We start from the raw sequence: 112435 nt of genomic DNA, 5'->3' as shown, positions 1-112435 counted from the left end.
TTCGCCGTTAACCGGTTCCTGCTCACCTCGCTCGGAGTCGGGTCCGCTTTCGTCATTAACGTGCTTTTTTTCCCGCCTAATTGGCAGAAACGGTTTATGGAAGAAGTTCACGGGGTCTTCAGTCAGATATCGCCTCTTCAGAGGACGGTCATCTCCAATGAAATGAAAGAATCCGTTTTTCAGGAAACGAAAGACGGTGTCGTAGGCGCGCTGTTCCGCCTGGAGGAGAAATACAAGCTCTTCGAAGAAGAGCAGAAAAAACTCAAACGGCTGAAATACAGCCAGTCCAAGCGCCTTGTCGTCTACAAGCAGATGCTTCACACCCTGCGCAAAGGCGTGGATATTTTACAGCTGGTCGAAGAGCATTATTTCCAAGCATCGCGCACTCCAAACATGAACGCGTTTGTTGACGAGCATTTGGAAGCCCTTACTCAATACCACGAGTATGTCCTTATGAAATTCGAGAAGAAATACAAGAACGAGTCCTACGAGAAGCTCGAAGCGATGGATCTCAAGAACGACGCCTTCCTGAGACTCATTACGGACGCCTCCAGCAGTACCGGGGACCTGCACCGGCTCGTTGTGGTCGCCTCCGGGATCTATGACTACGGTCACCAAATCGTGCGTCTGGACAAACTGGTCGAGCAATTTTTCAAAGGCGCGGACGAAAACGAAAAACAGACGGGACTTAAGTTTTTTTAAGGTCCCGCCTGTTTTTTCTTTTTTATAATCCGGTCGGACCCGGAACATACTAAAGCCCATCACGGCCTCTCTGCGGAGGCTTTTTAAAGGAGATGGTCCCTATGACCGACAATCACGATCCCAACTTCGTATTGGGCGCCCCGAGTTCGTCCTTGGATTCCGCGGAAGCTTCCTCCGCGCAGGGAACGGAACTGACCCAAGAGCAGTTCCTCCAGTCTTACGAAGCCGGAACCATCGAAGACGACGATGGCTTGGGCGAGGAGGCGCAAGCGGAAGCCGGCTACCGGCCCGAATCCTCTCCGGACAGAGCCTGAGCCTTCTGCTGAAGATTGCCTACGGCGGCTTTAGCCCGGCAAGGCACGGACGCTCCATCCACCGGGACCGGCTATGCAAAAACCCCCGCAGTTTCAAGGCCGTAAGGCTTTCCTGCGGGGGTTTTGTATGTGCTTTTCCCGGTGCTCCGGCTCGTACGCGCTTGCGCTTGAGACGATTACTCGACGGCGTGAAGACCGCTCAACCGCGAGATGGTGAGCAGCAGTTCGTCGCGCAGCGGAACGATGAATTCCACCGCGCCCATCGTAAAGATGCCGCTTCGGTTATGAAGCCTTACGCCGCTGACGCTAAGCCTGTAATGCGGAAGGCCCGCTGACATCGAGGTCAGCTCGCTCCCGCCTCCGTTCCGGGAAGACAACGTGAGCGTGCGTCCTTTGGCTTCGAACGGCACGATGCTGAGAATCGCCTGCAAAGGGATATAGTAATTGACGTGGGGTTTCTGGACGATGAGTTCTTTCGTCGTGACCGTGAGTCCCAGACCATTTTTCTTATGGGAATATTTCAATTCGCCGTCTGTCATCTGGATGGAAATAAAATCGGGATTCATTCCGTCTGGCGCCCCCTTCAAAAAAAGGATGTATGTCCACCATAGCATACCGGTCTTGGACTGACAACCTTACGGGGCTTCATCCCGGACGCGCGAAACTCGGAAAATGCGCTACGACGCGAGCATCAGCACCTGAAAATCCATCTCGATGCTTTGAGCCGACATCAATCCGCCCAGCAATAGTTTGGCCTCCGTCAAACGGGCGAGATCCCCGCGCAGAATCAGATGGGACCGGTGTCTCTTCCCGGGCGTTTTCCAGGCCAGCAGAGGAGCCAGCATATGTTGTTTCAAGGTTCGGATCACCGTATGTAATTGTTCCTGTTCCGCCACTTTGACGATCAGAAATGTATGGTCCATCACGATCTCCTCCGGTCGTTAAAAAGAATGTGCGTTTCCGGCCGAAATCAGGGCGCATCGCGCCGAGAGCCGGGGATTGAAGTCCACAGCATAAAGCCATCCGCGAGCAGCAGCGGACGGCAGCCTTTCCATCATAGGGTGTTTGGTTCAAGGAGTCAAGTCGGATGGCTTACTTCCCTGCTCTTCCGCCGGTGTGCCTCATGAGGCCTCCCGGCTTAACGACTGTCACTGTACCTGTGTAATCCCTTTTGAAACAGTTTCTATGTATTTTTTTATTCTACCACATCAATTGGAGTTTTTCTTCATTATTCTTCACACGGAGTCCAGTCTCGTTAAACCGGCTCTCCCCGGTATGAAAATTCACTCCCCCACAAAACGGAACAGCTTCCAGAAAACGATCACATTGACGATCAGCAGCAGCGGGATTCCGTATTTGAACGTGAAATGTCTGGTTTTGTGCTTGTAGGCATACATGCCTGCCCAGATACCGGGAGCCCCCCCGATAAGAGCCGTCAGGAACAACCGCTTCTCCGGTACCCGCCATTCCCCGCTGCGCGCTCTGCGTTTGTCGGCGCCCATCCAGACGTATGCGACAAGATTAACGACAAGAAGATATAGGACAAGAATCTTGATGAAAAACACCTCTACTTTAGTATAAAGTCCGCTTCTCTATTAGTTTACAATTATTTGGGTAAAAAGCGAAGACCGGAGCGAGAAACTCCGGTCTTTCTATTCTTCATACATCATTTTGCGGGTCATGCCTCCGTCAATGACAAGATTCTCTCCGGTAACGAAGTCGTTCGCGGGATCCGTCAAATAAAAGCAGGCCCTGGCGACATCGTCGGGTGTGCCGACGCGGCCCGAAGGGTGCTGCTTATGATCGGACGGCTTCAGCGCCCCGTAGTCCCCGGTCTCGATCCAGCCGGGGCTGATGCAGTTCACGCGAATGCCGTCCGGGCCCAGCGATATCGCGAGCGCATGCGTCAGCGCCGCGATTCCTCCCTTCGAAGCGGCGTACGCTTCCGAGGACGGCTCCGACATCAGCGCCCGCGTGGACGCGATGTTCACGATGCTGCCGCCTCCGGTTTCACGCATCCGCTTCGCCGCTTCCCGCGCGCACAGGAACGTGCCGCGCAGATTCGTGTGGAGGACGCGGTCCCACTCCTCCACTGTCAAGTCGTACGGCGACTTCCATTCGGAGACGCCGGCGTTGTTGATCAGGCAGCCGAGCGGGCCGTACGTCCCGGCTGCCTGATCGATGAGGCGGACGATGTCGCCGGGCCGGCTCATATCCGCCGGAACGAACAGCGCTTCCCCGCCTCCTTCGCGGATCGTCCGCGCGTTGTCTTCTCCGCGGGCCTCGTCCGTATCCGCCAGGACGACGGCCGCTCCTCGCTCGGCATAGCGGCGCGCGATTACGCGGCCGATGCCCGAGGCCGCTCCCGTCACAATAACGGCTTTGCCGGCAAACTCTATTTTCATGAAGGAAACCCTCCCGGAATCGAATTTATTTTTGAGCCTGTTCGCTTTCGCTCCTTACCCGCTTCTTGTATAATCAGGAGAAAATTCTCATGTAAAGGCGGGATCGGGATGCAGATTACGCATCATTATCTCGAATTGTGCCGAGCGTACAGCGCGGTGCCGCAAGGGCTTCCCGTCTCCCTCACCCTGGAGGAACTGGCCGAACGGCTCCACTGCACGGTGCGCAACGTCAAACTCGTGATCCGCAAAATGTCCGAAGCCGGCTGGATCACCTGGGTTCCCGGCCGCGGCCGAGGGAACAAATCCGAGCTTCACTTCCATTATACCCTGGAAGAAATGCTGATGAAGCAAACGGCCGAATTTGCCGAGAAAGAACAGTATCAGCACGCTTTCGAGTGGATACACCAGTATGCGGATACGCCTTTAATGAAAGAACAGCTTCTCCAGCATGTCTCCCGCTATTTCGGATACAAGGCGAAAGACACGGAACAGGACGCCGACGTGCTGCGGCTGCCCATTAACAAAACCTACCGGACGTTCGACCCGGCCGCCCTGCTCTTTGCCAATGATGTCCATTTAAGCCGGCAGTTATTCGATACCCTCGTCCGGTACGACAGAGCCGCAGGCGACTTCGTGCCGAGTCTCGCCCATCACTGGGAATCGGATGAAACGTGCACGATCTGGACGTTCTACCTGCGCAAAGGCGTGCTCTTTCACCACGGCCGGGAACTGGAAGCGGCCGATGCCGCATACTCCATCCGCAGGCTGCTGAGTCCCGAGGTGTTCTCGCCCCAGCGCTGGATGCTTGAAGATGTCCGGCAGATCCGCGTTCTGAGCCGGATGGCCATCCAGTTCGTGCTGGACAAACCGCACGTGCTTTTCCCGCACTGTCTGACCTCGCCGTCTGCGGCGGTTCTGCCCCGGGAGCTTTGCGAATCGGACCCCGCGGTCTACTTCACTTGTCCCGTCGGTACCGGTCCTTTCCGGCTGGAGATCCGACCCGGCTACGGGTATCTGCTGCACGCCAACGAACGCTACTACCTGGGACGCCCGTTCCTGGATGTCGTCGAGCACATTCTGCTCCGCGATTCACCGGAACTGGTTGTAATGACGGACGCCTGCAATATGGTCCAGCGTGCCCCTTATGCGCCCGGCTCCAAACCCCAGCATGACTGGCAGGCGGTGGAATGCATTTCCTCGGGGTGTGCGCTTCTTTCGTTCAACCGCCGCAAGGAAGGCCCCTTGCAAGACGCTGGACTCCGCCGGTACGTGCGTTCCGTGATTCAAGCTTGCGCGATGGTCGAAGAATTGGGAGAGAGCCGCGCCATTGCGGCCGCGAGCTTTTTGCCCGATAAAAGCCTGCAGGTAGGTTGTAACCCTTACCTGGAGGAGAAGGAGAAAGAAAGCGCCGGTATTCCGTTCTCCTCCGCCTACGCCGGAACCGAACTGACCCTCCACTGCAAAGATTCATACAAAACGTACGAAGACATCGACTGGATCGTAAACCGCTGCCTTAAAGCCGGACTCCACATCAAGGTGGTGCTCCATGAGCGGGATGAATTCCTCACACCCGATGTCATGGATGAGGCCGATCTCGTTCTGTATGAAGTCGTATTGGACGAAAGCGAGACGCTCTCTTTGCTGGAGCTTTTCATGCAGGAGGAAGGGTCGATCCGGCGCATGTTCGACGACCCGCTGCGCGCGGAGCTGAGCCGGAGAGTGGGCAAACTGCTTGCCGAGCCCGATCCCCGCAAGCGGCTGGACCTTTTCGATAAGCTGGAATCCCTTCTCACGGAGGACAGCGCGATCCATTTCCTCTATCACCGGAGAATGCAGACCACTTACCACAAAAGCGTACGCGGGCTAAGACTGAACGCCTTCGGCCATATCGATTACCGTCACATCTGGTTCGAGCCGCAAGATCCGCTTGCCGGACATACAGCCTCTGCGGACATAAGCTCCACGTTCAGGACGATTCACTGAAAAAAGCGCCCGTAAGAGGCGCTTTTTCCGTTGGTGCCGATATCTGTGCCTGACCGTATTCTCAGGCATTGGGCCGCCACACCGCCTCCTCGATCAGCCAGGAATCTTCGGTCGCCCGGCCGTCACCGGTAATGGGAATTACTTCCCCCAAGTAAGTCGGCTGCGGTTTGAAGAACCGGATCAAAGCGAAATCTTTGCTTCTCGCCGCCATTTCGCGGGCCTTGAATTTCGCCATGCCCCGGTATTCCTGGCGATCCGCCGCCACGCCGTACGCTTCAACGCCGAGTCCCTCCGCGTCATACAGCGCCCGCGCCAGATGGTAATCTTGAGTGACGACGATGGCTTTGCGGATCTGAAAAATAGCCTTGGCCCGGTACATGGACTCATACGTATTAAAACCGGCATGATCCATAAAAATGCGCTCTTCCGCAATCCCCCGCTCGAGCAGAAAATTTTTCATCGCCCCTACTTCGTTATAGCCGAGTGTTCCATGATCGCCGGACACGAGGATTTTGTCCGCCTTTCCGCTCTCATACAGCTCCGCGGCCGTGATCATCCGGTCCTTTAACATATCCGAAAGCCGCCCGTCCGGATGGACTTTTGCTCCAAGCACGATAATCGCTTCGGCTGAAGGCGCCTGTTCCGCGCTTATTTTACGGGCCGTCCCTTCTTTTCTCACTTCGTAATCCGAGGTAAACAACCAAATCCCGCCTGCAATCGCAGCAGCTCCAAGGCCGTATGCCAGCCCTCTCCAGCGCAGTTTCATCCCCAGCTCTCCCCGTACCATAATCTTGCCTAAATTCCGATCCGACTCTAATGAAATGAAGAGGATACCGAGGTTATTATACCTTAATTTTCCTTTTCTTCGCTAACCAATATATAGAACGTTCTTATCGGCGTTAAAGCCTCACAAGCTGAACGCGGCGTCCGGACAGCCAAGTCCGCTTCTTAGCGGCCGGTTAGAAATTATGACTAATTTGTAAATTTTACCTGCCTTTGCGCCCGGGCATTTTCTATAATAGAGAAAACCGTTAAAAACGGCGGAAAGGATGAATATTTACATGAACATCCGGCTTGTCAACCAGGAAGAGATGCGGGAGGCCGCCGATTTGGCGGATTCGATTTTCCGGGATTCCGAGCAGATTTCGATGGCGGAGGGGTTCCCGTTCCTCTTCTCCGCTCTACATTCCCAATCCGTAGGAGCTTTCGAAAACGGGCGGCTCGTCGCCTTCATGGGCCTGCTCCCGTCTGTCATCCGCATCGGTCCCGCACGGCTTGCCGTCTACTCGCTGGGCTCCGTGTGCACGCACCCGGAAAGCCGCGGACAAGGCATCGCGGGCGAACTGTTCGCCGCCGCCCGCGGGCAGGTGGCGCGTTCGGGCGGCTCCCTGCTGCTCGTCTCCGGCGGCCGCTCCCTCTACACCCGCGCAGGCTGCCGGCCGTTCGGCTCCCTCCGCCGCTATGCGCTGGGCGGCGTTGCTCCCCTGCAGGCGGATGAGTCCGCAGGGGGCTACCGATTGCGGCCCTACGAGCGGGGCGACCTGCCGGCCATGAGCAGACTGGCCGCCGCCCGCCGCTCGGCTTTCGAGCAGAGCCCGTGGGATCTCGGCAGCCTGATCGACGCGCGTGCTTACGCCAGCTGCCTGAAGCTGCGGCACGAGACGTGGATCGCCGAGAAGGTCGGCGAGCTCGCGGCCTTTATCGTCGCGGCCGTGCCGGACCCGGCCGTGACGTCCACGCGGTTCCCCCGGCTGATCGAGTGGGCCGGCGAACCCGAAGCGGCCGCCCGGCTCCTCGCCGGTCTTACCGCTCAGCTGGAGCTGGCCGAGTTTCAAGCGGCGGTCCCGTTTTATGAAACGGGACTGCACGAAGCCCTGCGAAGTTTCCCGTCGGAAGAAAGCCGGAATGAAGGCACCCTTCTCGTGACGGACGCGCAGCTTCTGCTGAGACAGCTCCGTCCCTACCTGGACGAACAGAGCGGGAGCAGGCTCGGTGAGCGGCTCGGCGTACGCGAAACCGGAGAAGGCGGCGTACGGCTGACGCTGCCCGGACTGCCGGATCTTCTCCTAAGCGTGGACGACTGGATGGAGCTGCTGTTCAATCCGGACGCCATGGTCCGGATTGCGCCTGCCCAGTGGCAGGAAGAGCTCCGGTCCGTCTTCCCGCTCCCTTTCCCGTATACGGCAGGGCTAAACTACATTTAAAGCTGTACGGCACGACGGCTTACAAGAAGTACGTTTTACGCCGCTACAACCGTTTGAACCGCACGGGGTGACGACGGAAACCGGCAGCCAAGGAACACAAACGTTTTCCCCCGCCCCGTTCCCTATTTATTTCATAAAAAAAGTCCCGGCTCGCGCAGGATCCTGCGTGCACGAGCCGGGACTTTTTTTCGGCCAGCCTGTCTGAATTCCCAAGCGGGCGGCGTCATCTTTTATTCGGAAAGACTGTTCTGGACAATCCGCTCCCACTCCTCCTCGGTTAATATCGCCTTCTCGACGACAAGCTGACGAAGCGGCTTCTGCGTTTTCAGCGACTCCTTGGCAATCTCGGCCGCTTTGTCGTAGCCGATAATCGGATTCAGCATCGTTACCAGGGACAAGCTGCGATCCATCCAGTAGCGGCACTGCTCCTCATCGGCTTCGATTCCTTTCACGCAGCGTTCGCAGAACGCTTCCGCCGCAGTGCTTAAAATGTGTGCCGATTGCAAAACATTGTGGGCGATGACCGGCATCATGACGTTGATTTCAAGCTGGCTGCCTATCATCGCCGTCTGAACGGCCGTGTCGTTGCCGATGACCTGGCAGCAGACCATATACAGCATCTCCGGCAGGACCGGGTTAACCTTGCCCGGCATAATGGAAGAGCCGGGCTGCACGGCAGGCAGCCGGATTTCGGCAAGGCCCGTCTGCGGGCCGGAATTAAGCAGGCGGATATCACTGGACAGCTTGATCAGATGCACAGCCACATCCCTGAGAAGTCCGCTTACGCGCAAAGCCGCCGACGGGTTCTGCATAAAGGCGAACCGGCTGGGAGCCTGCCGGTAAGGCGTGCCCGTGCGGCGGCCGATCTCCGCCACCATCCTGGCGGCATATTCGGGATGGGAGTTCACTCCCGTGCCGACGGCATTGCCGCCGATGCCCAGCTCCAGGAGGCCGTCCGCGGCCTGCTCCAGCTGTTTTCGCATCTGGCCGATCGTGGCCGCGTAGCCTTCGAACTCCTGTCCCAGGCGGAGCGGAACCGCGTCCTGCAAATGGGTGCGGCCCGATTTTACGACCGAATGGAACTCCCTCGACTTGTTCGTGAGCTCGCCGATTAGCTTATCCAGCGCGGGCAGGAGCTTCCGCTCCACGGATTCGTGCACGGAAATGCAAATGGCCGTCGGAATCGTATCGTTGGTCGACTGGCTTTTGTTCACATGATCATTGGGATGGATCTTGTCCTTGCGGTCGCGTTCCAGTCCGAGTTTCTCCAGCGCAACATTGGCGATCACCTCGTTGGCGTTCATGTTTTGCGACGTTCCCGCCCCGGCTTGAAAAGCGTCGACGACAAACTGGCTGTCCCAGCGCCCTTCGATCACTTCGTCCGCCGCCGCCAGGATGGCATCTGCGATCTCGCCGTCCAGCTCGCCCAGTTCTTTATGTACGGCAGCGGCCGACGCTTTAATAATGCCCTGGGCTTTAATAAACTCCCTCGGCAGACGGTATCCGCTGATCGGGAAATTCAAAACCGCGCGCTGAGTCTGGGCTCCGTAATAGGCATCGGCCGGGAGCTGAACCTGACCCAGAGAATCGCCGGCGGTGCGCCGCTTCGTATTTTTCTCCATGGATGGTTGTTGTTCGGTCATGATCTCACCCTTCCTTCCGTTCAATCTTGTTCGGTCTCTCGTGACGAGAGCGTGTTGACAGTTCCGGTAAAACCCGCGCTTATGTGCTCAAAGTCCTGCCGGGCGCCTTACCGATTTACGGTAAAAGCCTCCTTTCATAGATACCCGTTTTGGCTGCCGCTGATACCCGCAATATGGAAAGGAACGGCCGCTGCCGATAAAATCCCCTAATCACTCTCGGGATGAAGAGGCATTTTCCACGGGCTGTCTCTCTACTGCAAACTCGTCATAACACTAAAATAGAAGCCGTAGGAGGCCCTGTGTGCGATCGGCTTTGGGAAGGGGTATAATAAATTAAGGATACCGGTTAGCGAAAAGCTTTACGGGCTCCGACTGCTTGCATTTGCCCGGTATTCACTACATCTGCGTTTTTCCGAAAGGGCGATTTTGCGCCTTTTTTACTGTGTTAGCTTTTTTTCGTAACAAAAAGGAGGAGATCTTCATGACTACGACAACTTCCGGCAGCGCTTCCGAATGCTGGCTGAATTACGTGAACGGCCAATGGATCGAAGCGGACAGCGGCAAGACGATTTCGGTCGTTAACCCTTCCACTCTGGGCGAAATTGCGACCGTACCGGATTCGGGAGAAGCCGAAACGAAGGCCGCTATCGAAGCGGCCCATGCCGCTTTTCAATCCTGGAGCACTTTATCCGCTTACGAGCGTTCCGATATACTGATGCGCTGGTACCACCTGCTGATGCGGCATCAGGAAGACCTGGCCGAAACGATGACAGCCGAACAGGGCAAGCCGTTATCCGAAGCCAAAGGCGAAATCACCTACGCGGCCAGCTTCATATCCTGGTATGCCGAGGAAGCCAAGCGGCTTTACGGGGACATCATCCCGGCAACCAGCTCGGGCAAGCGGATGTTTGTCCTTCGTCAGCCCGTCGGTGTCGTGGCCGCGATCACGCCTTGGAATTTCCCCGCCGCCATGATCACGCGCAAGGTAGGTCCGGCGCTCGCGGCAGGCTGCACCTGCATCGTCAAGCCCGCGGAGCAGACGCCGTTAACGGCGCTGTACATGGCCAAGCTGGCCGAAGAAGCCGGAATACCCGCCGGGGTACTCAACATCGTGACCGGAGAAGCCTCCGTGATCGGCGATACGCTGTTTGCGGACTCCCGGGTGGCTAAAGTGACCTTCACCGGATCGACGGAGGTCGGCAAGCACATTATGCGCGCTTCCGCCGATACGATGAAGAAAATATCGCTGGAGCTGGGCGGACACGCCCCGGTGATTGTGCTGGACGATGCCGACGTAGAACTGGCCGCCGAGCAGACCTTGCTGTCGAAGTTCCGCAATGCCGGACAAACCTGCGTATGCGCCAACCGGATTTACGTCCAGAAGGGCATCCGCGCAGCGTTCGAAAACCTGCTGGCGGACAAAATCCGGGCCCTGAAGGTAGGCGACGGCATGGACCCGGACTCCGCAATCGGGCCCGTCATTGACGAAGACGGCCTAAACAAGATTCAGAAGCATGTGTCGGATGCCGTGGAACGCGGAGCAACCGTCATTACGGGCGGCAGCCGGAAGGAAGTGCCTGAGCATGCCGGCTACTTTTTCGAGCCGACTCTGCTTACGGGCGTAACCGGCTCTATGCTGATCATGAAGGAAGAAACGTTCGGACCTGTTGCGCCGATCGTGGAATTTACCGATCCGGACGATGCCGTCCGGCAGGCGAACGATTCTCCTTTCGGGCTCGCGTCCTACGTGTTCACATCCAACATCAATCACGCCATCCGCCTCGCCGAACGGCTTCAGTACGGCATCGTCGGCGTAAACGACGGCCTGCCTTCTTCCGCCCAAGCCCCGTTCGGAGGCATGAAAGAAAGCGGCCTCGGCCGGGAAGGCGGCAAATACGGGATCGAGGAGTACGTAGAGATCAAATACATCTCGCTCGGCCTTTACTGACCCTAAGGCGAAAAACAACGGCCTTCCGTTAAAAAATAAAACGTCCTGCAGCGACCCCGAACTCTCACCGGTCAACTGCAGGACGTTTTTTCCTATCTGCTTTCCCGTTACATGCTTCCCCATCTCACACCGCGGAAATCTTCCCTCTTCCCGTGTCCGCCGTCTGAGGGCCATCCGGCTTCTCTTCGAAATACCGGACGATCTGCTCCTTCAGGATGGCAAAATCTCGCTCCTTGCAGGACAGCCGGACAGGGTCCATCGCGCCCGCTACGATAATATCGATCACGGGGCCGTTTCCTTCCGCGACCTCGTACGTGATCAGCCTGCTGCGCTCGTAAAATTTCGTCCCGGCCTTGAGCCCCTCCGTGCCCAAATAAAAACGTTTAAGCCATTCCAGATAGAACACAAAGCCGGAAAATGCGGCAAACCACAAACTCAGCTTACCGAAGATCCAAAAAAGAATAATCATACCGGCGGCAAAAATCCAGAATTCGAGAGGATACATCGGGCCCTTCGCCACCACAATCCCTACCTTCTTAAACGCCTTCCGAGCTTGATACGACTTCCAGGCCACGACCCCGAATAAAAGCAGCCCCGCTACCGTGTCGGTAACCATTATGAAGATCACATCCCTGATTAGATGATTCTATAATACCTTTATTTGGTATTTTTGTTAAGCCCTGATTATACGACCGGCAACTAAAAAAACAGACCGCTCTCGCGGTCCGGTCTGCTCCTCAGGATGTAACGGGTTCTTTAATCAGGCCACGGGAAGAATCGAGCCAGCTTATCACGTCTTCCATCACTTCTTCGCGGTTCACTTCGTTCAAAATCTCGTGACGTTTGTTCTCATACAGCTTGCAGTCCACCTGCTCCAGCCCCAGTTTACGGTACAAGGCCGCAAGACGTCTCACGCCCTTGCCCTGCCCGCCGACGGGATCTTTATCACCGGCTAGAAGCAGGACCGGAAGGTGTTTCGGAATGCTCCGCATATGACGTTTCAGATGAATATCGGACAGATGGATAAAAAAGTCTTTAAAAAATCCCGTTGTGCAGATGTACCCGCAAAGCGGATCTTTCACGAATTTATCGACCTCCGCCTCGTCCGTGCTGAGCCAGTCGAATTCCGTCCGGTTCGGACGGAAAGGCCGGTTAAAGCTGCCGAGCGCCGTGTGGCTCAGGAACCTGCTGCGGGCGCGGTCACCGCTGCGGGAAACGAGCATTTTCGCCAGCAGAATGCCAGCTTTCAAAATCGCGCCCTTCGGTCCGTTCGTCCCGAGAAGAGCCACGCCTTCATAAAGCTGCGGAGCCCGGTACATGACTTTCTGGGAAAGGAACGATCCCATGCTGTGCCCGATCAGATACAGTGGCAGCCCGCCCTGTTCCTCGTGTATCCGTCTGCCCAGATCGATCATATCGTCGGTCATCCCCGCGAACCCGTCCGGTCCCGGGTATCCCAAGTCGTTCTTATGGGCGGCCGTTCTTCCGTGCCCCCTGTGGTCACTCGCGTAGACGATATAACCGCGGGCCGTGAGCTTCTCCGCAAACCGCTTGTAGCGCAGCGCATGTTCCGCCATGCCGTGCGCGATCTGTACGACGCCTCGAAGGGGAGTGCCCCGTTCCGGCTCCCACCGGTAAACAAAGACAGGCATCTCCGTCTCTTCGTTTAAATGAAAATGTGTTTCCTTCATCCGATCACCCTTGTTTTTCGGTTTGAGCGGGACGGGGATCAGCCGTGGAAAAATCCGATCTGCACGATAAACAGCGCAGCGAACACGTAAAGCACAGGATGGATTTCCTTGAACCGTCCCCGGGCCGCCTTCAGCACAATGTAAAAAATAAACCCGATTCCGATGCTCGTCGATACACTGTACGTCAGCGGCATCGTAACAAGAACGAGAAAAGCGGGGAAAGATTCTTCGAAATCTTTCCAGTCGATATGCAGCAGATCGGTAATCATATAATACCCGACCACAATCAGCGCGGGCGCCGTAACCGATGGCAGGTTAGCCAGCGTTTCCACCACGGGAGCCAAAAACGACGTGGCGGCCAGCAGCGCGCAGGTGACGACCGCCGTTAAGCCCGTCCGGCCCCCTGCGGCTATTCCTGAGCCCGACTCGATCAGCGTCGTAACCGGGCTTGTCCCCATTACGGCACCGGCCGTAACGCCGGCAGCGTTCGCCATAAGCGCGCTTCGGGAACGGGGAAAAACGCCGTTTTTCATGAGTCCCGCCTGCTCCGCCAGACTGACCAATGTTCCGGTCGTATCGAACACCGAGATCAGCAGAAACGTAAACGTAACGGCAAACAGTCCCTGCTCGAATACACCTTTCACGTCCATCTGCATAAACGTTCCCGTCATCGTTCCGGGCCAGGCGAACCAGTGATCCGGTAAAATCAGCAGCCCCATCAGCCAGCCGATCGCGGCCGTCAGCAGCATTCCGATAAAAAGCGCCGCACGGACGCGGTACGACATCAAGACCAGTGTGAGCACAAGTCCGATAACGGACAGCAGAGCCGCCGGCTCGTGCAGACTTCCGATTGTGACGAGCGTATCCGGTGAAGCGACGATCAGCTTGGCGTTTTGCAGCCCTACAAAACAAATAAACAATCCCGTACCGGCTGTAATCGCATATTTTAACGAGGCCGGAATGGATTCGATCAACAACCGGCCGTGCCGGCTGAGTGAAATCAGCATAAATAGAAGTCCGGCCAAAAATACGGAGCCCAGCGCTACCTGCCAGGATACCCCCGCTCCCTGGACGACGCCGAAGGCAAAGAACGCATTGATGCCCATGCCTGGAGCTATGACGATCGGGTAGTTGCCCGCCAGTGCGATAATGAGCGTCGAAAATATAGTCGTCAGGATCGTTGCGATGAACACCGCATGAAAATCCATGCCCGATGCGCTTAAAATGCCGGGATTCACGATCACCACGAACGCCATCGTCATAAACGTCGTACATCCCGCCAGCACTTCCGTCCCGATCGTCGTCTGGCGTTCTTTTAATTTAAACCATGCTTCTGCCTTGTCCAATCAATTCCAGTCCTTTCCTTGCCGCTAATCAAGAATTGTATCATGGATTGAGATAGACTTCACGCTGAATTTATTTCGTGCCTGAACGGCCGCACCTTTTACGATTCCCATATCTAACATTATTTCCCATACAGGTTCGTTTCAAGCCCTTTCGACGAAAAAGACCCGTTATCCCCATGGATAACAGGTCTTCATTACGTACACGATTCAGGAAAAAGGAGGCTATCCCCTGCCGTCGCTCGCTTTGCGTTCGATATGCAGCTTGGCATCGGCGCCGGCCGCGCTCCGCTTCGTCTCATTGTCGAAACGTTTCCGTTCCGTCCGCTCGATTTGAGCGACCCGGCCGTCATGAATAATGATTTGAACGGTTCCGTACTCCAATCCGTTAATGCTTTGAATGATCCGGTCAATCCAGACTTCATTCAGTTCAACAGGTTTGGCCATAATTCTCATCCTCTCTACCCTCGATTCAAATCATCCAATCGTACCATTCTTTTTTACGCTTCTGCAGGTCTACCAGCCAAGCGGACGTTTTGCCTATTAAAGTAAAGGTGGCGTCCCGGTTCGAGAACGTATGGTCGGCCTGGAAGATGAGTTCCAGATCACAGCGTCCGTCAGCCCGGAGCCAGAACATTTTTTGATAAAGCGGGGCGTAATCTACCGGTATGTCTTCGTCCGCCGTGCCGTGTGCGATGAGAACATCTCCCCCGAATTTGCGCAGCTGCTCGAACGGTTGATGCTTGGAGAGAGAGTCGAAAAAAGCCGGGGTAAGCAGATACCCCTGATAGTCGATGCCTTTGTCAGGCTCCAGCTGGCGATAAGCTTCCTTGCCTACAATTCGTACAATGTCATTGTGCGGGTGGGCTACGGCCGACCACATCACCAGGGTCCGCACGCGGTGGTCGGAAGCGGCGGTCAGCAGGGCGACCGCACCGCCTAGGCTGTGACCCAGCAGCGTCACGCTTCCGGGATCCACGCAGTCCAGGCTTAGCGCGTAATCCAGCACCCGGCGGGTCTGGGCGATCATCGGATCGAGTCCTCCCGCTCCGTAATCGCCGGTGCTTTCGCCGCAGCCGCCGTAATCGAAGCGGAGCACCATGTAGCCCTGGCTGCTCAAAGCCCGCGCCGTCTTGACGAACAGCCGGTCGACGCCGATCCGGTTGCCGATAAAGCCGTGGCAGATAATGACAACCGGCCATTTGCCCGCGCCTCCTCGGCAGTCGGCGCCCTCCCCGTCCGTCGGATAGTGCAGCGTAGCTGCCAGTTCCAAATCCCCGCTCGGGATTGTGATGTGATGTTCCATAGCCCTAGTCCTTTCTGCAAGTGCGCTTCTGTGAGGTCCGGATCAGATATGAACCGGCATGGGATCGTTTTTTAAGGCATTTTCAACGGTTCTTGTCTCATTGCCGTCGAAGATGTACAGTCGGTGGACCAGAACATGGACATGGTCCCCCGCTTCCAACTGGGGCAGTTCCAGCGAACGGTAACCAACCAGCCGGTAAGGTCCGCTTTCCACTTCGACCTGCCAGTTTGATCCGCGGAAATAGGTGCTTCTGACAACGGCCTCCGCCGATGCCGTCTGGCGGCTGATTTCACCGGGCAGCCCGATCTCCACGAACTCGGGCCGGACGATAGCGGACGCGTCGCCCGCTTCGGCGAACCCGATCAGGGAGCCGGCTTCCTCCAGCGGCGAAGATTCGCCGATAAAGGAAGCGACGAACGGAGTCAGCGGTTCGCGGTAAATGTCGATCGGCGAGCCTTTCTGCTCGATCCGGCCTTTGTTGACGATCATGATTTCGTCGGCTACCTCGACCGCTTCTTCCTGGTCGTGGGTGACGAAGATCGTCGTGATGCCGACCCGGGAAATCATTTCCCGCAGCCAGCTGCGCAGCTCCTTGCGGACTTTCGCGTCAATGGCCGCGAACGGTTCATCCAGCAGGAGCAGCTGAGGCTCGGGAGCGAGCGCCCGGGCGAAAGCCACCCGCTGGCGCTGGCCGCCTGAAAGCTGATGCGGCAGACGCTTCTCAAGCCCCGCCAGGCCGGTCAGCTGCAGCAGCTCATGGACGCGGGTGCGGATCTCCGCTTTGCCGCGCTTCTGCACCTGGAGGCCGAAAGCGATGTTGTCGTACACGGACATGTGCTTGAACAGCGCATAGTTCTGGAAAACAAACCCGATATGGCGTTCCTGCGGCATAAGGCCATTCACCTTTTCGCCGTGGAACAGAATCTCTCCAGAATCGGGCGACTCCAGTCCGGCAAGCATGCGGAGGATCGTCGTTTTGCCTCCTCCGCTCGGGCCCAGAAGGCCGATCAGCTTGCCCTGCTCAATGTCGAACGAAATATTTTTGGCGGCTTCGTAGGAGCCGAATGACTTGTTAATTCCTCTTACACTGATGTGCATGGGTTAGCTCCCCTCCGTTATGTGGTTTAAGCCGGAATCGGTTTGCTGCCGGTTGGACTGGTGGAACTTCCATTCGGCCAGACTTTTCACGATCAGCGTCAGCACGGCCAGCATGACGAGCAGGGAAGCAACCGCAAATGCAGCCGAAAATTGATATTCGTTGTATAAAATTTCGATATGGAGCGGAACGGTATTCGTCTTGCCCCGGATATGACCCGAAACGACCGAAACGGCCCCGAACTCCCCCATCGCTCTCGCATTACATAAAATGATTCCGTACAGCAGTCCCCACTTGATGTTGGGGAGGGTCACTTTCCAGAAAATGCGCCAGCCCTTGGCGCCCAGTGTGGCCGCCGCTTCTTCCTCCTGCGTGCCCTGGGCCTGCATAAGCGGAATCAGTTCTCTGGCAACGAACGGGAAGGTGATGAACACGGTCGCGAGCACGATGCCCGGCAGGGCAAACACGATCTTGAGATCGTGATCGGCCAGCCACGGACCGAACCAGCCTTTCGTCCCGAACAGCAGGATAAACATGAGACCGGCAATGACGGGCGAAATGGCGAACGGAAGGTCGATCAGCGTAACCAGCACGTTCTTGCCGCGGAATTTAAACTTCGTGATTGCCCAGGCGGCCGCCACGCCGAACACCACGTTCAGGGGAACGGCAATGGCCGCTGTCGTCAGCGTCAGCCGGATGGCCGCCCATGCCTCCTTTTGGGTCAGAGCCGCCAGATAGACTTCGGTGCCTTTTTTGAACGCCTGGATAAAAATCGTCGCCAGCGGCAGCACCAGAAGCAGGGCGAGAAACAGCAGGGCTCCCCCGATCAGAAGCCACTGGACGGCCCGGGGCTCGGTGATATGCTTCGCCGGTTCCGAGGAAGGCCCGCTCAAATTTGCAGCTACATTGCCTGCCATGTTGCTTCAGCTCCTTTCGCGGTCATCCGCTCACCCGCCGGTTGGATTTCATTTGCAGCGCGTTGGTGACGAGCAGCAGCACGAACGAGAGGATCAGCATGACCAGAGCAATGGCCGTCGCCCCGGCATAGTCGTACTGCTCGAGCTTCGTCATGATGAGCAGCGGCGTAATCTCCGTCTTCATCGGCATGTTGCCGGAAATGAAGACGACGGAGCCGTACTCGCCGATCGCCCGGGCGAAGGCGAGGGTGAACCCCGCCAGCAGCGCGGGCACCAGCTGCGGGAAAATGACGCGGCGGAACGTACGCCAGCGTGAAGCGCCGAGGCTCACGGCGGCCTCTTCCGTTTCGTGCTCCAGCTCCTGCAGCACAGGCTGCACGGTGCGGACCACGAACGGAAGCCCGATAAACGTGAGCGCGATGATGATGCCAAGCGGCGAATACGCCGCCTTGATGCCGAGCGGAGCGAGCAGGCTGCCGATCCAGCCGTTGTCGGCATACAGGCTTGTCAGCGCGATGCCGGCCACGGCCGTCGGAAGCGCGAAGGGCATGTCGACCAGCGCGTCGACGAATCGCTTGCCCGGAAAGCGGTAGCGCACAAGCACCCAGGCCACGAGCAGGCCGAATACGGTGTTGACCAGCGCTGCCGCTAAAGAAGCTCCGAAGCTGAGCTTGTAGGAAGCGACCACCCGTTCATCGGTAACTGCCTGCCAGAACTGGTCGAAGGTCAGCCCCGTCGTTTTCCACACGACCGCGGAAAGCGGGAAAAGCACGAGCAGGCTCAAGTAAAGCACCGTAAAGCCCATCGACAAGCCGAACCCGGGTAAAATACGTTTCGTTTTGTTTCGTCTTCCCATTGCGAACACGTCCCCTTGATCGCAGACCGAGTGGTGCCGGTTTGTACCGTCGCACCCGGGCACGCATAATTATTTCGGTTTGTAAATCTGGTCGAATACGCCGCCGTCGGCGAAGTGTGTTTTCTGGACTTTGGCCCAGCCGCCGAATTCAGGATCGTCGATTTTAAACAGGTTCACTTGCTTGAATTGATTTTCGTACTGCTTCGCAACGGATTCCAGACGCGGCCGGTAGTAATTTTTCGCGGCGATTTTCTGTCCTTCCTCCGTATACAGGTAGTCCAGATAAGCCTGGGCCACTTCTTTCGTGCCTTTCTTGTCGGCGTTCTTGTCGACTACCGCTACCGGAGGCTCCGCCAGCACGCTGATCGAAGGCGTCACGATCTCGAACTTATCCTTGCCCAGCTCGTTTAGCGACAGGTAGGCTTCGTTCTCCCACGCGATCAGGACGTCGCCGAGTCCTCTTTCCACGAAGGTAGTCGTTGAATCGCGCGCTCCCGTTCCGAGCACCGGCGCATTTTTGAACAATTGGGTGACGAATTCCTTGGCTTTGGCCTCGTCGTTGTTGTTTTTCTTGAGCGCGTAGCCCCAGGCCGCCACGTAGTTCCAGCGCGCTCCGCCGGAAGTTTTCGGATTGGGGGTGATGACGGAAACGCCGGGCTTGATGAGATCGTCCCAGTCCTTGATTCCTTTCGGATTGCCTTTGCGTACGAGAAATACGATCGTGGATGTGTATGGAGTGCTGTTATCTTTTAATTCCGTTTCCCAGCCTTTATCAATAAGACCCGCCGCTTGAACCTGATCGATATCGTAAGCCAGCGCAAGCGTAACCACGTCCGCTTCCAGTCCGTCGATGACCGAGCGGGCTTGTTTGCCCGAACCGCCGTGAGACTGGCTGACCGTTACGGTCTGGCCTTTCTTTTCTTTCCAGTACTTGATGAATGCTTCGTTGTATGCCTGGTACAGTTCTCTCGTCGGGTCATAAGATACATTAAGCAGTTCGACCGATTTTGGTGCGGAGCCGCCGTTTTCGGTTCCCGTTTTCGTAGATGTTGTTTCGTTTCCTCCGCCGCATGCGGTCAAACCGGTTAGCAGCGAAGTCAGGGCAAGGACGGAAACGGAGCGTCCGAGAACCCTTTTGAAAGAATGCGATTTTAAAGCAGCCATGTAAATATACCCCTTTCGAATTTGGCACCTCGTTGTCTAACTTTTCACATTCCCTACTGAACTTTTTTTTCGCGTCTCCGGTGATCCGGTGGACAAAATAAACAAATCCTATAAGTTTAGTAAGAATTATTTATACATCAATATAGCATCGCCTATAAATCGTGTCAATACGTTTTTTTGTAAAAATTGTAAGTGCCCGTCCGCCGGACTCCGAGGAAAAAAATCCCCGTTTCAAACGCTCTTGCAGCGTGTAAGAAAGGCGTGGGAGTTATCTTGGAAACAAACGCACAAGCTTTTGAAATCACTTGCTTCATTGGAGGTCAAAGAAAGATGAACAACAACCTAACCGCTGACGCCGAACGCGTTTTAATCGTTTATTTGAATAATGATATCGTGGTGGAAAATGTACCGGGCGAAGTCGATGTGGACTCTTATCTCGACGAACAGGATTACGACGCGCGCCAAGTCGAGCTGATTTCGATGGGCGAGTTTAACGAACGCCTGGATCAGATGCTGCTTCATTATTGATTAAAACAGAAGCCCCCGGGCTTTTCACATAAAAAGGCAGTTCCTTTCATCGGAAAGGAACTGCCTTTTTCAATGTGTATGCGCAGGTTCGCTTGGCTGTGGAGAAAGCGAAGCGATTAAAGCAACAGGCGCCCCGCGCGGAAACTCTTGAATCGCCAGCCCTTCTCTGATAGCGGAAACGCTGGCTGCTTGGAGCTTTGGCAGCACTAGCGGCGTTCGAACAGATTGCCGAGGCCCCCGAGCACGCTGCCTTCTTCCTTGCCCCGGATAGCTCCGCCCATCACTCTCTCGGCCAGGCGGCTGAACGGTAAGGACTGCAGCCACACTTTGCCGGGGCCTCTTACAGTGACGAAGAACAGCCCCTCGCCGCCGAAAACGGCCGTTTTGATGCCTTTTACGAACTCGATGTCATACTGGACGTCCGGCGTCATCGCAACGAAGCAGCCCGTATCGACGCGAAGCACCTCACCCGGCTGAAGCTCGCGCTCCAGAATAGAACCGCAGGCGTGCACGAAGCCGAGTCCGTCGCCTTCCAGCTTCTGCATGATGAAGCCTTCCCCTCCGAAAAAGCCCGCTCCCAGCTTGCGCTGCAGCTCGATCCCGATGGATACGCCTTTGGCCGCGCACAGGAACGAATCCTTCTGGCAAATCAGCTTGCCGCCCAGCGCGTGCAGATCCATCGGAATGATTTTGCCCGGATACGGGGCGGCGAACGTAACGTGCTCTTTGCCCCGCCCGTTGTTGGTGTACACGGTCATAAACAAGCTCTCTCCGGTAAGCAGCCGCTTGCCCGCTCCCATCAGCTTGCCCATCAGACCCCGGCCGCCGCCGCCCGATCCGTCGCCGAAAATCGTTTCCATGCCGATGTTGCCTTCCATCATCATCATGCTGCCGGCTTCGGCAATGACGCTTTCCTGCGGGTCAAGCTCAATCTCCACGTATTGCATTTCATTGCCATGGATAATGTAATCAATCTCGTGAGCGTTCAAGCGCAAGCACTCCTCTGTTCATTGGAATAGGAACCGATATCGTTAGCACGTGCCTTTACCTGTTGGTACGGCTCGGAAAGACGCCGGTTCCGGTTCCGGTCAAAAATTTAAGCACGCGCCGATTCTTCAATCGGCTTCCAGCTCCGCCTTGCGTTTCCTGCGCGCCTCGTAGCGTGTCGGGGCGGATTCGTACAGGCGCATTTCCCGTTCCGTCTCGGGTATAACCGCAGGAACGGGAGTCGGCCGACCTTCGTCATCCAATGCCACAAACGTGATAAACGAGGTGGCCGTCGTCCGCCGTTCACCGGTAAACATGTTTTCGGCCACCACACGCACATAAACCTCCATGGAACTCCGGTGCGTCCAGGAAACGAAGGCTTCCAGCTCGATGGCTTCCCCCAGGTGCACGGGGGCCAGAAAGTCGAGACTGTCGCTCGACGCCGTAACGACGCCGCGCCGGCAATGGCGCATGCTTGCGATGGTCGCGATCTTGTCGATATATTCCATAATTTTGCCGCCGAAAACCGTTCCGTGATAATTCGTATCCAGCGGAAAAATAACTTCAGTCATAATGGAGCGGGAGATGCTCGTCGGTTTCGCTTCCATATGGGTCAAAGCCTCCTTCTCGTCGGCCGGAGAGAAAGCCTGTAAACTTCAACTTCCGTCCCGGCTGTACGAAACGCTAATGTTTACGGGTACGGACTCTATTCCCCGTACCGGATAAAAAGCTTGCCCGCCGCCTCGGCGGCCATGGCTCTTGCCGTTTCCGTGTCCTGCGCGGCGGCAAGGGCAACCGCCATCCGGCGGCCCGGCTTCGTTTCCGGCTTGCCGAAAATCCGCACCTGGACATCCGGCACCGCGAGCGCCTCTTCCAGCCCGCCGATTTCGAAATCGGCGCTGCCGCGGTCCGCCTTCAGCGTATGGGAAGCGCCTGGCGTAAGCAGGCGGATTTGCGGAATCGGCAGCCCGAGAATCGCTCTGGCGTGGAGCGCAAATTCGGACAGGTCCTGAGTCGCCATGGTGACCATGCCCGTATCGTGCGGACGCGGCGAAACCTCGCTGAAGTATACGCCTTCGCGCGTCAGGAACAGCTCGACACCGAAGATTCCGTAACCGCCGAGCGCATCGGTGATCGTCCGCGCCATCTGCTCGGCTTCCGCGATTTGGGACTCGCTCATCGCGTGCGGCTGCCACGATTCGATATAGTCGCCTTCCTTCTGCACATGACCGATCGGAGCACAGAAGGAAGTGCCGCTTACGGAGCGGACGGTGAGCAGCGTAATTTCGGACTCGAACGTGACGAACGCCTCGACGATGACGCGGGCTTTTTTCGCCCGTCCGCCTTCCAGTGCCGTATTCCAGCAGGCCTCGATGTCCGCTTCGGACCGGCATACGCTCTGGCCCTTGCCCGACGAGCTCATGATGGGTTTGATGACGCAAGGCGTGCCGATTTCCGCGACCGCGGCATGGAGCTCGTCCAGCGTATCGGCAAAGGCGTACTTCGCCGTACGCAGACCGAGCTCCTCGGCAGCCAGCCTGCGGATGCCTTCGCGGTCCATCGTCAGGCGCGACGCGTTGGCGGTCGGAATGACACGGTAGCCTTCCTGCTCCAGCTCGACAAGCTCCTGAGTGGCGATCGCTTCAATCTCGGGCACAATCAGATGGGGCCGCTCCCGCTCAATGAGTTCGCGAAGCGCCTGTCTGTCCAGCATATCGATGACATAGCTCCGGTGTGCCACCTGCATGGCAGGCGCGTGATCGTAGCGGTCGACCGCGATCGTTTCGATTCCGAGCCGCTGCGCCTCCAGAATGACTTCTTTGCCAAGCTCCCCGGAACCGAGCAGCATGATTTTCTTCGATTTCCCTGATAGCGGTGCTCCAAACATACGGTGTCCTCTCCCCTGAGTGCAGCAATGTGCATCTATATTTTGTCGGCTTGCGGTTAGGCAAGTATTCCTATGTGCGATAACGTTCTTGACGGCGGGCGCCTATAAGAGCCGGCCGATTGTTCGGGAAGACGCCCTACCCGCCGCTGCGCAGAAGCAGCTTGCGCAGCAGCGGAGCGAGATGCTCCGGCAGCTCGGCGGTGTGCGGGACCACGATCCCGTGCCTGCCGTAGATGTTGCGCATCGTGGTCCGCTGCGTTTCATGCACCTCGCCGCTGGCGAGGAAGACGCTGATAACGTCGATCCCGAGCCTGCGGCATTCCAGGACGGCCTCGTACGTGTCGAGGATGCCGTCCTCCTGGTATTCGGCGGCGGAAGGCTCGCCGTCGGAGAAGACAAGCAGCACGCGCTGCTTCTCCGGGCGCCGCAGCAGCCGCCGGGCGGCGTGACGGATCGCGAACCCGTCACGGTTGTCCTGCTGCGGCTCCAGCTGCAGCAGAGCGGCGCCGCTCCGCGGAGCCGAGGACGAGCCGAAGTCGATGACCGTGTGAAACACGTTCGGCGCTTCTTCGGCCGTGACCCGCTCCGCGTCTTCCCAGAAGCCCGTCACCTCGTGCGGGATGCGCAGAGTCCGGAGCGTCTCGTGAACGAGCGAGATGCCCAGCTTCGTCTCTTCCATCTTATCGTACATGGAAGCGGAGCAATCGACAAGAAGCGAGAAGGCCGCATCGAGCTCCGGCGCGGGGTTCTGCTTCTTGGTGAAGAGCCGCGGCGCTTCGTCCGTCACGTAGCGCAGCAGCTGCCTCCGGCCGAGCCGGCCGTAGAGCAGATCGCTCCGCGGGGCGACCCGCTTGCGCTCCAGCGTCAGTCTCACCGTGCGGGTCAACTGCCTTGTCAGCGGCTCCACCGCGCGGATCGCTTCGCGATAAGCGTCTTCCTCCGCCGGGGTAGGCCTCCGCGGGGCTTGAAACTCTGCGGCGGCGCGCAGCCCGGAGGGGCCGTCCCCGCTTCCGGCGGAAGCGCCGGACGGTAGGAACGGCGCGCTGCTGTCCGGCGGGGGCTCGGACTTCCGCTCGGAGGCGGCGGAACGCCCGCGTGCGGCGGCCATAGCCTCTTCGGACGTATCGTCCCCGGGCCTCGCCGCCGCCCCGCTGAACCGCGCCGTCCGCGTGCCCCGCTCGACCGACTGCCTCAGCGCTTCCCCGGCGGTGCTCCGCGTCTCCCGGTGCCACATCGACTGGCGCTCGCTTCTGCGGTCTTTGTCCTGCCGGGGGCTAAGCCGCTCCGCATCGTCATTCGCGAGGCGTTTCGCCTTCTTGCCGGCAGGACGTTCGCCGCGCCTCAAGGGCGCGTCCGTACCGCTTCCGGGCCGGACCGAGAAATACGCGTCCGCCGCATCTCGCTCCAGCCGGTATTCCAGCAGCTCCAGCATAAGCAGGCACAGCCGGGCGTTTTCTGCCGTCGTCTCCGCCGTTTCGGCCTCCTCCAGCAGCGGCTGCACAAGCCGGAGCAGTTCCTCTACATGCTTTGTTGGCGCAGTAAATTCCCCGGAAGTTTCGCCTATCCTGCTGCCCGCTTCACTATAGAGCGCATGCACGTCCGCCCCTTTAAACCAGAGATAAACGGAAACGAACAGCGCGTCCGCAAGCTCGTGACGGGCGAGGTGCGTTCTGAATTTGTGCGTAAAATACCCTTTATACACGTCCGCTCTCTCCTCAAACACGGCTGAGGTACCGGGGCGGATGCGCCGGCAGATCTGTTCCAGCCGCAAGTCTTCACAGAGGGCAAACAACTCCATGCCCAGCCTGGAGAGCGGCGACTTCGTAACGGACTCCAGAAACGCTTCGGTTTCCCGCCTTCCCGAATACCACGCACTGCCGAGCGCGCGGAGATAGACGTCGCTTTTCATTCCGGCTTCCCGCTGCGCCGGTTTCCAGTCCCGCCAGAACTGGCTGACCGTCAGCAGCGCTTTACTTTCCTCATAATGGGAATGAAAAGCGAGCTGAAGCTCCAGATCCCCGTTCCGGGTAAAGGTCCGGGCCAGATCCACAAGCTGCATAAGCATAAAGGCTTCCAGCCGGTTATCCAGCAGATTCAGCTTCCCGACGAACATCGCTAAAAGAGCGTCTCCGCCACGTTGCGCACGGCGGCCCTTTCGCGTTCGTCTTCCAGCTTGGCGGCAATGGCCCGTTCCACGGCCCTCCGGGGCGGCATGAAAGCGGCGAGATCGCATGCGTCCAGCAGGGCGCGGACGGACGCCGCTTCGTCGGACAGTTGACCCATCTGCACGAGAGCGAGCAAATCGGCAGACAGGGCCGCAAACGCTTCGAGAAGCCGGGTGTCCCGCAGTTCCGTACGTTCCGTCAGCAGGCCGAGGAGCGCTTCTCCTTGAAGGTAAGGGACGTCGACGGCCACGAAACGATTTTTCAGCGCTTCGTTAAGCGGAACGGTCCCGATGTATCCTTCGTTAATCGCCGCAATGACACGGAAATCTTCGTGAGCCGTGACCGTCTCGCCCGTAAACGGATTGGTCAGCGTTCTCCGGTGGTCGAGAACCCCGTTTATAAGCGGAAGTGTCTCGGGCTTCGCCATATTTACTTCATCTATGTAAAGAATATGCCCCGCTTTCATGGCGGTAATGACCGGCCCCGGCACAAATTCAATCGTCGTGCCTTCCCCGGAGCGGCTCAGGGTCTTGAACCCGAGTAAAGCTTCCGCGTCGAGATCCGTGGAACAATTGACGCTGTGCATCGGCTGACCCGTCAGAAAAGACAAGTGCTCGGCCAGCTTCGTTTTGCCGGAACCCGTCGGTCCTTTCAGCAAAACGGGCTTGCCGAGCGCCAAAGCGATGATCGCGTCTGTGAGCACTTCGGGCTGTGCGGGGACGAATCCCGGTTTTCCGATTAAATGGAGCTGTTCCTCAGCCAACCGGCCGGATTCAATCCGGCTGCGCAGCGTTAGGAGTCGGTTTGTAATCCGATCTGGCAATTCCCATTGCCGCATCATAGCGGCAGGTGTCAAATTCATCCGGCGTCTTCCTTCCCCTGTTGCGTTCTCTCTTTTTAACTATCTGTCAAAAGAGCAAGCGGTGTCAAGTTCCCAGTTCCTCGATAAGCGCAAACGGATAAAAATGCAAATCATTTCCGCAGGAAGGACAGCTCATATAGGAAGGGATGTCATTGAGCATCAGCGCCATGGCGTAAGAAGACTCATAATTGACCGCCCGGATAATATCATGGGGATGCGCGTACGCGCAGGAGGGAGATCCGCAAGTCGCGCGGACTTTATATGCGTTTGCCACTACCGGCCTCTTTTCCGGAGGACGCAGGCGTTAAGCCTTGTCCTCCCCTAGTTTGCGGTTGAAATCCAGATTCAAAATGACCGTAAACCGGTCGGGCTTCGTCGGCACGATCGAGGCGATCTCGATATAAGAGGTGCCGAATTCATTCTCCGCCCGGTCCACGAGACTGTTCAGACTATCGCTCAGCGTTGCGCTCTCATCCAGTACGACTTCGGCGAAGTATTGTTTAATCATGCCCGTTCTCCGTTCCCGGCCTGCTCTTTTTCGTAAGCGATCAAGGTGATCGGTTCCCCTGTCTGTTCCTGCAATTTGCTTTCCAGGCTGCGGATCTCTTCTATTAGTTCTTCTTTTCCGTTCAATTCGGCAAACGTGTATCCGTTCATTTTCATGTGTTAAGCCTCCTGTCGGATCTGTCGGATGTGTTCCCGTCGAATGGTTTCCGGCTTGAGCCGTACCGCTTCTTATTCTTCCCACGCCTGTTCTTTTTTAAAAGTTATTCCTTCCCCGTTGCGGGCTCCAAAAAAAACATCCTCGCAAGGATGCTTTTCCGTATAATTTGGGTATTCCGACCCTTATTAATCAAATAATTCCCACTTATAATGTTAATTATCTGCAACTAAAGTAAAAATCTGACGTATATAAAGTAACCAAGCCACCTGAACGGGTTTATCACCTTCCGTTTCAGGTGCCTAATCCCGAAGAGGAGTGAGAATGATTTGAAGAAGAAACTAGCAGCAACCGCAATCGGCGCCGCCATGGTACTGAGTATGGGAACCGGAGTATTGGCCGGAGCCAATCTTCAGGAAATCAAAGCCTATCTGAACGGTTCCATTACGGTCAAATATAACGGTTCCCCTGTCCAACTGCAGGATGAGCAGGGAGCTGTCGTGCTTCCGATCACATATGACGGCAACACCTATCTGCCTGTCCGGAGCATCGCCAAAACCTTGAACGTAGCGGTCAATTACGACGGAGCAACCAACACGGTCCTGTTAGGCGAGCAAGCGGAAGGGGTCGCCCTGGCCAAGGACTTCGAAGATTCGTCCTATCACACGAAAGACCCTAATTTGACGACTTACGGCGGCAAAGATTACAAAGACGTTTACTTTGATAACGCGAAGTCAAGCCGCTCCAGCGGCTTCATGCTGTATCCTAAAGGCAAATACCAGAAGCTTGTGCTTCAGGTAGCGGCTACCGGAAATGATATCGAAAGATTTTTTGTGCAAGACAGCAAAAAAGACATCAAATTGAAAACCACGACGATCGCCATCCAAGAAGGCTTGAAGACCATCGAAGTCGATATTGCCGGTGTGGAGGAACTTTTCATCAACGCGGATATCAAGGGAGACGGCGGCATGTTCATCCCTCTCACCACTTCGTACTTCAAATAAATGCATTCCAAGTACGTCTTCATCTCCTTGCGCATGGCGCAAGGAGATTTTTTACTCTCCGCAGATGAATCGGCTTCTTTGGCGGTTCAACTTTCTCCAGGCGGAGGGATAGAAAAAAAGCGCCCCCGCAAGGACGCTTTCCGCAACACTTATTTTAAGTCATCCAGTTCGCGAAAAAGCTTTCTTACCGCCTCTGCGTCCACTTTGCCCGCCTGCTTCATTTTGAGCAGCCGTTCCGACACTTCCCGGGCAAAATGTTCATCCGCATCGGTATCCTCGGCGTAACCGGGATCAAACCAGATGTAGAATCCTTCGGGACCGTTGCGCAGGAACGGCCGGTTCCAGGCGTCCGGATATTCGTACGGCTGATCCGAGAACAGGATTCCGAGCACATCGTCGCTCTCCACTGGGAGCAGCTGATGAAACTGCTCTTCTTCGCCCGTACCCGAAATCTGCCGGTGTTTGTACGCGTAATGCACGTAGTGTTCCCCGGTTTCCTTATCTTTGGACAAGGCGTACATGTCCAGCTCGCTCTGCTTCAAATCTTTGACCGTTTCTAGTCTTTCCTGCAGTAGATCCCCTGAAATTTTGCCGTGAGCCGAGAAAGATTCAACTGACATCGAACTCTCTCCTTTCTTCCTGCAACGCGGGAGGCCGCTGTTTGTTCGGCACGTCATTTTGCTGCAGCAGTGTCCGGAGAGAACGGCGCGGAAGCTTCCATTTGAAGATGACGGAGAACATCCGGGACACGACTACGATCATGAACAAAATAATCAGACCGAGCGGATTCTGGGGCCAGCCGATGCCGATAAGAAAGCCGGCCAGCATGGCCCAGACCGCGTAAATTTCATCTCTTAATACGAGAGGCTTGCGCCCGGCCAGGAGATCGCGAATAACCCCGCCGCCGATTCCCGTGAGTACGGCCGCAACGATCGAGGCGCTTACAGGAAGCCCCTGATTGGACGCGTAGAGCGCCCCCTGAATCGAGAAGGCCGCCAGACCGATGGCGTCGAAGAACGATTCCCAGGATTTCCACCGCTTGATCCAGGCCAGCGGAAATATAAAGACCAGCGTCATTGCGGCCAGCGCAATCGTGAACTGGAACCCCTGCTGCCAGAGCATCGTCACTTTCTCTCCGATCAGCAGGTTGCGGACCACCCCGCCGCCAAATGCGGTTACAAAGCCCAGGACATAAACGCCCAGAATATCATAATCCTCTTCCATTGCGACAATCGCGCCGCTGACGGCAAACGCGATCGTTCCGATTAAGCTTAACGCCATCCAATCCACTTTTCTGCAGCTCCCCCGGGTTAGTTAGATAAATCCCAGTCCAGTTCAACCTCTTTGCCGGTACGGGACGATTCGTAGATTGCATTGAGAATCAAGTTGTTCGTATAACCCGACATGACGGATGTCATCGGTTCGCTTCCGGTCCGGATGCATTCCAGAAAATGCATGTTCATCAGGAGGCGCGGATCGGTCTGCTGCTCGGGCAGCTCAAGCTCCACGTCGATTTCTTTATCGAACATTTCCGCAAACAGTTTACCGTAGGAGCTTCCTCTCAAGGTGGCCCCGCCTTCCGTGCCGAGAAGATGAATATACGGCTGATTGTCGGTTTCGGTCAGTGCCGCCCAGCTCACGTCGAGCGTCAGCGTGCTCCCGTTGTCCATCTTGATCAGGGCTGTCGCCAAGTCTTCCACGTCATAGCTGCCGCTCCAGTTCGGTTTGCCCCAGCTGCCGATTCCGCGGCGTTTGGGACCGAATTCCGAATAAGTAGCGCCGAAGACGGAAACCGGACGGGGATTTCCCATCAACGAGAGAGACAAATCCAGCATATGGACGCCGATATCGATCAGCGGGCCGCCGCCCGATTTGGACATCTGGGTGAACCAGGTGCCCCAGCCCGGAATTCCTTTGCGGCGCAGCCAGCCGGTTTTGGCATGGTAGATGTTGCCCAGCTTGCCGCGCTGTACGAGCTCCTTCACCTGCATATTGAGCGGTTCCCAGCGGCGCTGGTGCGAAATCATCAGGACCTTGCCGCTTTCACGTTCGGCCAGGACGATTTCCTTCGCGGCCTTAACATCGATGGCCATCGGCTTCTCCAGCAGGACGTGCTTGCCGGCCTGAAGCGCTTTTACCGCAAGGGGGGCGTGCCATTCGTTCGATACGGCGATAACCACTGCATCTATGTCGGGATCATGGATCAAATCTTCACCATTTCCGTAAACTTTAGAGATCTGATGTTCTTTGGCCCGCGCTTCGGCAAGCGGAAGAAACACGTCGGCAACCGCCGCTACCGTAACGCCCGGGGTTTCAAGCAGCCCTAGTATGTGCACGTTACCGATATTGCCCGCGCCGATGACGCCGATTCTGATCTCATCATTGAGTGCCATTGTGCAAAACCCTCCGATATCACGATAAAGTAAGTTCGGCTTTATTTTAACACAAATGGAGGACTGCATCAGCCTTCCGGCCATATTTTCAAAAGGATTTCTCCGAGCGGTTTTCGAAAGAATAAAACGCTGTCTTTTTTATGCGCGGACATATAAAGAACATTTTTTCCGTGATATACTAAAAAAGTGAAATATTTTAACTTCCATACGACTCATAAGCCCGTCCCCGAAATGCCCATCCTAACGGAAAGCAAGGAGGAATGACGACATGAACAGTTGGAAAAAGCACGGCCCAGGTCCCTGGCGGAGCAAGGAAAGGTTAGTTCAAACCCTGACGCTGATGATCCTGGTGACACTCCTCACTCACCTTTTGTCGGCCGTGCCCGCACTCGCGCAGGAAGATTTGACAGCCCCGTCCCCTCACTCCAAAGCAGCGGAGACAAAACGCAAAGAAGCCGCCCTGAAAGGCCCTTCCATCCAGGTTGATCCCTCTTTTCCCTATTATCAGAACCGGACACCCGAAAGCATAGCCGACGAACTTCTTCAGCACGGGTACAAAACGGTCCATTATTTTGTCGTCAACGAAAATGATGTGAATCGCACCTTTATCGAAGCCCTCCAGGCAAAAGGCATCGGGGTATGGGCGCTCGTCCTCGGTAACGGGAGCTATTCTACGGCACGTTTTCCGGCGGATTGGCCTTCGTGGCAGATGGAGCTGCTTAAGCCTCTGAACGACGGGTATTACCGGTTCTCTCCCCACAGCCCGGCCTATGTCCAGTGGAAAAAGCAGGCGCTGGCTAAGCTCGTACGCGATTATCCCTTCGACGGGATTGAGGTCGCCGAACCCTACTTTCCCGAATGGGACGGAATCAACCGCGGCGTGTACGGGGATGTCGGGCCGCTCGCGCAGAAAGCGTTCCGCGACAAAACGGGCCTGGAGATGCCCGATTTTACCAACGCCTCTTCGCCCCGCTATTATTTAACCGACACGGCGGCCTACGTGAAGTGGGTCGATTTCCGGGTTGAAGCCGTGAACGATTTCCTGAACGAACTGATGAACGGGAAAGGCGGAGTGCGGGAAGCCCGTCCGGGCATTCTGGTGGCGACCTGGTCTTTGGCTATAGACGCGGGTCCCGGTTCCTTTGACAAGCTGAGGGAATGGCAGGGCCTCGATGCCGCGGCCATGGTCGGCCGGGTTAAACCGGACATCCATTTCCTGCAAACCCACTGGCCCGACTGGCTCAAACCGCAGGAGAGTCTTCCTCCCGATTACGTGAAGCATTACAAGGTTTTTGCGGATAAAATCAAAGCGGAGTATCCGGATCTTCCGCTCGGGGTTCAGGCGGATATCGGCTCGGCCCTCTTGATGGTTAAGGACGGCGGGTGGGTGAGCGCTTTTTCCGATTCCGTCCGTGCACTCGGCTATTCCACCTGGACCGCGTACGAATACCATCTGGGCGGATATATGTACAAGGAAGCCCCCGTCCCCGGCAAAGCGCAGCGGCTTTCACGCACGGAAGTAAAGATCCCTTTTCAGAAAAGAATCGACGAAGGCTCGGCGAAAGCCGAAGGAAACGTGACGGTTTCGGCAGGCGCGGAAAGCTTCACCCTTAATCCCGGGGAAATCTCGGTTGACGGCAGCAATCTGCTGATCCGGTCGGGCCGCCTGCCCAAAAAAGAATTCCGGCTGAATTTGCGCGGTATTAAAGACACGCCTGGCTTTTGGTTCTATAACAAGACGCAAACGCCTAACGTAATCAGAGGGGATGTTGTCGTGGATGTGCCCAAGCATTAGTCTTCGCGTGAATACCCGCCCCAATAAATGAAGCAATAGCCTGTTACGAGCTTCTCCCTGAATACGAAACATACAGGTAGGCGTATAAAAGCAGAAAAAATCCTGCATTCACGATTCGTGAATGCAGGATTTTTTTCTTTTTAACGGATTTATTTACGCATGTTATCTGTTTATCCCTGGCTCTAAAACTTGTACAGCCGGCCGTATTACTGAGGAAAATATTCGCGATGCAGCTCTTCCAGCTCCGCAATGGATCGCCTTGCCCACTCCTCCGTCTGATGCAGCATGTTCAGCTCGCGTTCGAGGGCCTGCTGGAGCGAAAGGGTGTAATCCGGGACATTCCCGTGGTAGGCATGGATGCTCGACAGCGGCATCAACGCAATTTCCTGATAGGCCAGCGCGCGGCGCTGGTGAAAGAACGGGACATCCCCCTGCTGCGGATTATGAAGATCCCCTTGCGAAGGATGCTTAACGACCGCAAGAACCTGAACGGCTGCTTTTATATTGGACGGCGGTTCCACGATGCGGCCTATATACTCCCCTGTTTTGTAAGATGCTATGACCAGATCACCGACGGAAGCAGTGCTTTCGTTTCTATAGTTCATAAGTGGATGCTCCTCTCTGTTACGGAGTATTTTCCGGAAAATCCGACGATGCGACGATCCTCAAATGCTGCATACCCGTCAAATGACGAAGCTCGGCCAGCAAATAGTCGACCGATTTCACGGCGTAAATGAATCGTGCGGCAATTCCCTTCTCTACCACCACTATACAGGGGATGGACGATATTTTCCACTTTTGCACGGACGCCCCCGCGTAATTCGCGTTGCAGGCTTTAAGGGGCAGTTCCGGCTCGATCGTCAGAGCCACGTCCAGCATTCGGCCGGCGACTTTGCAAGTTCCGCAAAAAGGGGTATGAAAAAATACGGCGAACGACTGTTTTTCTATGAGGGCCTGCTTGATTTGGTCATCGTTCCATTCCTGCATACCAATCTCCTTTCCATAAAAAAGCCTTGTTCCGGCTGCAAAGCTCGGGAGTATGTAAGACTAAGGTTCCCTAACAGGCAGAAGCCGGTCGCAAAAAGAGGGGTCCCGACCCGTTTCAGGAAGCATGTTTGTCCCTGAGCTCGGACAGCGACAATAACGTATGTTCAAGCAGCCCTTCGAAGTCGTCGAGATGGCTTTCGTTGACCTTACGGCCGAATTCAAGCAAAACCTCATTGTGCCAGCCTTCGTTTTCGGAGCCGAACACATAAGAAAGCGTCTGGGTGATGAGCGGCCTTCCGCTCCAGATGGATTCCAGGGACGATCCGACCGCGGGACAGTCCCGCGAGGGATCGCCGACAAGGAATCCGAATCTCACCGTAAGCGCACAACCCGGCTCGGCTCCTTTGCGGCTTAGCAGCTCCGCCGCCAAATCTTCCAGTTCAGCCGCCAGATGAAGCTCCGCCCACGGAGAAGCCATGTTCTCTTCGCCGCCGCGGAGGACAAAACGGATCCGGTAATGGCGGCCCAAGCTGGATAAATCCATGACGTCCGACCGGTTCGTAACCAGAATTTCTCCGGACAGATCCAAATCGTAGACAGCGCCTTCCAAAACGACTTTTAAGTTCTCGTAAACCGTCGGATCAAACATACCGGGCAGCTCCTTTTCGATCAGTGTTCATTGCGTAACGGCAGTGCGGCAGCGGCAAGCGGAATATCCTTCTGTTCCCGCATCTCCGGAGCGCAGCAAAGGCGCCCGGATGATGAACATCCAAGCGCCTCTTCTGTGTATCCCGTTCGCAAGCCTCTACTGCTTTAAGCGTAATACTCTTCACGCAGACGGCGCACATCTTCATTTTCCAGATATTCATCGTAAGGCATCATCCGGTCAATCACGCCTTTAGGTGTAATTTCGATAATGCGGTTGGCAATCGTCTGAATGAACTGATGGTCATGGGACACGAACAGCATTGTGCCGTCAAAGTCGATCAGCCCGTTATTCAGAGCCGTAATGGATTCGAGATCCAAGTGGTTCGTCGGCTCGTCGAGAATAAGAACGTTGGCGCTTGCGAGCATCATTTTGGACAGCATGCAGCGCACTTTCTCGCCCCCGGACAGAACGCTCGCTTTCTTAAGCGCTTCTTCACCGGAGAAAAGCATCCGGCCCAGGAAGCCGCGGATAAACGATTCGTCCTGATCTTTGGAATATTGACGCAGCCAGTCGACGAGGTTCATATCTACACCCTCGAAGTACTGCGAGTTGTCTTTCGGGAAATAAGCCTGGGTCGTGGTGACGCCCCATGTGTAGGTGCCTTCATCCGCTTCCGTTTCGCCCATCAAAATCTGGAACAGGGTCGTTTTCGCGTGTCCGTCGGGACCTACGAAAGCGATTTTGTCGCCTTTGTTCACGGTGATGGAAATATTATCGAGAATTTTCTGGCCCTCAACGGACTTGCTGACACTGTCAATCGCCAGAAGCTGCTTGCCCGCTTCCCGCTCCGGTTTGAAATTGATGAACGGATATTTGCGGTTGGACGGCTTGATGTCGTCCAGAGTAAGCTTCTCGAGCTGTTTCTTACGGGATGTCGCCTGCTTCGACTTGGAGGCGTTGGCGCTGAATCTCGCGATAAACGTTTCGAGTTCTTTACGCTTCTCTTCGGTTTTCTTGTTCTGCTCTCTGGCAAGCTTCAAAGCCAGTTGGCTGGATTCGTACCAGAAGTCGTAGTTGCCGACGTACATCTGAATTTTGCTGAAGTCGATGTCCGCGATATGCGTACAAACCTGGTTCAGGAAGTGACGGTCATGGGATACCACGATGACGGTGCCTTCGAATCTGGCCAGGAAGTTCTCCAGCCATTGGATCGATTCGAGATTCAAATGGTTGGTAGGCTCATCGAGCAGCAGAATATTCGGGCTGCCGAACAAGGCCTGCGCAAGAAGGACCCGGACTTTCTCGTTGCCGTCCAGATCTTTCATCTTCTGGTCGTGAAGCTCTTTCGGAATGCCGAGGCCGATCAGAAGCTCGGCCGCGTCGGACTCCGCCTGCCAGCCGTCAAGCTCGGCGAATTCGCCTTCAAGTTCGCCCGCACGGATACCGTCTTCTTCGGAGAAGTCCGATTTCGCGTAGAGAGCGTCTTTCTCTTCCATAATCTGAAAGAGGCGAGCATGGCCCATCATGACCGTTTTCAGAACATCGGTTTCATCGAATTCGTAGTGGTTCTGCTTCAGAACCGCCATACGCTCGCCCGGAGCGATATGAACGTCCCCTTTGTTGGGTTCGATTTCGCCAGACAAAATTTTCAGAAACGTGGATTTTCCCGCTCCGTTAGCGCCAATCAGGCCATAGCAGTTGCCGGGAGTAAATTTAATATTAACGTCTTCGAAAAGAGCGCGTTTGCCGTATCGAAGCGTTACATCCGTTACAGTGATCATAAGTGCGGTTAACCTGCCTTTTTGTAGAATCACGGCTTCTTCCAAGCCAATTCCTTTTAGTATACCATAAAAAAGGGCTCCCCGCTCGTAATTGCGGGAATGAGCTTACTTGCCGCGTTCGATTTCCTCCACGAGCTCCGAGAGGATGGTCCAGCGTTCCATCGCCTGCTCCAGCTCTTCACCGGCGGCGATCTCCTCGGCGTACAGCTCCTGTACCCGGCCGTAGTCGCTTCCGGCCTTCGCAATATCGCTCTTGATCCGCTCCAGCTTCTCTTCGAGCGCCGCGATGCGGTCTTCGATCGTATCCCATTCCTTCTGCTCATTGAAGGAGAGTTTTTTCTTCTTGGCGCGTTCCCCGCCGGAGACCGCTCCGGTTGTACCCGTGGATGGAGCCGATGATGCGGAGGCCTGGGTCCGGGCTTTTTCTTTGGCGTCGGGCTTAAGCTCGGAAGCTTCACGCTGCTGTTTGAGCTCCAGGTATTCGGAATACGTTCCGATATACGGTTCGATCTCTCCCTCGCCCGTAAACGAGAACAGATGGTCGGCGGTCCGGTCCAAGAAATAACGGTCATGGGATACCGTGATGACGGCCCCCGGAAACTGCTCCAGATAATCTTCCAGAATGGACAAGGTCTGAATATCCAGATCGTTCGTCGGCTCGTCGAGCAGCAGGACATTCGGCTCTCCCATCAGTGTACGCAGCAGATAGAGCCGGCGTTTCTCGCCCCCGGAAAGTTTCCCGATCGGCGTCCACTGGAGATTCGGCGGGAACAGGAATCTTTCCAGCATCTGCGCCGCCGTGATGCTCTCTCCGTCCTTCGTTCGGATGACCTCGGCCGCCTCCCGGACATACTCGATGACACGCTGCTTGTCATCCATCTCCACACTTTCTTGTGTGTAGTAGGCAAGCTTGACGGTGCTCCCCCGCTCGATTTCGCCGCTGTCCGGGCCGAGGCGTCCGGCAAGCATATTCAGCAGCGTCGATTTGCCGCTTCCGTTACGGCCGATAATGCCGATCCGGTCGTCCGGCAGCACAATATAGCTGAAATCATGGATGAGCTCACGGCCCTCGTAGCCTTTGCTCACCTGCTTGAGCTCGATGACTTTGCGGCCGAGGCGGCTGCCTGCCAGAGCCATATCGAGCTTTGCCGCAGGCCCGTCGACCTTGCGGTCGCGCAGCTCCTCCGCCCGTTCGACGCGGGCTTTCTGCTTCGTCGTGCGGGCTTTCGCGCCGCGGTGCAGCCAGGCAAGCTCTCTGCGGAGCAGGTTGCGCCGCTTGTCTTCGCTGGAGGCTTCACGCTCCATGCGCTCGGCCTTTTTCTCCAGAAACGTCGTGTAATTGCCTTCATAGCTGTATATGCTGCCGCGGTCGAGCTCCAGGATGCGGCTGGTCACGCGCTCAAGGAAATAGCGGTCGTGCGTGACGAGCAGCAGAGCGCCTTTCCATTTGCTCAAAAACTGCTCCAGCCAGTCCACCGTCTCGTTGTCGATGTGGTTGGTAGGCTCGTCGAGAATAAGCAGGTCGGCGGGCTGGATCAGTACACGGGCCATCGCGACACGCTTCCGCTGGCCGCCGGACAACTCGCCGACGGGCTTGCCGAATTCCGTGATGCCGAGCTTCGTCAGGACTGTCTTGGCCGTTGTGCCGGCCTCCCAGGCGTCCAGCTCGTCCATTCTCGCCTGCACCCGCATCAGCTTCTGCTGGGCAGCCTCGTCCTCGGGGCTGCTATCAAGGGCCGCGAGTGCCTGCTCGTAGTCGCGGAGCACTTTCATAAGGGGCGTTTCTCCGTAGAAAACCTGCTCCAGAACCGTTGAACGTTCATCGAACTCCGGCTGTTGAGGCAAGTATTCCACTCTGAAATGATTGGAATGAACGATCGATCCGGAGTCCGGCGTTTCCAGACCCGCCAAAATTCTCAGCAGAGAAGACTTGCCGGTGCCGTTGACACCGATCAGACCGATCCGCTGTTTTTCCGAGATGGTAAACGATATATCGTCGAAGAGAACTTTCTCTCCGTAAGTTTTTACTAGATGTTCGGCATGAATAATACTCATGAGTTCCTCCGTCCTTAAGCGCCGCGCCAAATGAATCCGGCTGCCCTCATGCCCGCCGTCGGGCGTAGGGATGAGACCAGCCGGATGTAAAATCGATTTCTTCGGATTTAAACCGGGCTGACCGGATTTTCCGGCTGTTCGGGGTCGCTCGCTGCCGCGGCCGGGTGCAGAATGTATTGCAGCAGCAGAGAGGCCGTTCCCGCGATGGCGTCCACATGCGTGCGTTCCATGCCGTGGGAGGCATGAACGCCGGGGCCGATCAGCGCCGCACGGATGTTGCTGCCTCCGCGGAGCGCCGCCGAAGCGTCCGAACCATACTGCGGGTACACATCCACCACGTGGCGGATCCCGGAATGTTCCGCAAGACGGATAAGCTGAGAGGTCATCGCGTAGTCGTAAGGGCCGCTGGAATCTTTTGCACAAATGGAGACGTCCTGCTCGGTGCAGGTCAGATCGTCCCCCATGGCTCCCATGTCGACGGCAAGGAGCTCATCAATGTCGGCCGGGATGTAGGAAGCCCCGTGGCCGACTTCCTCGTAAGTAGTCACAATGATTTTAACGGTGCAGGCCGGTTCGATCAGCTCGTTCTTCAGAAGATCCATAAGAGCGAACAGGGCGGCCACGCTCGCTTTATCGTCGAGATGACGGGACTTGACATACCCGTTCTCCAGCATGCGGACCCGCGGCTCGAATGACACGAAATCCCCGACACGAATTCCCAGCTTCTGTACCTCTTCCTTGTTGAAAGCCAGTTCGTCCAGGCGAACTTCCATGTTCTCCTCGACGCGCTTGTGGTCTCTCGCATCCGGAAAAACGTGAACCGAAGGCTTAGTCGTTAAAATGGTGCCTTCATAGCTGAGTCCCTGGCGCGTATGAACGCGGCAGTACTCGTTTTCGATGGCAGCCATCATAAAACCGCCTACCGACGTGAGGCGCAGACGCCCGTTGTCCTTGATGGACCGCACCATCGCCCCGAGTGTATCCACATGAGCCGAGAGCCCGATCGTGTAATCGCTCCGTTTGCCCGGAATCGTAATGATGCCGCAGCCTTTATTCGTCAGTTCCAGCTTGTAACCCAGCTTCTCGGCCTCCGCCTTCACTTTATCCATAATGTGGTGGGTGTATCCGCTCGGGCTTGGCGTTTGCAAAAGCATGTCCAGCACTTCCAGCAGATACGTTCTGTTTACTTGCTCCATAAACTCAACCTCTCCTTTTCCATCCCGGTACGAGTAGTGTCGCTCTGCAAACGAAACCGTTCAAAGGTAAAGCTCTCCGCCTGACCGGCGGCCGGTTTCCGTTTCTGAGCGCTATGTAAAAGCTTGCTTCTACTTAATACCCCGATAATTCCTCTATCCATCAACCCAAATTGTCGCGTATCCGCCGGATTCTATCTGTCCGGACGGTTTTGCCGAAAAATTAACCGGGGAAGTTCCTTTTAAAGATCTCACTTATTTACAATCTTGCAAATCCCCATAAAAAAGACTGTAAATTCCGGAATTTTACGCCAATTTGGCATGCCTTCAAAAGCGTTCTCTTACTGGTGATACTACACTGTTTCCCCGTTGTTTTCAAACGATAAACCCGTTTCCGGAAAAACAATCCGGCCGCGGCTGGAAAACTTTGTCCCGTGAAATCTAGCAAATCGCATGCTAGGATTAAAAGGCTTCTTCCGGGAGAGAGTGCAGAGCAGCGCATCATGCAGGCTCCTCTTCTCAGACAGAAAGCAAAAAAAACAAGGCCGAAGCTTCTCCGGAAGCACGGGGGAACCCATTCTTGGGGTGAAGCCATGATGCTCATGGCCGGGTGATTGCTCTTTGACCCGAATCCGTCAGCTAACCTCGCAGGCCGAAAAAAGGAGAGATTTTACTTTGAAATCTATCAAAAAAGCAACTCTCGTTGGTGTTTTTGCCCTTACGTCCGTTTTCGGAGCAGGCGCCGCATCCGCATCCGCCGAGCCGTGCAACGTTTCCGGCGGGGACACACTCGCGACCCTTTCGAACAAATACGGCATTGATCTCGCCTCTCTTCTTACATCGAATCCGCAGTTGAAAAATCCGAATTTCATTTGGAAAGGCATGCAGATCGTCGTACCGGCAGCGCCTCCCGCTGGGGAAAAACCGTCTGCCGAGGCACCGGCCGCGCCAACCGCGCCCGAAAAGAAACCGGAAGCCCAGAAACCTTCTGCACCACCGGCAAAACCGAGCAAGCCCGCTCCGGAAACTCAGGCACCCGTAAGCACGCCGAAACCGACAACCAAGCCGTCCGCACCTGTCGCGACACCTTCACCGAAACCGGCTGAAAAACCGGCCGCTTCCCAATCGGAATTCGCGGATCAGGTCGTAACGCTGGTGAACCAAGAACGTGCCAAAGCGGGATTAAAACCGCTCGCTTCCGACAGCGCGCTTGCCGCGATGGCATTGGACAAAGCGAAGGATATGTATACAAACAACTATTTCGATCACAACTCTCCGACGTACGGATCTCCATTTGATATGATGAAATCTTATGGCATCTCCTATACGTATGCAGGTGAAAACATCGCCAAAGGACAGCGCACTCCTCAGGATGTGATGAACTCGTGGATGAACAGCCAGGGTCACCGTGAAAACATTTTGAGCCCGAACTTTACGAAAATCGGAGTCGCTTACTATAACGGCGAATGGGTTCAAGAGTTTATCGCGAACTAATTCGATTTTGCAAATGCACGAATGCGAATATACAATTTAAGGCTATAATTTGATCCTACAATTCAATCTAATGCAGCTTTGAAAAGCGGCCCGTTCCTGACCCGGAACCGGCCGCTTTTTTTTTGCGAAAAAACAGGCGGCTAGGAGCCTAGTGCTCCGGGTAGAAGTAAGGATTCATAATACAGAAGGCGTGGGGGAAACTAAGCGGGACGATTGCTGGACGGTTTATTGAAGTAAGGCATCGGGTAATCCTTCGGCAGCATTAAAATAAAGGGATTCTGCAGTAAAGCTTTATGCTGTTGTGTTACTTCAGATGGCGTTGCAGTGGCATTGCGCTAGTCGGAAAGAGGCTTCCGGCGTTGAATGACTTCGGTACATAGGAATCCGCTCACCTAGAGAAGATGGCAGCCATGACTTTCACATCGAGTGTTTTGCCGACGGCTGCACCATAAAAAGAACCTGCCGCGAAAAACGGCAAGTTCTTACGAGTGTTACCTGATTTTTTTTGAATAGATTAGCTTTCAAAGTCTACGCAGGGAGCGACGCCGTCTTTGGCTTCGCCCATATAGGCGAGCACATCCTGGTGGACGGGGTGCACATTATAAGCTTTGAGATCTTCAAGCGAGTTAAACTTTGTAATCAAAGCCAAGTCATAAGAACGTTCGGAATGGATCACATCCGCGCCCACTTCGATATGCAGCAGTTCGGAAATTTTGCCTTCCATGTTCTGCAGCTTGGCTCTTGCTTGTTCGACGGACTCCGGGCTGCGGTCTTTAAGCTTGAAAAACACGACATGTGTAATCATTGGACATTCTCCTCTTTCCCGTTTCTTCAATAACCCGTCCATTATACCATTATCGTTCCATGACCGGAACCGGTCAGCCAAATCGGAAGGTAAACTCGGTGTGAATGATCCGCACCACATCCCCGTCTTTCAAAGCGACCATTTGATAAGGAACGAGCATCCCGTCGTTTAGAAACGTACCGTTTCGCGAACCGAGGTCTTTGACCGCATAACCTCCCGGCGTCCGCAAAAATTGCGCGTGAATCCGCGAGATTCCGAGTACATCTTCGATATAGTCGGCATCTCCTTCCCCACGCCCGATAATAAAAGAATCCGTGTCGAGCAGAATCGTTTCCTTCCGGCCTTCCCGCATCACTTCGAGCACGGGATGGCGGAACTTCGCATGCGGCGGGGCTGACTCAGCGCCGAGATAAACGGTTTCATCCGCGTTGTTCACCGCAGATAGCGGCGGAGCCAGAAGCGTCGTACGTTCGCCCAATCCGGCGTAGTACTGCTCGAGCGACACCGGCTCCTGTTCCGCCGCAGGCGGATACGGGCTGCTGCCGGAGGGTGCCGCTTCTTTCAACTGGCTGCTGCGTCGGCCCGGAAGGCCGATAGCCAGCAGTACGTAAGCGGCATCCAGCACCAGCAGCGTCGCTCCGCTGCTGATGTACAGCAGCGGGGGCCCGGGCGCGCTGAAATAAGCGTTCCAGATCATCCCGATGATCAGGAATGCGCCTCCCAGCGCGAGGATTTTGCCGCGGGACCCGGGAAGCGGTCCCGCGGAGGCAGCCGCTCCGGCGAGCGCGGCTTGCGGCGCGGCGTGAGGCTGCGGCGGGTGCCCGGCCGCCTGCACGCCGGAGCCGGTCTGCCGCCGGCTGAGCGGCACAGCCGCAGCAGGCTGCGGCGCGGTTTGCCCAACAGCCGCAGCAGGTTGGGTTTGCGCCGCAGCGATTGGAGCTGCAGTTGGCGGTGAGGCGGTACGCGAAGCTGCCGTACGGAGAACAGGCTCTCCGGTGCCGGTGGGATTTACCTCAGCGCTCGCGGAAAAGCGGGTTACCGCTCCGGAAGCGGCTGCGGATGAACCTACTGCAAAGGTTGCCGGAGTCAAATCGGGACTCGCAGCGGAAGCGGCCTTGTCCGGCGAGACCGGATACGCATAGTTCAAAGCGGCAGAAGCAGAAGCCGTATAGTTCCCTTCGACAGGCACAGGATAATCGGAGCCGTCCGCAGCAATTTGTTGACGTCTTCGGATAAACTTCTCTGCAGCACCGCGCGGCTTGGGATTTGAACGGTTTTCACCCATAAGCTTCTGAGGCGACCCAATCCTGTCTCGGGGCATATGTGCGCTCTCTCTTCGCAAAAGCCCCTCACCAACATCGTTACTTTCTTTGTGAAGCTGCAGCGGTTCCGTTACAGGACTACCTTCCCCTGGCTTCTGCAAAACAGAAAACGCATAAATGCTCCGCTCACAGAACTGTGCAGGGTCCTGCATTTTCGAGTCCGGTACGGTTGAACTTCGAACAATCGAGTCCGACTCCACACCTCCTTTCCCGCTGTCTTCCTTAACACTTAGCCCGCACCCACTTATTTCCAGATAGATTTGCCTTTTAAATTCTCGAACGGAGAAGTTTTCACGCTCACAATACTTGGCAAGTCTCTCGAGACTTCCACGATCTTTCGCTATGAGCCGGCTGCCCAAGTCTCGAACAAGCGCACTCCACATAACGGAGGCAAATCCAACCGGAATTTCCTTTATAGGGAGGCACAGCAGTGAGACGTCTGCCCAGCCACTTTCGATATACATGTAATTTTTATCCACCACAAACTGGGCCTCATTTAGCATAAAATTGCCGCTATCGCTTACACAAGCCGCCGCTTCGTGCAGCAGTTGAAGACATCCGGCGGGATCTGGACTGCGCTCTTTAAGGATAGCTGCCAGAGACCGTCTTGAAGCCAGGTTATAGAGCAACCTGACATGACTATTGATCTCTTCCACTTTCAAAGGCAGTACCCGCGGAATAGGGTTTTCTGCAAGCATCTTTAGCTGCACGGGCGCTAGGCGTTCAATGTTCAGCTCTTCTTCCAAGCCCACTTCCAGCCATCTGCCTTGCGACAACCGTATGCTTGCCTGCAATCCGAATATTTCCATAGCTTCATCCTTTCACATCTCTGACGGGCTTCTGTTAAAAAGCAAGGTTTCCGTACCAGTAAGCAGCCAGAACCCCCGGCAGTACCGCATACATAAAAGGAAACCGCAGTTGATCACTTTGTTTCATGCTTTTCCAGAACGACAAATCTTTAAGAAACAAACATAGGGCCAATCCGCCGAATAAGCGCCCGAGCCGTTTGACTCCTTCTTTTCTCGCAAGAAGCAAGCACAAGCCGATCGCTCCCGCGAATAATAAAGAATAGAGCGCGCACGTAAAAACATAGACCCCGCCCGTTAAAGCTCCAATCGCCCCGAACAGCTTAACGTCCCCCGCACCGAGCGCCCCTGCCGCATACAAAATAAAAAGCGCAATAAAACCGGTCGTGCAGCCCGCCAAAGAAAAAACAAGTCCGCTCCAGCCATTTGTAAGAAGATGGTACATCATTCCGGTACCGGCACCTGCGGCAGTCAAGACATTCGGAATAATCGATTTTCGTACATCGGTTACAAACGCGGCCAGAATAAGAAGAGAAAGCAGCAGCTCCTCCATAGTGATGTCTCCTTTTACGCGCCCAGCCAGACCCGCTCCAGCGCTTTCTTTTTCAAAACAAGCGTACGGTTGAAGAAAGGAACGGCAAGGGGGAAATCATAGGTAACTTCGAATCCGAGATAAGCCCGTTCCCGGTTCGTTAAACTGGGTAGTGTCACCCCGTCGATGCGGAACCGGTCCTTCTTCAGAATCCGTTTGTCCGCAAAACTGTACACAACCGGCTTCATGGCATCACGCAGTGCCGAACTTGCCGCTTCCTTTGCCCCATCCACACCGCTTTCACCCGCTTGGCGAACCCATGCCAAAAGTCCGACTACCGGATCCGGGATGTAGGCTTCAACCGAGTCGATAAATTCTCCCGCTTGCGCGGCTTGTTCTCTTAAGTTTTGAAGAGTATCAACTACATTCTGAGCCCCTGATGCGAGAGCCGTCTGGTCGAATGATTGTTCACCCTGTCTGTACAGTACCTCCGCCGGATAAAGCCCCGCGGCCAAAACCTTCGTAGATTCACTTACCGCAGACCGCAGCGCCATATCCGCTACCGCTATCTGGATGCATACGATAAGGGCGACGATAAAACCGACGAACATCGGCAGAATAAGCGCCGCTTCCAGCACCATTCCCCCTTGCTCGCTTTTTCTAAACATGCGCATACGCATCGCTCCCGTCCTGTTCGGTTCGCGTGTTATCTAATATGCCAAATCCGCACGACTGATAAAGCGGCACCGGTTTTCTCTTACTTCGCAGGAAGAAATGCCCGTCCCGTTCATCAGTTTCATTAACCCCGGCAAAAACCATAAGGATACGGAGGATTCAGCGGACCCCTGTATGTAAGTTACAGCGTGATCCAACGTCCGCTCTGTATTCAGTTCGATCAAGGATTGAAGGCGCGCCAACAGGTTCGAGTCAGAGCTGTGCAGGAGAAGAAATATCCGCAAATAGTCTTTATAAGTGAAAGTAAACAAAGGGTTCGTCAGTTTGCTTGATATCGGAACTGCTTTTCCTTCGGTTAAGCTGTCCATATCCGCCAGAGCTTTGACGGCTGCCTCGGCAGCACTGGCCAGCAGTACAAGCAGCGGAGAACCTGCCTGAAGCAGTTCGTTTTTCGGATCCATCAATTCTTCCACGATCCGGACTGCAAAACGGAAAGCGAACATTTCACCATAAGCCGATGACATGTTTTTGGCACACGTATTGAATCCGTACAATAAATACTCGACTTCTTGGCCTGGAAGCTTATGGCCTGACGGCTCGGATAACGCATGAAGCGGCTTTGGCTGCCCCGATCCGTCCAATTCCCGCCCGTAGGTTCTATAGTTAAACTGAGACAAGGCATACTCGTTTATGAACAGCTCATTGCGGATACTTTCCCCCGTTTGGCCAAGCCGCTCCAGCAAACTCATGGCATGCTGAATTTCCGTGTCGGGCTTGCCCTCCAGATCGTACACCGGGCTGCCGCCGGCATTCGAAGGACTCTCGTTTAGAGTCATGTATTTTCGGTATAATCCGTCTTCCCCTTTCTCCTCCAAAGTCTCGTAGAAAGTCGAAACCGGTCCAGCCGTCTGATCCGTGCCGCAGTCTCCCATCGCCTGCTTGGCCCGATTCAACACCTCTTGTATTTTCGAGCGCTGCTTTTCTTTTTCTTTACGGATCGTTTCGTTTCGCTTGGTTCGCTCCGTTTCAATGACAAGCTGTTTTTTGTAGGTTTCATCCATTTGGGCCTGGTAGGCATCGTTTGCGGCGTGTATTTTTTGAGCGTTGGCGTTCGTGAATAGATTAGTGCTTCCGATGCCGCTGCGAAAACCGCTGAACAATGCCGCACTTGAAGCGATTCCTGTCTGATAGGTACGGAAATCGTCTTCACTAAGAAGTTTCAAGCCTTTGAACGCTTCGAAGGCTTTAAGTTCATTACCCGTAGCGGATGATACGCGTTTTAGCTCCGTGTTTAACTCATCGTTTGCTTTCTTCGCTTCACCGAGCAGCTCTTGAACGGATTTTTGCAGATTTTGTACTTTCTCGTCGTCACTGACGATTTCAAGCTTGGTTGCCGCCAGAAGGGCGGTGTATTTCACAATATTTTCAAGCAGCGTCTTCAGATCGGAAAGCCTGCTTTGCAGTTCGGTCAGCTGGTCCTGAAGCGAACGGATGCGGTCCATCATCCCTTGAAGGGCGGCGGCCGCTTCCGGTCCTGCTGCGGCAGCAGCTGCAAGGGAGCCGTTCAAACTTGAAATGGAGTCCGAGAGCGAGCGGATTTGTTCTTCCAAGGTTTTGATTTGCGACCTTACCCCGTCCGCGGTGTTTAAGCCGATCAGCTCCGAAAGGCGGTTCAGCTCGGTTATTCGTGCCCGATATGTATGGTGCCGGCCATTCAGCTCTTCCTTCAGCTTGACCGTTTCCGCCCATGCCCGATCGAGCGATTCTTCCCGTTTGGCAAGCAGTTTTTCGATTTTCTCCGCTTCTTTGGCGTATGCCGAGCCGTTTGCCAGCGTTTTGACCGCACCGGGTTTTTGAAGCTTATCCGTTATCTCCAGCACGAATTCGATCGGTGCGGTGTATTTCATATGTTCAAGGATTTGTTCTTTAAACACGGGATGATTGGCAAGCGTGTATAGCGAGGTCAGTGACGCGCGCCCCTCTTCCGGCTTTGTATCCAGCATTTTATAAAAACCACCGCTTGAACTGCCGGAAAGATTTTCTTTGAATATCGTGCTGAAAAGGGATTTCGAACTTTCCGGCTCTCCGGTAAGTCCGAACAGTCCGTATTTTTGAAGCTCCGTATCAAATGCCGAAAGAACGGAACGGACCGCGGCCCTTGCGGCCGTATCCGCTTCTCTTTCAGCGGCCTTTACCCGTGCGAAATCGATCAGAACCGCTTGCAGAAAAAAGATAGGGACGAGAATAATGATCAAATAAATAGAAACGGTACCCGTCTCGGAGTTATAGAAGCTTCTCAAAACACGCTCCTTTCCGGGCAGCCGAGGCCGCCCTTGATTTATTCATGCAAAATGACGGAGATGCCGTTCTGAGCCAGCTCCCGCTGGATAGCTTGTGAAGGCGCCTTTCCCGACTTGGTTTTGAAAAAGTGCCACACGATCCCTTTAACCTGTGTCCCCTCCTTTTTCAGAAGAACGTCTTTACGCATTTGTTCCTTAAGGTTCTTCTCATTGAACGTGTAGAAAGCAAGATGTGCCGTACCGCCGGCATCCAAAGCGTCAATCGTTCTTTTATCTCCCTCCGGGGTAATCACCTCCGTTTTCCGTCCGCTGACCAGTTTCCGGATATAAGCGCTTGCCTGCGCTTCGCTCGTAATGACGCTTGTCGGAGGGATAGCCTCGGGTGCGGGCTCGGTCAGCACTTCTCTGGCCTTTGAGGCAGTTATGCGATTTTTTATCGCCGGGATATAGCTGCGGGTCAGATCAACAGTCCGGATCAGTTCCACGGGGTCCACTACGTGGGAAGCGCCTTGACCCTTCACTTGATCGCGTATGACGTTCCCGGGCAGAAAGGAACGCGTGCGGAAAGGCTCTTCCAGCTCGGCCGAAACTTTCCGTTCCCATATGTGATTCACGTAAGACATCGAGCCATGAACCCCCGGCGGAAGGAGAGCGGCCGCACGCGACAGTTTACCCGCAGGACCGCTTCCATCAGATGTGCCTGGAACTTGGACAACCGAAGATTTTCCGCTGTAGCCGAAAATGCCGAGGATGCCGTCCTGCGTCAAACGCCAGTACAGCCCGTCACCGGCTTCCGGTGTAAAAGCTCCTGTCACAGGATCTTTGCGGCTGTTGTTCCACGAAAACGCGGCTCTTTCGGAAGCGACGCCGGCTTGCTGCTGCAGGGCGACCCGATTGTACACAAACATGCCGAAAATGATAAGGGTTAAAGTAATTAAGATCACTACCGGAAACAGCAAAGTCCCTTCCAGGGTAAAATTACCGGATTGGGAACGGAACAAGCGAATCCGGACCCCGTATTTCCGTATTTCCGTGAGCATCCAGCTACGGCGCTTTAATGGCATCATCGCTTTTGGAATTGTTAAATTCCGTGTCCGCTTTACCAATCAGTTCGTTGAACCATTTAATAATCCACTTCCGGAATATAACGGCTACGGCTATGAGTACGGCGACGATGAGCAAAATTTCAAGCGTTCCCAGCCCTTCTTCGTCGTTCCAGAAACGAATCATGGACATCTGTAATCGGCTTTTCATTGTTTATGACCTCCCAAAAAGTGTGGATCGGTTTATCCGTCAGCCGTTTATGGACAGAACGGCCGGCGAAGCAACGATAATCATGACAACCAGAAAAATAGCAACCATAGGGAACACCAGCTTCGAGGAAGCCTCCTCGCCCAGCTTGCGGGACTCCGCCTTGCGGCGGTCCCATAATTCCTTCGCGAGCGAACGAAGAGCGACCAGAAAATCTTCTCCTCCCCTCCGGTAATTCAGCAAAATCGTCGTTGTGAACAGTGCCATTTCCTGCATGGCGCACCGTTTGCTCAAATCTTCGAGCACCTTGGGAAGCGAAACATTCATTTCCAGCTCACGCACCGCTTGCCCAAACTCGGCATGCAGCGGGGATGCCGCCACCCGCGATATATCCACACTGCGGATAAGCGCCTTCTGGACGGTTTCACCGGCATTAATGAGCAGAATCATCTTACTCAGCACTTCCGGAAGCTCCATAACAATCCGGCGTTTTCGCAGCCTGATTTGCTGATCGAGTTGTCTCAGCATGAGCAAAGGAGTCAAACCGGCGCCCAGCAGACCCAGGAGAGCGACAGCAGGGTCTCCGCCTCCCGCAATTCCCAGCAGGCCGCTCAACAGCAGAACGAGCAGTGAGGTCAGAAGCATGTCTCCCATCACAAGCTTGGCCATGACCAGCGTATCCTTATGACCGTAAAGCGAACGGATCCGCTGCATAATCCGGACGCCCGCATCCGGGAAACGCTCCATGGTTTTGAACCGTTCAACCGCATAAAGGCCCGCGGGAGCCAGCTTTTTCATGTGCAGCGTACAGGGATAGTCCGACCTCACATCTTTAAAACGCCTGGAGCCCAGGACGTACAAAAGCAGCAGCACCAAAAACGAACCCATACTTAAACACAGCAGTACAAGCATGTCGTCACACCTTTATGTCCATAATCTTGCCGGTCAGCCACAAGCAGCCTCCCAGAGCAAGCAGTCCTCCCGTCATAATGAGTGGTCCCGCCCCGCTGTACAGCGGGGCCATATAGTCGGGGGAGCTGAAACTGAGTACAGCGACCATACAAACGGGAGCGGCAAGAAGAACACGCGATTCCAGTTTTTTCTGGGCCACCATAACCGAAATGTCTTGCTCAATGTCCAGCTTATCTCCGATAATGCCGGCAGTTCGGCGGATGACCTCCACCAGATTGCCGCCCGTTCTCTTGCAGGTCGTGAACACATCGGAGAAATTCGTAATATCGTCGCACTGTGCCCGTACCGCAAAATCCGCAACGGCATGTTCAATCGGTTCTCCGTTGTCTAGCCGCCTTACGATGATTTCGAATTCCCGGACAATCAAGCAGTTCGGATCGGGATAGAGCAGCTGAAGATCCTTCCATGCTTCGCGGAATGAATTTTCTACGGACCTTCCGGCTGTAAGAGACGTGGACATGCAGTACAGAGCCTGCTTGAACTGAAGGATCAATTTCGCCTTCCGCCCGGTTATCAGCCATACTTTGCGGAAGCGGGGAACCAGCAAGCCGAGCAGCGCGCAAAGCAGAGCAAGCAGAGGCTCCTTGTAAAAAATGTACGCGATCCCCGCAAAAACCAGTCCGAATAAGCCGGACGTCAGCAGCATTTCCCGGACCGTCATCCGGTAGCTGCCGTAATCCGTAAGGCCCGCGGGAGCAGGGCGTGCCGCCGTTTTCCTTTCAGGAGGGGGATTTGCTTTCGGGGACTGCTGTCTACTCCCCTCATGCCCGCCATTATCGCCTCTCTTCGCCAATTTCCGCCGTTTTCTTCTATCCTGCGTCAATAAAACAAGCCAGAGAACCAACCCTGCGAGACAGGCCGCAACCGGGAGCATCATGACGCCGCCTCCTTCTCACGGGCGATCCAGTCCGGAAGTTCCACTCCAGCCATTTGGCTTTTCCAGCCGTGAACGAGCGGATTCCCCGTATAGATCAGCTTCCCTTTCACTCTGCCGTTCTCATCCTCCCCTTGGTCTTCAAACCGGAACAACGGGTTCAACAGGATTTCGCCATTGGTTAGTCCAGCCAGCTCGCTGATCTCAACAACCTTACGGGAGCCGTCCCGCATCCGGGACAAATGAACCATGAGATCTATGGCCGACGAGATTTGCTTGCGGACTACCTCCACCGGAAGGTCCGCCGCGCTGAGCACCATCATTTCCAGACGACTCAGCATGTCGGCGGTTGAGTTGGAATGCCCCGTGGAAAAGCTTCCGTCATGTCCGGTATTCATGGCCGCCAGCATATCCAGCGCCTCAGCTCCGCGGACTTCCCCGACGATAATCCGGTTCGGTCGCATCCTGAGAGAAGATCGGATCAGATCCCGGATGCCGATTCCGCCTTTGCCTTCGGTATTTGCGTTACGCGTTTCCAGGCTCACCAGATTAGGAACCGTGCGGATTTGCAGTTCTGCCGAATCCTCAATCGTGATGATCCGCTCGTCCGCCGGTATTCCCTGAGATAGAGCGTTAAGAAAAGTCGTCTTGCCGGAACCGGTGCCCCCTCCGATAAAAATGTTGTATTTCGCTTTCACAAAAACGCCGAGCAGCTCCGCTGCCTCCTGCGTCAACGCTCCTACGGCAATCAGATCGCTCATGGTCAGCGGCTGTGCCGGAAACTTACGGATCGTCATCGTCGGGCCTTGCAGCGCCACAGGGGGGAGCACCACATTGACACGGGAACCGTCCTGCAGTCTGGCGTCTACGATCGGCGACATTTCATTCACGGTCCGGTTCACTTTGGCGACGATGGCCTGGATGATGTCCTCCAGTTTCTCCCGGCTCTCGAACCGGGCTTCGTTCCGGCTGACCCGCCCGTCACGTTCGATAAAAATATCCCGGTGGCTGTTGATCATAATTTCCGTTACGGACGCATCGTCGATTAAAGGCTGTAAAATATCAAGACCGCGATAGGAGTGGAAAATCCGCTGCACCATCTCCCACTTTTCTCCTGCCGTCAGCCGTCCGTCCCCTGTTTCCCGAAGCACCACCTCCTCGATCAATTCCATCAATTCTTCGTCCGAAGTGGACTGGGTCGGATCCAGACGGGCGTTGACGGCTTCCTTGAACGTACGAACCCATTCTTCATTCACAACGCCTCAGCCCCCTCGGAAAACCTGCGCAGCATATGACCGACTTGAGCGGCAAAAACAGGCTCGCCGAGCCAGTCGGCGGGGTCCGAAACGCTCTTCCAGGCAGGAATATAAGGAAGCGTTTCGAATATCGCAACGTCATATTCCTTTGCCAAGCCAAAATCTCCTCCCGTATATTTGTTCAAAACAAATAAGCTTTTGCTTGCGCAGGATTCCATGGACCATATGGACTTCATGGCATCCTGGACTTTCCGGGTTTTGTACAAAGCGTGCGCGTCTTGAGTAACCAGCCACACGACGATATCGCTGGCCTGCAGGGCGCCTAAGGTCCTCGGCTGGACGGCACTGTCCAGATCGAGCACCAGGACGTCACAAATCCCGCTGTCGGCTATGTGCCGGACCAACCCGCTCACGTCCTCCGCCTGCAATTCGTCCGCTTCCCGGATGTTCGGCAGAGGAGCCAAATAATCGAATCCGTAAGCGGGATGACGGCATTGAAGCAGATCCGCATAGTCCGCAGTCCGGTCCGGGGACTTCCTCCACGCATAAAGAAGCCGCGAAAAGGAATCCGGCGGGCCGTCCTTCATCAGCAGTGCGGAAGAACTCACCGCTTCCAGAGACATATACAGAACCTTCTTTCCCTGTGCGGCAAGCTGCGCCGCCATATTCAGCGCAAGAACGCTTTTACCGCTTCCGCCAAAAGCCGAATACAAGGCGAGAACGCTCGTACGGCCGCTTCGGAATCCGGTCCTCCCGAGTCCGGTACCGCCGGTTTGTTCGGCCGCGCGCAGCAGCAAATCTCTGAGCATCGTTCGAAACGGCTGATACCGGTATATCCGGTTCCCGGCCGGCAAATCCGTGCGTTCCGGGATCTCCGAAAAACGGTAAACAAGGCCGTTATGTCCCTCGCCGAGCCAACGGATGACCTCTTCATCCGCAATGGATTCCGCATGAAGGATCAGCAGGGGCTCCCCCCTGTTTTGCTCCACAAACGTTCCGGCGTGCTCGCAATGGGTAACCGACCGGATATCCAGCCGGTCACGGTACTCCCCTTCCCGGATAAACCGTTCCATTGCGGACGCGAATTCCTTGTCGGGCCCGATCAAGATCAGCATCCTTTTCATCTTTCAGCCTCCTTACCAGCCATTCCACTGTACGATCCCGCCAAGTATGAGCACCGCGCCGGACACGCCTGCGGCAAGCGCGATACGCCATTTGGTTTGTCGTGTCATCGTTCACCTCGCTTAGTACCGGAAATGAACACAAAAAAGCACCACTGACAGGAAGAAACGTGTTCTTCCACATCAGCGGTGCTTCCGCTTTTGTGCATCCGCTTGTTTAATTACCGCTAATTATACCATAATTACCCAGATGGTCAACGATTATTTTTCATTTTTTACAGGCATACCTGTCCCGCATTCCCATATACCTATACTAATGGACAAACAATCCGGGAGGGGGTGCCTTTTTGTTCTACCCATTTATGCTGGCCGCCGTTGTCACGTACGGACTCTTTCTCTTGTCCGCCGCTCTTTTTCCTGCCGATATCCGGTGGTATTCTTCCGTCAAAAAACCGGCATGGGCTCCTTCCGGACAACTAATCGTCAGCGCAAGAGGATTTATGCACGCGTGTATGGCCGCATCCGTCGCACTCGTCTACGTAAAAACGGGCGGATTTCAAAATGTGGGGATCGCCTGGATTTTCGTTGTGATCCTCCATTATTTAGCCGGCCAGGCCTATGGCTTTTTTCTTTTCAAAGCAAAAAGTTTCGGGCTGGCTTTGGCAGACAGCATGATCGCCGCCCTTACGGGCTGGTGGATGCTAATTCTGACCGCGCCGCTATCGAAAGAATCCGCCTGGCTGCTCCTGCCTTATCTGGTCTGGGGCTGCCTGACGACTCTTTGTACGTGGATCATACGAATGATGAACACCGAATGACTCCGGCAGGATTATTTTTTGACAAAATAAAGCGTAAGCTCTTCACGGTTGTGAAACAATTGTTTCGCCTGCCGCAGTTCCAACTGCCCTTCAAAATCCTGCTTCAACTCTTTCACCGTCTGAAAGGGTTTTTTGTGCATCAGTTTCGCCGTGATGATCGCCGTACCCCCGCTTCGCAGCGCTGGAAGGAGATCGAGGATTAGCCGGCTCATCTGCCGCGGGCTCCAGCTCATATCGCAGACGAGCAGATCGAACTCGTCCTGGCGCAGCTTCACGTCCGCGGCATTCTTCCCGTGATACGTAAGCCGCGGGTGCTTGATGAGACTCGGATGCATTTTGGCCGGGTCGATCGCGGTCACGTGAAGCCCACGCTCCAGCAGCAGCGAAGTCCAGCCGCCGGGAGCCGCGCCTACATCGACCGCTTTGCGGAAATCCGCAAAATGCAGATGAAACTTGCGCTCTGCCTCGAGCAGCTTGAATTTCGCGCGGGAGACCTGGTTCTCTTCGCGCTGAAAGCGGATGGCGCCGCCGCTCCAGTCGGACAAATTCTCTTCCGGTGCGGAGACCCCGGCATAAACCGCCTGATGCCCGACATAGACCGAAAGGATCTTGTCCGCATGACGCACCAGCGTCTCCGCCCCCGTCGCCTCGCCCATCGCGATCTCGCAAGCCGCGCGGACATCGGAGGCGCCGTAAGGCACTTCCGTGCCGTCGGCCATTCTCACCTGGACCGTGGAGCTGCTTCCGGCGTGCAGACGGCCGAGTTCGGACGCCAGTTCCGCGGCGGCCAAAATATCCTCGTCCGTTCCGGACAAAGCGCGCTCCCCCTGGACAGGCTGCATATGCCGCAGAAAAATCGGCTCCTGCGCCCGGATGGCTGCCGAGATTTCGTCCCAGCTTCCGGGCGCTTCCGCCAGAAACGTCTCCGTCGGAACAAGCGTCCGGAATTTCACGCCGGGTATAAGCCGCCGGATTTCTTCCTGAGCATGCTGGGCGAACCCGCGGTTGGCCGTGCCGATGAGGCGGGCCGTGTTTGTAGTCGAATCATGTTCTGTCATTCCTTACAGCACCTTTATCCATGGTCTATTGCGGAACCACTCCACTTCGAGCGGAACCTGAAAAGCTTGGTAGAGATGTTCCGGCGTCAGTACTTCTTCCTTGGGTCCGGCCGCAATGATCCGTCCCTGTTCGATCAGCGCGACATGCGTAAACATCGGGATGATTTCTTCGATATGATGCGTGACGTAGAGCACAGTCATCTCTTGATCGCTGAATTCGCGGATCGCCGCCAGCAGCTTTTCGCGTTCGTAAAGGTCCAGCCCCGAGCAGGGCTCGTCCATAATCAGGAGTTCCGGTTTCTGCATCATGGAACGGGCCAGCATTACTTTCTTGCGTTCGCCCTGCGAAAGCGTTCCGATCGACTGCATCGCGACATGCGGCAGTCCGATTCTTTCCAGCATGCCGATCGCTTTCTTTTTCACATCTTCGGGAATTTCCTGGTAAAAGCGCAGATAGGCGTACTCGCCGGTCGCTACCGCTTCCCACACCGTATCCGCCAGATTCATTTTCTCAAACAGAGACTGGGAAATATAGCCGATCCGCTTGCGGACTTCGCGCACGTCGACTTGTCCGTATCGGTTGCCCAGCACCTCGACTTTGCCCCTGGAAGGAAACTGGTAGCCGTTCATGAGCTCAAGGAGCGTCGTTTTGCCGGACCCGTTCTTGCCCAGCAGAACCCAGTGCTCGCCTTTTTCCGCATGAAAAGATACATCCTGCAGGATATGCCGTTCTTCGCGTATAAAATGAATATCGGTCAAATGAATCATGTCGAAGACTCCTCTCTTCTCTAAAAAAACGTATAAATGAGTCAGCCCCCGGCAAGCTCGGCCAATAAACCGGCAGGCGGAGGTCCCGGATGAAGAGAGGTTGCGGAAGGAACCGAAGCGTACAAAGCCTGGTACATCCGGTTCAGGCCTTCCAAGCTGGACGTGTGCAAATAAATGCGGGCCGGAAAAGTGCCGGTCCCGATCATCCAGGCTACGATATCCCACCCGGATTCGTCCCAGCCCAAATCGTAATCAAGCGACAGGATGTCCACCTCGCATTCCTGCAAAAGCAGCCGGCATTCCTCCACATTACGCGCAAGAGTAAAACCGGCCGGACATCTGCGCTGATCGTCCAAAAAAACGTGAATCTTCATCAGGATTCCTTTCCCGCCGCCCCGGCTGTCTGCTTGACTAGCGCAATCTCTTTCCTGTGCGTACCGTCCGGGCCGCTGCCCGTTTCGAGCACAAGCGGAATCCCCCGCACGGTATCCGAAGCCAGTAAGGATCTGAATCCTTCCAGGCCGATATACCCGTCGCCGATATTGGCGTGACGGTCCTTGCCGGAGCCGTGGGGATAGAGGGAATCGTTGAGGTGCACGGCCTTCAAATGGTCGAAATACCCGAGCTCGCCGCCTCTTTTCTCCACCTTGTCCCAATCGTCCCCGTGCCAAAGACCTGCCGCAAACGCGTGACAGGTATCCAGGCAGAAACCGATTTTGTCCGGATATTCCGAAAGCTGTCTGATCCGGGCCAGTTCCTCCATGGTCGTGCCCATCTGGGAACCGCTGCCGGCCTGGTTTTCAAGCAGGAGAAGCGCGCTGCCCCGCCACTGGCTCAGCGTCTTATTCGTACATTGTATTATATTTTTATAGCCTTGTAACGGATCTTTTCCGGAAAACTTCCCGAAATGCACGACCAGACCTACGGAACCGCACGCATCCACAATCTCCAGCGCGTTGAGCATCGCTTCCACCATCACGTCCTGCCGGCCGTCTGCCACGGCCGGATTCACTGGATACGGCGCATGCCCGATGGAAAGAAGGCCGTTCTCCCGGGAATATTCCGCGCACCGCCGGGCGTCGTCCCAGTCTATGTTTGTTTTAAGAATGAGGCTGCGGGGATTTTTCGGAAAATATTGAAAAGCCCCGGCTCCGATTGCGGAAGCGGTCACTGCGGCCTGGTAAAACCCTTTTCGGGTGCTGATATGAGCTCCGACGTGAAGATCTTTTTTCTTTTTGCGCGCCATGGTTCTTCTCTCCCCCTCCGCTTATCATGTCTGGCAGTTGCCGCAAAAGAAGCATTTACGCGAAGACAGCGTCTGAAACACAATCGGGTTCCCGCATCTTACGCACGGTTCGTCGCCCCGATCGTAGACACGGCACAGCTCGTTGAAGCCGCCCGTCCGCTCATCCCCATCGTAGAGAGGCATTTCCATGTAGCCCCCTGCTCTGAGCGCTTCGGTAAGGACGCTGCGCATGGACGTGTACAAACGGGCCGCTTCGTGCTCATCCAAAGCAGCCGGACGTCTGGAGGGCAGGAGACCCGAAGCAAAGCAAATTTCGTCGGAATAGCAGTTGCCGATTCCGGCCAGCCAGTGCTGATCGGTCAGGCACGTTTTCAGATTGCCCTTGCCGGTTTTCAGCATGTCTGCAAACCGGGCGGCGGTCAGATCCGCGTCAAACGGCTCCGGTCCCAGAGATGCCAGCTCCGCTTCCAGTCCCTGTTTGCCGTACAGGTGCAGATACCCGAGCCTCAGCCCGATAAAATAAAGCGCCGTCTCCCCGAAGTGAAGCTCGATCTGCGTCGTCCGGTCCGGCTTGTCCGCTTCCGTGCCGAGAACCATCATTCCGCCCAGCATAAGATGAAGGAGCAGATAGCGTTCTCCGCTCAACACGAAAACGAGCTGCTTCGCCCTCCGGTCCACGCGCTCCACAACCGCTCCCAGGACGGCCGCGCGAAACTCTTCTTCCGGCACGTTCAGCGATTTCGGTCTATTTACGGTAATCCCGCTGATCGTGCGGTTTTGAATCCTTTTGTTCAATTCCTGCCGATAATGTTCCATTTCGGGCCATTCGGGCATAAGGCCACATCCTTTCTCCGGCTTCTTACTGGTATGTCCGTGCTCTCCCCCCTTTAAACGTCAGATTCTTCTTCAGCCCGCCCGCAAAAAAACAGCGCGGACCGTGATAGACGGTCCGCGCCAGGCGTTACTCTTCCTTTTCCGTTATCCGAATGGAGGCTACGGATGACCAAGGCCGACACGACGGGCGCGGTCTGATCGGTCCGCAGCCCGGCGGTATTCGCGTTCCGGGCTCGGGACCCTAGGGCAGACGGAACGGGACGACCTGCCCTGGCTTTCTCCGAGGGCCAGCGAACTCAGCGAAAACGCAGCCTCCAGCACCGGATCGATGACCCATCGGCAAACATTCTCCGTTTTTATTTAATAAAAAGGCTATGTTAAATCCTGATGTTGATCTTTACGATAAGAAAACCGCCTCGTTGAAGAGGCGGTTTGTTGAGCTATCGTACCCGTTAGTTGATTCCCTTTAATTTGGTTTTGCTTTGATTTCCGTTAAAGTTCATACATCACGAAGTCTCACTGAGTTAAGGCAGCTTGCTGCCGGCCGCGATGCGGTTAGTCGGTGCGGATGTGTCCCTGCAATTACTTCCTCGTTCCTTGTTTCCGGGACCGAAGGTCGCCCGGACCCGGAGCGTGAATGCGGTGTTTATATGATGCACCCGACTTCTTCGAGATACTTTCACACTGCTTTTCTGTTTCTATTTTTACTCTAGTCATGTATATTTCAGTTAAGTCTTCTTTTAAACGTCACTTATTTATTACCGAGTTGTTCCGCCAAACCGATTAGAAGTCCTTCATTTCCACGAATGTAGCAGAGCCGATACGAGTCCTCGTACTGAACCACTTCGCCAACGAGCTGAGCACCATACTTAGTGAGTCTGGATACCATTTCGTCAATGTCTTCAACGGTGAACATGACGCGTAGATAACCGAGGGCATTTACAGGAGCAGTTCGGTGATCTGATATAGTAGGCGGGGTGAGAAATCGCGAAAGTTCAATTCGGCTGTGGCCATCTGGGGTAACCATCATAGCAATCTCTACACACTGTGAACCCAGCCCGGTTACGCGACCAGCCCATTCACCTTCGACAGTAGCTCGCCCTTCGAGCTTCAAGCCAATCTCCTCGAAGAAAGAGATTGCGTTATCAAGAGATTCTACAACGATGCCAACATTGTCCATTCTTAGTAATTTGTTTTTTTCCATAGTTTTATCTCCTTATGTGTACAAATTTATTACCGGATCATCTTCATAATTTATTCTGTCAAGAATTACTAATTCCTTCCAAACGATTAACATCTTGTCACATCATCTCCGAACAGTGATATCACCCTAATTATAGAACATTAGTTCGTATATATCAAATATCAACAACAAAGTTTAACATAGCCAATAAAAAAAGGAAAACGCCCTGCCCGTAAACGGGAATGACGTTTAGAAAAATCGGACTGCGGAATTATATTCCGCGGTAATTTGTGGCGGGACGCTGCCCGCCGGTTTCAGCCGGGGTTCCGGGACACGTCGAACAAACTGTCGGCCGCATAAGCGGGCCGGGGCTTGCCGGACGGCTTGGCGGACCTGGCTTGGCCGGGGGGCTTGGACGGAATAGCGGCTTTAGCGGATGCTTTTCTCTCCGAAACGGACTTGCCGCAATCCCGGAGTTTGCGCTGCAGCCGTTCGATCCGGTGCGCGATCCGCCGCTCTTCGTCGGCCGCCTTCTCGCTGCGCCGCAAGAGCCTGCGTCTTTGGCGCAGGACATCCAGCGCTTCGCGCGACAACTCCAACGCGAGCGCATAATCTTTGCATCCGTGCTCGTAGTGCATCGCGAGCTCGATATAGGCTTCCACCGGCGCCGCAGCCGCCGATCCCGCCTGACGAATCAGCCGGGTCCACAATTCGACGGCTCTATCGCGGACACCGGCTTTTTTATAGTAAGCCGCGTAACGGAGAAGCAGATCCGCGCTGACCGTATGCCCCTCTTCCCCCTGCTCTTGCAGTCTGGAAAATCCCAGTTCCAGGATCTTCTCGGCAGAAGGCAGGCGGTTCATTTTCAGCAGCCACTGGCCCAGACGGAACAGGTCTCCGGGCGATTTTGGCTCCAGAGGCTCTTCATCGGCCAAATACCGTGTAATCAGAGCGGATAATGCCGCAAGGGACACTATATCCCGCTCGTTATGGACGAAGACGCCCCGCAGCACGTCCGTCTTGCCTTCGGCCAGATACAGAACATACAACTCGGGAGCGAACGCTCCGGAAACGTCGTCTTCACGTGCATACCCGAGCTGCGCTTCTTCCACCTTGCCCAGCCGTACGGACGGCATGGAATGCTTCCACAAGCTGCGGGAAGGATGCAGCAGATCCAGATGCAGCAAACGGTCGATGTCCGGCCGCATCCGGTTCAGAATAAACCGGTTCTGCAAAATCGGCCAGTCGAAGGTCCTCCCATTGTAAGAGACGATATGGGTGAACCGCTCCATTTTCTCCTCCAGATAAGCCAGCATCGCACGCTCTTCGGCCGGATGCCGGATAAAAAGCTGCTCGACGACAAAACGGCCGGCTTCGTAATAACCGATGCCTACGAGAAAGGCGACATTGCCCGCCCCGACTCCGAGACCGGTCGTCTCCGTATCGAAGAACAGGAGGCCTTCCGCATCGACCGGCTCCGCTTCGGGGTGGAACGCCCCGAACTCCCGGACATGCTCATGGAGCGCGTCAAGCCGGTACCGGCCATGGTAGGCATCCATCGGGTAGGTGCATACGCGCCGTACGAAGGACCCTGCCGGGAACTCGTACAGCTCCGCACCCAGCTTCGCCCACGCTGCCGCCTCCGGATGTGCCGGGGCCGGCGCTGCGGCAGCGGCAGGCTCGCCCTCCTGCCCGCTGCCGGGCCGCGCGTCCCCCGGGGAGCCGCTGGCGGCGTGCCCGGCATAGCCGTGGCCCCCAGCTGGCGCATTGCCGGCGACGGCGGGCCAAGCTGCGGGCTCGCGGGCCGGGCCGGCAGCCGAGTCCACCGCCGGCTCTGTGGCGGACTCGCTCAGCGGACAGGCGGCCAGTCCGCCGCCTTCCGCCGCTCCCTGCTGCGCCTGTTTCGGCGTCAGCTCAGCCTGCCGCTGCTCCGCTCCCGCCTCCGGTGCGGCTGCGGCCTTGTCCGCCGGCTTGCCCGGCTTCAGATGCCGGGCAAGCCGGTCGCGCAGCCCGCTCATCGGGCTGCTCCCGGCGCTGCCCCGCCAAGGCCGTGCACCTGCTGCGCTGCGGGCGCGAAGAACCGTGCGAGTCCTCGTGCCTCGCGGGATTCACGGATCTCTTGTGAACCGCCGGACTCACAAGTTTCGATCGCCAAAGCCTCTTCTGCAGCCACAGGCTTTTTAGTTTGGTGTTCAGTCTTTCTGTTTCGGTACCGGTACATGATGGGCATCCATCCTTACATGGGCATTTTCGGGTAACGGGTATTTAACGTTCATCCGCTGATAACCTTGGACATACGAATATTGGTCGCTTCGAAACCGGCAGATCTATAGAGGTTCAGGGCGATTTCATTGTCTCCGAAGACGTGCAGGGAAATTTTTAGAGGAAAGCCCCTTTCTTTTATGAAAGCTTCCAGAGCCTGCAGCGTTTGCTTGCCAAACCCTTTCCCGCGAAAATCTTCACTCATGCGAATCCCGTAAATAAATACCTCCTGCTGTTCATTTCGGATTTTGATCCACAGCGTGCCGACGATTTGATTGCTCTCCTGGTCTGTCGCATTAAAAATATAACTGTCCGTCGTGTTTAACCCGTCCGGCAACAGCTCCTTAAATTCGCGGGCCGAATCCTCCAGCGCTTTCTCGGCCGCCACGTTACCGGCTTTTGTTTTACTCTCGGCGTATTCCTTTACGGAAAGCTGCAGCCATTCATTAAACTGCTCGGGTAACATCGGTTCTAACGCGACCATACGGACACCTCCGTTTATTTCATAAGTTTACCGCTTAGAAGACTCGCGGAGATTAGAATTGATCCAACAACTGTAGGCTCGTTCGCTTCGCATGGATTCCTTCAATCTCGGAGCCGATACATGACGGGCAGCCGTCTTCGCACGGGCATTTCTGAATGAGATTTTTCGCGGCCTTTCTGACTTCGTCGAAACGCGTATAGACTTCTTCGGCAAGGCCGATGCCGCCGGGATAATGATCGTAGAGGAAAATCGTCGGCAGTCCGGTATGGTTCGCTTTAATTTGGGAAACGACATGAACGTCGTTCCGGTCGCACATTACCAATACAGGCACAATATGCTTCATCACGTTTGCGATGCCCCATAAAATTTGTTCCAGGGCTTTCGTGCCTACCTCCAAATTCGGTTCTTTCAGTTCTACCCATGCAGCGCTTGTGTGCAGTTCTTCTTCCGGCAGGTGAATGGGCCCCGATCCGATATTTTCTCCGGTCGTGAGTTTGATTTTCTTAAAAATAGTCGGAATGGCATTAATCGTGACATCCCCGAAGTTCAGGGAAGAGCGGTCCCGGTCCGACGTTTTGTCGATTTCCAATACTTTCAGCTGGATAGCCAGATTCGCATCGGTATAGTACTCCACATCGACTTCGCGCACGTAAGCTTTTTTGTGCTCCCAATCCAGCTTTTCGACCTGATATTGCACGCCTTCGTGCAAATAAATCGCTTCGTCGTGCAGAAGCGTCATGGCGCTGAACCGGTCCATCTCCCCGATAATCCGCACGTTCGCCACATCGGATTGATCGACGATGACGACGTTTTCTTGGGAAGCCGAGCGCAGGCTGATTTCATTGGCCGGAAACGACTGACTGGCCCAATAAAACGTATCCCCGTTGTGATGCAAGACGCGTTCTTCCACTAAAAATTCCATAATCTCGGCAACTTCCAGGGGCCCGAATTCTTCCGTCTCTTTGAATGGCAGCTCGTATGCCGCACATTTTAGATGATCGACCAAAATAATTAAATTTTCCGGATTGATCCGGGCCGCTTCCGGCGTCCTGTCGAAAAAATAGTCCGGGTTCTGGACTACATATTGATCGATGGGGGTAGAGCTGGCTACCATCACGATAAGCGCCTCTCCATGCCGGCGTCCGGCACGTCCCGCCTGCTGCCAAGTGCTCGCGATGCTTCCCGGATAGCCGGTCATGATGCAAACCTGCAGCTGTCCGATGTCTACGCCAAGCTCCAACGCGTTGGTGCTGACAACGCCCAAAATCTCCCCGGCCCGCAATCCTCTCTCGATTTCACGCCGCTGTTTCGGCAGATAACCGCCCCGGTACCCCCGGATGGATTTGGTCCCAAGCTCGTTCTTAACGAGCTCCTGGATTCGGCTCAGAATTATTTCCACCCTGACCCGGCTTCTCGCGAAAACGATCGTCTGAATTTTATTTTTCAGAAATTGCTTGGCCAGGTTATTCGCTTCTGCTGCGGCGCTTCTGCGGATATTAAGCGGCTTGTTCACAACAGGCGGGTTGTAAAACACGAAATGCTTCCGCCCTCTGGGCGCGCCGTTATCGTCGATGAGCCTCATCGGAGAGCCGGTCAGCTGCTCCGCAAGCTCTTTCGGGTTGGCAATGGTGGCGGAGGTGCAGATAAATACCGGATCGCTGCCGTAAAACTTGCAGATCCGTTTCAGGCGCCGGATAACATTCGCGACATGGCTGCCGAATACGCCCCTGTACGTGTGCAGCTCGTCGATGACGATATATTTCAAATTCTCGAAAAGGCTGACCCATTTGGTATGATGCGGCAAAATGGCGGAATGAAGCATATCCGGGTTCGTAATGACGATATGCCCCGCTTTCCGTACGATCTGCCGGATGGCCGGCGAAGTATCCCCGTCGTACGTGTAACTTTTGATATCGATGCCCATTTCACCGATGATTTCGTTCAACTCGCTCTTCTGATCCTGCGCCAGAGCTTTCGTCGGAAACAGATACAGCGCGCGGCTCGTATCGTCATCCGCAATGGCCTGAAGCACAGGCAGATTGTAACAGAGCGTTTTGCCCGAAGCCGTCGGCGTTACCGCCACGATGTTCTGTCCGGTGTGCACCGTTTCATAAGCCGTGTGCTGATGGGTGTACAGCTCCGAGATCCCCCGCTTTGCCAAAGCGGACTTGATCCGGGTATCCACGCTTCCGGGAATGGCTTTCGTTTTCGCTTCCTGGGGTTCGATCTCGTGCCAGTTCACTATATTTTCATCGGTCCGGAGTTCCTGAATTAATTCGGCAAGCTGTTTCTTCCTCATGGTTCGCGTCCCTTCTTAACCTCAACTGCTTAGAACGGCTGTTCTCATTTATTATACGCTCCCCGGGCAAAAGAAAAAAAGCCCCAGTTTTTATACGGGCTTTCGTGAAGCACAACACCGGCGCCGGATGCGAGGGCGAGATCGTCCCTGCCCATCGCCTCGTCAAGCAGCTTCGCTCCCTGCATCACGATCGGGATTCCCTCCCCGGGATGCACCGAGGCTCCGACGGCGTACAACCGCGGATCGGATAAGGCCTGACCTGAGGCCGGAATACGCCGCTCTGAAGCAGGGTCGCAGGAATGACTTTTCCAGGAACGCGTCTTCTGGCCATGATGAACCGCTATGTGGCCTGCGTCGGCTCCTATCCTTACCGGACTCCGGCTACGCTAACGATGATCGCTTATCTGTTGCTGTTAAAAGAGATGTGCAGCGTTCAGGGCGGCAGCTGCAAGCCCATCGAAGCGCCGGAAAGGCAGGCACGCAAAAAAGGAGTGGACAGCAAGATGTCCATTCCGGTGGCACATTTCTATACTCTTAGAGAGACAGTGGGATCTGCAAGGCTTGTCCGTGAACACGGAAGCGAAACGGATATTCCATACGGGAGACCTGGCCGAATTGAGCGGTTCCATGTACGGAGCCCTATACAGGCGGGCGTACCACGGACTGAAACCGGCCTTCTTCCGGCCATCCATCGCGGACCGCCGGATTCAAGGCCTTTATTATGCGGGCGGAACCACACATCCCGGAGGAGGGACACCGATGGCCGCGCTCAGCGGTATGCTGGCGGCAGAAGCCGATCCCGCTGCTATCCGGTCCGTGACGTTTACACGAGATCCGACGAATCGTCATAATCATAGCGGATGCCATCCTGAACGGCGGTTGTGACGACGCTCTGCTCCTGCAAAGCCTGCATCGAACTCAGCTGAAGCTTGTGAAGCACCTCGCGGTATTCCTCGGCTTTCGTCTCCTTCGTCTCGCTGCGGATGGCAAGCTGAAGGGCTCTTTCGATCACAATAATATCCTGGCTCGTAAAATTCATGTTCAGCACCCCCATTTTGTTAAAATGAAGCTGTACTAGCATGCCCTGTTTTTTCCTGGCACATACACCAGTTTGTTTAGGATTCGCCGTTTGCGTCCAAATAAAGAGGTGAACCGTTGTTTGATTTCGTGTCAGAAACAGACAGGAGGAATGGTCATGCCGGAACATCGTTTCGACGTACAAAATGAGCGTCATGCCGCTTATGACATCAATCCGATTTTTCTTAACCGCTGGTCGTCGCGGGCCTTTCTCGAAAAGGAAATCTCCAGTGAAATTTTGATGAGCCTGTTCGAGGCGGCCCGCTGGGCTCCGTCCGCCAGCAATCTTCAGCCTTGGCGTTACATTGTCGCGCGTACGGAAGAAGAGAAAAGGGTGTTCGCCGAATTTATTTCGGCTTCCAACAAAACCTGGTGCCTGAAGGCGCCCGTGCTGGCGCTCATTCTCTCTCATACGCCGTCCCCCGCCGGAGGGGTGAACGGTTCTCACGCGTTTGACGCAGGAGCCTCTTGGAGCTATCTGGCTCTGGAAGCGGTGCGTCAGGGACTGATCTCCCATGCCATGGCCGGATTCGACCGGGAGAGTGCCCGGCAACTGCTCGCAGTGCCCGACGATTACGATATCCATGCCGTCGTCGCCATCGGGTATCACGGAAATGCGGAGTCGCTCTCCGAGCAGCACCTGCAGCGCGAACAGCCGTCGGGAAGACGCGAGCTCAAAGAGACCTTGTTTGCGGGGCGATTCGGGAACGCTTTTGAATAATCCGAACCGGTATAGCCGGGCCGGGAAGCCTGGGGTCCTCTCTTTATACATAGGGAGGTTCCCAGGCTTTTTTTGTCCATCCCAATTGTTCGGACAGAACTTTCATTTCCCTATCCAGCGTCACGTCAATGCCGAACGGCAGTTTATGCTCGTGCCAAAATCTCACTTCGCGCCATTTCACCACATAGCCTTCCCCATGCGAATCCCAGCTTACATGACTGCTCTGCGCAAAATCCAGAAATGCCCGGACACCCTCGGCAGCCATGGCCGCCTCTATAACCGGATGAGTCCGGTCCTTGACGTAGGTATCTTTCAGAACGATTCTCGACCCGCGCACCGTTCCGCTGTGATAACTGTATTCCGTTTCCGCCGCAAACTGCCAGCTTCTCCAGGTCAAACCAGGAACTAGCTGCAGCGGTCCGGCTGCTCCGAGCAAGTCTTTCGCATACCCGGCCAACCTGCGGAGAAGGATGCGCTTATGAAGCCATCGCGCCATTACGTAAATAAAGCTGGCCCCATATACGGCAGCCATCCATATCCCCGGATTTGCCGCTCCGGCCACCCAAAAGAGAGCCCCGCCTCCGTGAAGCGCCAAAAGAAAAGGATCGGTAAGAGGCAGAATATCGAGATGGAGCCAGCGGGAGGAAAAGGGTCTTAAGCACTGCACGCCGTATGCATTCAGCAAATCCAGCCCGACATGGAGCGTAACGGCCGCAGCCGTCCAGCCGAAGAGGAGAACGTAATGTTCCCATGCGCCGAAGATCGCTGCGGCCAGAGCGCTCAGCAAAGCGGGCCAAACCAGAAGGGCTGGCAGCGAATGCGTGATACCCCGGTGGTGCCTGAGATAGACGGCATACCCTTTCAGACGCGCGATCGTATCCAGATCCGGCGCATGCGAGCCCGCTATGGTTGCGGCCAGCACCGCTTGCAGAAGAAGCGGATCGTGCGCAACCTCCGGCTGCAGTGTGGCCAGTCCCGCTAACGTGACTCCGAAAAGCAGATGACTACCCGTGTCCATGCTTTTTCCCTCCCTGGACTGCTGTTCATTCGGGGCATGCCCGACTCCCCTGGAATCAGCCTAGCAAGCCTGCATCATTGGAGCGTTAGCAGAAGATGAAGATTTTATGAATACGGCGTGCGCCAAAAGCGAATCGTAGGAGATGGAAAGGAGGGATACCGATGGCCAAAAAAGATAACCGCGGGGATAACGCCGTTCATTTGAAAAACAGCATCCGGAACACGGAAGCCCGCCTTCATGAATCTCAGGAATACCTGGACGAGCATGCGGACGAAATTTCCGCAACGGAACAAGCAGCGCTGGAAGCCAAAAACGAACGCCGCCGCCAAAGCGTCCGCGGCTTCAAAAGCGAGCTGCAGGATGAAGCCAAATTCGATACGACCGAGTGATTCCGGTATTCACCGGTGGAGCGGAAGTATACAGCGGCTCTTGAGCGGCTGATATAGAAAAAAGTCCCGGCTGGATTTCGGCCGGGACTTTTTTCTATATGCGTTTGTGCATTGTCGGTATCCGTCCTTCAGCGATTTCCGCCTACCGCTGCCGCAAGTTTCCGCTCACACCGGATGACAGACAGGGGGTTTCCCCCGCGTCTGTCGGCCGTTCCGGCCTGCAACGCGCGGACTCCGCCGTTATTGCCGCGGAGCCGCCGCTGCCGCTGGCGGAAACTTTCACCGTCAGCAGAGGCTCCGCGCAGTGAATCCGCCTTAAAGGACCGAGACCAACCGGTCTGAACGGCCTGACTCAGCTCTGCTTGCGCGGGACAGCGTGGTTGTAGAAGTCTTCCGCCAGCCACGAATCCGGGTGGATCGCTCTCGCTTCCTCGAGAAGGCGTTCGGCTCCCTCTCCTTGATAGCGCGAGGAGATGTGCGTCATGATCAGCGCGCCCACGCCGACTTCCGCGGCTGTACGGGCCGCCTGTTCCGTCGTCGAATGGTCGTACGCCGCGGCAAGATCTTCCCGTTCGGCTCCGAACGTCGCCTCGTGAACGAGCACGTCGGCGCCTTCCGCAAGCAGCGCCGAATTGCCGCACGGCTTCGTGTCGCCGAGGATCGCGATCGTCCGGCCTTTGATCGAAGGGCCGACGAAATCGCTTCCGCGCAGCTCTCGCCCGTCCTCCAGCTTAACCGTCTGGCCCTTCTTCAGACGGCCGTAAAGCGGTCCGGCGGTAATGCCCAGCTCATGCAGCTTCTCCTGCTGGAGCTTGCCCGGAAGGTCTTTCTCGACGATCCGGTAGCCGAAACATTCGATCCGGTGCTCCAGCGGTGCGGCTTCGACCCGGAACGTTTCGTCCTCGAAGACGACTCCGCCTTCGGACGGGATTTCCCGGATAACCAGCTCATAGTCGAGATGAACCTGGCTAAGCTGCAGGGACATGTCCACATACGCTTTAATGCCCTTGGGTCCGTAAATCGTAAAGGGCGTATCCCCGCCCTGATAAGAACGGCTGCTCAGAAGTCCCGGCAGGCCGAATATATGATCGCCGTGAAGATGCGTAACGAACAGCTTCTCTGACTTGCTCAGCTTAACCGGCGATCTCAAGATCTGATGCTGCGTCCCTTCCCCGCAGTCAAAAAACCAGATGCTCCCCCGCTCCGGCAGCAAATTCAGCACAATGGATGTCACATTACGGTGCCTGGCAGGCATGCCTGCTCCCGTTCCGAGAAAATACAATTCCACGACCCTGTTCCTCGTTTCTGCAGATGTCAGTTCCCCTGCTTTTTAACATGCTATAAAAATTCGTTCCGGAAGTCAAACGGCTCCGCATCCTCCGGGATGTTCCTACAAAGTCCTCCGCAGCCCCGATCCTTCCGCCTCCGGAAGAGGGAAAAAAAGACGGCTCTCGGAAGAACCGCCCTGCTTTTCGCAGCCTGACGGCCGAACCTTGCTTCAGCCGTCTATTTATTCATACTCATCTGCGGACGAGACGAAACGTTATACTTTATCGACGTTGAAATATCTCGCCTGAGGATGGGCGAACACGATAGCCGATACGGACGCCTCCGGCTCCATCATGCAGCCTTCGGTCAGCTCGATCCCGATATCCTCCGGCTTCATCAGCTCGAACAACGGCTCTTGATCCTCCAGGTTCGGACAAGCCGGGTACCCGAACGAGAACCGCTGGCCGGTGTACTTCGCCCCGAAACGCTCCTGCATCGTCATTTCCGCAAAATCCGGAATGCCCCACACGTCGCGCATAATATGATGCACACGCTCCGCAAAAGCTTCCGCGACTTCGAGAGCCGTCGACTGAAGCGCATGGGAGCGCAGATAATCGCCCTGCTCGCGCCATTCGCGCGCCAGCTCGCTGACGCCCTGCCCCGCCGTCACGACGAGGAAGCCGATGTAATCCATGACGCCGCTGTCTACCGGCTTCAGATAATCGGCCAGGCACAGGAACGGCTCGGTTCCCTGACGCGGGAAGGTGAAGCGCTTGAGCACTTTCGACGTGTCTGCGGGATCGTATACGACGACATCGTTTCCGTCCCCTTGGGCCGGGAAGAACCGGTACATCCCCTGAGTACGGATGATGCCGTTCTTCTGCGCTTCGTACAGGATGGTGTCCACGGTGTCCTTCAGCTGCATGGCTTTCGGGTCCTGCTCGGCGATGAGCTTGTCGACCTTGCCTTTCAGGCCCAGGTGATGTCCGAGAAGCATCTGCATGTTCACGTACGGCATAAGATGGCCGATCGGGTAATCCCGAAGGACGTGGCGGTCCAGATCCGGCGGTACCGCCACCGGCAGGGTGCGGTCGACCGTGGACGAGAATACGCGCGTAAGGACCGGCATTTCGGTCCCTTCCTTGCGACCGGCTTCCATCACATCGGAATCCTTCGATTCCCGAAGCTCTTGGATAAGACGCTCCCGCTGCACGGGGTCGCTCAGCTTGTTCGCGATGTCCAGACCGTCCATCGCGTCTTTGGCGTACAGCACGAGGCCGTCATACTCCGGCGAGATGCGCGTCTTGGTGAATTTCCGCGTCAGAGCGGCGCCGCCCACCATGATCGGAACGTCGATTCCGGCGTTGCGCAAATCCTGCGCCGTGATGATCATCTGCTGCGCGGACTTCACGAGCAGACCCGACAGCCCGATCGCGTCCGGTTTTTCTTTGCGGAAAGCCTCGATCAACTGTTCCGGCGGAACCTTGATGCCGAGGTTCACGATCTGGTAGCCGTTGTTGGATAATATAATCTCGACGAGGTTTTTGCCGATATCGTGGACGTCGCCTTTTACGGTGGCCAGAATGATTTTCCCTTTCACCGCAGACTCGTTCTTCTCCATGAACTGCTCCAAATAAGCGACGGACGCCTTCATAACTTCGGCGCTTTGAAGCACTTCCGCTACGATCAGTTCGTTGTTGTTGAACAGGCGTCCGACTTCCGCCATCCCTTCCATCAGAGGACCGTTGATCACTTCCAGCGGCGAATATTTTTGAAGCGCCTGCTCCAGATCGGGAAGAAGTCCTTCCTTCGTTCCCTCGACCACATAAGAGGCCAGCCGCTCTTCGAGCGTAAGGGTTGATATCTTTTCCTTCTTCTCAACCTTCTTTACCCGGAAATGAGCCACAAATTCGGCCAGAGTCTCGTCGTTCGTCTCGTAAATGAGCTTCTCGGCAAGCGTTCTTTCCTCTTCGGGAATGGACGCGTACCGCTCCAGCTTCTCCGTGTTCACGATGGCGTAATCGAGACCCGCTTTCGTGCAGTGGTACAAATAAACGGCATTCAGCACCTCGCGTCCGGCTTCGGGAAGACCGAACGAAACGTTGCTGAGACCGAGAATGGTTTTGGTTGCGGGCATCGCTTCTTTTATGAGACGGATGCCTTCGATCGTCTCCTTGGCGGAACCGATATACTGCTGGTCCCCGGTGCCGACCGGGAATACAAGCGGGTCGAAAATGATATCTTCGGCGTTCATTCCGTACTTGTGGACGAGCAGATCGTGCGAACGCTGCGCGACTTCCAGCTTATCTTCGCGCGTAATCGCCTGGCCGCGCTCGTCGATCGTACCGACTACCGCCGCGGCTCCGTAACGGTGAATAAGCGGAAGCACCTTCTCGAACTTTTCTTCCCCGTCCTCGAGGTTAATGGAGTTGATGATCGCTTTGCCCTGCGAATGCTTCAGCCCCAGCTCAATGACACGCGTATCCGTCGAGTCGATCATGAGCGGAACTTTGATCTTTTTGACGACAAGCTCCAGGAACTTGATCATGTCTTCCGTTTCGTCGCGGTCCGGGTCCTGCAGACAGACGTCGATGACGTGAGCCCCGCCCTTAACCTGGGCACGGGCGATTTCGGATGCCTCTTCATACTTGCCTTCGGCAATCAGACGCTTGAACTTCCGGGAACCGAGCACGTTCGTCCGCTCGCCCACCATGTAGGGACGGTTCTCCGGCTCGATGTATACCGTCTCGATACCGGATACGGCCGACGGGTGCGTACCCAGTTCGGTACGCGGTTTGTAAGCGCTCAGCGTTTCGGCCAGCGCGCGGATATGAGCGGGAGTCGTGCCGCAGCAGCCGCCCGCGATGTTCAGCCAGCCCTGCTCGGCAAATGCGGCCATTTTCTTGGCCAGGGATTCGGGCGACTCATGATAATGTCCGTTCTCGTCGGGAAGACCCGCATTCGGATAACACGAAATATAAGTGCCTGCAAGCCCGGACAAGGTCCGGATATGATCCCGCATGAATTCGGGTCCCGTCGCGCAGTTCAGTCCGACCGAAATCGGATTGAGATGCTCCAGGGAAATATAGAAGGATTCGATATTTTGCCCGGCCAGCGTCGTGCCCATCGGTTCGATCGTGCCGGAAATCATAATCGGCAGCTCGATGCCCGTCGTCTTAAAAGCCCGCTGGATCGCGATCCCGCCCGCTTTTACGTTGAGCGTATCCTGGGAAGTCTCCAGCAGAATGGCGTCGACGCCCGATTCGATCAAGGCGATCGTCTGCTCGTAGTAGCTCTCTTCAAGGTCCTCGAACGTAACGCCTCCGGTTACCGAAAGCGTCTTCGTCGTCGGCCCGAGTGCGCCGGCGACATAACGCGGCCATTCGGGAGTTGAATATTTCCGGGCGGCCTCGACGGCCAGTTTGGCTGCGACAAGGTTAATTTCGCGCGCCTTCTCCGGTATATCGTATTCGGCCAGTACGACGCTCGTTGCCCCGAACGTATTTGTTTCAACGATATCCGAACCGGCTTCGAAATATTTCTCATGGATGCGCTGAATGACATCCGGACGTGTAAGAACGAGCATTTCATTACAGCCGTCGAGTTCTTCTCCTCCGAAATCTTCGGCCGACAAATCTTCCTGCTGGATCATTGTGCCCATGGCACCGTCCAGAATGAGAATTTTTTTCTGTAGTTGTTCTTTCAAACTAGGTTTCATCGTCCACCCTACCCTTTCCACGAACCTCCTGCTAGAACGCGCCCATTAACGTAGAAAAGCGCACAAGTTAAGAAATAGTTTAGCAGATACATGGGGCGAAGAAAAGAAATTTGTCGTTTTTTCGCCATAAAACGAAGCGGATTGCAAAAGCCTTCGAAACCGTAATGCGCGAACGAGAATATCTCCGGGACACGGACGCCAAACTATAGTCGGGAAACTTTTACTGAATCGAATCGAACGGAGGTGATTTGCATGAACAAACGGATGACAGTCTTGGTCGGCATCCTGCTCGTAACCGCTTCGCTGGCGGCCTGCGGCCAAAAGCAAACCGCGCCTACGCCTCAGCCGACGACTCCGGCATCAACGGCACCGCCCGCGGCGTCGCCGACCGCTTCCCCCGGAGCCGCTGCAGGCGGTAACGCGCCCGAAGGCGCAGGCAGCGGAAGCCAGACGGCACAGGCCGAATCTCTTTACAAGGCCCAGTGTATCGCGTGCCATGGCGTCGATATGGGCGGCGGCGTAGGCCCGAACCTTCAAAAAGCGGGCAGCCGCCTCAGCGAGGCGGACGTCAAGAACATTCTTCTGAACGGAAGAGGCGGAATGCCTGCTTTCAAGGGCAACCTGAGCGATACGGATATTCAGGCGCTGGCCGCATGGCTCGCCGCCAAGAAATAACCGTTTCGACTCGCTGTAAAGCTTCAACAAGTCATCTTAAACAAGCGCGAAACAAGCGCGCGGAACAGCTTTAGAAAACGGAATCTTCCGAAAGATTCCGTTTTTTCTTTTTCCTTACATACATATCGGCGAAAAGGTGATACTTGGATATAACCACCTATCTCGAGTACCCCACTTCCCTTACAGGAGGAACATCATGTCAGAAAATCAGCAGACCAAACAGCCCCGGGACGAATCCCGGCGGAAGTTTCTGAAACTGTCCGGCGTAGCGCTCGGCGGAATTGTGGCGGGTGGAGTCGTCGGCGGTATTGTCGGCAATTCCATGGCCAAGAACAAGCAGGCCGCTCCGGGCACTCCCCAGGGTCAAGGGCAGGCACAAACAGGCAACACCAAGGACTACAACCAGGCTCCCATGTTTTTCAATCAGGAGCAGCTGCGTATAACCGAAGCGGCGACGGAGCGTATTTTTCCGAAAGACGAACTGGGCCCCGGAGCCAAGGAGCTTGGTGTCGCTTACTATATCGACCATCAGCTTGCCGGCCAGTGGGGGATGAACGCCCGCGATTATATGATGGGTCCCTTTTATAAAGCCGAGGCGACTCAGGGCTACCAGGCCAGCTACAAGCGGCATGAGCTTTTTGTTATGGGCCTTACGGTCATGAACGACCACAGCAGGCAAAAGTATCAGAAAGGCTTCGCGGACCTAGCCGAGAACGAGCAGGACGAAGTGCTGAAAGCGTTCGAAAGCGGCAAAGATGTGCAGCTGAACGGCGTACCGAGCCAGACTTTTTTCGAGATGCTGCGCAGCTTGACCATCGAAGGCGCGTATGCGGACCCGCTTTACGGCGGCAACAAAAACATGGCGGGCTGGAGAATGCGCAAATACCCCGGCGACCAGATGAGCTATACGGCGATCATTGATAAAAAAGAGTTTGCCGTCATGGAACCGCTCAGCTTGCACGACCACACGAATCATTCCTGACAAGGAGGAGCAACGAAGAATGGCAACCAAACTTCCCAAAGTACCTATCCTGATCGTCGGAATGGGCTGGTCCGGCGGTATTCTGGCCGCGGAGTTAACGAAGGCCGGGCATAAAGTCGTCGCGCTTGAACGCGGCAAAAGCCGCAAAACCGAAGATTACTACATGGCCCACGACGAACTCCGCTATTCCCAGCGCTACGAGCTGATGCAGGACTTGTCGAAGGAGACGGTGACGTTCCGCAGCAGCGAGAAAGTACGCGCCCTTCCGATGCGTTCCTACGGTTCCTTCCTGATGGGAGACGGCGTCGGCGGGGCCGGCGTGCACTGGAACGGACAGAACTACCGTTTTCTGCCCTACGATTTCGAAATCCGCTCCAAAACGATTGAACGCTACGGCAAAAATAAAATTCCGCAGGGCATGATGCTGCAGGACTGGGGCATCACCTACGACCAGTTGGAGCCGTACTTCGACAAGTATGAGAAAATGGCCGGAATCTCCGGCGAAAAGGAGCAAAACGAAATGGTCGGCAAGCGTTCCGCCGCCTTTCCTACCGGCCCGATGAAAAAGACGCCGGGCATGGTCCTTTTCGAGGACGCCGCCAAAAAGCTCGGCTATCACCCCTATGCCATCCCGTCCGCCAACTTGTCGGAGAACTACACGAATCCCGACGGAATCGCCCGTGCGGCCTGCCAGTACTGCGCGTTCTGCGAACGGTACGGGTGCGAGTACGGGGCGAAAGCCGATCCTGTCGTTACCGTTATTCCCGTTGCCGAGAAGACCGGCAATCTCGAAATCCGCACCAACTCGAACGTCATCAAGCTTTTGCACACCGGGGGCAAAGTGACGGGCGTCGTGTATGTCAATACGCCTACCGGCGAAGAATTCGAGCAGCCTGCGGACCTTGTCATTCTGGCGAGTTATGTGTTCAACAACGTCCGGCTTCTGCTCACGTCCAATCTGGGCAAACCTTACGATCCGAAAAGCGGCACGGGCGTCATCGGCAAAAACTACGCCTATCAGATTACGGGCGGGGGCGCAGCCGGTTTTTACGACGACCAGGAGTTTAACATCTTCGCGGGGGCGGGGGCGCTGGGGAGCTGCTTCGACGATTTTAACGGCGACAACTTCGACCACAGCTCCCTTAATTTTCTGCACGGGGCGAACATCCGCTTTACCCAGGCCGGCCTGCGTCCGATCGCCCACAACCCGGCGCCCCAAGGCACCCCGAGGTGGGGCAAAGATTTTAAGCAGACCACGATCAAATACGCCAACCGGTTCCTGAACGTCAGCACGCAGGGCGCCAACATGCCTTGGCAGCATCACTATCTGGACCTTGATCCGACCTACAAGGATATTTACGGGCTTCCCTTGCTCCGCCTGACTTACGATTTCGAAGACCAGGACAAGGAAATGGTCAAATACCTCGCCGAGAAAACGACGGCCGTGATGAAGGAAATGAAACCGACCAAGGTCGAGACGTCCAACACGATCAGCACCTATAACATCGTGCCCTATCAGTCCACCCATAACACGGGAGGCGTTATCATGGGGGCCGACCCTTCAACCTCCGCCGTCAACAGCTACATGCAAATGTGGGATGTCGAAAATCTGTTTGTCGTCGGCGCTTCCGCTTTCCCTCACAACAGCGGGTATAATCCGACCGGAACACTGGGGGCACTCGCTTACCGCGCCGCCGAAGGAATTTTGACTTATTTGAAAAAAAGCGGCCCGCTGGTCTGAACCGTCAGGGCCCCGGGCATGGAAATGAGGTGACGGCTTATGGACCGGCCATCCGAAATAATCGGTCATCTGGAGGAGCTGCGCAAACGGCTGATTCTAGTGGCAGCCTGGTTTTTGCTGGCTCTGATCGGAGGGCTTTACGTCTCCCCCGCTATTCTGAACGCGGTAAAAGATTCTCCGGCGGCGCTTTCGTTTCACTGGAACGTGTTCGCCCTTCCGGACGGCTTGGCCATTTACATGAAATGCGCCGTTTTGTTCGCCGTCCTGCTCACGCTGCCGCTGCTCTTGTACCAGCTGTGGGCGTTTGTCCGGCCGGGCCTGAGCGAGCAGGAGGCCAAAGGGACGCTGATCTATGTCCCCGCTTCCTTCGCGCTTTTCCTGTCGGGCGCCGCTTTCGGCTACACGGTCGTCCTTCCGATGATGATCCGGTTTATGCAGACCATCAACCGCAGCATCGGGGCCGCCGAGACCTACGGCATCGACCGTTTTTTCGGACTCGTCTTCAACGTCGTGTTCCCGCTCGGGATCGCGTTCGAGCTGCCGCTCCTCGTGCTGTTTCTGACAAGGCTCGGTCTGCTGACGCCCGAAAACTTGCGTAAAACGCGCAAATATACCTACATCGGACTGGCAATCGTCGGGGCTTCGATCTCGCCTCCCGACTTCTTCTCCCACATTGCCGTCACGATTCCGCTGATCGCGCTGTTTGAATGCAGCATTCTTCTGTCCGCCCGCTATGTCCGCAGGATGAACCTGTCCGCCGGAACAAGTTAAGTTCAATTCGGGCACCTAAATCAACCTGGGAAGGAGGCACACCCATGCTCAACAATATCGGCATATCGGGACTGCTCATCATCTTGATGCTGGCCCTCATTTTGTTCGGCCCTTCCAAGCTTCCGCAGCTCGGACGCGCTTTCGGGGATACGCTGCGCGAATTCCGCACGTCGACCAAAGAAATGGTGGACGATGTGGAAAAAAGCATCGAAACGACAGACCGGGATAAACAATCCTGACAGCTTAGAGGATACAACGGGAAGCGGCGCACCCGCCCGTCACACCAAGAAAGCGCATTACGTCCCCTTCACCATCTCGGCTTGTCTCCTTGATCGGAGCTCTATATCGGCAAAAGAAAAGAACGTCTCTCCATCCGGAGGGGCGTTCTTTTCAAATCCCATCGGAAAAGTCGTATTTTTTACCGGGAATCATCGACAGCCGGGAGTTTATCCTCTATAATCAGGTATAAACCTATTCCGACCTACGGGCGGCTATTATTTCCGAGAAAGAAAGAGGGATGAGAAATGGCTGAAATTCATATTCGCAACACGGGTGAACGCATTTCCGGAGAGGAGAATGTCCGGGCGTTTCTGGACCGCCAGGAAGTTTTGTACGAGCACTGGAACCCGACTAAGCTGCCTGCCGACATTCAGGAGAAATTTATTTTGTCCGACGAGGAGAAAGCTCAAATTCTGAGCACCTACGATGAGGAAATCCGCGATCTCGCCAAACGCCGCGGTTACCAGACTTGGGACATCATCGCACTTTCCGACGCGACTCCGAACCTGGATGAGCTTCTTAAAAAATTCGAACAAGTGCATACGCACACCGAGGACGAAGTCCGCGCCATCACGGCCGGTAAAGGAATCTTTATCATCAAAGGTTCCGACGATGTCGGTTATTTCAACGTAGAGCTGGAAGCGGGCGATGTCATTTCCGTACCCGAGCATAAGCCGCACTTCTTCACTCTGATGGACAATCGTCAAATCGTTGCCGTCCGCCTCTTTATCGAAACCGAAGGCTGGATTGCCCACCCGTTCGAGGATCCGACTTTTCAAAAAGCATAAGACGCCTCAAGCCGGATAACGGCGCTTACTCATTTGAACTTATAAAAGAAAAAACCCGCCGCTCGTTTTTAAACGAGCGGCGGGTTTTGTTTCTATCCCGATATTTGAACTTCCCGCTCCGCTTCCAGTATACCCCGGATGTCGCGAAGAGAGGTAATTTCAAACGTTGGCTTGGCTTCTCCGTTAAAGAGCATGCCATGCCGGTTAATCCACATGTTCTTCATCCCGCAGCGGAAGGACCCGAGAATATCGGTCGTCAGTTTGTCGCCTACCATCACACATTCCCCGGCTTGTAGACCGAGAAGCTCCATGGCGTGATTGAAAATCGTGACGGCCGGCTTACCGTCTCCGAAATCGCCGGAGATCACGATGTGATCGAAGTAAGGAGCCAGCTCCGGGACTCCCGCCAGTTTTTCGCGCTGCAGATCAGGGGATCCGTTCGTCAGCAGGAGCAATTTGTAAGATTTCTTAAGCTCGGCGAGCACTTCGAACGTCTCTTCGTAAACGATGGGACGAGATCTCCGTTCGGCAGGAAACTGCTCGGCGAGCCGCGCTCCCAGCTCCGGATCGTTAACGCCGAGAGCAGCGAGTCCCCGGGTCCACGCTTCTTTGCGGTAACCGGGCGCCAGAGCCTGCAGCTTGCGGAACTCTTCCTGCTTTCCTTCCGTAAAGTTGGCCCACAGCCCTTCAAACGGGTTGATTCCGATGTGCTGGGTGAAAGGAAACGTTTCGTAGGCTTCATACAAAGCGCGTGCTTCCTTGCGTACGGAAGCTTCCAACTCCGCGGGATTCACATCCGCATGGCGGGCCGCTTCCTCACAGGTAGCCTGAAACGCCTCCTTCACACTCCGGTCATCCCAGAGCAGAGTGTCGTCCAAGTCGAACAAAATTGCTTTTACCGTCATCTTATAGATCCCCTTTACTGCCTCAGGTGGCCGATGATTTATTGTTCATCCGTATAATGGATGGAATCCAACTGACCTCTTAGCTGTGTTTTCATAGCTGCAATATATTCTTTACGCAGTTCGTTGCGCTCTTCAAGCTCAGCTTCCGATAATCCGACGCTTTTTGCTTTCCGGGCCAACTCATTAATGCGCTGTACTTTAAGTTGGAAACTGTCACTCATACGTAAACCTCCTATTCAGCCGTTCAATATCTTATACTTTGCCATTCGCTATGGGGATTGTCAAGAAGCTGCCTGACTTAAACAGACACGATAAAACGATAAAAAGACATATCCTGTCAGGACATGTCTTTCGATTATCCGATATTTTCATTTCGATCCGTTAACGGCCTGCGGATAGGGCATGCAGATACTTGCAGATAAACCTTCTAATAGAAGAAAGACTTACGGCAGCTTGATGACATCCCCTGCTTTAAGGACGTCTCCTGCGGATAATTGATTGACCTTGCGCAGCTTGTAAATATACGCCCGTACATCAGAACCTTCCGGAGCTTGAGTCGCAGCGATACTCCACAGGGTGTCCCCTCTTTGTACGATGACGGATGGCTCTGCGCTCTCCTGCTTGTTAAAAGCCGTAGCCTGACGTTCTCCGTCGGCCTGGCTGTTCTCGCCGCTCGCGAACGCTTGAACCATAATGCCGCAGCTGAAGGCGATCAGCAGCACAATCGCGATTACGGCCGTGCGGACGATATTACGATTAGAGTTCTTCACATATCGAACATTCGTTCTCTCCCCTGCTTTAAGGGCACCCTGTTCGTCCTTGAAATCGGAGACACGTGACGTAAAACGGCTGCTGTTCTCCCGATGATCATTCGATTTATTAACCGCCGTTGGATGCGGTGAAGCCTTGTCAGTCGCGGGTTGATCCCCGCTTCTTGTATGTAAGGATAGTTCCGGATTGGCAAAGTATGCATTCATCAATAACGCCTCCAAACATTTGTTCTGTTTTGAATTTAACACGAACGAATGTTTGTGTCAACGCATTTTTTCGAACTTATGTTTGTACGAACTCCGGTTCTGTGCTATACTTTAGGTAATTTATACATACTGGAGTGATACGTAATGGGCAAGGTCTCGCAGCGCCAACTGGCCATCCTTGAATTTATCAAGAATGAAGTGAAAGATAAAGGCTATCCGCCATCCGTCAGAGAAATCGGGGAAGCCGTAGGTCTGGCATCCAGCTCGACGGTGCACGGGCATCTCGAACGTCTGGAGAAGAAGGGGCTGATCCGCCGGGATCCGACGAAACCGAGAGCCATCGAGATTACGGACGGGGATTCCGATTTCGCGCTTTCCATCGCACAAGTCCCTCTCATCGGCAAAGTAACCGCAGGTATGCCGATTACGGCTACCGAGAACATTGAAGACTACTTCCCTCTTCCGATGCACCTCGTAAGCGATTATAACGTGTTTATGCTTAATGTCGTGGGCGAGAGCATGATCGAAGCCGGCATTCACAACGGAGACATGGTGATTGTCCGTCAGCAGCAAACGGCGAACAACGGAGACATCGTCGTCGCCATGACCGATGAAGACGAAGCGACGGTGAAGCGTTTCTACAAAGAACGCGATCATATCCGTCTGCAGCCCGAGAATTCCACCATGGATCCGATTTTGCTCAATAATGTGACGATTCTGGGCAAAGTGATTGGTCTGTTCCGCAATATCCATTAATCCGGCCTTGGCAATGGAGCTGCCTATTACGCTAATAACATAGAAGAACCCGCAGAAATTGCTTTCTGCGGGTTCTTTTTTATGAAGCAGCCCGGGAGCTGATCTTATGATCTTGGATACCAACCTTCGATCCGCCTTACCCGGCTATCTTAGTATAGCGTCATGTACTGCTCGCGTTCCCAAGCGTGAACTTGAGTGCGGTACATGTCGTACTCGATTTCTTTCAGTTCCACGAAATGCGCAAGCGCGTGTTCGCCCAGCGCGTCGCTGATTACTTCGCTTTTGAGCAGCTCGTCAAGCGCTTCTCTAAGGTTGCCCGGCAGGCTAGGGATCCCCTGCTCGATACGCTCTTCTTCGGTCATCACATAGATGTTGCGGTCAGTCGGAGGCGGCAGCTGAGTTTTTTTCTTGATGCCGTCCAGACCCGCTCTCAGCAGAACCGCCAGAGCCAGGTACGGGTTAGCCGCCGGATCCGGGTTACGAACTTCAACACGCGTGCTGAGGCCGCGGGAAGCCGGAATACGGATCATCGGACTGCGGTTGCTCGCAGACCAGGCTACGTAACAAGGTGCTTCGTATCCAGGCACGAGACGCTTGTAAGAGTTGACGGTCGGGTTTGTAATCGCTGCGAATGCACGGGCATGTTGCAGGACACCGGCCATGAAGTGACGAGCGTCTGCGCTGAGACCCAGCGGATCTTTCTCGTCTACGAATGCGTTCTCTTCGCCTTTGAACAAAGACTGGTTGCAGTGCATACCGGAACCGTTTACGCCGAAGAGCGGCTTCGGCATGAACGTTGCGTGCAGGCCATGCTGTCTGGCGATCGTTTTAACGACAAGTTTAAACGTCTGAATCTGGTCGGAAGCTTTAATCGCATCCGCATATTTAAAGTCGATTTCGTGCTGTCCCGGAGCCACTTCGTGGTGGGAAGCCTCGATCTCGAAGCCCATTTCTTCCAGCTTAAGTACAATTTCGCGACGGCAGTTCTCGCCAAGATCCGTAGGAGCCAGGTCAAAGTATCCGCCTTGGTCGTTCAGTTCGAGGGTCGGATTGCCTTTCTCGTCGGTTTTGAACAGGAAGAATTCCGGCTCGGGACCTACGTTCATCGACGTGTAGCCCATTTCCTCGGCTTCCTTCAGAGCACGTTTCAGAATTCCGCGCGGATCGCCGGGGAAAGGAGTACCGTCAGGCAGATAAACGTCGCAGATCAGACGGGCAACTTTGCTTTCCGTCACCCAAGGGAAGATGACCCACGTATTCAGATCCGGGTACAGATACATATCGGATTCCTCGATACGCACGTAACCTTCGATGGACGAACCGTCGAACATCATTTTGTTATCAAGCGCTTTTTGAAGCTGACTGACCGGGATTTCCACGTTTTTGATCGTGCCAAGGAGATCGGTGAATTGAAGACGGATAAAACGGACGTTCTCTTCTTTGGCGATTCGTAGAATATCCTCTTTTGTGTAAGAAACTGTCATAAACTTCTCCTCCTCTTACCCCATGCTTTTTATTTTGGAAAAAATCGGGATAACTCACCTTGAATCAGCGATACCTGACCCGGACGTTTGCCTCCGCCGAGCAGCTGCTGCTTCAACATTTTGTGCAGCTGGGTGTCTGTCAGTTCTTTGCGTTTCACTTCGGTTTGTTCGGTAATAACGGTAGCTTCCTCGGAGTCTTTGGAGATCGGCAGCAGCACTTGTTTAATGCCCGCAATGTTAACGCCTTTCTCAATCAGATCCTTGATCTCAAGCAGTCTCTCCACATCGTTGAACGAATACAACCGCTGGTTGCCGGAGGTTCTTGCCGGGATCACGAGTTCGTGCTGCTCATAGTAACGAATTTGTCTGGCTGTCAAATCGGTCAGTTTCATCACAATACCGATCGGAAAAAGAGCCATATTTCTGCGGATATCATCACTCATGATCGATTCACTCCTGAACGTTAAGTTCTGCTCTTATTGTAAAGGAAAGTACGGAAACATGTCAAGTCATGTTAGATTAATTTACAAGAGAAAATAAAACAGACATTTTGGCCCCCTAAAAAGCCGAAATGTCTGTTTGTTTTCCGCTTTTCGCGGATTATCTTCCTGCTTTTGCCCGAACCTCACATGACATTTATAGCAGGCCCCGCTCCTTCATATGCTGCAAAGCCGTCAGCACGCCCAGTTTACAGTGGGAATAGGTCAAACCGCCTTGCATATAGGCGATATAAGGCTCCCGGATCGGCGCGTCGGCGGACAATTCCAGGCTTCCCCCTTGGATGAAGGTGCCCGCCGCCATAATGACCGGGTGTTCGTACCCCGGCATATCCCATGGCTCCGGCGTCACATGAGCGTCTACCGCCGATGCCCGCTGAACCCCCTGCACGAACGTGATCAGATGCTCGGCGCTCGTGAACTCGATCGCCTGAATCAGATCCGTGCGGGGATCTTCCGGTCTCGGCCGGGTTTTGAAGCCGAGCCGCTCGAAAACGGCCGCGGCGACCACCGAGCCTTTCACGGCTTGTCCGACGAGATGGGGGGCCAGGAACAGCCCCTGATACAGCGAGCGGGTCGTTCCCAGCATGGCTCCGACTTCGCCCCCGATTCCCGGCGCCGTCAGCCGGTAGGCCGCCATCTCGACAAGCTCTTTGCGGCCGGCGATATAACCGCCCGAAGCCGCAAGCCCGCCTCCCGGGTTCTTGATCAAAGACCCGGCGATGAGATCAGCTCCGACTTGGTTGGGCTCCAGCCGTTCGGTAAATTCGCCGTAGCAGTTGTCGACGAATACGATCAGATCCGAACGGATGCTTTTCACAAGTTCCACCATCTCCCCGATGGCCGCAACGGTAAACGACGCCCGCCAGTCGTATCCTCTCGAACGCTGGATGCCGATGACTTTCGTTTTCGGCGTAATCGCCGCACGGATGCCGGCTTCGTCGAGGGAGCCGTCAGCCAGGAGGGGAACCTCCCGGTAGCCGATCCCGAAGTCCTGGAGAGAACCGGTGCCGTCTCCCGGCTTCCCGATTACTTTATGCAGCGTATCGTAAGGCTTGCCCGTGATGTACAGCAGCTCGTCCCCCGGCCGTAATACGCCGAAAAGCGCCGTGCCGATCGTATGGGTCCCCGATACGAAATGAGGACGCACGAGCGCGGCCTCCGCGCCGAACACTTCCGCGTACACGAGATCAAGCAGCTCGCGTCCTCTGTCGTTGTAGCCGTAACCCGTAGAAGAAGCGAAGTGATAATCGCTTATGCCCTGGTTTTGAAAAGCGGCGATAACCTTCCACTGGTTGTGGTCGATCGTCCGTTCAATCTCACGGAAGCGCGGCTGAACGCCTTCCTCCGCCTGTTCCATAATGGCCATGATGTCTGAATCAAATTGCATATCGTCCGTTCCCTCTCCCTTATTCTCCCTGCTTATCCTGTTTGTCCTTCTCTTCCTTAACTTCGTAAGGAGCAAGCAGATACTGCACTTTATCGTAATCTTCCTTGTTAATGTTCACCCGGAACGTCAGTACATCTTCCTCCGCCCCGCTTTCCGCCACGTCGCCTACCCGGTACACAAGAGCGATGATATCTCCCTTATCCGCAGGAATACGGAACGTGCGGCTGTCTCCCATCAGCGTTTCCTGAATCAGGAGTCTTACTCTTTCCTGGTCTGCCTCGTCATAGGCGGAGATCCGCAAGTGCGGCAGGTTTGTCGTCAGCATTTGAAGCTCCTGCTCCGTGCACAAGTCGATCTTGTTAAAAAGCACCGCCTGAGGCTTGCCGCTCGCGCCCAAATCGCCAAGCACTTCATTCACTACCCGCATCTGCTCCTCGCGCATCGGGCTGGAGCTGTCCACGACGTGAAGCAGAAAGTCGGCTTCGCAGGCTTCTTCCAGGGTGGCCCGGAATGCCGCTACTACATCGTGGGGCAGATTCTGGATAAAGCCTACCGTATCGGTCAGCACGACCTCCTTGCCGCTCGGAAGCTCCAGCGTGCGGGAAGTCGGATCGAGCGTGGCGAACAGCTCGTTCTGCACGTACACATCCGCGTTGGTCAATTGGCGCAGGAGGGTCGATTTACCCGAGTTCGTGTACCCCACAAGAGCCACCTGGTAGACACCGGTTTTGCGCCGGCGTTCGCGGTGCAGCGTGCGGTGGCGGACCATCTCCTGAAGGTGCGCCTTCAGCTCGCCGATGCGCCCGCGGATGTGACGGCGGTCCGTCTCCAGCTTGGACTCGCCGGGGCCTCTTGTCCCGATGCCCCCGCCGAGACGGGACAAGTTCTTGCCGTGTCCCGACAGCCGCGGAAGCAGGTAGCTCAGCTGCGCCAGCTCCACCTGCACGATCCCTTCGCGGGTGCGGGCGCGTCCGGCAAAAATATCGAGGATCAGCTGCGTCCGGTCGATAATTTTGACGTCCAGCGATTCCTCCAGGTTGCGGACCTGCGCGCCCGACAGCTCCTGGTCGAAGATCGCCGTCGTCGCCTGGTGCTCATCGATCAAGGCCTTCAGCTCTTCGACCTTGCCTTTGCCGATAAACCATTTCGTATCGGCGCTTTCCCGGTTCTGCGTCAACGTTTCCAGCACTTCGACGCCGGCCGTTTCCGCCAGCTGGATCAGTTCCTGCAGAGAGTAAGCCACGAGTTCTTCGTGCTTTTTCATTTTATCCGTGACCAGACTCACAAGAATAGCGCGGTCTTTCATTCCGGTTCTGACTTCATGACCTGTTTGTTTCATGCCGTGTCTCCTTCTGGGTATATGTATCGCCATATTAGTGGGAATTATAGGCTCGTTAGGGGATCTAAATCATCATTATCTCTCATTATTACCTTTTTTACAAAGGTATTCACCAATTTCTTTTGCGTCCGGGGAGGTCTCATCCTTTCATCGCCTATAAGGGGTCTTTTCCCGCAGCGTTAAGGCGGATTTAAGGCGGAAAAGGACAAACGGCTGCCAAATAAAAAAACTTATCTTTTTGCAGATAAGTTTTTTCGCCCTTCGCGGGACGGATCGTGCTTCCTAGCTTTAGTCGGCGGTTTTCATGTCAGCCATTACGCCGTTTTATCCGTACACTCCCCATTTCGGTGAATTAAGAAACGCCGTACTCCATTTTAAGCTTATTTTCCGACGCCGTCACATCTTGAGGCAGGATCTCCATCAGGTCCTGCTTGGACGGCTTTTTGTACCGGCTTAATAACCGGACCGCCTGATTTCTTATCGATTTCTCAATCACGTTGCGTACGAACCGCGCATTATTGAAGTTAAGGCTCGTTTCCTTTTCCATAATAATGATGTCCCTCAGTTTATTGACCGATTCGAGGCGCATGGTGTAGTCACGCTCGTTAATCATCAATTCCGCGATTTGAATAAGCTGATCCACATTATAATCCGTAAAATCAACTTGAATCGGAAAACGCGAAGGCAGCCCCGGATTCGTCGATAAAAAATAATCGATTTCGTCGGGATACCCGGCGAGAATCAATATAAAATCATTTTTGTGATCCTCCAGGCTTTTTACGAGACAGTCGATAGCCTCCTTGCCGAAATCCTTTTCCCCGCCTCTTGCCAGACTGTAGGCTTCATCGATAAAAAGAATGCCGCCGAGCGCTTTTTTAATCAAATCCCTCGTCTTGATGGCCGTATGCCCGATATATTCTCCGACGAGATCGGCACGCTCCACCTCGATCAAATGACCTTTGCTAAGAACCCCCAGGCTCTTAAACAACTTGGCCAGTATTCTCGCCACGGTCGTTTTTCCCGTCCCCGGATTGCCTTTAAAAATCATATGGTAAACCTGCGAATTATCTTTAAGTCCGGCTGCGCTTCTCAACTTGTTGATATGCAGGGTAGCGTACATTTGATAAATAAGATCTTTCACTTCCTGCAGGCCGATCATCGTGTTCAGTTCCTTAAGCGTTTCGTTGAACGTTTCGGATTGGATGTCCAAAGTCGTGCTTTCCGGTTCCTGTATAAGTGGCGCAGCCTCTTGACTGTTGAACACAATATTGATCTGCGAATTGCTTCTGACCGTTATTCGTCTTGAAGTTGCGTCCATTCTCCTCACCTCTTTCGTAATTATATGCAGGGAAGGAACGCGGTCATGCAACAAACTTGGCGGCGGGACGGGCGGGTATTTTAAGGGAGGCTGCGACCAGGATAACGAGTGCCCAAACCAATCGTATATTTGTCATATGTTGGAATATATGTTAAAGTCGCCTTGTATTTTCATCTTTTTTTGGGGGAAGTGAGTCCATGAAGAAATTAGTTTCGGCATTGCTTGCGGCAGCTGCTCCGGCAGTCTCTCCGGTCACTACGGCTTATGCGGCAGTTACAGAATCCGAGTATACGGATGCCGTGAGCGGTATCCGGTTCAGCACGTTCAGCATTCTCTCCGAGCACCGGGGAATCACCGATGCGGCCGTTCAGTATACGGATCCTCAATTTAAACAAAAGAGCCCTATCCTGCAAAGCAAACTTTCTCTCCCGCCGGTAGAACAAATTTCCGAAATTTATGATCACTCCGTCTATTCCGACGCTGGAACGAGCATAACCGGTATGGAACCCAGCCCGAGAGAAAATGACATTTTTCTAGTGTCCACCGCTCGCGGCAGCAGTAATACCATAACCGAGCCTAAGCAAATAAGCGCTTCTCTGCAAATTAGCGGAGTACATAACAGCGGTATCGCCAGTCTTGTAAAGCTGGCCGTAATCGGAACCGCTTCGGGAGAACTCATCTATGTGTGGCCAAATTCCAAGGTGTACACGGCACCGGAAACAGTTCCTTTTCATCGTGATTATTATGGAGCCGTCCAATACGTCCCCTATTCAACACAGGTTCGTCAGACCGATATTTATAAACAATATTACAAATCCATTTATATAAGAGAGGTTCAACATGACCGGGGGATTGTTGAAACTGTTTCTTCCAAAGCCCCGAAAACTATAGAATACTCTATTGATTTTTAGAGCCCCCCTTAAACGGGCTTAACTCGGGTTTAAACTTTCGTTTTCCTTATCGCAAAAAGTTTCATAAAAAAGCCGGACTATTGTCGGTTTAACCATAAAAAAGAGGGGCTCCTCCGCCCCTCTTTCCTCTATAATTAGATTTTTACCGGCTTAACGAAATCATCAATCGCGCTCTTCCGTGCCTTCAGCTTGCTCCAACCGACCGGATTCGTCCTCTGCCGAAGCGTCACGATTTTCGTCTTCCTCCGGCACCGCGGATATTTGCTCCGAAGCTCGGCCGCCTGCCGCGTCCAAATAAAGCGAATCCAGATCGGCACGCCAATCCGCCACGAAGTAGAGAATATACTCCGAAGGCACGCCTGCCATGTCCGCCTGATCCCAATCCCCAGCTAAGTCGGTGAGCCTCAGATCTTCTCCCTTATAGGGTCCCGAGGCAAAAAAATCATTCGCCCAGTTCAGCTGGAAAAGATGGCCGTCATGCGCCTGAACCGCAGTAGGCGCGTAGCCCATCCGGATCTCCTGCGCCCGGGACGTGGCCAGCCGGACATCGGCCGGAAGCGTATAAGGAGACGGCTCCACGCTTGCGACCTCGTCGCAAAAACGGATGCGGCGTCCGTCCTGCCACAAATCAATCGGTGGCCGGCTTTGAAAGCTGACGTACGCCATGTCGAACGTTTCGCCGCGCACGGTCGTCACCCTACAGGGGACTTCCGCGGAAGTCCGGCCGCCCGCGATGCTGCCTTGAGCCGTGGCCCCGATTTTCCCCAGCTCGTCCCAAATTTCATCGGATACCTCGTAGGTACCCGCATTCCAATGCTCCACCAGCCCGGCTTTGGAAGGGTGAATATACGACATCATAATGCCGTCCCTGCCCAGGTACCATCTGCTGCCGCAATTTTCACACGCGTATTCCCAGCCGTGCTTCAGTTGTCTCTCGATCTTGAGCGCCCGCTGCACCTGCTTCGACTCGGCATCATGGCCGTGCTGGAACCGGGCCCAGTTAAAAGAAATGTACTTTTTGCCGCTGCACTGGGGACATGCCGCCGGAGGCGATGATTTGCGGGAAAGACGAGGCATTACGCCTCCTCTCCTTTCAAAGTCAGCAGCCCGATAAATTCTTCCTTGCCGACCGCGCCGAAATAGGCGGTAATATCCGTCCCCTCGAGAGCCTGTTCCAGCGACAAGGTATCGTACTTCACACCGGTAAGCAGGCGTTCGATTTCTTCGACATCTTTGACCCCGAAGAAGTCCCCGTAAATTTTCATTTTACCGATACGGCCTTCCTCCAGATTCATCCGTACATCAATCGTTCCCGCCGGAAAACGCTTGGAATTGACGAGCTCGCTTTTCGGCGATTTGCCGTAATTCCAATCCCAGTTGCCGTAGCGCTCCGCCGAAAGCTCGTGGATCGCCTCCCAGTCCTTCTCCGTTAAAACATACTGGGGCACTTCCGATGCGCTCATACCGAAAATAGTTTCCAGAAGCTCTTGTCTGAATTCTTCGATCGTCATGGGCTTCTCAAGAAATTCCGTAATGTTGGCCACACGGCTGCGGATGGATTTGATGCCTTTGGATTGAATTTTGTCCGCTTTGACCCGGAGCGCCGAAACGACATGCTCGATATCGGACTGAAAAAGCAGCGTTCCGTGGCTGAACAAGCGCCCTTTCGTCGCGAACATGGCGTTGCCCGAAATTTTGCGTTCTCCCACCTGAATATCGTTGCGTCCGCTCAGCTCGGCATCCACACCGAGCTTGCGCAGGGCTTGTACAACGGGCTCCGTGAATTTACGGAAGTTATGGAACGATTCGCCGTCATCCTTGGTGATGAAGCTGAAATTCAGATTGCCGTGATCGTGATAAACGGCTCCGCCTCCCGACAAACGTCTGACGACGTGAATCCCGTTCTGTTCCACATACTCCGTGTTGATTTCCTCCACCGTGTTCTGATTTTTCCCTATAATAATGGAAGGCTCGTTTATGTAAAAAAGCAGATAGGTTTCGTCTGCGGGCAAATTTTTGAGTGCATATTCCTCTATCGCCAAATTGATTTGCGGTTTTGTAATGGATTGATTGTCGATAAACAGCATAGGGACCTCCACAGCGTTTTTCTTTTATTTTAAATCATTTTTGTCGAAAAAGATATTTTCATGCCGGGGGCGGATCTGATCATGAAAATGCTTGAATAAAAATTAAGAACGATGTATTTTTATACATAACTATGCATGTTTATAAGATGCCGGCTCGTTTAATTGTTTTCCCTGTGTGGTAAAGACGAGTTAGGTCAAGGAGATGACCCGATGAGAACAAAGATGGATTGGCTCGCTTTGGAAAAATGGGCGGCAAACCAATGGCCGCCGGAGGAAAGTGAAGCGCTTGGCCATTGGCGCCTGAGAGCGTCGGGCGGGTTTACGAAGCGCGCTAACAGCGTGCTTGCCGTCGGAGAACTGCCGGGCAATCTTGACTGGTACGAGCGGATATGCCGCTTCTATTCGGACCGCGGACTGCCGGCCGTGTTTCATATCAGCGATTCGTCGCCGCCGGAGCTGGATCTCATGCTGGAAGACAAAGGCGGCATCGTAACGGCCCCCTGCTTCGGCATGATGGCTCCGGCAGCAGAAATGAACGCGAGGCTGCGTCCGTATCAAGACCGTACCGACGTCGCCGCCGAGCTGCTTGCGGCCCCGGACCCGGCATGGATAGAAGATTACATGCTGTTGGAGGGTCATGCCGCCGAAGCACGCTCCTTCTACGAAGGTCTGCTGGAACGCATGCCCGCTCCGAAGGTCTTCGTCCGTCTGATGTCGGACGATGGAGAGACCGTCGCACTGGGTACGGCCCATGCCTCCGACGGATGGGCGATTTTGTCCAATATCATTGTCCGGGAAGACCGCCGGGGACAAGGCTTCGCGAAAGCGCTTCTGGCTCATTTGGCTGCCTGGTGTGCCGACAACGGCGCCCGGTCGGTCTTTCTGCAGGTGCTGCAGGACAACGCGGCCGCTCTTCATCTGTATGAAAGCGCAGGATTTAAGCCCGAATTCAGGTACCATTACAGGGTTTTGCAGCAAGATTGATTTTTTTCAAGGAAGGTCAGCTAGAATAGAAAGGAGACGGTTTTCATGACGACGAACAATGAGCAGAAGCAGACATTCCCTCCGCAGCATCAGAACAATCAACCCGGTATCGAGACGCAAATGACTCCTCAGCCGCAATTCGAGGACAGCAAATACAGGCCGGCCGGCAAGCTTAAAGGCAAGGTCGCGCTCATTACCGGCGGTGACAGCGGGATCGGACGGGCAGTCGCCGTCGCTTACGCACAAGAAGGGGCGGACGTGGCCATCGTTTACTTAAGCGAGCATTCGGATGCAGAGAAAACCAAGTCCCTTGTAGAGCAGGAGGGCCGCAAATGCCTTCTGATTCCCGGAGACCTCGGAGACGAATCCTTCTGTAAAAAGGTGATCGATCAGACCGTCAGCGGGCTCGGCAAGCTCGACATTCTCGTCAACAACGCGGGAGAGCAGCATCCGCAGAACAGCCTTGAAGATATTACGGCGGAGCAGCTCGAAAAAACGTTCCGAACCAACATTTTCTCGATGTTCTTCCTTACGAAGGCGGCTCTCCCTCATCTAAAAAGAGGAAGCGCCGTTATCAACACGGCTTCCATCACCGCTTATAAAGGAAACCCGACGCTGATCGACTACTCGTCCACCAAAGGGGCCATCGTTTCCTTTACCCGCTCGCTCTCCCAATCCGTTATCGAAAAAGGGATCCGCGTAAACGGCGTAGCACCGGGACCGATCTGGACCCCGCTTATTCCTTCCACCTTTACGAAGGACAAGGTAGCTGCTTTCGGTTCGGATACACCTATGCAAAGAGCCGGACAGCCCGAAGAGCTCGCTCCGAGCTACGTCTTCCTTGCTTCGGACGACTCTTCTTATATGTCGGGGCAAATTCTTCACGTCAACGGCGGCACCGTCGTTAATGGTTGACCCGATACCGGCAGCGGATTAACGATAAAAACTGACGCAGAGACATTCTCTCGTCAGTTTTTTGCTGTCCGGGTCCGGATATCTTGACAATTCTGTTAAAATCCAAAAAAAGACAGGAATATTTCTGTCGAATTGTCCGATATGGGTTGTCTTTTATTGGTAAATGGGGTATCTTACTAGAGTAGCAAAAATTTGATAGAGAAAGGAGGCGACAAAGATGGAAAAAATGTGCATGCAAATGATGATGACCATGTGTATGGATGAAATGATGTGCAAAATGAACACCATGAAATCCATGATGGACAGCATGATGCAAATGAACATGATGTCTGAAATGAATATGGATATGGACATGATGATGGGCAAAATGCAAGAGTGCGACGAGAAAATGACGATGATGATGAAGATGATGAGCGAAATGAAACAAATGTCTATGTAATCCGGACTTTCTAACTGAATCCCCTATTCATCCCACAATGAGTAGGAGCATCATCTCGGCAGAGCGGACGACCGCATGTCTTTTTTTTTGCCTTTTTAAGGCTTTCCGCCGTAAGAAGCCGAATGAACTTCAAAACATGCCAGTCTTACTTGACCGCTAATATTTTCTTCGATATTTCAATCCTCTGCGATTTAAGAACCCATACCTGCTCCCGGATCGTTTCAATCTGAGTGCTGTCCTTGCTCTGCCTCAGCTGTTCGAACAGCTCCAGCATTTTCAGATTGATCGAATCATACATCTTCCAAAGATCTTGCCTCAACCTCGCCCGAATTTCCTGCTGGACGTAAATGTCTCTGAACTTGAGCGATTCCATTATCGCTTGCTGCCACTCTGTATCTCCAAGGGAGCCGGCGTAATTATACAGATCCAGATGATCATCTACCCATTTACGGGACCATTCTTGTACAGAGGGGGTTCGCATGACCATCAGCTCCTTCAGCACCTTATACCTAGTATTATACTGGGATTAATAAGAAATACAAGAGGCGAATTGAAATAATTGACAACTATTTTCACCTCATAAAAAAACACCCCTCACTTGTTAAGTAAGGGATGTTGAATGTACGGCTGCTAGCCGTTATTTTGCTGCCGGTCATCGTCTCTGGAACCCGAGGTTCCCGATCCTGCCGGTTCAGACGGCGTTGGGGTCGGTGTCGGTGAAGCAGTCCCGCCGGAACTGCCGCCGTTTCCTGTGCCGCCGCCCGTATTGCCCGGATTTTTATCTTTGTCCTTGTCTTTATCTTTACCGGGGTTGCCGTTTCCATTGTTATTGCCGTTGTTATTGCCGTTGCCGTTGCCGTTGTTATTGCCGTTTCCATTCCCGTTGTCGTTTCCGTTATTGTTTCCATTGCCGTTCTCTCCGTTGTTGTTGCCGTCCGGATTGGAAGGCGTCGGAGTCGGCTCCGTTCCCGGAATGGTAACGGACGCAACGTTGGATTGAACCCCTGCGGCATCCCCGTTGGCCGGAACGACATAGTACTCGTAAGTGCCGCCGGGCTGGACGGTTTGATCCATGTATTCCGTTGAGTTGGAAGGCGTAAGCTGGCTGAAGTCGGTTTCCCCCGGTCCTTTGCGGAAGACCTGGTAGGCGCTTGTTCCTTCGGCAGCCGTCCAGCTCAAGCGCACGCCGCTGTTTTGCCAGCCTGCTCTCAAATCCGTCACGCTCTTCTTCTCTTGGACCGGAGGCTTCTCCTGCTCGATTTGTTTGCCTCCGCTCGGACGCTCGAAATCTTTTACAGGAATGCCTTTCATCGCTTCGGCCATGACGGCGCTAAAGACCATGTTGGCGCGATCCGAATAATTTTTGCGGATATAGTGCTTCGAATCCGTCTTATCGAAACCGGCCCAGACGGCTCCGGTCCACTGAGGCGTATAACCGACGAACCAGATATCGCGGTAGTGGGATTCCAGCCCCTTCAAATCGAGCTGGGTCGAACCTGTTTTACCGGCGAGAGGACGGCCGAAATCCGCTTTTACACCCGTTCCGCCGCTGGTTACGACTTCTCTCATCATTTGAGTCATATACCAGGATGTTTTCTCGCTCATCACTTTCTTCGGCTCGGCTTTATAATCGATTGCGGTTCCGTCGCTTTTCTCGATTTTCAAGATCGCGTGTCCCTGATTATAAACGCCGTTGTTCGCAAAGGCCGCATAGGCTTGCGCCATCTGCAGCGGAGACTCCCCTTTGGTCATACCGCCCAAGGCGATGGCCAGGTTATTGTCGTTTTCGTCGAACGTAATGCCGAGCTGCTTGGCGAAATCTTTACCGGTGCTGATGCCGATTTTGCTTAACGTCCAAACGGCCGGAATGTTTTTGGATTTCTTGATGGCATAGGTCATATCGACTTGACCCAGATACTGCCCGTCATAGTTTCTCGGGGCGTATTTGCCGAATTCCTGCTTCGTATCGTCCAGCATGGATGTAGGCACGTAGCCCTTCTTCTCGATCGCCGGCGCGTAAACAACCAGCGGTTTAAACGAGGAGCCCGGCTGCCGCGGCTTAAACGCACGGTTCCACGTTCCCGATTTATAGTCCCGGCCGCCTGTCATCGCGACGATCCCGCCGCTGGCGTTATCGATAATGACCATCGAACTCTGCATCGGCTGCTCCGGTCCGTCCGGCTGGAACAGCTTCGCGTTCGTGTACGCCTTATCCATCGCTTTCTGAGCCGTGCTGTTCAGCGTCGTATAAATTTTATACCCGCCGTTGGAGATCTGCTCGTCCGTGACCCCGTATAAATCGTAGGCCTCTTTGATTACGTAGTCGCGGAAGCTCGGGAACAAGTCGCTTTGCGCAACCGGTGTCTGCGTCTTCGGATCGTAATCGACTGCCGCCGCTTGGGCCCGTTCCTCTTCGGTGATCAAGCCTTGATCCGCCATGAGTCTGAGGACGACGGTTCTGCGGTCTTTCGACGCCTCGGGATCCGAGATCGGCGAATACTTCGAAGGTGCTTTCGGAAGACCCGCCAGCGTAGCGATTTGCCACAGCTGCAGGTCCTTCAGTTCGGTCACGCCGAAATATCGTTTCGCCGCGGCTTTTACCCCGTAAGCCTGGCTGCCGAAATAAATGCGGTTGAGATATTTCTCCAGAATTTCATTCTTGGTGAACTGGTTGTCGATGGCCAATGCAATGGACATCTCAGTCCCTTTGCGGAAGAACGTCTTATCCGAGTTCAGGAATACGTTCTTCGCCAGCTGCTGAGTGATTGTGCTCCCGCCTTCAACGGCGCTGCGTGCAATAACGTCTTTGACGACCGCACGGCCGAGCGACCAGAAATCAACCCCGGCATGCTCGAAAAAGCGCCGGTCTTCCGTTGCCACGAAAGCATTCACAAGCTGCTTTGGAAACTGATCGAACTTAACGTTCTCGCGGTTCTCCTTAATGACCTTGGCGATTTCCTGTTTGTCGGCATCATAAATAACCGAAGCACCCAGGGCATCGTCCAATTTGTCTATGTTCGCATTAAGGATTTTAAGACCATTCAAATAAACGACTAAATAAATGCTCATCGCGCATATGAGCGCAAGAAGGGCGGCAATAATCACACCCAATATAACCTTCGTCGCATTCCCCTTTTTTTTCGGTTTCTTGCCTTTCGAAGGCGTTTTACTGCTTGCTGCCATCAACGCTCCCTCTCTTTCTGTGCATGGCTCTCTTTGGGGCAGGCTGCCTTGCAAAAGTGTCACACTAGTAAAAGAACAACCCTATAAAATAAGGTTGTTCCGGACGGTTCTGTAATTTAGACGAAGCAGGTAAACAAAAAGTTGCCGATCGTTTATTCGGCAGCGGACTGCTCAGGCGCCGGCATCAAAGATACGGAACGCTGAGGCGTAAACGTGGAGATGGCGTGCTTGTACACCATTTGCTGTCTGCCGTCGCTGTCGATAATGATCGTAAAGTTGTCAAAAGCGCGGATCAACCCTCTGATTTGAAACCCGTTGGTCAAGTATACGGTAACGGGAATGCTTTCTTTACGGAGCTGGTTCAGAAAATTGTCCTGAATATTGATCGATTGTTTCATCAGAAGGTCCCCCTTAACATAATCAAACTAAGCCAAGTCTAAAAGCAAGCGTTTGCTTATGCATTATATTCGTTATCGTGTACAAACTTTCCTGTTATTATAGCATGGAAATGTTCGAGATGCCCAGAAAAGTTTGCGGTATCCGTGACGTCTATCCACTGGATATCCTTCATGTGACGGAACCAGGAAAGCTGCCTTTTGGCAAAGTGTCTCGTGTCCCGTTTCAAGAGTTCAATCGCTCTTTCCAAGGAGATCTCCCCGTCCAGGTAAGAGACCATTTCCTTGTATCCGAGGCCCTGCATCGCAACCGATTGGCGGGGCACTCCGCTTTCGAGCAGACTTTTCACTTCATCAACCAGCCCTTCGGCCATCATGATGTCGATTCTCTCTTCGATGCGCCCGTACAGCAGCTGACGGTCCATGGTCAGTCCGACTATACATAGTTCGTAAGGGGATTCTTTTTTCTGGGCGGCGTTATGGGCCGATAACGGTTTTCCCGTCAGATGATACACTTCCAGCGCGCGGATAACGCGCCGCCGGTCGTTGGGATGCAGTTTAAGCGCGGAATCCGGGTCCACCTCGGCAAGCGTCCGGTGGAGAGCTTCATCTCCATGCTCCTCCGCGAACCGATTCTTCTGCCGGCGAAACTCTTCATCCGCCCCGGCTTCCAGAAACTGATACTCGTAGCAGACGGATTCCACGTAGAGTCCCGTCCCGCCGACGAGGAAAGGAAGTTTCCCCCGCTCCGTAATCTCAGGCACAAGCTGCCTGACTCGCTGCTGAAACTCGGCGACGGAGTAAGGGTAACCGGGATCGTGAATATCGATCATATGATGAGGGACTGCGGCCCTCTCTTCGGGCGTCGCTTTCGCGGTCCCGATATCCATCCCTCTGTAAACCTGCATGGAATCCCCGGAAAGGATCTCGCAGTTCCACTGCTCCGCTATTTCAAGGCTCAGCTTTGTTTTGCCGACCGCAGTGGGGCCGATCAGAACAAGCAGCTTCGGTTTGGCGCCTTGGCTGTTCAGCATCGGATCACCCCGTATGCCAGCTTGCTGCCCGTAGGGACGGTCTCCCGGAAACCGAGTCGGTCGAATTCTCCGCTTTGCCGGCCTTCCTTGAGGATGACGCAGCGCCGGGCGACACGCCGGGCTTCTTCCACGGCGGCCGCTTCCAGAGGGCGGTCGTCCGCCGCACTGCGCAGAGGCGACAAACCCGAAGACTCCTGGATCGGCGCCCGGAACATCGGATCGAAATACACGATGTCGCAGCTGTTGTCCTCCATGGCGCGCAGCCCGTCAAGATGATCTCCCTGCCGGATGGCGACGCGCCTCATGGCGGTGTCGAATTCGGCTTCTCCCGTCCGGTAGGACTCCAGGCCTTGCTCAAGCAAATAGGCCAGAACCCGGCCGTGTTCCCAAGCCGTTACGGAACCTTCTTCCCCCACTGCGAAGGAAAAAAGGATCGAATCGGAAGCGAGTCCGGCCGTGCAGTCTACAACGGCATCGCCGCGGTCCGCTCCCGACAATTGAAGAAGCGGATCGGAAGAACCCTGCCGAAGCCGTTTGTAGCGGACCAAGGCCATGCTCGGATGGAAAAAGAGCGCGTGAGGACCGCCGAAGTCATATTTTAAGCCTTCCTTCGTAATCAGAAGGATTTCGTTTTCTCCGAAACGCGAACGCAATCCGGAAAGCGTCAGCCGTTTTCGCGGTACAAAGCGGCCGCCCAGCGTCCGGGCTGCGGCGATCGCTTTGTCCACGTCTTCGGAGGCTGGGTCGTACGATGTGGTTACAAGCACAACATTCCCTCATTATCCGTTAGCGAGTTTTAAGCCGATGACGGGACGGTCGCCGTTCCGCCAAAGGACATGTACACCATATCACAAAGTCTTTCCGCACGTCAAAACGCGTGTTCGCATCGTTTCAAACAGGCAGCAGGCCGGAAAAGCGTGCTGTAACAGGGCATTTGCCGTTTCAATCAAGCGGATGGATGCCAACTTTTACATGACGCGTTTGAACATTTTCTCCAGCTCGTAGGTCGAAAACGAAATGACGATCGGTCTGCCGTGAGGACACGTGTAAGGATTGCCGCATCCGCCCAAGCGGTCAAGCAGCGCTTCCATTTCCACGGTACTCAGACTCTGGTTGGCTTTGATCGAAGCTTTGCAGGAACATAGAGTGGATGATTTTTCACGCAGCTTGGACAGGTCCACTCCCTTGCGCTCCGTCAAAATCCATTCGCACATTTCCTCTACGATTGCCTGCTCGTCTCCTGCCGGAAACCAGTGCGGATAGGCTCTCACCAGGTACGTATTACCCCCAAAAGCTTCCAGATAAACGCCTACCTGCTCCAAAAGCGGCAGCTTGTCCCGAAGGGCTTGAAAATCCGCCGAAGTAAACTCCAGCGGGATCGGAACAAGGAGTTCCTGGCTAGCTTCCTGGGGTTCTCCGAACTTGGTGTAGTAGTATTCGTAATTAATCCGCTCGTGAGCAGCATGCTGGTCGATCATATAAAAGCCCGCTTCGTTCTGGGCGAGCAAATACGTGCCGTGGAGCTGGCCGATCGGCGAAAGCGATGGGAAATCCGGCCGCTTGAGCGCTTCCTTGTCGCTGCGCGTCGGCAGCGCGGCAAGCAGACTCCCCGCCGCTTCGCGGGAGTATGGCCGGTCGTCCTGCGCGGGTGCGCGGCCGGCACGGCCTCCCCCGGCGGCTGCCCCGCCGCGCGGCTGGCCGACGTAAGCCCCGGAGTCGTACGGAGCGCCGTAGGGCTCCGCTGCGGACGGCCGGGATTGCGGCTCGCCCAGGCGGGAAGCCCCCGCTTCCCGCGCAGCAGACGCGGGCACGCTGCCCGGACCGCCCGGGACTGCCGCGTCCGAGGCGAAGCCTGAGCGCCGGTCGGCCGCTGCTCCCGGCGCGGACGAGCCCGCGGCTTCGCTGCCGGCGGCCTGCGCTCCCGCGCTGCCCGGCGGCCTGAGCGCCGCTTCCGCTCCGGGCTGAGCGCCGGTTGTCCCGTCAGCGTGGGGCTGCTGCTCCCGCCTGCCGGCGCTGTCCGGTGCGCCGGCCTCCGCCGCGGAGCCTGCCGATCCGGCTCCGCTTTCAACGGCGGAATCGGGCGGAGCAAGCGAGTCGAGCGAAGCCAGGCTGCGCCGGCGCTCGTCCGCCTCTTGGGCGGTGTCACTCCCTTCCCCGGCCCCTTCGCGGTTGTCCGCGGAAGCCGGAGCTTGTCCATCCGCGGGGACGGACAGCTGTTCTCTCCACTGCGCCGGTGTAGTTCCCTGCTTCAGCAAGGGATCCGCCTCCGGGCGGTACAGCGTCATCGTCTCTTGAACGAACGATTCCTTGATCCGTGCGGAAGCCTGGACGCCTTTCGGAATAAGAACCTGACGCCCCAAAGCTTCCTTGATCATGTCCTCGATCATTTTTACCAGCTCCGGCTCTTTACTGAAACGGACTTCAAGTTTGGACGGATGCACGTTCACATCCACAAGAGAAGGATCCATCTCAATATGCAAAACGACCACCGGAAAACGGTTGATCGGAAGAAGCGTATGGAATCCGTTCATAATGGCATGCTGAACGGCAAAACTCCTCACGTACCGCCCGTTCACCATAATGGACATGGCGCTGCGGTTCGCCCGGTTCAGCTCGGGACGGGAGATATAGCCGGAAATTTTGTAATCCAGGCTCTCTCCTCCGACCGCGATCATCTGCTTGCCGACAGCCGACCCGTACACGCCCGCGATAACTTGAAGCAGGTCGCCGCCGCCGAGTGTTTGCAGCAGGCTGTTGCCGTTATGCTTCAAGGTAAAAGCGATTTCCGGGTGCGCCAGCGCGAGCCGGTACATATAGTCGGAAATATGACCCAGCTCCGTCTGGATGGTTTTCATATATTTCAGCCGGGCAGGTGTGTTGTAAAACAGCTCTTTGACCGAAATATCCGTCCCTTTGCGGGCGGACGTTTCTTCCTGCGTAACGACGTCCCCGCCTTCCACGGCAAGCTTGCGCCCGAGACCGCTGCCGTCCGTCGACGTCACGAATTCCGTCTTGGAAACGGCCGCGATACTCGGCAGCGCCTCACCGCGAAATCCCAAGGTGCGGATGGAAAAGAGATCTTTGCCCGACTGAATTTTGCTCGTCGCATGGCGGTAGAAAGCCAGCTCGCAATCCTCGCTCTCGATTCCGGAACCGTTATCGGTTACGCGGATGAGCTGCAATCCGCCTTCTTCCGCCACGACATCGATGCGGCTGCTTCCGGCGTCAATGGAGTTCTCTACCAGTTCCTTCACGACCGATGCCGGACGCTCTACTACTTCGCCAGCTGCGATTTGGTTGGCGATATGCTCGTCAAGAAGCCGAATTTTGCCCATCTTAACCTACTCCTTCTCTGTTTCCAACTGCAAAAGATTATCGGCATCTTCCCAGTGCAGCTGCGGATAGATATCGTCGAATTTATCCAGATTGATGTAGCTCGTCCCGTTCTTAAGCAGAAGGGTGTCGGGCGACATCGCGAATGTGTGGATTCCTTTACCGGTGCTTATGTTAACGGCCTGTGCGGTCTGATTCCACTTGATATCGGCGCCGATCAGGGCAGCCAGCGTACGGGAAGCGACAAAGACGTTGCCTCCTTCGCGGATCGGTCTGTACGGCTCCGTCACTTCCACCTGATTGACGGTTACGTCATGCTTGGTTACCCGCACCTGGAAGGAATTCGTTCCCGCTTTGCGCAGGGCCGTAATGAGCTGGGCCGTATAGCCGTCCGCTTCGATGTCGGGCGCAATGCCGACTCCGTTGACCGGCTTCATTTTGGGCGTCAAATATTCTTCGAAGGTCACCTTCACGGCGCTTTCGTCGCTGAGACTGTGCAAGCTCTGCATGCTCCCCTTGCCATAGCTCTTCATGCCGATAACCTCGGCAACTCCATAGTCTCTCAGGGCACCGGCAAGCATTTCGGAAGCGCTGGCGCTGTTTTCGTTCATCAGCATAAATACCGGAAGGTTCTGAGTCGTCCCGCCTTTGATTTGCAGAGGCGTATCTTCGTTGTTACGGTTTTTCGTATGGGCGAAGACACCTTCCTTGATGAACTTGGAGGCGATATTCTGCGCCGATTCCACGAGACCGCCCGGGTTATCGCGCAAATCGATGACCAGCGATTTCATGCCCATTTTTTGCAGGGCCGAAAACGTCGCGTCGAAGATTTCATCGGCATCGCTTGAAAAGCTGTCGATTTTAATGTAACCGGTGCTTGGCGTTATGAGGTAGCCCTCCACGTTCGGCAAATGTATTTTCGCCCGGGTTAAAGTCAGGTTCAGCTCTTTGCCGTCACGCTTGACCGTCAGTTCGATTTTGGTTCCTTCGGGACCGAGAACACCGCTTACCACTTCGCTCAGGTTCTTTCCTTGCGTGGAAACGCCGGCGACTTTCAGAATGTAATCGCCTTTTTTTAGTCCGCCCTTCTCCGCAGGCGATCCTTCGAAAATCTTGTCCGCATACACGCCGATATCGTCATAACCCATCTGGGCGCCGATACCGTAATAATTGTTTTCCAGGCTGTCCGTAAATTTTTCCAGCTGTTCTTTAGTGAAGTATGTGGTGTACGGGTCCTTGGCGTTAATTTTTTTCAGCATGTCGGCAATGCTCAGACCTTTAAGCTCATCGGCCGTAATCCCGCTTACATGGTATTGGCCGAGTACTTGTCTTACTTCATCCGTTGTCTGCGCGCTCTCCTGAGCCCATGCCGAAGCAGGGATTACCGCACCGAACACTACTACGGCGGCTGCGGCCGTTTTTAATTTACGAAAACCGGGAAAACCCATTCATAATCACCCTTTTATTAAGATATGATGCGACAGGAAAACGGAGGCGGACCCTAGGTATCGCTTAATCCCGGCTTCGTGCGTCATCTTGTTGAGAATCATTTATTTGTAAAAAAAGCGGTTTTCCGCTGTCAGTTCTGTAGTTTTTTCTTCAGCTCGTAAATGACATTAATTGCCTGAAGCGGTGTAATGTTTAGCAGATCCAGCGCTTTAAGCTCCTCGATGACCGCTTGCGTCTGCGGGTCCGGCTTGGCGGAAGCCGCCTGTACCCGGACCGGCTTGGCCTCCTCGAAAAAGCTCAGCTGCTCTACGGCGGAGCGCTGGGACGCCGCTTCCTCCGGCGCACCGTAAGGAGCGCTCGCCTCCCCGGCCCCTGACGCATTCGCGGACGTACGGGCTGCAGGCGCCCCCGTCAGAACGCCCTCGCCGGATGACCCGGCTCCCGGTTCCGGCCCTTCGGCTGCCGCACGCGCCTCGAAAGTCTGCAGAAGTTCGTACGAGCGGGATATAATCCCGTCAGGCAGACCCGCGATCTGGGCGCAGTAGATGCCGTAGCTCGTACTGGCCGCGCCCCGGATCAGCTTGCGCAGGAACGTAACCTGCTGCCCGCTTTCCTTGACGGCCATGCAGTAATTCCGCAGCTGCGGAAGACTTTCTTCCAGATGGGCCAGCTCGTGAAAGTGTGTGGAGACGAGCGTTTTGCACCCGATCTCGTGATGGAGGAACTCGATGACCGCCTGGGCGATCGCCATGCCTTCTCCTGTCGAGGTTCCCCGGCCCAGCTCGTCGATAATGACGAGGCTGCGCTCGGTCGCCTTCTCCGTCATCACCTGAATGTCCATCATCTCCACCATGAACGTGCTCTGGCCGCCGATCAGATCGTCGGCTGCACCGATTCGCGTGAAAATGCGGTCGATGATCGGAATCTTGGCGCTGCTTGCCGGTACGAAGCAGCCGATCTGCGCCATCAGGCAGATGACGGCAACCTGCCGCATATACGTGCTTTTACCCGCCATGTTCGGGCCGGTAATCAGCAGCATGCTTCCGTCGCCGGCGGTAAGCTTCGTTTCGTTCTCGATGAACGCCCCGCTTTCAAGCACGGCCTCGACGACCGGATGCCTGCCTTCTTCGATGTGCAGATCGTAGCCGTCGCCGACCTCCGGACGGATAAACCGGTTGGACGCGCTCACCGCAGCCAACGACTGGTACACGTCCAGCTCCGCTATCGCCTCGGCCAGCTTCTGGAGGCGTCCGATCTGCGAGGAAATCCGTTCGCGAAGCTGCACGAACAGCTCGTACTCCAGATCGGTGCGTTTGTCCTCCGCTTCGAGAATAAGCGCTTCTTTCTCCTTCAATTCAGGAGTGACGAAGCGTTCGGCGTTCGCGAGTGTCTGCTTGCGCTCGTAGCGTCCTTCGGGAAGGGACCCCACGTTGGCCTTGGTTACCTCGATGTAGTAACCGAACACTTTGTTGTAGCCGACTTTGAGCGACCGAATGCCGGTCGCCTCGCGCTCGCTTCTTTCCAGCTCGGCGATCCACTTCTTCCCGTTGGTGCTCGCTTCGCGGAGCTGATCCAGGTAATCGTGATAGCCTTCGCGGATCATGCCTCCGTCGCGTACGGACACAGGCGGTTCGTCCTCGATGGCTCCGAGAATCATCTCCGAGATGTCGGAGCAGGGATCCATTTCGTCGACAAGCCGTTCGAGAACCTGGGCGCCCGCACCGGCGCAGACGTCCTTCAGACGGGGCACCTGCTCCAGCGAAACCCGGAGCGCGATCATGTCCCGGGCGTTGGCGCTTCCGTAAGCCATCCGGGCGACGAGCCGCTCCAGATCATACACTTCTTTCAAAACGGTGCGAAGATCGTCGCGCAAAATAAACTGTTTGTACAGCGTCTCCACCGCGTCATGCCGGCTGCGGATCGCATCGGCCTGCATCAGCGGTTTCTCGATCCAACGGCGCAGCATGCGGGCGCCCATGGCGGTGACCGTTTCGTCCAGCAGCCACAGAAGCGATCCCTTACGGCTGCGTTCCCGGACCGTTTCCACCAGCTCAAGATTGCGGCGCGTGAAAGGGTCCATCGTCATATACTGCTGGGGCGAGTAGGCGCGGATTTCTTTGATATGGGTCAAGCTCTGTTTCTGCGTTTCATGCAAATAGGCCAAGAGAAGCGAAACGACGCGTCTTGCGGAGGCGTCCAGCTTCCCGGCCGCCCCTTCTCCGAACTGCGGAGCGAGCTTGTCGTCCGCCGCCTGCTCCCACGCCGTAAACACCGTGGACTTCGCCGTAAGCGGAATCTGGCTCCGGACCCGGTCAAGAAGCGGACCGTCCCCGATAATCTCTGCCGGAGCGTACGCATTCAGCTCGTCGATCAGCATTTGGAACGAGTCCGACAAAGAGGTTGCATACAATTCTCCGGTGGACACGTCGCAGGCGCTGAAGCCGTACCGGCCGCCGACCTGTGCGACGGCCGCTATGTAATTGTTGCTCGCGTCCCCAAGCGTCTTGCCGTCCATCACGGTGCCCGGCGTCACGATCCGGACAATTTCCCGGCGGACGACGCCTTTGGCTGCGGAAGGGTCTTCGACCTGCTCGCAGATGGCGGCCTTGTAACCTTTCTCTATGAGACGGGAAATATAATTGTCCGCGGAATGATAGGGAACCCCGCACATGGGGATCCGTTCTTCCGTACCGCCTCCGCGCCCCGTCAAGGTTATCTCCAGCTCGCGGGAAGCGTTGATGGCGTCTTCGAAAAACAATTCATAGAAATCTCCCAAACGGAAAAACAAAAAAGCATCCGGCACCTGAGCCTTGATTGCCAGATACTGTTGGATCATGGGTGTGTATTGAGTCATTCTAAACCTCCGACGAAACGTTCAGCGGATAAGGCTGTCTATGATTCTTCTATTATAGCATGTTTTCCTGCGCGGCATCCTGTTTCCGTCCGTAGGGACCGATTTTCCAGCTCCTCCGGAAATCGGCGAGTTCCTGCCAGCCTTCCATGCGCCGCGACTGTTCCCTCAGCGGACGCAGATACCTTGCGAATTCCCCGTACATGGGCTGTTTCTCGAGATCGGCCCATACGCTTTCCGCGGCATCCGCCAGGCCCGGCTTATTGCCGGCATAATAATTCTCCTGAGCCTCCATATCGTCCAGCGGCCTTTGGTCCAGCTCGAAATAACGGTCTGCGATAATTCGCGCAAGCGCGAACACGCCGAGGGTTATTTCGGGCGAAACCAGCCAGCTCGGAAGCGTCCGGTACTCAAACCCGCCGTGCCGCTGCCGGCGGTAATCCCCCAGCAGCCCGTAGCGCGGTCGGCGCAGCGCGGTCGTCTCTCCCTCGATCATCGTAAGAGGGAGCGCCAGGTAGTTATCCAGCGCGCGCAGCAGGTGCGAATTCAGCCAACAGCGGCTGAAATGTACATGCCCGCCAAGCGGGAAGCCCGGCAGCGGCATACCGCCGGCGATCCAGGCGAGGCTGTCGTCGCCGATCTTGCGCGCGGCCGTACGCATCGTCCGGCGCAGGTTGGCGGCCAGCTGCGCCGGTTCGCTGCTCGGCTGCGGACGCAGCTCGGCCAGCGGCAGAATGAGGCGGTGGCCGCTGAGCACGATCGCGTCGCAGCCGACCTGTCCTTCCCGCTCCAGATACTTGGAGGCGGACACGACTTTGCCGCTCGGATTAACCAGCAGAAACTCGGGATCGCTCCCGAGTACCGCCGGCTCCGTCCGCGCCAGCTCCTGCGAGAGCTGCACGGCGTATCGCCCGATGGCGTGCGCAAAGAGCGCCGCCAGCGGCTGATCCGGCCGCGGCGATGGATCTACCCGCAGCACGAGCGTCCTGCCGGAAGGCTCGATCGCGATATGCACAAGGCCGTAGTCGAGGCCGAGCGCGTACACCGCCTTGACCGACTCGCGGACGGCGCGCTGGGTGTGAAACGTCTGCTGCTCCAGGCTGACTTCCTGAAAACCGGACGGCTCTGTTCCGGCCGAGCCCGGAAGGAGCAGCAGGTTGTTTTTCTGCCGGTAAACGGCGAGGGCCTCCATATGGAAAACCGCTATGCGGTATTCGTAGGAATACGGCCCGCCTCCCCGGTGGATGCCGCGATCACGGCGACCGGCCTCCGTATCTCCCCGGGAGCCGTGGATCGTCCGGATGCCGTGTACGGTAAGCTGCATCCTCGCGTCCTCTTCCCTCACCGCCAGGGAGACCGCTTCCGGAGGCTGCAGCAGAGCGCGCCGCGGCATTGCGGCCAAATCCCGCGCCTGCTCCGCCGATAGTTTGCCCCAGGCTGCGATTCTCACAGGCGTCTTCTCCGGAAGCTTTTCCCCATGCGGAATGTTCAGGAGATCCAATTCCCGGCTCATGACGGAAACCGTCTGCTTATCCCGCCCGGAGTATAGCACGAAGAGCTGCATAGTCGTCCTCCTCCCGGCTGCCCATTTTTACCCGGAGAAACAAAAAAGAGGGCAAACGCCCTCTGCCCCAGCTTCTTCCGGTGCATAAGATGAAGTAACCTTTAACTTAAATCATCTTCCAGCAGATCGGGGTTTAAATCTTCGAAATCTCCATCATCGCTGATGAGATCGAAGTCTACATGCTTCTCTTCGAAATCTCCGCCGTTCGGATCCACGATCACGTGCACCTTCGTTTCCGCCGTCAGCTCCACATGGAATTCGCGCTCTACGCGGATCAGCACGTTACCGCCTCCGGAGATGCTCGCTTCCACACAGTTCGGTTCCTGCGTTGCGACCGCAGAAACTTCCGCTGTGGCAGACTTGTGCCGCTTGTCGAGGTACGACAAACCGACTACCTCCGCATAAGATACCGTTTCTTTCGCGACATCGGTTTTCGTATTCCGATCATACGAATACCAGATGTTGATATCGTAAGTACCGACGACCTCGACTCCCTCTCCAGACTTGACGGCTTCGTACTGATTGTTGATGATCCAGGCGCCTAAGATACTGGTTGGAGCATGAGGCGGAGTCACGGTATGACTTACGTGCGAAAATTTGCGTCCTTTGCCGCAGACAGCTTTCACAATGATCTCTCTGCTTTGCAAATTTCTATCTATTGACATCCTTTCAACCTCCTCCATGCAATCATTCATTACAAGTGTATGCAGGACATAGGCGATTGTTGATTGAACGGACGCAATCAAATCAAGATAATTTGTAAATTCCGCATTAAATCAAGCTTCGTCTTCTTATAATAGTTAAATGGAAATAAACCGATCCAGATGAAATCGGGCCCCATTACAGTCACTCTTCAATAACCAGCTGCGGTTGAACGCAGCTGGTTATCCTTTTGTCCCGCTTCCCAGACCGTGCTTTAGCCGTGTCCTGTTTCCGCTGCCCTAAGCCCCCAAACCATCGACAACCATTCCTCATGGCACTTAGAACAGCTGCTTTCGCCCGCTGCATACGGAATCGTTACCGGGGATAAGAAGAACCCCGCTCGAATATTCAGCACCAAGGATAACTTTCATGCACGCTTCAGCGGAAGTGTTTTAACTTTGCGGATTACCGGACTAATATCCGGCATATGTGAAAGCCCGAGCTCCAATATCGGTGCTCGGACTTGATTTTTTCAAGCATTGTACGTATGCGGCCTACACTTATTTCAATGCCTTTCATCACGGGATAATTATGCCTGTTATCTTATACGGCCGGATCTGGGGCTGACATCTTACGGGTTAAGTGAATCTTTTGAATAAAAAAAGCCCCTAAAAAGGGGCCTCCAATAGTGAGGTATCTCATTGTCCGCTATCACTTTATGAACCCTATAAAATTTTGATTGGACTTAGTTGATAGACACTAAACGGCTGCCCCTCCGCATTAACCTCTTTTTCTAAAAATAGGTTATCGTCCTTTCATGCATTAGATACCTGTCATAGGATGATCTTGTATTAAACATTCCGAGGAGGTATCTTAAATGAATTGTCCAAAGAGAAAGAGATGTCACAAAAAAACGGTTATCGTGTGTAAACCGAAGAGAAAAAATAAAATCGTCATTGTCAAAAAGAAAATCGTAAAAGTATCCTGTCCCCCGCCTACCGTAAACGTAACGCCTATTCCTGGACCCCAAGGACTTCCCGGTCCTCAAGGCCCGCAAGGACCCCAAGGTCCTGCCGGCCTAACAGGGCCCCAGGGAATCCAAGGTCCCGCCGGTCCTCAAGGACCCCAGGGACCCGCAGGCGGAATTTCATCGTTTGCCTTTGTGTGCAGCACAGCGGCGCAGACGATAGCCGCGGCAGCCGAACCGGGGGGGCAAGGCGGGGCCGTATCCTTTAACGACTCCGTCATCAGTGCGACAGCCGTCACATTCGCACCTCCGTCCAGCATTATCATAAATGAAAATGGATTTTATAAAATAACGTATGAGGTGTTCCCTACAGCCGGGAATAACGCTTTCGGCTTGTTCTTTGACCCGGACGCGGCTGGCCCGACCCCTGCGGCCCTGGTTCCCTGCAGTAACTATGGAACCGGTGCCGGAAACAATCCATACACCGGGCAGGTTATCGTTCAATTAACAGCCGGCGGAGTATTGACCTTAAACCGGATAGATAATACGGGGGCTTTAACTTTACAAAACGCAATCGGCGGAGGAACACCAACCGTAAGCGCTTCTCTTTCAATCGAGAAACTGGCATAGTCTTCCTATCAATAATATAAAAATCCCCCGGCCGTCAGGCTCGGGGGAGTCGCCAAGGGCAACAACATGATCAGGAGCGCGCGGACGCGGGCTTCTGTTTTTTTTGCTTTTTGGCGATGTTCAAATAATAGCTCAGTTCCCGGGTCAACTGCTGGAGGGCCGCTCTTGCCTCGAACTCGGAAAGCGTCTGCGGCAGCGTCTCCATCTTGAAGTTCGCCTGCAGGGCGGCCAGCTTTTTCTCCGAACGTCCGGTGTAGTAGTCTACTTTGCAGTCTTTGCTAAGCTCTTCGAAAATAGAAGCGAGACTTTCCCCGAGAGGCAGTTCCCGGCTGACCTGGGACACCAGCAGCGCCATCCGCTGAAGGGATTCGAACTGCTCGTTGCGCATGTAAAAATAGAGCTGCATGTCCGTATACGTATGAGTGCCGAAAAGCAGCGCGTTCTCAATCGATCGGCTGGCCGTTTCGGTTCCCGTTTTCAGCACTTCGTCCAGCTCGAGGAGTTCCTTCCCGTTCCAGACGACAGTCGTATCCCTTAGATGTTCGGCAATATGCAGAAACACATCCGAGAAAAGCCCCTCGACTTTGGACCGGTAAAACTCGATTTCTTTGTCCGCTTTGGGCATATACGAAATGTTGATCAGCGTGGCGCTTCCCAGTCCGACGATCAGAAGGATGATTTCATTTAAAATAAGCGGGGGGCTGATCAACTGCGCATTATAAATGTGAAAAATGGTTACGGAAGCCGTGACCGCTCCGTCGCTCAGCTTTATCCGGTGCAAGACCGGGAAAACGATAAGTACGAACAAACTGAGCACCCAAACGTGGAAGCCGAGCAGGCTGAACAGGACGGATGCGAAAAGGACGGCCAGAATGGAAGCCGCGATCCGCTGAAAAGCGTTGTTGATGCCTCTGCGCTTCGTTACCTGAATACCCAAAATAGCAAGAAGCCCTGCGGAATTGGGGCTGGTTAAGCCGATCCACCGGGCCAAAGTAATCGATACGATGACGGCCAGAGCCGTTTTTAAGACGCGAATGCCGATGAAAGGAATGTTCATAGATGTTTGCTCCGTCTAGTGGATTTTTTCTGTTTCGATTATTCCATGTTCGGCGATATTGTTCAAGTCTACCGGTCACAAGAGCGGCAATTTATGCTTCTCTCAGACTTACCGGCGGGACATCAATTTATTCTCCAAATAGACGACGGCCTGATACATAAAGGTCGCGACGATCGCGATCACGACCAGACTTGCTATGACGAGAGTGAAGTTGAACACCTGGAATCCGTACACGATGAGGTAGCCGAGTCCCATTTTGGAAACCAGGAACTCGCCGACAATGACCCCGACCCAGGCAAGGCCGACGTTCGCTTTCAACGTTGCCACTATCGTGGGAAACGACGCGGGAAGGATCACTTTGCGGAAGACCTCGCCCCGGCTCCCCCCAAAGATGCGGACGACTTTCACGTAATTGTCGTCGACTTCCTTGAAGCTCCCGTACACCACCAGTGTCGTAATGATGACGGTAATCGAGAGCGTGGTCGCGATAATGGACAGCATCCCGGGACCGAAGCCGACGATAAACAGCGGACCCAGCGCCACTTTCGGCATGCTGTTCAGCACGACGATGTACGGATCGAGCACGCGGGACAGGAAGGGCGACCACCAGAGCAGCATCGCCAGCGCCGTCCCGAAAAGCGTGCCGAGCACGAAGCCGACAACCGTCTCATAGACGGTATATCCCGTGTGGGGAAAAATGGAGCCGTCCGCGATTTTGGAAGCCAGGAGAACAAAAACTTTGCTCGGATAGCTGAACAGCAGCACATCGATCCATTTCAGGCGGCCCGCGGCTTCCCATACGCCCAGGCTGATCACAAGGATGAGCAGTTGGGTGACACGGACACGAACCGCAACTTTGCGTTTGGCCTCCAGATGGGCCGCATGGATCGTATCCGCAAGCGTTCCGCCGTCTGTATGCTTCTGGCCGTGCGCCTGTGCGTGGATACCGGCTACTTGATTCTGTGCGGTTTCATCTGCCGGTTGATGGCTCACGTTTCCGCCTCCTTTCCGCCCATACGCTCGAATTCCTGCCATATCTCGTGGAAAAGCTCGTGAAATCCCGGCTTTTCTCTCGCTTCGAAAGGCAGCGTCTGCCGGATGTGCTCCGGGACGGCAATCTCCCGCCGGATCCGGCCCGGGTGCGGTTCAAGCAGGATAATCCGGTCGCTCATCGCGATGGCTTCCGTGATATCATGCGTGACGAGCAGCGCCGTTTTGCCCCGTGAACGGAGCGTCTGCACGACGAGATCCTCCAGCTGCAGCTTAGTCTGGTAATCGAGCGCGGAGAACGGCTCATCCAGAAGCAGCAGCTCGGGCCTCGCCGCCAGCGTCCGGACGAGGGCGACGCGCTGCCTCATTCCGCCCGATAACTGGGCAGGCCGGTAATCGCGGAATGGGGCAAGCCCCATCTCCTCCAGGAGATGATCGACGTACGCCCCCGTTTCCTTGTTCAGCCTGCCCAGCAGCTCGAGTCCGATGACGGCATTGCCGTAAATTGTCCTCCACGGAAACAGGTAATCCTGCTGAAGCATATACCCGACCCGGGAAGTAGGGGAATCCATTTCCCGGCCGTTAATCCGCACCTGCCCCCGGGTGGGCCGGATCAAACCGGCGATAATGGACAAAAGCGTCGTTTTACCGCAACCGCTCGGGCCAAGCAGGCTGACGAATTCACCCGGCCGGATGGTCAGTTCGATGTTTTCCAAGGCCGGATTCGCCTGGGCGTCCGACACGTACACATGCGTCATGCCGCTAACTTGAACCGTGGCCGCTGTATCCATGGTCGCATCCCTCCTTATCCGCTTGCACGAGAATGACCCCCGCAGCCAAAGCCGGCAGCCGCGGCACTAAGCAGGCCGTGCCTGCTCACTTCACATTCACCTTGGCTTTCTCGGCAAAACTGTTGTCCACCAGCGTGCTCCAATCGGCCTTCGCTTTCAGCTCACCTGCCTGAGTCATGACGTCCTGGAGGTTGTTCCATTCCGCTTCGTCGATGACGGGGTCGCCGGCGTAGGTGTTCTGGTCTTTATACCGTTTCACCACGCTTCTCACGATTTCCGGATCGGTATCTTTAAAATAAGGCAGAACCGCATCCGCGATTTCGTTGACGCTTTTCGTATGCATCCAGTTCTGGGCCCGCTGTACGGCATTCGTAAACTTCTGAACCGCGTTCGGATTTTTCTTGATAAAACTTTGTTTCGCCATGTAAACGGTATACGGCAGTTTGCCGCTTTCGACTCCGAACGAGGCCAGGACGTAGCCTCTTCCCTCTTTCTCGAAAACGGACGCCTGGGGTTCGAAAAGCTGGACATATTCCCCGGTTCCGGAAGAAAAAGCGGAAGAAATGTTCGCAAAATCGACATTCTGGATCAGGTTTAAGTCCTTATGAGGGTCAATGCCGTGCTTGCGCAGCGCAAACTCTCCGGCCATTTGCGGCATTCCGCCCTTGCGCTGGCCGAGGAAGGTTTTTCCTTTAAGCGCGCTCCAGTCGAAATTTCCGGCCGGTTTCGTGCGCGATACGAGAAAGGTGCCGTCCGTCTGCGTAAGCTGGGCAAAGTTGATGACGGGATCGTCGCTTCCCTGCTGATGCACATAAATCGACGTTTCCGATCCGACCAGCGCCACGTCGATTCCGCCGGACAGGAGTGTGGTCATCGTTTTGTCCCCTCCGGCCGTAGTCGTCAGATCCACTTCCAGTCCCTCATCTTTGAAAAAGCCTTGCGAAAGCGCGACATATTGAGGCGCGTAAAAGATCGATCTCGTGACTTCACCGATACGGATTTTGCTGACTTCTTCCTGTTTCGAGCAGCCCGGCAGAACCAATCCCGCCAACAGCACCGACAGCAGGAGGAAGACGATAGATCTTCGTTTCATGGCGTCTCCTCCATTCTTCTTGATTGCTATCAGCATATGCACAAGCAGGCGGGCGGGTTAACGGACGGAAGGCCCTCTGGGCAAAAAAAACCGCCCCGAAAGGCGGTGGCCGAAGCAGCCAACGTCATCCGGGGCGGTTTTTTTACAACTTCTATTAGCTTAAGCCGTAGAGCGGCTTATATTTGTCCTTGAGGTAATCCACCAGATACTGCGGATTGAGATCCTCGCCCGTCACGCGGCGGACGATCTCGTTAGGCGTCTGGGATTTTCCGTAGCGGTAAATGTGCTCGACCAGGAACTGTTTGATCGGAGCGAAATCGCCTTTGGCCAGCAGCTCGTCAAACGCCGGAATCTCTTTGCGCAGCGTGTTGGTGAACTGGGCGGCATACATGTTGCCGAGCGCGTAAGACGGGAAGTACCCGAAGGAGCCGCCGGCCCAGTGCACATCCTGAAGCACGCCTTCCGCGTTCGTGTCCGCCTCGATGCCCAGGTACTCGCGGTATTTCGCGTTCCAGGCTTCGGGCAGGTCGGCGACATTGAGCTCGCCGCTGAACAGCGCTTTTTCAAGCTCGTAGCGGATCATGATGTGGAGATTGTAGGTCAGTTCGTCCGCTTCGATCCGGATCAGTGAAGGCTCGGTATGGTTAATCGCCCGGTAAAACGCCTCTTCGCTCACGTTATCGAACTGTCCCGGGAAGGTCCGCTGCAGGTCGGCGTAGTAGCGGGACCAGAACTCGCGGCTTCTTCCTACCATATTCTCCCAGAAACGGGATTGTGACTCGTGAATGCCCATCGATGTTCCCGTGCAAAGATTCGTTCCGATCAAATCTTCCGAAATGTTCTGCTCATAGAGCGCATGTCCGCACTCGTGAATCGTACCGAAGAGCGCGCTTGTCGCGTCCTCAGGCAAATAACGGGTCGTAATCCGGACATCGCCCGGATTCAGGCCGGTCGCGAACGGATGAACGGTTTCGTCCAGACGTCCCGCTTCGAAGTCGTAACCCAGTTCCTTTAAGATGAACAACGAGAAATGCTTCTGCTTCTCCTTGTCGAACGTCTGGCGCAGGAACGAACGGTCCGGCTGCGGCGCTTTCTTGATTTCGGCCAGGAGAGGCACCACTTCGCTGCGGAGAGCCCCAAACACTTCGTCCAGCTTCTCGACGGTCATGCCCGGTTCGTACATATCGAGAAGGGTATTGTATTTATGCCCTTTGTAGCCCCAGAGGTCGACGAATTCCAGGTTCGTCTCCACGATTTTTTCCAAGTAAGGCTGGAACATGGCGAAATCGTTCTTCTCCTTCGCCTCTTCCCAGACGCTTTCCGCTTTGGAAGTCAGTACGACGTATTCTTGATACTTCTCAGGCGGAATCTTTTTGCTGCGGTCAAATTCCTTCTTCGCTTCGTGAACGATGCGGCAGTTCGTTTCGTCCAGTTCCTCGATGCGTGCCGTATCGGAGAAGAAATCCAGGTATTCGCCCATTTGGTCGGATACCGATAACCGGAACGCTTCGGTGGACAGCTCGCCGATGACTTCGGAACGCTCGGATGCCCCCTTCTTGGGAGCGCCGGTGCGCAAGTCCCAATAAATGAGGCCGACTGCTTCTTCATAATGTTTGATTTTACGTATGTATTTGCGGAATTCATCCAGTTTGCCCTGATAGTCTGTCTGGCTCATGGTGGATTCTCCTTTCACTAAACAGGTATACTGTCATCATACTTTCTATGCGGGAGATAATCAAATTCTTCCGTTTGTGATACAATTGATAAAAAGGAGGGAGCTTACGCATGTACATTCACTTTAGCGAAGCGGCCGTCGAAGCCCTTACAAACCGTCTGCCCCAGGATGCGATCCTCAGGCTGTTCTACGATACGGAAGGCTGCGGATGCGCCCTGGCCGGGGTAGCCGCTCTTCAAATCCAGGCCGCCCATACCGAAGGCGACGTAGATGCGCGGAGCAATGCGTTCACCGTGCAGTACGATCCCCGCAAAGAAGTTTTCTTCGAGGAAAATCTGTCGGTCGACTACATGCCCCAGCGGGGAACCTATGTCCTGAAAAGCAGCCAGCAGACCTACAATCCGGCCATGAGACTGGTCAACTGCGTAAATTAGCACAAGACGGCCCTCAGGCTGTCTTTGCCATAAAAAG

The 112435-nt window shown here is 55.1% G+C and carries 107 protein-coding genes, 2 pseudogenes and 1 riboswitch (1 of these 110 cut by a window edge); of the genes and pseudogenes, 25 read left to right on the top strand and 84 right to left on the bottom strand.

Going from position 1 to position 112435, the window contains the following annotated elements; translation table 11 throughout:
* Together HMPREF1207_RS24035 and HMPREF1207_RS24030 are read left to right on the top strand one after the other, a co-directional pair.
* Positions 1-702, top strand: the 3' portion of a protein-coding gene (locus tag HMPREF1207_RS24035) for an FUSC family protein (protein ID WP_009672420.1). The gene continues 354 nt to the left of window position 1, outside the view; only the last 702 of its 1056 coding nucleotides appear in the window; the start codon falls outside the window, past its left edge; the stop codon is at positions 700-702.
* A gap of 101 nt (positions 703-803) precedes the next feature.
* Positions 804-1016 carry a hypothetical protein gene (locus HMPREF1207_RS24030; protein ID WP_009672541.1) on the top strand — a complete coding sequence of 71 codons (213 nt, stop codon included), beginning with the start codon at positions 804-806 and terminating at the stop codon, positions 1014-1016.
* A gap of 176 nt (positions 1017-1192) precedes the next feature.
* Here the strand turns inward: HMPREF1207_RS24030 and HMPREF1207_RS24025 are convergent, their stop codons facing one another.
* The 4 genes from HMPREF1207_RS24025 to HMPREF1207_RS24010 form a co-directional block, all read right to left on the bottom strand.
* Complete coding sequence (locus tag HMPREF1207_RS24025) at positions 1193-1582, bottom strand: hypothetical protein (protein WP_009672445.1); 390 nt, start codon at positions 1580-1582, stop codon at positions 1193-1195.
* 111 nt (positions 1583-1693) lie between these two features.
* Positions 1694-1939, bottom strand: coding sequence for a hypothetical protein (locus HMPREF1207_RS24020; protein ID WP_009672463.1), 246 nt, complete (start codon positions 1937-1939; stop codon positions 1694-1696).
* A gap of 360 nt (positions 1940-2299) precedes the next feature.
* Positions 2300-2581 carry a DUF1294 domain-containing protein gene (locus tag HMPREF1207_RS24015; RefSeq protein WP_009672406.1) on the bottom strand — a complete coding sequence of 94 codons (282 nt, stop codon included), beginning with the start codon at positions 2579-2581 and terminating at the stop codon, positions 2300-2302.
* An 87-nt stretch (positions 2582-2668) separates the two neighbouring features.
* The gene (locus HMPREF1207_RS24010; protein WP_442950137.1) at positions 2669-3415 is read right to left on the bottom strand and encodes an SDR family NAD(P)-dependent oxidoreductase; all 747 of its coding nucleotides are present in this window, start codon (positions 3413-3415) and stop codon (positions 2669-2671) included.
* Positions 3416-3529: 114 nt separating this feature from the next.
* On the opposite strand from HMPREF1207_RS24010, the gene HMPREF1207_RS24005 reads away from it, so the two are divergent.
* Positions 3530-5404 carry an ABC transporter substrate-binding protein gene (locus HMPREF1207_RS24005; protein WP_009672413.1) on the top strand — a complete coding sequence of 625 codons (1875 nt, stop codon included), beginning with the start codon at positions 3530-3532 and terminating at the stop codon, positions 5402-5404.
* Between the two features lie 61 nt (positions 5405-5465).
* Here HMPREF1207_RS24005 and HMPREF1207_RS24000 read toward each other — a convergent pair whose 3' ends face one another.
* Positions 5466-6170 (bottom strand): SanA/YdcF family protein, encoded by a 705-nt coding sequence (locus HMPREF1207_RS24000; RefSeq protein ID WP_009672501.1) that lies wholly within the window; start codon positions 6168-6170, stop codon positions 5466-5468.
* A gap of 295 nt (positions 6171-6465) precedes the next feature.
* On the opposite strand from HMPREF1207_RS24000, the gene HMPREF1207_RS23995 reads away from it, so the two are divergent.
* On the top strand, positions 6466-7608 hold the full coding sequence (locus tag HMPREF1207_RS23995; RefSeq protein ID WP_009672387.1) for a GNAT family N-acetyltransferase: 1143 nt from the start codon (positions 6466-6468) through the stop codon (positions 7606-7608).
* Between the two features lie 230 nt (positions 7609-7838).
* On the opposite strand, the gene HMPREF1207_RS23990 is transcribed toward HMPREF1207_RS23995, so the two are convergent.
* Entirely contained in the window at positions 7839-9251 is a 1413-nt protein-coding gene (locus HMPREF1207_RS23990; RefSeq protein WP_009672496.1) for a class II fumarate hydratase, read from the bottom strand.
* Between the two features lie 481 nt (positions 9252-9732).
* Here HMPREF1207_RS23990 and HMPREF1207_RS23985 point away from each other — a divergent pair, with 481 nt between their 5' ends.
* Positions 9733-11199, top strand: coding sequence for an NAD-dependent succinate-semialdehyde dehydrogenase (locus HMPREF1207_RS23985; RefSeq protein ID WP_009672450.1), 1467 nt, complete (start codon positions 9733-9735; stop codon positions 11197-11199).
* Positions 11200-11323: 124 nt separating this feature from the next.
* Here HMPREF1207_RS23985 and HMPREF1207_RS23980 read toward each other — a convergent pair whose 3' ends face one another.
* The 9 genes from HMPREF1207_RS23980 to HMPREF1207_RS23940 form a co-directional block, all read right to left on the bottom strand.
* A complete protein-coding gene (locus HMPREF1207_RS23980; RefSeq protein ID WP_009672565.1) occupies positions 11324-11815 on the bottom strand; it encodes a hypothetical protein in 492 nt (163 codons plus the stop codon).
* Positions 11816-11936: 121 nt separating this feature from the next.
* Positions 11937-12890, bottom strand: a complete 954-nt coding sequence (locus tag HMPREF1207_RS23975; RefSeq protein WP_009672376.1) for an alpha/beta fold hydrolase — start codon at positions 12888-12890, stop codon at positions 11937-11939.
* A gap of 38 nt (positions 12891-12928) precedes the next feature.
* Positions 12929-14236: an NCS2 family permease gene (locus tag HMPREF1207_RS23970; protein ID WP_009672547.1), complete on the bottom strand. Its 1308-nt coding sequence runs from the start codon at positions 14234-14236 to the stop codon at positions 12929-12931.
* A 222-nt stretch (positions 14237-14458) separates the two neighbouring features.
* Positions 14459-14680 carry a YezD family protein gene (locus tag HMPREF1207_RS23965; RefSeq protein ID WP_009672490.1) on the bottom strand — a complete coding sequence of 74 codons (222 nt, stop codon included), beginning with the start codon at positions 14678-14680 and terminating at the stop codon, positions 14459-14461.
* A 25-nt stretch (positions 14681-14705) separates the two neighbouring features.
* Positions 14706-15539: an alpha/beta hydrolase family protein gene (locus HMPREF1207_RS23960; protein ID WP_009672569.1), complete on the bottom strand. Its 834-nt coding sequence runs from the start codon at positions 15537-15539 to the stop codon at positions 14706-14708.
* 42 nt (positions 15540-15581) lie between these two features.
* Positions 15582-16637 (bottom strand): sulfate/molybdate ABC transporter ATP-binding protein, encoded by a 1056-nt coding sequence (locus HMPREF1207_RS23955; protein WP_009672375.1) that lies wholly within the window; start codon positions 16635-16637, stop codon positions 15582-15584.
* Between the two features lie 3 nt (positions 16638-16640).
* Positions 16641-17552, bottom strand: a complete 912-nt coding sequence (gene cysW, locus HMPREF1207_RS23950; protein WP_009672465.1) for a sulfate ABC transporter permease subunit CysW — start codon at positions 17550-17552, stop codon at positions 16641-16643.
* Positions 17553-17574: 22 nt separating this feature from the next.
* Complete coding sequence (cysT, locus tag HMPREF1207_RS23945; RefSeq protein ID WP_009672390.1) at positions 17575-18408, bottom strand: sulfate ABC transporter permease subunit CysT; 834 nt, start codon at positions 18406-18408, stop codon at positions 17575-17577.
* A gap of 69 nt (positions 18409-18477) precedes the next feature.
* Positions 18478-19572: a sulfate ABC transporter substrate-binding protein gene (locus tag HMPREF1207_RS23940; protein WP_009672473.1), complete on the bottom strand. Its 1095-nt coding sequence runs from the start codon at positions 19570-19572 to the stop codon at positions 18478-18480.
* Positions 19573-19902: 330 nt separating this feature from the next.
* Between HMPREF1207_RS23940 and HMPREF1207_RS23935 the strand changes: the two genes are divergently transcribed.
* Positions 19903-20100 carry a hypothetical protein gene (locus tag HMPREF1207_RS23935; RefSeq protein ID WP_009672458.1) on the top strand — a complete coding sequence of 66 codons (198 nt, stop codon included), beginning with the start codon at positions 19903-19905 and terminating at the stop codon, positions 20098-20100.
* A gap of 206 nt (positions 20101-20306) precedes the next feature.
* On the opposite strand, the gene HMPREF1207_RS23930 is transcribed toward HMPREF1207_RS23935, so the two are convergent.
* The 8 genes from HMPREF1207_RS23930 to HMPREF1207_RS29985 all read right to left on the bottom strand — a co-directional run bounded on the left by HMPREF1207_RS23930 (position 20307) and on the right by HMPREF1207_RS29985 (position 26665).
* Positions 20307-21089, bottom strand: a complete 783-nt coding sequence (locus HMPREF1207_RS23930) for a TIGR00266 family protein (RefSeq protein WP_009672402.1) — start codon at positions 21087-21089, stop codon at positions 20307-20309.
* Positions 21090-21215: 126 nt separating this feature from the next.
* Positions 21216-21695: an acyl-CoA thioesterase gene (locus tag HMPREF1207_RS23925; protein WP_009672373.1), complete on the bottom strand. Its 480-nt coding sequence runs from the start codon at positions 21693-21695 to the stop codon at positions 21216-21218.
* Positions 21696-21793: 98 nt separating this feature from the next.
* Positions 21794-22975, bottom strand: a complete 1182-nt coding sequence (gene purT / locus HMPREF1207_RS23920; RefSeq protein WP_009672511.1) for a formate-dependent phosphoribosylglycinamide formyltransferase — start codon at positions 22973-22975, stop codon at positions 21794-21796.
* A gap of 136 nt (positions 22976-23111) precedes the next feature.
* A complete protein-coding gene (locus tag HMPREF1207_RS23915; RefSeq protein WP_009672462.1) occupies positions 23112-25088 on the bottom strand; it encodes a nitric oxide reductase activation protein NorD in 1977 nt (658 codons plus the stop codon).
* 2 nt (positions 25089-25090) lie between these two features.
* Complete coding sequence (locus HMPREF1207_RS23910; protein WP_009672385.1) at positions 25091-26002, bottom strand: AAA family ATPase; 912 nt, start codon at positions 26000-26002, stop codon at positions 25091-25093.
* Between the two features lie 64 nt (positions 26003-26066).
* Positions 26067-26276: a hypothetical protein gene (locus tag HMPREF1207_RS23905; RefSeq protein WP_009672554.1), complete on the bottom strand. Its 210-nt coding sequence runs from the start codon at positions 26274-26276 to the stop codon at positions 26067-26069.
* 30 nt (positions 26277-26306) lie between these two features.
* Positions 26307-26510 carry a hypothetical protein gene (locus HMPREF1207_RS23900; protein ID WP_009672509.1) on the bottom strand — a complete coding sequence of 68 codons (204 nt, stop codon included), beginning with the start codon at positions 26508-26510 and terminating at the stop codon, positions 26307-26309.
* Positions 26507-26665, bottom strand: a complete 159-nt coding sequence (locus tag HMPREF1207_RS29985) for a hypothetical protein (protein ID WP_009672540.1) — start codon at positions 26663-26665, stop codon at positions 26507-26509. The genes HMPREF1207_RS23900 and HMPREF1207_RS29985 overlap by 4 nt, the downstream gene beginning before the upstream one ends.
* A gap of 327 nt (positions 26666-26992) precedes the next feature.
* On the opposite strand from HMPREF1207_RS29985, the gene HMPREF1207_RS23895 reads away from it, so the two are divergent.
* Positions 26993-27667 carry a stalk domain-containing protein gene (locus tag HMPREF1207_RS23895; protein ID WP_009672435.1) on the top strand — a complete coding sequence of 225 codons (675 nt, stop codon included), beginning with the start codon at positions 26993-26995 and terminating at the stop codon, positions 27665-27667.
* A gap of 149 nt (positions 27668-27816) precedes the next feature.
* On the opposite strand, the gene HMPREF1207_RS23890 is transcribed toward HMPREF1207_RS23895, so the two are convergent.
* The 3 genes from HMPREF1207_RS23890 to HMPREF1207_RS23880 are packed head-to-tail and all read right to left on the bottom strand — an operon-like array spanning position 27817 to position 30060.
* Complete coding sequence (locus HMPREF1207_RS23890; RefSeq protein WP_009672536.1) at positions 27817-28287, bottom strand: hypothetical protein; 471 nt, start codon at positions 28285-28287, stop codon at positions 27817-27819.
* The gene (locus HMPREF1207_RS23885; RefSeq protein ID WP_016424035.1) at positions 28277-28957 is read right to left on the bottom strand and encodes a trimeric intracellular cation channel family protein; all 681 of its coding nucleotides are present in this window, start codon (positions 28955-28957) and stop codon (positions 28277-28279) included. Before HMPREF1207_RS23885 ends, HMPREF1207_RS23890 begins: the two co-directional genes overlap by 11 nt.
* A gap of 20 nt (positions 28958-28977) precedes the next feature.
* Positions 28978-30060, bottom strand: a complete 1083-nt coding sequence (locus HMPREF1207_RS23880) for a Gfo/Idh/MocA family protein (RefSeq protein WP_009672386.1) — start codon at positions 30058-30060, stop codon at positions 28978-28980.
* 268 nt (positions 30061-30328) lie between these two features.
* Here HMPREF1207_RS23880 and HMPREF1207_RS23875 point away from each other — a divergent pair, with 268 nt between their 5' ends.
* Complete coding sequence (locus tag HMPREF1207_RS23875) at positions 30329-31855, top strand: hypothetical protein (RefSeq protein ID WP_009672415.1); 1527 nt, start codon at positions 30329-30331, stop codon at positions 31853-31855.
* Between the two features lie 206 nt (positions 31856-32061).
* On the opposite strand, the gene kapB is transcribed toward HMPREF1207_RS23875, so the two are convergent.
* The 6 genes from kapB to HMPREF1207_RS23845 all read right to left on the bottom strand — a co-directional run bounded on the left by kapB (position 32062) and on the right by HMPREF1207_RS23845 (position 38523).
* The gene (kapB, locus tag HMPREF1207_RS23870; RefSeq protein WP_009672499.1) at positions 32062-32460 is read right to left on the bottom strand and encodes a sporulation phosphorelay system protein KapB; all 399 of its coding nucleotides are present in this window, start codon (positions 32458-32460) and stop codon (positions 32062-32064) included.
* Between the two features lie 19 nt (positions 32461-32479).
* Complete coding sequence (locus tag HMPREF1207_RS23865; protein WP_009672389.1) at positions 32480-32842, bottom strand: thioredoxin family protein; 363 nt, start codon at positions 32840-32842, stop codon at positions 32480-32482.
* A 115-nt stretch (positions 32843-32957) separates the two neighbouring features.
* Positions 32958-33491 carry a hypothetical protein gene (locus HMPREF1207_RS23860; protein ID WP_009672446.1) on the bottom strand — a complete coding sequence of 178 codons (534 nt, stop codon included), beginning with the start codon at positions 33489-33491 and terminating at the stop codon, positions 32958-32960.
* A 164-nt stretch (positions 33492-33655) separates the two neighbouring features.
* Positions 33656-35272, bottom strand: coding sequence for an ABC-F family ATP-binding cassette domain-containing protein (locus tag HMPREF1207_RS23855; RefSeq protein ID WP_036740543.1), 1617 nt, complete (start codon positions 35270-35272; stop codon positions 33656-33658).
* Positions 35273-35377: 105 nt separating this feature from the next.
* Positions 35378-37327, bottom strand: coding sequence for an ABC-F family ATP-binding cassette domain-containing protein (locus HMPREF1207_RS23850; RefSeq protein WP_009672568.1), 1950 nt, complete (start codon positions 37325-37327; stop codon positions 35378-35380).
* A gap of 107 nt (positions 37328-37434) precedes the next feature.
* The gene (locus tag HMPREF1207_RS23845) at positions 37435-38523 is read right to left on the bottom strand and encodes a M42 family metallopeptidase (protein WP_009672382.1); all 1089 of its coding nucleotides are present in this window, start codon (positions 38521-38523) and stop codon (positions 37435-37437) included.
* A 530-nt stretch (positions 38524-39053) separates the two neighbouring features.
* A riboswitch (cyclic di-AMP (ydaO/yuaA leader) is annotated at positions 39054-39189 on the top strand.
* A 6-nt stretch (positions 39190-39195) separates the two neighbouring features.
* On the opposite strand from HMPREF1207_RS23845, the gene HMPREF1207_RS23835 reads away from it, so the two are divergent.
* Positions 39196-40014, top strand: a complete 819-nt coding sequence (locus HMPREF1207_RS23835) for a CAP domain-containing protein (RefSeq protein WP_009672491.1) — start codon at positions 39196-39198, stop codon at positions 40012-40014.
* Between the two features lie 514 nt (positions 40015-40528).
* Here HMPREF1207_RS23835 and HMPREF1207_RS23830 read toward each other — a convergent pair.
* The 12 genes and pseudogenes from HMPREF1207_RS23830 to HMPREF1207_RS23780 all read right to left on the bottom strand — a co-directional run bounded on the left by HMPREF1207_RS23830 (position 40529) and on the right by HMPREF1207_RS23780 (position 51931).
* Complete coding sequence (locus HMPREF1207_RS23830; RefSeq protein WP_009672411.1) at positions 40529-40819, bottom strand: Dabb family protein; 291 nt, start codon at positions 40817-40819, stop codon at positions 40529-40531.
* 73 nt (positions 40820-40892) lie between these two features.
* Positions 40893-42104: an FHA domain-containing protein gene (locus tag HMPREF1207_RS30400; RefSeq protein WP_231392173.1), complete on the bottom strand. Its 1212-nt coding sequence runs from the start codon at positions 42102-42104 to the stop codon at positions 40893-40895.
* A 456-nt stretch (positions 42105-42560) separates the two neighbouring features.
* Positions 42561-42839 (bottom strand): annotated as a pseudogene (locus HMPREF1207_RS30395) (DUF6382 domain-containing protein); the annotation flags it as partial.
* 145 nt (positions 42840-42984) lie between these two features.
* Positions 42985-43500 carry an A24 family peptidase gene (locus tag HMPREF1207_RS23820; protein WP_009672535.1) on the bottom strand — a complete coding sequence of 172 codons (516 nt, stop codon included), beginning with the start codon at positions 43498-43500 and terminating at the stop codon, positions 42985-42987.
* A gap of 14 nt (positions 43501-43514) precedes the next feature.
* Complete coding sequence (locus HMPREF1207_RS23815; RefSeq protein ID WP_009672427.1) at positions 43515-44153, bottom strand: hypothetical protein; 639 nt, start codon at positions 44151-44153, stop codon at positions 43515-43517.
* A 36-nt stretch (positions 44154-44189) separates the two neighbouring features.
* Entirely contained in the window at positions 44190-46454 is a 2265-nt protein-coding gene (locus HMPREF1207_RS23810) for a hypothetical protein (protein WP_009672461.1), read from the bottom strand.
* Positions 46455-46492: 38 nt separating this feature from the next.
* Complete coding sequence (locus HMPREF1207_RS23805; protein ID WP_009672369.1) at positions 46493-47494, bottom strand: TadE/TadG family type IV pilus assembly protein; 1002 nt, start codon at positions 47492-47494, stop codon at positions 46493-46495.
* A gap of 4 nt (positions 47495-47498) precedes the next feature.
* On the bottom strand, positions 47499-47708 hold the full coding sequence (locus HMPREF1207_RS23800) for a Flp1 family type IVb pilin (RefSeq protein WP_009672424.1): 210 nt from the start codon (positions 47706-47708) through the stop codon (positions 47499-47501).
* A gap of 39 nt (positions 47709-47747) precedes the next feature.
* Positions 47748-48617 (bottom strand): type II secretion system F family protein, encoded by an 870-nt coding sequence (locus HMPREF1207_RS23795; RefSeq protein ID WP_009672505.1) that lies wholly within the window; start codon positions 48615-48617, stop codon positions 47748-47750.
* Between the two features lie 4 nt (positions 48618-48621).
* The gene (locus tag HMPREF1207_RS23790) at positions 48622-49554 is read right to left on the bottom strand and encodes a type II secretion system F family protein (RefSeq protein WP_009672444.1); all 933 of its coding nucleotides are present in this window, start codon (positions 49552-49554) and stop codon (positions 48622-48624) included.
* A complete protein-coding gene (locus HMPREF1207_RS23785; protein WP_009672438.1) occupies positions 49551-50807 on the bottom strand; it encodes a CpaF family protein in 1257 nt (418 codons plus the stop codon). The genes HMPREF1207_RS23790 and HMPREF1207_RS23785 overlap by 4 nt, the downstream gene beginning before the upstream one ends.
* The gene (locus HMPREF1207_RS23780; RefSeq protein ID WP_009672558.1) at positions 50804-51931 is read right to left on the bottom strand and encodes a hypothetical protein; all 1128 of its coding nucleotides are present in this window, start codon (positions 51929-51931) and stop codon (positions 50804-50806) included. Before HMPREF1207_RS23780 ends, HMPREF1207_RS23785 begins: the two co-directional genes overlap by 4 nt.
* A gap of 344 nt (positions 51932-52275) precedes the next feature.
* Here HMPREF1207_RS23780 and HMPREF1207_RS23775 point away from each other — a divergent pair, with 344 nt between their 5' ends.
* The gene (locus tag HMPREF1207_RS23775; RefSeq protein WP_009672472.1) at positions 52276-52746 is read left to right on the top strand and encodes a TspO/MBR family protein; all 471 of its coding nucleotides are present in this window, start codon (positions 52276-52278) and stop codon (positions 52744-52746) included.
* 11 nt (positions 52747-52757) lie between these two features.
* On the opposite strand, the gene HMPREF1207_RS23770 is transcribed toward HMPREF1207_RS23775, so the two are convergent.
* The 11 genes and pseudogenes from HMPREF1207_RS23770 to HMPREF1207_RS23715 form a co-directional block, all read right to left on the bottom strand.
* Complete coding sequence (locus tag HMPREF1207_RS23770; protein WP_009672497.1) at positions 52758-53804, bottom strand: SAM-dependent methyltransferase; 1047 nt, start codon at positions 53802-53804, stop codon at positions 52758-52760.
* A gap of 3 nt (positions 53805-53807) precedes the next feature.
* A complete protein-coding gene (locus HMPREF1207_RS23765) occupies positions 53808-54572 on the bottom strand; it encodes an ABC transporter ATP-binding protein (protein WP_009672456.1) in 765 nt (254 codons plus the stop codon).
* Between the two features lie 41 nt (positions 54573-54613).
* Positions 54614-54946: a cyclic-phosphate processing receiver domain-containing protein gene (locus HMPREF1207_RS23760; protein ID WP_009672522.1), complete on the bottom strand. Its 333-nt coding sequence runs from the start codon at positions 54944-54946 to the stop codon at positions 54614-54616.
* A complete protein-coding gene (locus tag HMPREF1207_RS23755; protein WP_009672451.1) occupies positions 54946-55818 on the bottom strand; it encodes a deoxyribonuclease IV in 873 nt (290 codons plus the stop codon). Before HMPREF1207_RS23755 ends, HMPREF1207_RS23760 begins: the two co-directional genes overlap by 1 nt.
* A gap of 24 nt (positions 55819-55842) precedes the next feature.
* Positions 55843-56652 carry an Fpg/Nei family DNA glycosylase gene (locus HMPREF1207_RS23750; RefSeq protein WP_009672553.1) on the bottom strand — a complete coding sequence of 270 codons (810 nt, stop codon included), beginning with the start codon at positions 56650-56652 and terminating at the stop codon, positions 55843-55845.
* 751 nt (positions 56653-57403) lie between these two features.
* Complete coding sequence (locus HMPREF1207_RS23745) at positions 57404-57856, bottom strand: VOC family protein (RefSeq protein WP_009672504.1); 453 nt, start codon at positions 57854-57856, stop codon at positions 57404-57406.
* A 293-nt stretch (positions 57857-58149) separates the two neighbouring features.
* Positions 58150-59853 carry a ribonuclease H-like domain-containing protein gene (locus HMPREF1207_RS23740; protein ID WP_009672383.1) on the bottom strand — a complete coding sequence of 568 codons (1704 nt, stop codon included), beginning with the start codon at positions 59851-59853 and terminating at the stop codon, positions 58150-58152.
* A 254-nt stretch (positions 59854-60107) separates the two neighbouring features.
* Positions 60108-60581 carry a GNAT family N-acetyltransferase gene (locus HMPREF1207_RS23730; protein WP_009672487.1) on the bottom strand — a complete coding sequence of 158 codons (474 nt, stop codon included), beginning with the start codon at positions 60579-60581 and terminating at the stop codon, positions 60108-60110.
* Between the two features lie 52 nt (positions 60582-60633).
* On the bottom strand, positions 60634-62880 hold the full coding sequence (locus HMPREF1207_RS23725) for a DEAD/DEAH box helicase (RefSeq protein WP_009672531.1): 2247 nt from the start codon (positions 62878-62880) through the stop codon (positions 60634-60636).
* Positions 62881-63023: 143 nt separating this feature from the next.
* Positions 63024-63181 (bottom strand): annotated as a pseudogene (locus HMPREF1207_RS30810) (phytoene desaturase family protein); the annotation flags it as partial.
* Positions 63182-63703: 522 nt separating this feature from the next.
* Positions 63704-63961 carry a hypothetical protein gene (locus tag HMPREF1207_RS23715; protein WP_009672477.1) on the bottom strand — a complete coding sequence of 86 codons (258 nt, stop codon included), beginning with the start codon at positions 63959-63961 and terminating at the stop codon, positions 63704-63706.
* Between the two features lie 114 nt (positions 63962-64075).
* On the opposite strand from HMPREF1207_RS23715, the gene HMPREF1207_RS23710 reads away from it, so the two are divergent.
* Positions 64076-64678 (top strand): nitroreductase family protein, encoded by a 603-nt coding sequence (locus tag HMPREF1207_RS23710; protein WP_009672482.1) that lies wholly within the window; start codon positions 64076-64078, stop codon positions 64676-64678.
* Positions 64679-64721: 43 nt separating this feature from the next.
* On the opposite strand, the gene HMPREF1207_RS23705 is transcribed toward HMPREF1207_RS23710, so the two are convergent.
* Positions 64722-65696: a metal-dependent hydrolase gene (locus HMPREF1207_RS23705; protein WP_009672397.1), complete on the bottom strand. Its 975-nt coding sequence runs from the start codon at positions 65694-65696 to the stop codon at positions 64722-64724.
* 161 nt (positions 65697-65857) lie between these two features.
* Between HMPREF1207_RS23705 and tlp the strand changes: the two genes are divergently transcribed.
* Positions 65858-66085, top strand: a complete 228-nt coding sequence (gene tlp, locus HMPREF1207_RS23700) for a small acid-soluble spore protein Tlp (protein WP_009672545.1) — start codon at positions 65858-65860, stop codon at positions 66083-66085.
* 98 nt (positions 66086-66183) lie between these two features.
* Positions 66184-66393, top strand: a complete 210-nt coding sequence (locus HMPREF1207_RS23695; RefSeq protein ID WP_009674357.1) for a hypothetical protein — start codon at positions 66184-66186, stop codon at positions 66391-66393.
* 44 nt (positions 66394-66437) lie between these two features.
* On the opposite strand, the gene rnz is transcribed toward HMPREF1207_RS23695, so the two are convergent.
* Both rnz and metH read right to left on the bottom strand, forming a co-directional pair.
* The gene (gene rnz, locus HMPREF1207_RS23690) at positions 66438-67373 is read right to left on the bottom strand and encodes a ribonuclease Z (protein ID WP_009674364.1); all 936 of its coding nucleotides are present in this window, start codon (positions 67371-67373) and stop codon (positions 66438-66440) included.
* 255 nt (positions 67374-67628) lie between these two features.
* The gene (gene metH / locus HMPREF1207_RS23685; protein WP_009674370.1) at positions 67629-71072 is read right to left on the bottom strand and encodes a methionine synthase; all 3444 of its coding nucleotides are present in this window, start codon (positions 71070-71072) and stop codon (positions 67629-67631) included.
* Between the two features lie 252 nt (positions 71073-71324).
* Between metH and HMPREF1207_RS23680 the strand changes: the two genes are divergently transcribed.
* The 6 genes from HMPREF1207_RS23680 to HMPREF1207_RS23655 all read left to right on the top strand — a co-directional run bounded on the left by HMPREF1207_RS23680 (position 71325) and on the right by HMPREF1207_RS23655 (position 76308).
* Complete coding sequence (locus HMPREF1207_RS23680; RefSeq protein WP_009674323.1) at positions 71325-71747, top strand: c-type cytochrome; 423 nt, start codon at positions 71325-71327, stop codon at positions 71745-71747.
* Between the two features lie 196 nt (positions 71748-71943).
* A complete protein-coding gene (locus HMPREF1207_RS23675; protein WP_009674334.1) occupies positions 71944-72729 on the top strand; it encodes a gluconate 2-dehydrogenase subunit 3 family protein in 786 nt (261 codons plus the stop codon).
* Between the two features lie 19 nt (positions 72730-72748).
* Positions 72749-74470: a GMC family oxidoreductase gene (locus HMPREF1207_RS23670; RefSeq protein WP_009674381.1), complete on the top strand. Its 1722-nt coding sequence runs from the start codon at positions 72749-72751 to the stop codon at positions 74468-74470.
* A 39-nt stretch (positions 74471-74509) separates the two neighbouring features.
* Positions 74510-75241, top strand: coding sequence for a twin-arginine translocase subunit TatC (gene tatC, locus HMPREF1207_RS23665; RefSeq protein ID WP_009674369.1), 732 nt, complete (start codon positions 74510-74512; stop codon positions 75239-75241).
* A gap of 44 nt (positions 75242-75285) precedes the next feature.
* The gene (gene tatA, locus HMPREF1207_RS23660) at positions 75286-75480 is read left to right on the top strand and encodes a twin-arginine translocase TatA/TatE family subunit (RefSeq protein ID WP_009674378.1); all 195 of its coding nucleotides are present in this window, start codon (positions 75286-75288) and stop codon (positions 75478-75480) included.
* Between the two features lie 285 nt (positions 75481-75765).
* Positions 75766-76308, top strand: coding sequence for a 1,2-dihydroxy-3-keto-5-methylthiopentene dioxygenase (locus HMPREF1207_RS23655; RefSeq protein WP_009674340.1), 543 nt, complete (start codon positions 75766-75768; stop codon positions 76306-76308).
* A gap of 92 nt (positions 76309-76400) precedes the next feature.
* On the opposite strand, the gene HMPREF1207_RS23650 is transcribed toward HMPREF1207_RS23655, so the two are convergent.
* From HMPREF1207_RS23650 to HMPREF1207_RS23640, 3 genes are all read right to left on the bottom strand, one after another.
* Positions 76401-77213, bottom strand: coding sequence for an HAD family hydrolase (locus HMPREF1207_RS23650; protein ID WP_009674359.1), 813 nt, complete (start codon positions 77211-77213; stop codon positions 76401-76403).
* 38 nt (positions 77214-77251) lie between these two features.
* Positions 77252-77434, bottom strand: a complete 183-nt coding sequence (locus HMPREF1207_RS23645; RefSeq protein ID WP_009674341.1) for a DUF896 domain-containing protein — start codon at positions 77432-77434, stop codon at positions 77252-77254.
* Between the two features lie 222 nt (positions 77435-77656).
* Positions 77657-78190 (bottom strand): LysM peptidoglycan-binding domain-containing protein, encoded by a 534-nt coding sequence (locus HMPREF1207_RS23640; RefSeq protein ID WP_009674346.1) that lies wholly within the window; start codon positions 78188-78190, stop codon positions 77657-77659.
* Between the two features lie 144 nt (positions 78191-78334).
* Here HMPREF1207_RS23640 and lexA point away from each other — a divergent pair, with 144 nt between their 5' ends.
* Positions 78335-78946: a transcriptional repressor LexA gene (lexA, locus tag HMPREF1207_RS23635; RefSeq protein WP_009674317.1), complete on the top strand. Its 612-nt coding sequence runs from the start codon at positions 78335-78337 to the stop codon at positions 78944-78946.
* Between the two features lie 149 nt (positions 78947-79095).
* On the opposite strand, the gene glnA is transcribed toward lexA, so the two are convergent.
* The 5 genes from glnA to HMPREF1207_RS23610 form a co-directional block, all read right to left on the bottom strand.
* On the bottom strand, positions 79096-80430 hold the full coding sequence (glnA, locus tag HMPREF1207_RS23630; RefSeq protein ID WP_009674351.1) for a type I glutamate--ammonia ligase: 1335 nt from the start codon (positions 80428-80430) through the stop codon (positions 79096-79098).
* A gap of 29 nt (positions 80431-80459) precedes the next feature.
* The gene (locus HMPREF1207_RS23625; protein WP_009674344.1) at positions 80460-80873 is read right to left on the bottom strand and encodes a MerR family transcriptional regulator; all 414 of its coding nucleotides are present in this window, start codon (positions 80871-80873) and stop codon (positions 80460-80462) included.
* Positions 80874-81066: 193 nt separating this feature from the next.
* Complete coding sequence (locus HMPREF1207_RS23620) at positions 81067-82317, bottom strand: methionine gamma-lyase family protein (RefSeq protein ID WP_009674326.1); 1251 nt, start codon at positions 82315-82317, stop codon at positions 81067-81069.
* Between the two features lie 19 nt (positions 82318-82336).
* Positions 82337-83656 carry a GTPase HflX gene (gene hflX, locus HMPREF1207_RS23615; RefSeq protein ID WP_009674337.1) on the bottom strand — a complete coding sequence of 440 codons (1320 nt, stop codon included), beginning with the start codon at positions 83654-83656 and terminating at the stop codon, positions 82337-82339.
* A gap of 352 nt (positions 83657-84008) precedes the next feature.
* Positions 84009-84974, bottom strand: a complete 966-nt coding sequence (locus tag HMPREF1207_RS23610; RefSeq protein ID WP_016424033.1) for an AAA family ATPase — start codon at positions 84972-84974, stop codon at positions 84009-84011.
* 197 nt (positions 84975-85171) lie between these two features.
* On the opposite strand from HMPREF1207_RS23610, the gene HMPREF1207_RS23605 reads away from it, so the two are divergent.
* Positions 85172-85885, top strand: a complete 714-nt coding sequence (locus HMPREF1207_RS23605) for a hypothetical protein (RefSeq protein ID WP_009674327.1) — start codon at positions 85172-85174, stop codon at positions 85883-85885.
* Between the two features lie 162 nt (positions 85886-86047).
* Here the strand turns inward: HMPREF1207_RS23605 and HMPREF1207_RS23600 are convergent, their stop codons facing one another.
* Both HMPREF1207_RS23600 and HMPREF1207_RS23595 read right to left on the bottom strand, forming a co-directional pair.
* Positions 86048-86962 (bottom strand): hypothetical protein, encoded by a 915-nt coding sequence (locus tag HMPREF1207_RS23600; protein ID WP_009674366.1) that lies wholly within the window; start codon positions 86960-86962, stop codon positions 86048-86050.
* The gene (locus HMPREF1207_RS23595) at positions 86962-87972 is read right to left on the bottom strand and encodes a lipoate--protein ligase (RefSeq protein WP_009674363.1); all 1011 of its coding nucleotides are present in this window, start codon (positions 87970-87972) and stop codon (positions 86962-86964) included. The genes HMPREF1207_RS23600 and HMPREF1207_RS23595 overlap by 1 nt, the downstream gene beginning before the upstream one ends.
* Before the next feature lie 210 nt (positions 87973-88182).
* Between HMPREF1207_RS23595 and HMPREF1207_RS23590 the strand changes: the two genes are divergently transcribed.
* The 3 genes from HMPREF1207_RS23590 to HMPREF1207_RS23580 all read left to right on the top strand — a co-directional run bounded on the left by HMPREF1207_RS23590 (position 88183) and on the right by HMPREF1207_RS23580 (position 90310).
* Complete coding sequence (locus HMPREF1207_RS23590; RefSeq protein ID WP_009674371.1) at positions 88183-88956, top strand: GNAT family N-acetyltransferase; 774 nt, start codon at positions 88183-88185, stop codon at positions 88954-88956.
* 45 nt (positions 88957-89001) lie between these two features.
* Positions 89002-89871 (top strand): SDR family oxidoreductase, encoded by an 870-nt coding sequence (locus tag HMPREF1207_RS23585; protein WP_009674322.1) that lies wholly within the window; start codon positions 89002-89004, stop codon positions 89869-89871.
* 217 nt (positions 89872-90088) lie between these two features.
* The gene (locus tag HMPREF1207_RS23580; RefSeq protein WP_009674360.1) at positions 90089-90310 is read left to right on the top strand and encodes a hypothetical protein; all 222 of its coding nucleotides are present in this window, start codon (positions 90089-90091) and stop codon (positions 90308-90310) included.
* A 145-nt stretch (positions 90311-90455) separates the two neighbouring features.
* Here the strand turns inward: HMPREF1207_RS23580 and HMPREF1207_RS23575 are convergent, their stop codons facing one another.
* The 16 genes from HMPREF1207_RS23575 to HMPREF1207_RS23500 all read right to left on the bottom strand — a co-directional run bounded on the left by HMPREF1207_RS23575 (position 90456) and on the right by HMPREF1207_RS23500 (position 111964).
* Positions 90456-90791 carry a hypothetical protein gene (locus HMPREF1207_RS23575; RefSeq protein ID WP_016424032.1) on the bottom strand — a complete coding sequence of 112 codons (336 nt, stop codon included), beginning with the start codon at positions 90789-90791 and terminating at the stop codon, positions 90456-90458.
* Between the two features lie 149 nt (positions 90792-90940).
* Positions 90941-93493 carry a transglycosylase domain-containing protein gene (locus tag HMPREF1207_RS23570; RefSeq protein ID WP_009674374.1) on the bottom strand — a complete coding sequence of 851 codons (2553 nt, stop codon included), beginning with the start codon at positions 93491-93493 and terminating at the stop codon, positions 90941-90943.
* Positions 93494-93645: 152 nt separating this feature from the next.
* A complete protein-coding gene (hfq, locus tag HMPREF1207_RS23565; RefSeq protein ID WP_009674373.1) occupies positions 93646-93891 on the bottom strand; it encodes an RNA chaperone Hfq in 246 nt (81 codons plus the stop codon).
* 56 nt (positions 93892-93947) lie between these two features.
* Positions 93948-94922, bottom strand: coding sequence for a tRNA (adenosine(37)-N6)-dimethylallyltransferase MiaA (gene miaA / locus HMPREF1207_RS23560; RefSeq protein ID WP_009674358.1), 975 nt, complete (start codon positions 94920-94922; stop codon positions 93948-93950).
* Entirely contained in the window at positions 94916-95689 is a 774-nt protein-coding gene (locus tag HMPREF1207_RS23555; RefSeq protein WP_009674338.1) for a class I SAM-dependent methyltransferase, read from the bottom strand. The genes miaA and HMPREF1207_RS23555 overlap by 7 nt, the downstream gene beginning before the upstream one ends.
* Before the next feature lie 201 nt (positions 95690-95890).
* A complete protein-coding gene (mutL, locus tag HMPREF1207_RS23550; RefSeq protein ID WP_009674349.1) occupies positions 95891-98257 on the bottom strand; it encodes a DNA mismatch repair endonuclease MutL in 2367 nt (788 codons plus the stop codon).
* Between the two features lie 6 nt (positions 98258-98263).
* Complete coding sequence (locus tag HMPREF1207_RS23545) at positions 98264-99703, bottom strand: S41 family peptidase (RefSeq protein ID WP_009674347.1); 1440 nt, start codon at positions 99701-99703, stop codon at positions 98264-98266.
* Positions 99704-99834: 131 nt separating this feature from the next.
* Positions 99835-102558 carry a DNA mismatch repair protein MutS gene (gene mutS, locus HMPREF1207_RS23540; RefSeq protein ID WP_009674354.1) on the bottom strand — a complete coding sequence of 908 codons (2724 nt, stop codon included), beginning with the start codon at positions 102556-102558 and terminating at the stop codon, positions 99835-99837.
* A 52-nt stretch (positions 102559-102610) separates the two neighbouring features.
* The gene (locus HMPREF1207_RS23535; protein WP_009674318.1) at positions 102611-104119 is read right to left on the bottom strand and encodes a putative amidoligase domain-containing protein; all 1509 of its coding nucleotides are present in this window, start codon (positions 104117-104119) and stop codon (positions 102611-102613) included.
* A gap of 101 nt (positions 104120-104220) precedes the next feature.
* Positions 104221-104784 (bottom strand): outer spore coat protein CotE, encoded by a 564-nt coding sequence (locus HMPREF1207_RS23530; protein WP_009674367.1) that lies wholly within the window; start codon positions 104782-104784, stop codon positions 104221-104223.
* Positions 104785-105877: 1093 nt separating this feature from the next.
* Complete coding sequence (locus HMPREF1207_RS30385) at positions 105878-106027, bottom strand: hypothetical protein (protein ID WP_218229978.1); 150 nt, start codon at positions 106025-106027, stop codon at positions 105878-105880.
* Between the two features lie 401 nt (positions 106028-106428).
* Positions 106429-107415: an aromatic acid exporter family protein gene (locus HMPREF1207_RS23520; RefSeq protein WP_009674324.1), complete on the bottom strand. Its 987-nt coding sequence runs from the start codon at positions 107413-107415 to the stop codon at positions 106429-106431.
* Positions 107416-107523: 108 nt separating this feature from the next.
* Positions 107524-108408: an ABC transporter permease gene (locus HMPREF1207_RS23515; protein ID WP_009674361.1), complete on the bottom strand. Its 885-nt coding sequence runs from the start codon at positions 108406-108408 to the stop codon at positions 107524-107526.
* The gene (locus tag HMPREF1207_RS23510) at positions 108405-109196 is read right to left on the bottom strand and encodes an ABC transporter ATP-binding protein (protein ID WP_009674380.1); all 792 of its coding nucleotides are present in this window, start codon (positions 109194-109196) and stop codon (positions 108405-108407) included. The genes HMPREF1207_RS23515 and HMPREF1207_RS23510 overlap by 4 nt, the downstream gene beginning before the upstream one ends.
* Before the next feature lie 85 nt (positions 109197-109281).
* A complete protein-coding gene (locus HMPREF1207_RS23505; protein WP_009674379.1) occupies positions 109282-110289 on the bottom strand; it encodes an ABC transporter substrate-binding protein in 1008 nt (335 codons plus the stop codon).
* A 154-nt stretch (positions 110290-110443) separates the two neighbouring features.
* Positions 110444-111964 (bottom strand): carboxypeptidase M32, encoded by a 1521-nt coding sequence (locus HMPREF1207_RS23500; RefSeq protein ID WP_009674330.1) that lies wholly within the window; start codon positions 111962-111964, stop codon positions 110444-110446.
* 110 nt (positions 111965-112074) lie between these two features.
* Here HMPREF1207_RS23500 and HMPREF1207_RS23495 point away from each other — a divergent pair, with 110 nt between their 5' ends.
* On the top strand, positions 112075-112398 hold the full coding sequence (locus HMPREF1207_RS23495; protein ID WP_009674353.1) for an iron-sulfur cluster biosynthesis family protein: 324 nt from the start codon (positions 112075-112077) through the stop codon (positions 112396-112398).
* The last annotated feature ends 37 nt before the right edge of the window (positions 112399-112435 follow it).

The sequence above is a fragment of the Paenibacillus sp. HGH0039 genome (assembly GCF_000411255.1).
Taxonomy (GTDB): domain Bacteria; phylum Bacillota; class Bacilli; order Paenibacillales; family NBRC-103111; genus Paenibacillus_F.
The sequence above is the reverse complement of the archived record's forward strand: the minus strand, read 5'-3'. Positions and strand labels throughout refer to the sequence as shown.

What these genes read in the sequence shown, in the direction of transcription:
- HMPREF1207_RS23530 (WP_009674367.1), bottom strand. Translation starts at nt 104,784, where the DNA reads ATGTCAATAGATAGAAATTTGCAAAGCAGAGAGATCATTGTGAAAGCT.
- HMPREF1207_RS23860 (WP_009672446.1), bottom strand. Translation starts at nt 33,491, where the DNA reads ATGTTTGATCCGACGGTTTACGAGAACTTAAAAGTCGTTTTGGAAGGC.
- HMPREF1207_RS24000 (WP_009672501.1), bottom strand. Translation starts at nt 6,170, where the DNA reads ATGAAACTGCGCTGGAGAGGGCTGGCATACGGCCTTGGAGCTGCTGCG.
- HMPREF1207_RS23725 (WP_009672531.1), bottom strand. Translation starts at nt 62,880, where the DNA reads ATGAGGAAGAAACAGCTTGCCGAATTAATTCAGGAACTCCGGACCGAT.
- HMPREF1207_RS23640 (WP_009674346.1), bottom strand. Translation starts at nt 78,190, where the DNA reads ATGAATGCATACTTTGCCAATCCGGAACTATCCTTACATACAAGAAGC.
- HMPREF1207_RS23620 (WP_009674326.1), bottom strand. Translation starts at nt 82,317, where the DNA reads ATGCAATTTGATTCAGACATCATGGCCATTATGGAACAGGCGGAGGAA.
- HMPREF1207_RS24025 (WP_009672445.1), bottom strand. Translation starts at nt 1,582, where the DNA reads ATGAATCCCGATTTTATTTCCATCCAGATGACAGACGGCGAATTGAAA.
- HMPREF1207_RS23510 (WP_009674380.1), bottom strand. Translation starts at nt 109,196, where the DNA reads ATGGATACAGCGGCCACGGTTCAAGTTAGCGGCATGACGCATGTGTAC.
- HMPREF1207_RS29985 (WP_009672540.1), bottom strand. Translation starts at nt 26,665, where the DNA reads ATGAAAATGAACGGATACACGTTTGCCGAATTGAACGGAAAAGAAGAA.
- HMPREF1207_RS23800 (WP_009672424.1), bottom strand. Translation starts at nt 47,708, where the DNA reads ATGAAAAGCCGATTACAGATGTCCATGATTCGTTTCTGGAACGACGAA.
- HMPREF1207_RS23625 (WP_009674344.1), bottom strand. Translation starts at nt 80,873, where the DNA reads ATGAGTGATGATATCCGCAGAAATATGGCTCTTTTTCCGATCGGTATT.
- HMPREF1207_RS23915 (WP_009672462.1), bottom strand. Translation starts at nt 25,088, where the DNA reads ATGTTCGTCGGGAAGCTGAATCTGCTGGATAACCGGCTGGAAGCCTTT.
- tatA (WP_009674378.1), top strand. Translation starts at nt 75,286, where the DNA reads ATGCTCAACAATATCGGCATATCGGGACTGCTCATCATCTTGATGCTG.
- HMPREF1207_RS23980 (WP_009672565.1), bottom strand. Translation starts at nt 11,815, where the DNA reads ATGGTTACCGACACGGTAGCGGGGCTGCTTTTATTCGGGGTCGTGGCC.
- HMPREF1207_RS23730 (WP_009672487.1), bottom strand. Translation starts at nt 60,581, where the DNA reads ATGGTCGCGTTAGAACCGATGTTACCCGAGCAGTTTAATGAATGGCTG.
- HMPREF1207_RS23520 (WP_009674324.1), bottom strand. Translation starts at nt 107,415, where the DNA reads ATGAACATTCCTTTCATCGGCATTCGCGTCTTAAAAACGGCTCTGGCC.
- HMPREF1207_RS23675 (WP_009674334.1), top strand. Translation starts at nt 71,944, where the DNA reads ATGTCAGAAAATCAGCAGACCAAACAGCCCCGGGACGAATCCCGGCGG.
- HMPREF1207_RS23670 (WP_009674381.1), top strand. Translation starts at nt 72,749, where the DNA reads ATGGCAACCAAACTTCCCAAAGTACCTATCCTGATCGTCGGAATGGGC.
- hfq (WP_009674373.1), bottom strand. Translation starts at nt 93,891, where the DNA reads ATGAAACAATCGATCAATATTCAGGACAATTTTCTGAACCAGCTCCGT.
- HMPREF1207_RS23925 (WP_009672373.1), bottom strand. Translation starts at nt 21,695, where the DNA reads ATGGAAGCGAAACCGACGAGCATCTCCCGCTCCATTATGACTGAAGTT.
- HMPREF1207_RS23805 (WP_009672369.1), bottom strand. Translation starts at nt 47,494, where the DNA reads ATGCTCACGGAAATACGGAAATACGGGGTCCGGATTCGCTTGTTCCGT.
- HMPREF1207_RS30400 (WP_231392173.1), bottom strand. Translation starts at nt 42,104, where the DNA reads ATGGGTGAAAACCGTTCAAATCCCAAGCCGCGCGGTGCTGCAGAGAAG.
- HMPREF1207_RS23935 (WP_009672458.1), top strand. Translation starts at nt 19,903, where the DNA reads ATGAACAACAACCTAACCGCTGACGCCGAACGCGTTTTAATCGTTTAT.
- HMPREF1207_RS23845 (WP_009672382.1), bottom strand. Translation starts at nt 38,523, where the DNA reads ATGGAGCAAGTAAACAGAACGTATCTGCTGGAAGTGCTGGACATGCTT.
- HMPREF1207_RS23570 (WP_009674374.1), bottom strand. Translation starts at nt 93,493, where the DNA reads ATGGCAGCAAGCAGTAAAACGCCTTCGAAAGGCAAGAAACCGAAAAAA.
- HMPREF1207_RS23695 (WP_009674357.1), top strand. Translation starts at nt 66,184, where the DNA reads ATGCGTTTGTGCATTGTCGGTATCCGTCCTTCAGCGATTTCCGCCTAC.
- HMPREF1207_RS23960 (WP_009672569.1), bottom strand. Translation starts at nt 15,539, where the DNA reads ATGGAACATCACATCACAATCCCGAGCGGGGATTTGGAACTGGCAGCT.
- miaA (WP_009674358.1), bottom strand. Translation starts at nt 94,922, where the DNA reads ATGCTGAACAGCCAAGGCGCCAAACCGAAGCTGCTTGTTCTGATCGGC.
- HMPREF1207_RS23500 (WP_009674330.1), bottom strand. Translation starts at nt 111,964, where the DNA reads ATGAGCCAGACAGACTATCAGGGCAAACTGGATGAATTCCGCAAATAC.
- HMPREF1207_RS23995 (WP_009672387.1), top strand. Translation starts at nt 6,466, where the DNA reads ATGAACATCCGGCTTGTCAACCAGGAAGAGATGCGGGAGGCCGCCGAT.
- HMPREF1207_RS23790 (WP_009672444.1), bottom strand. Translation starts at nt 49,554, where the DNA reads ATGATGCTCCCGGTTGCGGCCTGTCTCGCAGGGTTGGTTCTCTGGCTT.
- HMPREF1207_RS23795 (WP_009672505.1), bottom strand. Translation starts at nt 48,617, where the DNA reads ATGCTTGTACTGCTGTGTTTAAGTATGGGTTCGTTTTTGGTGCTGCTG.
- mutL (WP_009674349.1), bottom strand. Translation starts at nt 98,257, where the DNA reads ATGGGCAAAATTCGGCTTCTTGACGAGCATATCGCCAACCAAATCGCA.
- tlp (WP_009672545.1), top strand. Translation starts at nt 65,858, where the DNA reads ATGGCCAAAAAAGATAACCGCGGGGATAACGCCGTTCATTTGAAAAAC.
- HMPREF1207_RS23910 (WP_009672385.1), bottom strand. Translation starts at nt 26,002, where the DNA reads ATGAATTTGACACCTGCCGCTATGATGCGGCAATGGGAATTGCCAGAT.
- HMPREF1207_RS23875 (WP_009672415.1), top strand. Translation starts at nt 30,329, where the DNA reads ATGAACAGTTGGAAAAAGCACGGCCCAGGTCCCTGGCGGAGCAAGGAA.
- HMPREF1207_RS23680 (WP_009674323.1), top strand. Translation starts at nt 71,325, where the DNA reads ATGAACAAACGGATGACAGTCTTGGTCGGCATCCTGCTCGTAACCGCT.
- HMPREF1207_RS23780 (WP_009672558.1), bottom strand. Translation starts at nt 51,931, where the DNA reads ATGAAAAGGATGCTGATCTTGATCGGGCCCGACAAGGAATTCGCGTCC.
- HMPREF1207_RS23975 (WP_009672376.1), bottom strand. Translation starts at nt 12,890, where the DNA reads ATGAAGGAAACACATTTTCATTTAAACGAAGAGACGGAGATGCCTGTC.
- HMPREF1207_RS23600 (WP_009674366.1), bottom strand. Translation starts at nt 86,962, where the DNA reads ATGCCTCGTCTTTCCCGCAAATCATCGCCTCCGGCGGCATGTCCCCAG.
- HMPREF1207_RS23880 (WP_009672386.1), bottom strand. Translation starts at nt 30,060, where the DNA reads ATGGCACTCAATGATGAGATCAGAATCGGCGTCATCGGCGCGGGCAAT.
- cysW (WP_009672465.1), bottom strand. Translation starts at nt 17,552, where the DNA reads ATGGCAGGCAATGTAGCTGCAAATTTGAGCGGGCCTTCCTCGGAACCG.
- HMPREF1207_RS23955 (WP_009672375.1), bottom strand. Translation starts at nt 16,637, where the DNA reads ATGCACATCAGTGTAAGAGGAATTAACAAGTCATTCGGCTCCTACGAA.
- HMPREF1207_RS23760 (WP_009672522.1), bottom strand. Translation starts at nt 54,946, where the DNA reads ATGAAGATTCACGTTTTTTTGGACGATCAGCGCAGATGTCCGGCCGGT.
- HMPREF1207_RS23755 (WP_009672451.1), bottom strand. Translation starts at nt 55,818, where the DNA reads ATGGCGCGCAAAAAGAAAAAAGATCTTCACGTCGGAGCTCATATCAGC.
- HMPREF1207_RS23610 (WP_016424033.1), bottom strand. Translation starts at nt 84,974, where the DNA reads ATGGACGCAACTTCAAGACGAATAACGGTCAGAAGCAATTCGCAGATC.
- hflX (WP_009674337.1), bottom strand. Translation starts at nt 83,656, where the DNA reads ATGAAACAAACAGGTCATGAAGTCAGAACCGGAATGAAAGACCGCGCT.
- HMPREF1207_RS23650 (WP_009674359.1), bottom strand. Translation starts at nt 77,213, where the DNA reads ATGACGGTAAAAGCAATTTTGTTCGACTTGGACGACACTCTGCTCTGG.
- HMPREF1207_RS23580 (WP_009674360.1), top strand. Translation starts at nt 90,089, where the DNA reads ATGGAAAAAATGTGCATGCAAATGATGATGACCATGTGTATGGATGAA.
- lexA (WP_009674317.1), top strand. Translation starts at nt 78,335, where the DNA reads ATGGGCAAGGTCTCGCAGCGCCAACTGGCCATCCTTGAATTTATCAAG.
- HMPREF1207_RS23965 (WP_009672490.1), bottom strand. Translation starts at nt 14,680, where the DNA reads ATGGCCAAACCTGTTGAACTGAATGAAGTCTGGATTGACCGGATCATT.
- HMPREF1207_RS23710 (WP_009672482.1), top strand. Translation starts at nt 64,076, where the DNA reads ATGCCGGAACATCGTTTCGACGTACAAAATGAGCGTCATGCCGCTTAT.
- HMPREF1207_RS23815 (WP_009672427.1), bottom strand. Translation starts at nt 44,153, where the DNA reads ATGCGCATGTTTAGAAAAAGCGAGCAAGGGGGAATGGTGCTGGAAGCG.
- HMPREF1207_RS24030 (WP_009672541.1), top strand. Translation starts at nt 804, where the DNA reads ATGACCGACAATCACGATCCCAACTTCGTATTGGGCGCCCCGAGTTCG.
- tatC (WP_009674369.1), top strand. Translation starts at nt 74,510, where the DNA reads ATGGACCGGCCATCCGAAATAATCGGTCATCTGGAGGAGCTGCGCAAA.
- HMPREF1207_RS23900 (WP_009672509.1), bottom strand. Translation starts at nt 26,510, where the DNA reads ATGATTAAACAATACTTCGCCGAAGTCGTACTGGATGAGAGCGCAACG.
- HMPREF1207_RS23495 (WP_009674353.1), top strand. Translation starts at nt 112,075, where the DNA reads ATGTACATTCACTTTAGCGAAGCGGCCGTCGAAGCCCTTACAAACCGT.
- HMPREF1207_RS23765 (WP_009672456.1), bottom strand. Translation starts at nt 54,572, where the DNA reads ATGATTCATTTGACCGATATTCATTTTATACGCGAAGAACGGCATATC.
- HMPREF1207_RS23985 (WP_009672450.1), top strand. Translation starts at nt 9,733, where the DNA reads ATGACTACGACAACTTCCGGCAGCGCTTCCGAATGCTGGCTGAATTAC.
- HMPREF1207_RS23535 (WP_009674318.1), bottom strand. Translation starts at nt 104,119, where the DNA reads ATGCAGCTCTTCGTGCTATACTCCGGGCGGGATAAGCAGACGGTTTCC.
- HMPREF1207_RS23890 (WP_009672536.1), bottom strand. Translation starts at nt 28,287, where the DNA reads ATGTCAGTTGAATCTTTCTCGGCTCACGGCAAAATTTCAGGGGATCTA.
- HMPREF1207_RS23585 (WP_009674322.1), top strand. Translation starts at nt 89,002, where the DNA reads ATGACGACGAACAATGAGCAGAAGCAGACATTCCCTCCGCAGCATCAG.
- HMPREF1207_RS23770 (WP_009672497.1), bottom strand. Translation starts at nt 53,804, where the DNA reads ATGACAGAACATGATTCGACTACAAACACGGCCCGCCTCATCGGCACG.
- HMPREF1207_RS23655 (WP_009674340.1), top strand. Translation starts at nt 75,766, where the DNA reads ATGGCTGAAATTCATATTCGCAACACGGGTGAACGCATTTCCGGAGAG.
- mutS (WP_009674354.1), bottom strand. Translation starts at nt 102,558, where the DNA reads ATGACTCAATACACACCCATGATCCAACAGTATCTGGCAATCAAGGCT.
- HMPREF1207_RS23865 (WP_009672389.1), bottom strand. Translation starts at nt 32,842, where the DNA reads ATGCAGGAATGGAACGATGACCAAATCAAGCAGGCCCTCATAGAAAAA.
- HMPREF1207_RS23850 (WP_009672568.1), bottom strand. Translation starts at nt 37,327, where the DNA reads ATGAGTATTATTCATGCCGAACATCTAGTAAAAACTTACGGAGAGAAA.
- HMPREF1207_RS23705 (WP_009672397.1), bottom strand. Translation starts at nt 65,696, where the DNA reads ATGGACACGGGTAGTCATCTGCTTTTCGGAGTCACGTTAGCGGGACTG.
- HMPREF1207_RS23940 (WP_009672473.1), bottom strand. Translation starts at nt 19,572, where the DNA reads ATGGCTGCTTTAAAATCGCATTCTTTCAAAAGGGTTCTCGGACGCTCC.
- purT (WP_009672511.1), bottom strand. Translation starts at nt 22,975, where the DNA reads ATGTTTGGAGCACCGCTATCAGGGAAATCGAAGAAAATCATGCTGCTC.
- HMPREF1207_RS23855 (WP_036740543.1), bottom strand. Translation starts at nt 35,272, where the DNA reads ATGATCACTGTAACGGATGTAACGCTTCGATACGGCAAACGCGCTCTT.
- HMPREF1207_RS23645 (WP_009674341.1), bottom strand. Translation starts at nt 77,434, where the DNA reads ATGAGTGACAGTTTCCAACTTAAAGTACAGCGCATTAATGAGTTGGCC.
- cysT (WP_009672390.1), bottom strand. Translation starts at nt 18,408, where the DNA reads ATGGGAAGACGAAACAAAACGAAACGTATTTTACCCGGGTTCGGCTTG.
- HMPREF1207_RS23820 (WP_009672535.1), bottom strand. Translation starts at nt 43,500, where the DNA reads ATGGAGGAGCTGCTGCTTTCTCTTCTTATTCTGGCCGCGTTTGTAACC.
- HMPREF1207_RS24020 (WP_009672463.1), bottom strand. Translation starts at nt 1,939, where the DNA reads ATGGACCATACATTTCTGATCGTCAAAGTGGCGGAACAGGAACAATTA.
- kapB (WP_009672499.1), bottom strand. Translation starts at nt 32,460, where the DNA reads ATGAACTATAGAAACGAAAGCACTGCTTCCGTCGGTGATCTGGTCATA.
- HMPREF1207_RS23595 (WP_009674363.1), bottom strand. Translation starts at nt 87,972, where the DNA reads ATGCTGTTTATCGACAATCAATCCATTACAAAACCGCAAATCAATTTG.
- HMPREF1207_RS23715 (WP_009672477.1), bottom strand. Translation starts at nt 63,961, where the DNA reads ATGCTAGTACAGCTTCATTTTAACAAAATGGGGGTGCTGAACATGAAT.
- HMPREF1207_RS23745 (WP_009672504.1), bottom strand. Translation starts at nt 57,856, where the DNA reads ATGGAAAAAAACAAATTACTAAGAATGGACAATGTTGGCATCGTTGTA.
- HMPREF1207_RS23750 (WP_009672553.1), bottom strand. Translation starts at nt 56,652, where the DNA reads ATGCCCGAATGGCCCGAAATGGAACATTATCGGCAGGAATTGAACAAA.
- glnA (WP_009674351.1), bottom strand. Translation starts at nt 80,430, where the DNA reads ATGACAGTTTCTTACACAAAAGAGGATATTCTACGAATCGCCAAAGAA.
- metH (WP_009674370.1), bottom strand. Translation starts at nt 71,072, where the DNA reads ATGAAACCTAGTTTGAAAGAACAACTACAGAAAAAAATTCTCATTCTG.
- HMPREF1207_RS23590 (WP_009674371.1), top strand. Translation starts at nt 88,183, where the DNA reads ATGAGAACAAAGATGGATTGGCTCGCTTTGGAAAAATGGGCGGCAAAC.
- HMPREF1207_RS23740 (WP_009672383.1), bottom strand. Translation starts at nt 59,853, where the DNA reads ATGAGCGGGCTGCGCGACCGGCTTGCCCGGCATCTGAAGCCGGGCAAG.
- HMPREF1207_RS23545 (WP_009674347.1), bottom strand. Translation starts at nt 99,703, where the DNA reads ATGGGTTTTCCCGGTTTTCGTAAATTAAAAACGGCCGCAGCCGCCGTA.
- HMPREF1207_RS23575 (WP_016424032.1), bottom strand. Translation starts at nt 90,791, where the DNA reads ATGCGAACCCCCTCTGTACAAGAATGGTCCCGTAAATGGGTAGATGAT.
- HMPREF1207_RS23990 (WP_009672496.1), bottom strand. Translation starts at nt 9,251, where the DNA reads ATGACCGAACAACAACCATCCATGGAGAAAAATACGAAGCGGCGCACC.
- HMPREF1207_RS24005 (WP_009672413.1), top strand. Translation starts at nt 3,530, where the DNA reads ATGCAGATTACGCATCATTATCTCGAATTGTGCCGAGCGTACAGCGCG.
- HMPREF1207_RS23830 (WP_009672411.1), bottom strand. Translation starts at nt 40,819, where the DNA reads ATGATTACACATGTCGTGTTTTTCAAGCTTAAAGACCGCAGCCCGGAG.
- HMPREF1207_RS23605 (WP_009674327.1), top strand. Translation starts at nt 85,172, where the DNA reads ATGAAGAAATTAGTTTCGGCATTGCTTGCGGCAGCTGCTCCGGCAGTC.
- HMPREF1207_RS23505 (WP_009674379.1), bottom strand. Translation starts at nt 110,289, where the DNA reads ATGAAACGAAGATCTATCGTCTTCCTCCTGCTGTCGGTGCTGTTGGCG.